Source organism: Corynebacterium sp. MSK008, from assembly GCF_030232585.1.
Classification (GTDB): Bacteria; Actinomycetota; Actinomycetes; order Mycobacteriales; family Mycobacteriaceae; genus Corynebacterium.
This window is the reverse complement of sequence record NZ_JASPJX010000006.1, coordinates 1-115343: the sequence shown is the minus strand read 5'-3', so window position 1 is coordinate 115343 and position 115343 is coordinate 1. Positions and strand designations below refer to the sequence as shown.

At 65.5% G+C, this 115343-nt stretch carries 103 protein-coding genes and 4 tRNA genes (1 of these 107 running past the window's edge); 32 read left to right on the top strand and 75 right to left on the bottom strand.

Annotated features, from left to right (window positions below):
* The 4 genes in view from QP996_RS06640 to QP996_RS06625 are tightly spaced (at most 24 nt apart) and all read right to left on the bottom strand, a layout consistent with a single transcriptional unit that may run on beyond the window.
* Nucleotides 1-1140 carry the 5' portion of an ATP-dependent DNA helicase RecG gene (locus QP996_RS06640; RefSeq protein ID WP_284871831.1) on the bottom strand. 963 nt of this gene lie to the left of the window's left edge, so only the first 1140 of its 2103 coding nucleotides appear in the window; its start codon is at nt 1138-1140; its stop codon lies off the left edge, out of view.
* On the bottom strand, nt 1141-2673 hold the full coding sequence (locus tag QP996_RS06635) for a DAK2 domain-containing protein (protein ID WP_284871829.1): 1533 nt from the start codon (nt 2671-2673) through the stop codon (nt 1141-1143). It abuts the gene before it with no gap.
* 24 nt (nt 2674-2697) lie between these two features.
* The gene (locus QP996_RS06630) at nt 2698-3339 is read right to left on the bottom strand and encodes a uracil-DNA glycosylase (RefSeq protein WP_284871828.1); all 642 of its coding nucleotides are present in this window, start codon (nt 3337-3339) and stop codon (nt 2698-2700) included.
* On the bottom strand, nt 3339-4301 hold the full coding sequence (locus QP996_RS06625) for a thiamine-phosphate kinase (protein ID WP_284871827.1): 963 nt from the start codon (nt 4299-4301) through the stop codon (nt 3339-3341). Before QP996_RS06625 ends, QP996_RS06630 begins: the two co-directional genes overlap by 1 nt.
* Nucleotides 4302-4335: 34 nt before the next feature.
* Here QP996_RS06625 and QP996_RS06620 point away from each other — a divergent pair, with 34 nt between their 5' ends.
* A complete protein-coding gene (locus QP996_RS06620; RefSeq protein ID WP_284871826.1) occupies nt 4336-5265 on the top strand; it encodes a DUF3515 domain-containing protein in 930 nt (309 codons plus the stop codon).
* Between the two features lie 116 nt (nt 5266-5381).
* Here the strand turns inward: QP996_RS06620 and QP996_RS06615 are convergent, their stop codons facing one another.
* Together QP996_RS06615 and QP996_RS06610 are read right to left on the bottom strand one after the other, a co-directional pair.
* On the bottom strand, nt 5382-6422 hold the full coding sequence (locus QP996_RS06615) for a D-alanine--D-alanine ligase family protein (protein WP_284871825.1): 1041 nt from the start codon (nt 6420-6422) through the stop codon (nt 5382-5384).
* A 21-nt stretch (nt 6423-6443) separates the two neighbouring features.
* Nucleotides 6444-7442, bottom strand: a complete 999-nt coding sequence (locus QP996_RS06610; protein ID WP_284871824.1) for an NAD(P)H-dependent glycerol-3-phosphate dehydrogenase — start codon at nt 7440-7442, stop codon at nt 6444-6446.
* A gap of 102 nt (nt 7443-7544) precedes the next feature.
* Here QP996_RS06610 and QP996_RS06605 point away from each other — a divergent pair, with 102 nt between their 5' ends.
* The 3 genes from QP996_RS06605 to QP996_RS06595 are packed head-to-tail and all read left to right on the top strand — an operon-like array spanning nt 7545 to nt 9514.
* Complete coding sequence (locus QP996_RS06605) at nt 7545-8555, top strand: NUDIX hydrolase (RefSeq protein ID WP_284871823.1); 1011 nt, start codon at nt 7545-7547, stop codon at nt 8553-8555.
* Nucleotides 8556-8582: 27 nt separating this feature from the next.
* Nucleotides 8583-9047, top strand: coding sequence for a YbjN domain-containing protein (locus QP996_RS06600; RefSeq protein ID WP_284871822.1), 465 nt, complete (start codon nt 8583-8585; stop codon nt 9045-9047).
* A 5-nt stretch (nt 9048-9052) separates the two neighbouring features.
* Nucleotides 9053-9514: a hypothetical protein gene (locus QP996_RS06595; RefSeq protein ID WP_284871821.1), complete on the top strand. Its 462-nt coding sequence runs from the start codon at nt 9053-9055 to the stop codon at nt 9512-9514.
* 3 nt (nt 9515-9517) lie between these two features.
* Here the strand turns inward: QP996_RS06595 and leuD are convergent, their stop codons facing one another.
* Together leuD and leuC are read right to left on the bottom strand one after the other, a co-directional pair.
* Entirely contained in the window at nt 9518-10108 is a 591-nt protein-coding gene (leuD, locus tag QP996_RS06590; RefSeq protein ID WP_284871820.1) for a 3-isopropylmalate dehydratase small subunit, read from the bottom strand.
* A 12-nt stretch (nt 10109-10120) separates the two neighbouring features.
* Nucleotides 10121-11542: a 3-isopropylmalate dehydratase large subunit gene (gene leuC / locus QP996_RS06585; protein ID WP_284871819.1), complete on the bottom strand. Its 1422-nt coding sequence runs from the start codon at nt 11540-11542 to the stop codon at nt 10121-10123.
* Nucleotides 11543-11603: 61 nt separating this feature from the next.
* Between leuC and QP996_RS06580 the strand changes: the two genes are divergently transcribed.
* From QP996_RS06580 to QP996_RS06570, 3 genes are all read left to right on the top strand, one after another.
* The gene (locus QP996_RS06580; RefSeq protein WP_284871818.1) at nt 11604-12290 is read left to right on the top strand and encodes an IclR family transcriptional regulator; all 687 of its coding nucleotides are present in this window, start codon (nt 11604-11606) and stop codon (nt 12288-12290) included.
* A gap of 105 nt (nt 12291-12395) precedes the next feature.
* Nucleotides 12396-14987, top strand: coding sequence for a YhgE/Pip domain-containing protein (locus tag QP996_RS06575; RefSeq protein ID WP_284871816.1), 2592 nt, complete (start codon nt 12396-12398; stop codon nt 14985-14987).
* Entirely contained in the window at nt 14984-17173 is a 2190-nt protein-coding gene (locus QP996_RS06570; protein WP_284871815.1) for a YhgE/Pip domain-containing protein, read from the top strand. The genes QP996_RS06575 and QP996_RS06570 overlap by 4 nt, the downstream gene beginning before the upstream one ends.
* Before the next feature lie 88 nt (nt 17174-17261).
* Here the strand turns inward: QP996_RS06570 and QP996_RS06565 are convergent, their stop codons facing one another.
* Nucleotides 17262-18956 (bottom strand): alkaline phosphatase D family protein, encoded by a 1695-nt coding sequence (locus QP996_RS06565; RefSeq protein WP_284871814.1) that lies wholly within the window; start codon nt 18954-18956, stop codon nt 17262-17264.
* Nucleotides 18957-19092: 136 nt separating this feature from the next.
* On the opposite strand from QP996_RS06565, the gene QP996_RS06560 reads away from it, so the two are divergent.
* Entirely contained in the window at nt 19093-21072 is a 1980-nt protein-coding gene (locus tag QP996_RS06560) for a fibronectin type III domain-containing protein (RefSeq protein ID WP_284871813.1), read from the top strand.
* 70 nt (nt 21073-21142) lie between these two features.
* Here the strand turns inward: QP996_RS06560 and QP996_RS06555 are convergent, their stop codons facing one another.
* The 10 genes from QP996_RS06555 to QP996_RS06510 form a co-directional block, all read right to left on the bottom strand.
* Nucleotides 21143-22588, bottom strand: a complete 1446-nt coding sequence (locus tag QP996_RS06555; protein WP_284871812.1) for an FAD/NAD(P)-binding protein — start codon at nt 22586-22588, stop codon at nt 21143-21145.
* A 10-nt stretch (nt 22589-22598) separates the two neighbouring features.
* Nucleotides 22599-23174: an HD domain-containing protein gene (locus QP996_RS06550; protein ID WP_284871811.1), complete on the bottom strand. Its 576-nt coding sequence runs from the start codon at nt 23172-23174 to the stop codon at nt 22599-22601.
* A gap of 80 nt (nt 23175-23254) precedes the next feature.
* Complete coding sequence (locus tag QP996_RS06545) at nt 23255-24076, bottom strand: PhzF family phenazine biosynthesis protein (RefSeq protein WP_284871810.1); 822 nt, start codon at nt 24074-24076, stop codon at nt 23255-23257.
* Nucleotides 24077-24136: 60 nt separating this feature from the next.
* Nucleotides 24137-24209, bottom strand: a tRNA-Glu gene (locus QP996_RS06540).
* 64 nt (nt 24210-24273) lie between these two features.
* Nucleotides 24274-25140, bottom strand: coding sequence for an alpha/beta hydrolase (locus tag QP996_RS06535; RefSeq protein WP_284871809.1), 867 nt, complete (start codon nt 25138-25140; stop codon nt 24274-24276).
* A 27-nt stretch (nt 25141-25167) separates the two neighbouring features.
* Complete coding sequence (locus QP996_RS06530; RefSeq protein ID WP_284871807.1) at nt 25168-26400, bottom strand: alpha/beta hydrolase; 1233 nt, start codon at nt 26398-26400, stop codon at nt 25168-25170.
* 64 nt (nt 26401-26464) lie between these two features.
* Nucleotides 26465-26537 (bottom strand) — tRNA-Glu (locus QP996_RS06525).
* Between the two features lie 31 nt (nt 26538-26568).
* Nucleotides 26569-26640: transfer RNA gene (locus tag QP996_RS06520), tRNA-Gln, on the bottom strand.
* A 157-nt stretch (nt 26641-26797) separates the two neighbouring features.
* A complete protein-coding gene (gene gltX / locus QP996_RS06515) occupies nt 26798-28285 on the bottom strand; it encodes a glutamate--tRNA ligase (protein WP_284871806.1) in 1488 nt (495 codons plus the stop codon).
* Nucleotides 28286-28518: 233 nt separating this feature from the next.
* Complete coding sequence (locus QP996_RS06510; protein WP_284871805.1) at nt 28519-29577, bottom strand: CE1 family esterase; 1059 nt, start codon at nt 29575-29577, stop codon at nt 28519-28521.
* Nucleotides 29578-29662: 85 nt separating this feature from the next.
* On the opposite strand from QP996_RS06510, the gene QP996_RS06505 reads away from it, so the two are divergent.
* The gene (locus QP996_RS06505) at nt 29663-30778 is read left to right on the top strand and encodes an isochorismate synthase (RefSeq protein ID WP_284871804.1); all 1116 of its coding nucleotides are present in this window, start codon (nt 29663-29665) and stop codon (nt 30776-30778) included.
* Here QP996_RS06505 and QP996_RS06500 read toward each other — a convergent pair whose 3' ends face one another.
* From QP996_RS06500 to QP996_RS06465, 8 genes are read right to left on the bottom strand one after another with little or no spacing between them, the layout of a single operon-like run.
* Nucleotides 30779-31570: a fumarylacetoacetate hydrolase family protein gene (locus tag QP996_RS06500; RefSeq protein ID WP_284871803.1), complete on the bottom strand. Its 792-nt coding sequence runs from the start codon at nt 31568-31570 to the stop codon at nt 30779-30781.
* Between the two features lie 35 nt (nt 31571-31605).
* A complete protein-coding gene (locus QP996_RS06495; protein WP_284871802.1) occupies nt 31606-32172 on the bottom strand; it encodes a 3'-5' exonuclease in 567 nt (188 codons plus the stop codon).
* A gap of 1 nt (nt 32173) precedes the next feature.
* Entirely contained in the window at nt 32174-34039 is a 1866-nt protein-coding gene (locus QP996_RS06490; RefSeq protein WP_284871801.1) for a DUF294 nucleotidyltransferase-like domain-containing protein, read from the bottom strand.
* Nucleotides 34040-34081: 42 nt separating this feature from the next.
* Nucleotides 34082-35530 (bottom strand): cell wall-binding repeat-containing protein, encoded by a 1449-nt coding sequence (locus QP996_RS06485; RefSeq protein WP_284871799.1) that lies wholly within the window; start codon nt 35528-35530, stop codon nt 34082-34084.
* A gap of 10 nt (nt 35531-35540) precedes the next feature.
* Complete coding sequence (locus QP996_RS06480) at nt 35541-36557, bottom strand: 3-isopropylmalate dehydrogenase (protein WP_284871796.1); 1017 nt, start codon at nt 36555-36557, stop codon at nt 35541-35543.
* A gap of 60 nt (nt 36558-36617) precedes the next feature.
* Nucleotides 36618-37475, bottom strand: coding sequence for a hypothetical protein (locus QP996_RS06475; protein ID WP_284871795.1), 858 nt, complete (start codon nt 37473-37475; stop codon nt 36618-36620).
* Nucleotides 37476-39245 carry a DUF262 domain-containing protein gene (locus tag QP996_RS06470; protein WP_284871794.1) on the bottom strand — a complete coding sequence of 590 codons (1770 nt, stop codon included), beginning with the start codon at nt 39243-39245 and terminating at the stop codon, nt 37476-37478.
* Between the two features lie 22 nt (nt 39246-39267).
* Entirely contained in the window at nt 39268-40164 is an 897-nt protein-coding gene (locus QP996_RS06465; protein ID WP_284871793.1) for a cation diffusion facilitator family transporter, read from the bottom strand.
* A 269-nt stretch (nt 40165-40433) separates the two neighbouring features.
* On the opposite strand from QP996_RS06465, the gene QP996_RS06460 reads away from it, so the two are divergent.
* Nucleotides 40434-41048 (top strand): hypothetical protein, encoded by a 615-nt coding sequence (locus tag QP996_RS06460; RefSeq protein WP_284871792.1) that lies wholly within the window; start codon nt 40434-40436, stop codon nt 41046-41048.
* A 130-nt stretch (nt 41049-41178) separates the two neighbouring features.
* Here QP996_RS06460 and ilvC read toward each other — a convergent pair whose 3' ends face one another.
* The 3 genes from ilvC to QP996_RS06445 form a co-directional block, all read right to left on the bottom strand.
* Nucleotides 41179-42195 (bottom strand): ketol-acid reductoisomerase, encoded by a 1017-nt coding sequence (gene ilvC / locus QP996_RS06455; protein WP_284871790.1) that lies wholly within the window; start codon nt 42193-42195, stop codon nt 41179-41181.
* Nucleotides 42196-42268: 73 nt separating this feature from the next.
* Nucleotides 42269-42787, bottom strand: a complete 519-nt coding sequence (gene ilvN / locus QP996_RS06450; protein WP_284871788.1) for an acetolactate synthase small subunit — start codon at nt 42785-42787, stop codon at nt 42269-42271.
* Between the two features lie 2 nt (nt 42788-42789).
* Nucleotides 42790-44583 (bottom strand): acetolactate synthase large subunit, encoded by a 1794-nt coding sequence (locus tag QP996_RS06445; protein ID WP_284871892.1) that lies wholly within the window; start codon nt 44581-44583, stop codon nt 42790-42792.
* A 313-nt stretch (nt 44584-44896) separates the two neighbouring features.
* Between QP996_RS06445 and QP996_RS06440 the strand changes: the two genes are divergently transcribed.
* Entirely contained in the window at nt 44897-45433 is a 537-nt protein-coding gene (locus QP996_RS06440) for a PH domain-containing protein (protein ID WP_284871787.1), read from the top strand.
* A gap of 5 nt (nt 45434-45438) precedes the next feature.
* Nucleotides 45439-47277, top strand: a complete 1839-nt coding sequence (gene ilvD, locus QP996_RS06435) for a dihydroxy-acid dehydratase (protein ID WP_284871786.1) — start codon at nt 45439-45441, stop codon at nt 47275-47277.
* An 8-nt stretch (nt 47278-47285) separates the two neighbouring features.
* Here the strand turns inward: ilvD and QP996_RS06430 are convergent, their stop codons facing one another.
* Nucleotides 47286-48158 carry a DoxX family protein gene (locus QP996_RS06430; RefSeq protein ID WP_284871785.1) on the bottom strand — a complete coding sequence of 291 codons (873 nt, stop codon included), beginning with the start codon at nt 48156-48158 and terminating at the stop codon, nt 47286-47288.
* Between the two features lie 181 nt (nt 48159-48339).
* Here QP996_RS06430 and QP996_RS06425 point away from each other — a divergent pair, with 181 nt between their 5' ends.
* Complete coding sequence (locus tag QP996_RS06425; RefSeq protein ID WP_284871784.1) at nt 48340-49755, top strand: YkvI family membrane protein; 1416 nt, start codon at nt 48340-48342, stop codon at nt 49753-49755.
* 292 nt (nt 49756-50047) lie between these two features.
* On the opposite strand, the gene gatB is transcribed toward QP996_RS06425, so the two are convergent.
* Complete coding sequence (gene gatB, locus QP996_RS06420) at nt 50048-51550, bottom strand: Asp-tRNA(Asn)/Glu-tRNA(Gln) amidotransferase subunit GatB (RefSeq protein WP_284871783.1); 1503 nt, start codon at nt 51548-51550, stop codon at nt 50048-50050.
* A gap of 36 nt (nt 51551-51586) precedes the next feature.
* Complete coding sequence (locus QP996_RS06415) at nt 51587-52534, bottom strand: GNAT family N-acetyltransferase (RefSeq protein ID WP_284871782.1); 948 nt, start codon at nt 52532-52534, stop codon at nt 51587-51589.
* 78 nt (nt 52535-52612) lie between these two features.
* Here QP996_RS06415 and QP996_RS06410 point away from each other — a divergent pair, with 78 nt between their 5' ends.
* Together QP996_RS06410 and QP996_RS06405 are read left to right on the top strand one after the other, a co-directional pair.
* The gene (locus tag QP996_RS06410) at nt 52613-53134 is read left to right on the top strand and encodes a hypothetical protein (protein ID WP_284871781.1); all 522 of its coding nucleotides are present in this window, start codon (nt 52613-52615) and stop codon (nt 53132-53134) included.
* Nucleotides 53134-53937 (top strand): PrsW family glutamic-type intramembrane protease, encoded by an 804-nt coding sequence (locus QP996_RS06405; protein ID WP_284871780.1) that lies wholly within the window; start codon nt 53134-53136, stop codon nt 53935-53937. The genes QP996_RS06410 and QP996_RS06405 overlap by 1 nt, the downstream gene beginning before the upstream one ends.
* On the opposite strand, the gene QP996_RS06400 is transcribed toward QP996_RS06405, so the two are convergent.
* The 6 genes from QP996_RS06400 to QP996_RS06375 form a co-directional block, all read right to left on the bottom strand.
* Nucleotides 53895-54419 (bottom strand): mismatch-specific DNA-glycosylase, encoded by a 525-nt coding sequence (locus QP996_RS06400; RefSeq protein ID WP_284871779.1) that lies wholly within the window; start codon nt 54417-54419, stop codon nt 53895-53897. The genes QP996_RS06405 and QP996_RS06400 overlap by 43 nt on opposite strands.
* Before the next feature lie 18 nt (nt 54420-54437).
* On the bottom strand, nt 54438-55469 hold the full coding sequence (locus QP996_RS06395) for a 6-phosphofructokinase (RefSeq protein WP_284871778.1): 1032 nt from the start codon (nt 55467-55469) through the stop codon (nt 54438-54440).
* Between the two features lie 10 nt (nt 55470-55479).
* Nucleotides 55480-56811: an MFS transporter gene (locus tag QP996_RS06390; protein ID WP_284871776.1), complete on the bottom strand. Its 1332-nt coding sequence runs from the start codon at nt 56809-56811 to the stop codon at nt 55480-55482.
* Nucleotides 56765-58246, bottom strand: coding sequence for an Asp-tRNA(Asn)/Glu-tRNA(Gln) amidotransferase subunit GatA (gene gatA, locus QP996_RS06385; protein ID WP_284871775.1), 1482 nt, complete (start codon nt 58244-58246; stop codon nt 56765-56767). The genes QP996_RS06390 and gatA overlap by 47 nt, the downstream gene beginning before the upstream one ends.
* 6 nt (nt 58247-58252) lie before the next feature.
* A complete protein-coding gene (gene gatC / locus QP996_RS06380; protein WP_085956585.1) occupies nt 58253-58552 on the bottom strand; it encodes an Asp-tRNA(Asn)/Glu-tRNA(Gln) amidotransferase subunit GatC in 300 nt (99 codons plus the stop codon).
* A 67-nt stretch (nt 58553-58619) separates the two neighbouring features.
* A complete protein-coding gene (locus QP996_RS06375; protein WP_284871773.1) occupies nt 58620-59759 on the bottom strand; it encodes a cytochrome P450 in 1140 nt (379 codons plus the stop codon).
* Between the two features lie 82 nt (nt 59760-59841).
* Between QP996_RS06375 and QP996_RS06370 the strand changes: the two genes are divergently transcribed.
* From QP996_RS06370 to QP996_RS06360, 3 genes are read left to right on the top strand one after another with little or no spacing between them, the layout of a single operon-like run.
* The gene (locus tag QP996_RS06370) at nt 59842-60507 is read left to right on the top strand and encodes an ACT domain-containing protein (RefSeq protein ID WP_284871772.1); all 666 of its coding nucleotides are present in this window, start codon (nt 59842-59844) and stop codon (nt 60505-60507) included.
* 49 nt (nt 60508-60556) lie between these two features.
* Complete coding sequence (locus tag QP996_RS06365; RefSeq protein WP_284871771.1) at nt 60557-61015, top strand: ArsR/SmtB family transcription factor; 459 nt, start codon at nt 60557-60559, stop codon at nt 61013-61015.
* Complete coding sequence (locus tag QP996_RS06360) at nt 61015-62028, top strand: serine hydrolase domain-containing protein (protein WP_284871770.1); 1014 nt, start codon at nt 61015-61017, stop codon at nt 62026-62028. Before QP996_RS06365 ends, QP996_RS06360 begins: the two co-directional genes overlap by 1 nt.
* 219 nt (nt 62029-62247) lie before the next feature.
* Here QP996_RS06360 and ligA read toward each other — a convergent pair whose 3' ends face one another.
* Together ligA and QP996_RS06350 are read right to left on the bottom strand one after the other, a co-directional pair.
* A complete protein-coding gene (ligA, locus tag QP996_RS06355; protein ID WP_284871768.1) occupies nt 62248-64275 on the bottom strand; it encodes an NAD-dependent DNA ligase LigA in 2028 nt (675 codons plus the stop codon).
* A 30-nt stretch (nt 64276-64305) separates the two neighbouring features.
* Nucleotides 64306-65046 (bottom strand): cyclase family protein, encoded by a 741-nt coding sequence (locus tag QP996_RS06350; RefSeq protein ID WP_284871767.1) that lies wholly within the window; start codon nt 65044-65046, stop codon nt 64306-64308.
* Nucleotides 65047-65300: 254 nt separating this feature from the next.
* Here QP996_RS06350 and QP996_RS06345 point away from each other — a divergent pair, with 254 nt between their 5' ends.
* Both QP996_RS06345 and QP996_RS06340 read left to right on the top strand, forming a co-directional pair.
* Nucleotides 65301-65924, top strand: a complete 624-nt coding sequence (locus tag QP996_RS06345) for a Fic family protein (protein WP_284871765.1) — start codon at nt 65301-65303, stop codon at nt 65922-65924.
* A gap of 43 nt (nt 65925-65967) precedes the next feature.
* Nucleotides 65968-66642 carry a 3'-5' exonuclease gene (locus tag QP996_RS06340; protein WP_284871763.1) on the top strand — a complete coding sequence of 225 codons (675 nt, stop codon included), beginning with the start codon at nt 65968-65970 and terminating at the stop codon, nt 66640-66642.
* A 7-nt stretch (nt 66643-66649) separates the two neighbouring features.
* Here the strand turns inward: QP996_RS06340 and QP996_RS06335 are convergent, their stop codons facing one another.
* The 4 genes from QP996_RS06335 to QP996_RS11885 form a co-directional block, all read right to left on the bottom strand.
* Nucleotides 66650-67033, bottom strand: coding sequence for a hypothetical protein (locus QP996_RS06335; protein WP_284871762.1), 384 nt, complete (start codon nt 67031-67033; stop codon nt 66650-66652).
* Complete coding sequence (locus tag QP996_RS06330; RefSeq protein WP_284871761.1) at nt 67030-67887, bottom strand: uroporphyrinogen decarboxylase/cobalamine-independent methonine synthase family protein; 858 nt, start codon at nt 67885-67887, stop codon at nt 67030-67032. The genes QP996_RS06335 and QP996_RS06330 overlap by 4 nt, the downstream gene beginning before the upstream one ends.
* 10 nt (nt 67888-67897) lie before the next feature.
* Nucleotides 67898-68977, bottom strand: a complete 1080-nt coding sequence (gene mnmA, locus QP996_RS06325) for a tRNA 2-thiouridine(34) synthase MnmA (protein WP_284871760.1) — start codon at nt 68975-68977, stop codon at nt 67898-67900.
* A gap of 115 nt (nt 68978-69092) precedes the next feature.
* The gene (locus QP996_RS11885) at nt 69093-69326 is read right to left on the bottom strand and encodes a hypothetical protein (protein WP_502870134.1); all 234 of its coding nucleotides are present in this window, start codon (nt 69324-69326) and stop codon (nt 69093-69095) included.
* Between the two features lie 30 nt (nt 69327-69356).
* On the opposite strand from QP996_RS11885, the gene QP996_RS06320 reads away from it, so the two are divergent.
* On the top strand, nt 69357-71303 hold the full coding sequence (locus tag QP996_RS06320) for a heavy metal translocating P-type ATPase (RefSeq protein WP_502870133.1): 1947 nt from the start codon (nt 69357-69359) through the stop codon (nt 71301-71303).
* A 34-nt stretch (nt 71304-71337) separates the two neighbouring features.
* Complete coding sequence (locus tag QP996_RS06315) at nt 71338-71622, top strand: metal-sensitive transcriptional regulator (RefSeq protein ID WP_284871758.1); 285 nt, start codon at nt 71338-71340, stop codon at nt 71620-71622.
* Between the two features lie 401 nt (nt 71623-72023).
* Here the strand turns inward: QP996_RS06315 and QP996_RS06310 are convergent, their stop codons facing one another.
* Nucleotides 72024-72212 (bottom strand): hypothetical protein, encoded by a 189-nt coding sequence (locus tag QP996_RS06310; RefSeq protein WP_284871757.1) that lies wholly within the window; start codon nt 72210-72212, stop codon nt 72024-72026.
* A 330-nt stretch (nt 72213-72542) separates the two neighbouring features.
* Between QP996_RS06310 and QP996_RS06305 the strand changes: the two genes are divergently transcribed.
* Nucleotides 72543-73331: a spermidine synthase gene (locus tag QP996_RS06305; RefSeq protein ID WP_284871756.1), complete on the top strand. Its 789-nt coding sequence runs from the start codon at nt 72543-72545 to the stop codon at nt 73329-73331.
* A gap of 10 nt (nt 73332-73341) precedes the next feature.
* Here the strand turns inward: QP996_RS06305 and QP996_RS06300 are convergent, their stop codons facing one another.
* From QP996_RS06300 to QP996_RS06280, 5 genes are read right to left on the bottom strand one after another with little or no spacing between them, the layout of a single operon-like run.
* Entirely contained in the window at nt 73342-74397 is a 1056-nt protein-coding gene (locus tag QP996_RS06300) for a glycoside hydrolase family 25 protein (protein ID WP_284871755.1), read from the bottom strand.
* 51 nt (nt 74398-74448) lie between these two features.
* On the bottom strand, nt 74449-75558 hold the full coding sequence (locus tag QP996_RS06295) for a cysteine desulfurase family protein (RefSeq protein ID WP_284871754.1): 1110 nt from the start codon (nt 75556-75558) through the stop codon (nt 74449-74451).
* A gap of 10 nt (nt 75559-75568) precedes the next feature.
* Entirely contained in the window at nt 75569-76708 is a 1140-nt protein-coding gene (locus QP996_RS06290; RefSeq protein ID WP_284871753.1) for a THUMP-like domain-containing protein, read from the bottom strand.
* Nucleotides 76698-77573, bottom strand: a complete 876-nt coding sequence (locus QP996_RS06285) for an NUDIX hydrolase (RefSeq protein ID WP_284871752.1) — start codon at nt 77571-77573, stop codon at nt 76698-76700. The genes QP996_RS06290 and QP996_RS06285 overlap by 11 nt, the downstream gene beginning before the upstream one ends.
* Nucleotides 77574-77591: 18 nt before the next feature.
* The gene (locus QP996_RS06280) at nt 77592-78386 is read right to left on the bottom strand and encodes an ABC transporter ATP-binding protein (RefSeq protein ID WP_194560487.1); all 795 of its coding nucleotides are present in this window, start codon (nt 78384-78386) and stop codon (nt 77592-77594) included.
* 140 nt (nt 78387-78526) lie between these two features.
* Between QP996_RS06280 and QP996_RS06275 the strand changes: the two genes are divergently transcribed.
* Together QP996_RS06275 and glgB are read left to right on the top strand one after the other, a co-directional pair.
* Nucleotides 78527-80554, top strand: a complete 2028-nt coding sequence (locus QP996_RS06275) for a maltotransferase domain-containing protein (RefSeq protein WP_284871751.1) — start codon at nt 78527-78529, stop codon at nt 80552-80554.
* Nucleotides 80555-80562: 8 nt separating this feature from the next.
* Nucleotides 80563-82752: a 1,4-alpha-glucan branching protein GlgB gene (glgB, locus tag QP996_RS06270; RefSeq protein ID WP_284871750.1), complete on the top strand. Its 2190-nt coding sequence runs from the start codon at nt 80563-80565 to the stop codon at nt 82750-82752.
* Here the strand turns inward: glgB and QP996_RS06265 are convergent.
* From QP996_RS06265 to rho, 19 genes are all read right to left on the bottom strand, one after another.
* Nucleotides 82749-83582, bottom strand: a complete 834-nt coding sequence (locus QP996_RS06265) for a tetratricopeptide repeat protein (protein ID WP_284871749.1) — start codon at nt 83580-83582, stop codon at nt 82749-82751. The genes glgB and QP996_RS06265 overlap by 4 nt on opposite strands.
* Before the next feature lies 1 nt (nt 83583).
* On the bottom strand, nt 83584-83886 hold the full coding sequence (locus tag QP996_RS06260; protein WP_284871748.1) for an MTH1187 family thiamine-binding protein: 303 nt from the start codon (nt 83884-83886) through the stop codon (nt 83584-83586).
* Nucleotides 83887-83896: 10 nt separating this feature from the next.
* The gene (locus QP996_RS06255; protein ID WP_284871747.1) at nt 83897-84184 is read right to left on the bottom strand and encodes an Rv1322 family protein; all 288 of its coding nucleotides are present in this window, start codon (nt 84182-84184) and stop codon (nt 83897-83899) included.
* Nucleotides 84184-84876 (bottom strand): endonuclease NucS, encoded by a 693-nt coding sequence (gene nucS / locus QP996_RS06250; RefSeq protein ID WP_284871746.1) that lies wholly within the window; start codon nt 84874-84876, stop codon nt 84184-84186. Before nucS ends, QP996_RS06255 begins: the two co-directional genes overlap by 1 nt.
* A gap of 22 nt (nt 84877-84898) precedes the next feature.
* The gene (locus tag QP996_RS06245) at nt 84899-85375 is read right to left on the bottom strand and encodes a DUF2550 domain-containing protein (RefSeq protein ID WP_284871745.1); all 477 of its coding nucleotides are present in this window, start codon (nt 85373-85375) and stop codon (nt 84899-84901) included.
* Nucleotides 85376-85512: 137 nt separating this feature from the next.
* Entirely contained in the window at nt 85513-85881 is a 369-nt protein-coding gene (locus QP996_RS06240; RefSeq protein WP_284871744.1) for a F0F1 ATP synthase subunit epsilon, read from the bottom strand.
* An 11-nt stretch (nt 85882-85892) separates the two neighbouring features.
* A complete protein-coding gene (atpD, locus tag QP996_RS06235; protein WP_284871743.1) occupies nt 85893-87404 on the bottom strand; it encodes a F0F1 ATP synthase subunit beta in 1512 nt (503 codons plus the stop codon).
* A 3-nt stretch (nt 87405-87407) separates the two neighbouring features.
* On the bottom strand, nt 87408-88376 hold the full coding sequence (locus QP996_RS06230) for a F0F1 ATP synthase subunit gamma (RefSeq protein WP_284871742.1): 969 nt from the start codon (nt 88374-88376) through the stop codon (nt 87408-87410).
* 51 nt (nt 88377-88427) lie between these two features.
* Entirely contained in the window at nt 88428-90092 is a 1665-nt protein-coding gene (gene atpA, locus QP996_RS06225) for a F0F1 ATP synthase subunit alpha (protein WP_284871741.1), read from the bottom strand.
* 8 nt (nt 90093-90100) lie between these two features.
* Nucleotides 90101-90934 carry a F0F1 ATP synthase subunit delta gene (locus QP996_RS06220; RefSeq protein ID WP_284871740.1) on the bottom strand — a complete coding sequence of 278 codons (834 nt, stop codon included), beginning with the start codon at nt 90932-90934 and terminating at the stop codon, nt 90101-90103.
* 5 nt (nt 90935-90939) lie between these two features.
* Nucleotides 90940-91512: a F0F1 ATP synthase subunit B gene (locus tag QP996_RS06215; RefSeq protein ID WP_284871739.1), complete on the bottom strand. Its 573-nt coding sequence runs from the start codon at nt 91510-91512 to the stop codon at nt 90940-90942.
* 46 nt (nt 91513-91558) lie between these two features.
* Entirely contained in the window at nt 91559-91804 is a 246-nt protein-coding gene (locus QP996_RS06210; protein ID WP_034999811.1) for an ATP synthase F0 subunit C, read from the bottom strand.
* Nucleotides 91805-91901: 97 nt separating this feature from the next.
* Nucleotides 91902-92696, bottom strand: a complete 795-nt coding sequence (gene atpB, locus QP996_RS06205; RefSeq protein WP_181888242.1) for a F0F1 ATP synthase subunit A — start codon at nt 92694-92696, stop codon at nt 91902-91904.
* 355 nt (nt 92697-93051) lie between these two features.
* Nucleotides 93052-93450, bottom strand: a complete 399-nt coding sequence (locus tag QP996_RS06200) for a Cg1360 family ATP-synthase-associated protein (RefSeq protein ID WP_284871891.1) — start codon at nt 93448-93450, stop codon at nt 93052-93054.
* 19 nt (nt 93451-93469) lie between these two features.
* Nucleotides 93470-94633, bottom strand: coding sequence for an MraY family glycosyltransferase (locus tag QP996_RS06195; RefSeq protein WP_284871738.1), 1164 nt, complete (start codon nt 94631-94633; stop codon nt 93470-93472).
* A gap of 6 nt (nt 94634-94639) precedes the next feature.
* Nucleotides 94640-95296 (bottom strand): L-threonylcarbamoyladenylate synthase, encoded by a 657-nt coding sequence (locus QP996_RS06190; protein ID WP_284871737.1) that lies wholly within the window; start codon nt 95294-95296, stop codon nt 94640-94642.
* 25 nt (nt 95297-95321) lie between these two features.
* Entirely contained in the window at nt 95322-96167 is an 846-nt protein-coding gene (gene prmC, locus QP996_RS06185; protein ID WP_284871736.1) for a peptide chain release factor N(5)-glutamine methyltransferase, read from the bottom strand.
* Nucleotides 96154-97233 (bottom strand): peptide chain release factor 1, encoded by a 1080-nt coding sequence (gene prfA / locus QP996_RS06180; RefSeq protein ID WP_284871735.1) that lies wholly within the window; start codon nt 97231-97233, stop codon nt 96154-96156. The genes prmC and prfA overlap by 14 nt, the downstream gene beginning before the upstream one ends.
* Nucleotides 97233-99002 (bottom strand): transcription termination factor Rho, encoded by a 1770-nt coding sequence (gene rho, locus QP996_RS06175; RefSeq protein WP_284871734.1) that lies wholly within the window; start codon nt 99000-99002, stop codon nt 97233-97235. Before rho ends, prfA begins: the two co-directional genes overlap by 1 nt.
* A 240-nt stretch (nt 99003-99242) precedes the next feature.
* Here rho and QP996_RS06170 point away from each other — a divergent pair, with 240 nt between their 5' ends.
* Nucleotides 99243-100973, top strand: a complete 1731-nt coding sequence (locus QP996_RS06170) for a long-chain fatty-acid--CoA ligase (protein ID WP_284871733.1) — start codon at nt 99243-99245, stop codon at nt 100971-100973.
* Between the two features lie 12 nt (nt 100974-100985).
* Here QP996_RS06170 and QP996_RS06165 read toward each other — a convergent pair whose 3' ends face one another.
* Nucleotides 100986-102971 (bottom strand): vWA domain-containing protein, encoded by a 1986-nt coding sequence (locus tag QP996_RS06165; protein ID WP_284871732.1) that lies wholly within the window; start codon nt 102969-102971, stop codon nt 100986-100988.
* Between the two features lie 347 nt (nt 102972-103318).
* Here QP996_RS06165 and QP996_RS06160 point away from each other — a divergent pair, with 347 nt between their 5' ends.
* On the top strand, nt 103319-104635 hold the full coding sequence (locus QP996_RS06160; RefSeq protein WP_284871731.1) for an HNH endonuclease signature motif containing protein: 1317 nt from the start codon (nt 103319-103321) through the stop codon (nt 104633-104635).
* On the opposite strand, the gene thrB is transcribed toward QP996_RS06160, so the two are convergent.
* From thrB to argS, 4 genes are all read right to left on the bottom strand, one after another.
* Complete coding sequence (thrB, locus tag QP996_RS06155; protein WP_284871730.1) at nt 104632-105561, bottom strand: homoserine kinase; 930 nt, start codon at nt 105559-105561, stop codon at nt 104632-104634. The two genes, QP996_RS06160 and thrB, sit on opposite strands and share 4 nt — an antisense overlap.
* Nucleotides 105562-105572: 11 nt before the next feature.
* A complete protein-coding gene (locus QP996_RS06150; protein WP_284871729.1) occupies nt 105573-106925 on the bottom strand; it encodes a homoserine dehydrogenase in 1353 nt (450 codons plus the stop codon).
* Between the two features lie 86 nt (nt 106926-107011).
* Entirely contained in the window at nt 107012-108376 is a 1365-nt protein-coding gene (gene lysA / locus QP996_RS06145; RefSeq protein ID WP_284871728.1) for a diaminopimelate decarboxylase, read from the bottom strand.
* Entirely contained in the window at nt 108377-110029 is a 1653-nt protein-coding gene (argS, locus tag QP996_RS06140) for an arginine--tRNA ligase (RefSeq protein WP_284871727.1), read from the bottom strand.
* Between the two features lie 166 nt (nt 110030-110195).
* On the opposite strand from argS, the gene QP996_RS06135 reads away from it, so the two are divergent.
* From QP996_RS06135 to QP996_RS06115, 5 genes are all read left to right on the top strand, one after another.
* Complete coding sequence (locus tag QP996_RS06135; RefSeq protein ID WP_284871726.1) at nt 110196-111878, top strand: L-lactate permease; 1683 nt, start codon at nt 110196-110198, stop codon at nt 111876-111878.
* 90 nt (nt 111879-111968) lie between these two features.
* On the top strand, nt 111969-112754 hold the full coding sequence (locus tag QP996_RS06130; protein WP_194560253.1) for a (Fe-S)-binding protein: 786 nt from the start codon (nt 111969-111971) through the stop codon (nt 112752-112754).
* Nucleotides 112751-114304, top strand: coding sequence for a LutB/LldF family L-lactate oxidation iron-sulfur protein (locus tag QP996_RS06125; RefSeq protein WP_284871725.1), 1554 nt, complete (start codon nt 112751-112753; stop codon nt 114302-114304). Before QP996_RS06130 ends, QP996_RS06125 begins: the two co-directional genes overlap by 4 nt.
* Nucleotides 114305-114979 (top strand): LutC/YkgG family protein, encoded by a 675-nt coding sequence (locus tag QP996_RS06120; RefSeq protein ID WP_284871724.1) that lies wholly within the window; start codon nt 114305-114307, stop codon nt 114977-114979. It begins immediately after the preceding gene.
* 211 nt (nt 114980-115190) lie between these two features.
* Nucleotides 115191-115267 (top strand) — tRNA-Arg (locus QP996_RS06115).
* Nucleotides 115268-115343: the final 76 nt, after the last annotated feature.

Genomic DNA, 115343 nt, shown 5'->3' with positions numbered 1-115343 from the left:
CTCGCCGGTGACGATCTTCAGCAGCGCGTCCTGTTTTTGCGCCGCCGTCATGGACCCGGTCAACGCCACCACGCGGGTGGGCAGGCCCGCGTTCATCAGCACCTTCGTCATGGAGCGGGCGTGCTGCAACACCAGCACTTCGGTGGGCGCGAGAAAGGCGCACTGCGCGCCGTTGTCCACGGCCTGGAGCATGGCAATCAACGCCACGATGGTCTTGCCGGAGCCGACCTCGCCCTGCAGCAGCCGGCTCATGGGCACGGTGCGCGCCATGTCGCGGGTGATCTCCGCGACCACCTCGTTCTGCCCAGAGGTCAGTGGAAACGGCAAGCGTTGCACCAGCAGGTCCTGGTCGCGGTCTTTCACGCGCGGCAGCGCCTCGGCGCTGCGCGCCTCCGCGTCCGCGCGACGCACGCCCATCGCCAACGCCACGGACAGCGCCTCGTCGTACTTCAGCCGCTCCAGCGCACGGGCGGGCCCCGGCGGGCCCGGCTCGTGGATCTGGTGGACCGCCGAGTTCAGGGGCAAAAATCCTATTGGGGTGAAGCCGAGAGGCTCGTCGATAGGCGGAAGCTCTTTGAGCACCGCATGCACCGCCCCCATGATGGTCCAGGTACTGACGTTTTTCACCGCCGGGTAGATGGGCAGCCACTCGCGCCCGCTCATGATCTGCTCGATGTCGCCGAAGTGGCCGAGCTGCCGCAGCGCGCCGGTGGCCTGCGTGGGCCCGTCCAGGAGCACAAAGTCCGGGTGGGAGAGCTGCGGTTGGTTGCGGAACACGTCGTATTTGCCGGTGAGCATCACCCGCCGGCCCTCTTTGAGCACGCGCTGGGCGTAATGGGAGCCGAAGAAAGCGGCCAAAAACACCTGGCGGCCGTCGTCCACGTGCACCTTGTAAATGGGCCGCTTCGGCTGCTTCTTGGAGGTGAACTGCTCGGTGCCCACGACCGTGCCGATGACGTTGAGCGTGTCGCCCGGTTTCACCCCGGCCAAATCGGCGCCGGTGCCGTAGTGCAGGTAGCGCCGCGGGTAGTAGCGCAGTAGCTCGCCGCAGGTGTGGATGTCGAGGTGCTTGCCTATCGCCTTGGCCTGCTTCAGCGGAATGACCAGGTTAAGCGGGCGCGTGTCCTCGAAACCCAGCATCTACTCCACCCCAATCTCCGCGCAGGCTTGCAGTCCGTCCGCAGGATAGACCATCACGTCGACACCGAGTTTGCCCGCGAGCTCCTCCAGCGCGTCGGCGCGCAGCTCGTTCGGGTCGAACAGGATGCTCACCTGTTCCCCGCCGTGCTCGAGCAGGCGGCGGCAGGCGCGCTCGACAGCGTCCATAGGCTCGTCTGCGATCAGGAGATGCTCGCCGCGTGAGGTAACCACCACGTCGCCCTTCGCCACGGCACCGCCCAAGGTCAGTGCGCCCTTCTCGGCGCGGAACGCCAGCGCGGTGCGCATCTCGCCGGCGGCCTCGGACATGGTAAAGGCCGCGGTGGCCAGCGGCTGCGCCGAGTCGTGCACGGACAGCGCCGCGATGCCGGAGACCAGCCGCACCGTGGGCAGGATGGTGATGGACTGCTCCACCGCGCGCGCCGCGTTCTCTACCGCCGCGAGCTCGCTGTTGCTCAACTGTCCGTTCGGCAGCACGATCACTTCGTTGCTGCCGGAGCGCGTGATCGCGTCCAACATGTCCGCCGCCACGTTCGGCCCCGGCACCACCGTCACCGCGCCGGACGCTGAGTATAAGCTGGTCACGGATCCGGGCGGGGTCACCGCGATGATCAGGCGCTCGGGCGTGCCGGCGGCCACGGCGCTCGCGAGCACCTCCAAGCGCAGATCTGCCACCTCACCTGCGGCGAAGGCGGTCTCGATGACCTTCCCGGCATCGCGGGAATGGATGTGCACCGTGGCCTCGCCGTCGTGCAAAGGCGCGACAATCAGGCTGCCGCCCAGCCCCGCAAGCTCGCCTCTCAGTGCGTCCAGGTCGCCGCGAAAGCTGAACATCACTTCCAGTTCGCCCTGGGTGCCATGGGTTTCAGGCACTTGCCTATCGACGTCTTCCGGTTCCCCCTCACCTTCCCCTTCAGTCGTCAGCGTGTTCAGCACCGCGACCAGGCCTGCCCCGCCAGCGTCGACCACGCCGGCTTCGCGCAGCTCCGGCAGCTGGGTCTGCGTCAGCCGCAGCGCATCTTGGGCGGCGGCGGTGGCGGCGGATGCGACGTCGACAAGCGGGAGGTGCGCGTTGGGGCGCGAGGCGTCGGCTGCAGCGCGCAACACCGTAATGATGGTGCCCTCAACCGGCTCCGCAATGGCGCGGTCCACGAACCCGACGGCGTTGGTGAGCGCGACGGCGAGCATCTCGCCCTCCGTCGCCCCGTAGCTGGCAGCCTGGGCGAAGCCGCGCAGAATCTGGGAGAGCACGACACCGGAGTTGCCGCGCGCGCCGCGCACTGCGCCGACAGCCAGCGCTTCGGCGACCTCAGTCAGGCCCGCGCCCTCCGGCAGCTCCGAGGCGGCCTCGACTGCCGCGGCCATCGTGTGCGCCATGTTGGAGCCGGTGTCCCCGTCAGGAACTGGGAAAACGTTGAGCTCGTTGATCTCCGCGCGTTTGCGCTCTAGCTCGCCTGAGGCGCGGCGGGCCCATGCGAGCAGGCGTGCGCCGTTAGAAAGCGGAGATGCAGACATGCTGAGAGAGTTTACAGGTTCTGCTTAAAGTGCCCAGTTGACCGGCTGGGCACCCATCGTTTCCAGCGCCTGATTCGCGCGCGAGAACGGGCGGGAGCCGAAGAACCCGCGGGAGGCTGACAGCGGCGATGGGTGCGGCGACTCGATACGCGGGGTGTCCCCCAGAAACTTCGCGGCCGTCTGCGCGTCTCTGCCCCACAGGATGGCCACCAGCGGGGTACCGCGGGACACCAGGGCCTCAATCGCAGCCTGGGTTATGGCCTCCCAGCCCTTGCCGCGGTGCGACGCCGGCGCGCCTGGGCGCACGGTGAGCACCCTGTTCAGCAGCAGAATCCCCTGCTGCGACCAGGAGCTCAAGTCACCGTCCTTGCGCGGCGGGATGCCCAAGTCATCCTGCAGCTCCTTGTAGATATTCACCAGTGAGCGGGGCGCGGCCACCCCGGGCTGGGTGGAAAACGCCAGGCCCATGGGATGCCCCGGGGTTGGGTACGGGTCCTGGCCAAGGATGAGCACGCGGACATCCTCGAACGGGTCCGCAAACGCCCGCAGGATGTCGTTGCCGCGCGGCAGGTATTCGCCCTCGGCGCGCAGGAAGTCGCCCATGGCGTGGATCTGGTCTTCCACAGGCGCCAGCGGCGCTTGCCACGATTCGTGCACGGGCAACATCAGAAGCTCTCCCATCCGGTGTCGGTGGCGGGCGCGGAGCCGTCGACACGCACGCCTTGCTTCTTGGTCACCGCACCGATGGAGCGGAAGCCCACCGGCGCAGACCCTTCGATGGTGCCGACGAGCGTGTGGTCCTCCCCGCCGCCGAGCACCCACTCCCACGGGTCCACACCGAGCAGCCTGCCCGCCTCCACGAGCAACCGGTCGGGGGCGATCGCGTTGGACGCCAGGTCGATACCCACGCCGGACGCCTCCGCAAGCTGAGTGATGTCCCGGATCAGCCCATCCGAGTTGTCCGTCATCGCACACGCGCCCGCCGCGCGCGCCACCACGCCGCGGCCCGGGGTCAGCTCCGGCACTTGGTGCGCGGCAACCAGCGGCTCGAGCTGCGCCGGGATGTCCATGCCCGACTGCAGCAACGCCAGACCAGCCGCGGAATAACCGATGCGCCCGTGGGCGATCATGCGGTGCCCCGGGCGCGCACCGTCCAGCGTGAGCGGCGGGCGGTTGCCGCCGAGCGCACCAATCGCGGTGACGGACACCACCAGGTAGTCGCCGCCCGTGACATCGCCGCCGACCAGCTCACAGGCGTAATCAGATGCCATATCGCCCACGCCGCGCGCGAGTTCCTCCAGCACCTTCGCCGGGGTGTCCGGGTGCGCGGACACCGCCATCAGCGCCGCGATCGGGCGCGCGCCCATCGCCTCGATGTCCGCGAAGTTCTGCAGCGCCGCCTTGCGCCCCAGCAGGTAGGGCGTGGTGGTTTTCGCAGTGAAATGCCGCCCCCGCACGAGCATGTCCGTGCTGGCCACCACCCGTGAGTTCGGGGCTGCCGGGGCGAGCACCGCGGCGTCGTCGCCGTTGAGCGCGGACGGCGCCTGGGCGCGGATCAGCGCGATGACTTCGCGCTCGCCGAGCTCGCCCAGCGTCGGCCCGCCGGTGGGAAAGCCTGTCTCGATCACGTCTGCGCACACCCTTTCACTAGACTCAGCCGCCATGGGTTCCACGGCGCATAATGCTCAATTTAACCGCACCACCATCTACGTCAGTCTTGGGCTGGCGGTGGCGCTGGTGCTCGGCGTGCTCGTCGGCGCGCGCGTGTTCTTCGACCGGGTTGCGCTGCAGCCGGTGGCGATGACGCAGCTCCCCGCGCCCGAGGCGTCGTCAGCCGAGTGCACATCGCTTATCGACGGCCTCCCGTCCACCCTGGCCGACCTCAAACGCGCCGAACTGGCCGAGCCCGCCCCCGAAGGCGCCGCCGCGTGGCAGGCCTCCTCCACCGAGCGCATCACCCTGCGCTGCGGCGTGGACGCGCCCGCGCAGTACACCCCGTACGCGCACACCGAGGACATCGACGGCACGCGCTGGCTGCGCGTCAACGACGCCACCCCGGGCTCCACTTTGGCCACCTGGTTCACCGTGGACCGCTCCCCCGTCCTCGCCGTCACCGCTGACACGCAGCAGCTTCGCGACGGCGCCGCCCCCGTCGCAGGCATCGACACCGCCGCGCTGACCGGCCCGGCCCCCGAGCAACACCCCGCCCCGCTCGCAGACCTCGTCGCCACTGACGACGAAGCGAAGTGCGACAGCCTGCTCGCCGCAGCTCCCGACTCCATCGCCGACGGCTACACCCGCGTCGACGCCGTGAGCGAGCAGACTGTGGCCTGGTCCGCCGAAGGTCAGGACGCGATCGTGCTGCGCTGCGGAGTCGCCGCTCCAGAAAACTACGGCCCGGGCGCGCGCTTAGATCAGATCAACGGCGTGCCGTGGTTCGAAGACGTGAAGCTAGCCAACGGCACCACCGCCTCCACCTGGTACGCGATGGGCCGCGACGTGCAGGTGGCGGCGTCGCTGCCACAGGCGGAGAGCAACGAGGCGATCACGAACCTGACCAACCTCATCGCCGAGCACACCGGGCAGGCGTAGCTCCGCGCCGCCCATCGCGCGGATCCAGCTACTAGGACCCAGCTATTCGGCTCTGAGAAGCCAATAGCCGGATCTTTGTAGCTGGATTTGGTGAGATGAGGCGCCGCTAGGCGCACCTACCGCAGCGCGGTGCGGATCAGCGTGCCCAGCAGCTCCGGGTAGTCCACGCCGGTGGCGGCCCACACCTGCGGGTACATGGAGATGGCGGTGAATCCGGGCATGGTGTTGACCTCATTGAGCACCGGCCCGTTGTCGGTAACAAAGAAGTCCACGCGCGCCAGCGACTTGCAGTCCAGCGCGTGGAAGCACGTCACTGCCATGTCCTGCAGCTGAGCGATCAACTCGTCCTGGTACGGTGCCGGGATCGTGGCGGTGACGCCTTCTTCCAGGTATTTCGTTTCAAAGCCGTAGAAGCCCTCGGCGGAGTCCTCGGTGCCGTTGAGCTTGGCGGGCACGGATGCGGCGATGGTGCCGTCGGGGCGCTCGAGCACTCCGACTTCCACCTCGTCGCCGACCAGCTCGGCCTCGACGATGACTTTGCCGTCGGACTCGAGCGCCAGCTCCACCGCCGCCGGCAGCGTTTCCCAGCTGGTCACCTTGGACACGCCGATGGAGGATCCGCCGTTCGCGGGCTTCACAAACACCGGAAGCCCCAAATGAGAGCGCTCTGCCTCGGTGAGCTCGCGCACGCCGTCTAGGATCACCTCGCGCGTGACCGGAATCCCGGCCGCCGCCACCAGCTTCTTCGTGTACTCCTTGTCCATTCCGCACGCGGACGCCAGCACACCCGGGCCGACGTACGGCACCCCGGCCAGCTCGAGCAGGCCTTGAACTGTGCCGTCCTCGCCGTATTTGCCGTGCAGCACCGGGAAGACGGCGTCGATGGTGGTGATGGGCTCGCCGGAGGTGACGTCGTAAAGCAATCCCTTGCGCTGCGGATTCAACGAGAGCGCTACTTCACGCCCAGGCTTGACGACGGGAAGCTCCGCCCCTTTAGCCGGATTCGTCACACCCTCAACCCAGACACCTTCCTGCGTGATGCCGATGGGAAACACCTCGTATTCGGCGGGCATGTGGGACATGACTGAATCGGCGGAGATGCAGGAAATCGAGTGCTCGGTGGACATGCCACCGTACAAAACAGCTATGCGGATCACGGGGAGCTAGCCTACCGGGCGCTACTCCGCTTTCTTGCTGCGGCCCATGAGCGCGGCGATGACGTCGGCGACCTTCATGCCTTCGTGGCACACCGAGTACACGCCCTGGGTGATTGGCATCTCCACGGAGTGCTCCTCCGCGAGCTGGAAGATGCTGCGTGAGGACACCACGCCCTCCGCGACCTGGCCCTTGGTGGCGGCGCGGGCCTCGTCCATGGTCGCGCCTTCGCCGAGCGCGGCACCAAAGGTGCGGTTGCGCGAGAGCGGGGAGGCGCAGGTGGCCACCAGGTCGCCCATGCCGGCGAGGCCGGCGAAGGTGCGCGCGTCCGCCCCGAGGGCCGCGCCAAGTCGGGTGATTTCCGCCAGGCCGCGGGTGATCAGGGTGGCCTGGGTGTTGTCGCCCAAGCCTTGGCCGGCCGCCATGCCGCAGGCGAGCGCGATGACGTTCTTGGTGGCGCCGCCGATTTCGCAGCCCACCACGTCGGTGTTGGTGTACGGGCGCAGGTAGTTGGTGGCGCACGCGGCCTGGACCAGCTTGGCGCGGTTTTCGTCGGCGCAGGCGATCACGGTCGCGGCCGGCTGTTCCTCGGCGACCTCGCGCGAGAGGTTCGGCCCGGACAGCACCGCGATGCGCTCGCTTTCTACCCCGGTGACTTCCGCGATGATTTCGCTCATGCGCATGTGCGTGCCGGATTCGACGCCTTTGGAGATGGAGACCAGTGTGGCGTCGCCAGGCAAGTGCGGCGCCCAGCGGGTGAGGTTGTCGCGCATGGTCTGGCTGGGCACGCCGAAGACCGCAATTGCGGCGTTCTCCAGCGCCTCTGCGGCGTGGGATGTGGTTTGGATGGCCTCGGGCAGTGTGATACCCGGCAGGTATTCGGGGTTTTCCCGGGTGTCTTGGATTGTGCGGGCAAGCTCCTCGCGTCGCGCCCACAGGTTCACGGGGTTGCCCGCGTCCGCGAACACTTTGGCAAGGGTGGTCCCCCAGGAACCCGCGCCCAGTACTGCCACGTTGACCATCAGTGCGTCCTCCCAGCGTTTTTCAACCGCTACAACGTACCACCCTGCCCGGACCCTGCCCGGACCTAGCGCGCCCGCCGAGTCTGCGTCACAATGGAACCTATGCCAAATGATGACCGCCAACTGCACGAGCAGGACAAGGACACGCGCGGTGAGATGTTCCTCACCGGACGCTTGCAGCAAATCCCCAACCACCCGCAAAGCGAGTTCAAGCGCACGACGCTTGCCGCAGGCGCGGTGCTGTGGCGCGGCGACCTGAAAAACCCTGACTCGCTGGAGGTGGCGTGCATCCACCGCCCGCATTACGACGACTGGTCTTTGGCCAAAGGCAAGCTGGATCCGGACGAATCCCTAGTGCAGACCGCGGTGCGCGAGATTAAGGAAGAAACCGGTTTCGACGTGCGCCTAGGCAAGCTTCTGGGCAAGACGGTCTACCCGGTGAAGAAGACCACGAAGGTGGTCTACTACTGGACGGGCGAGGTCACCGGCGGCGAGTTCGAGCCCAACGACGAGGTGGACGAGATCCGCTGGCTGCCTATTGACGACGCCTGCGAGCTGATGACCTACGACTTAGACCGCCAGGTTCTGCGCAAGGCTCAGAAGCGCTTCGGCACCCCGGCCAACGCGCGCGTTTTGTACGTGCGCCACGCCCGCGCGCACGAGCGCGAGAAGTGGTCAGGCGACGACAACTTCCGCCCGCTGGACAAGAAGGGCCGCCGCCAGTCCGAGATGCTGGTCCCGCTGCTCAGCGCGTTTACACCTGAGAGGATCTACTCCGCCGAGCCGGAACGTTGCCAAACCACCGTCGCGCCGCTTGCGGACGAGCTGGGCATCGACGTGGCCGTCGACGCCCGCTTCGGCGACGAGGCGTGGCTGTCCGACATGGTCGGCGCGCAGCGCGCGTTCACCGAGGTGATCGAGCAGGGCGGCACCTCCGTGGTCTGCGCCCAAGGCGATGTGATCCCCGGCATGATCGCCTGGCTGTCTGCGCAGGGCACCCTGCCCATCGACACCGACATCCACGCAAAGAAGGGCTCCGTGTGGGTGTTGAGTTTCCACGGCGGCCAGCTCACCGGGGCCGACTACGTCCCGTCCGCACTGCCGGTGCTGTAGCTACAAAGAAAGGAACGGATTTTTCTTATGACTTCCCCCACCCCCACCGCGTTCCCACCCGTGACGCAGGAACGCATCGCTTCCACCCTGGAAGGAATGGACCTGAAGTACTTCCGCGAAGACGGCGGCGAGGTCCGCACCGCCTTTCCGGGCCTGGTGGTCTTCTTCGAGGTCGAACGCGAGGGCTTTAAAGCCACGTCCAGGTGGATGGCGGTTGTGGATCAACCGGAGGACGTCGAGAAGCTTCGCGAGTTCGCGAACGTGATGAACCGCACCCTGCCGCTGGTGCGCGTGCACCCGGTGCAGCGCCAGGACGGCACGGCAATCGCGATCATGGAGGCGCCATTCTTCTCCGGCGACGGCTTCGCGGACACCCAGCTGCGCGAGATGTGCGAGTACTTCTTCTCTGCAATCCACCACGTGGCCGGCCAGCTGCGCGAGACCTTCCCGGGCCTCGAAGAATCCTTCACCGACGGCGCTAAGGAGGCGTAACACCCATGAGCAATGACACCCTGAAGCCCCTGTCCATCCAGCGCGTCAAGAACGTTTTTGCCAAGCAGGGCTGGCAGTTTGATGAGGCAAGCGAGTTTGCCATCCGCACCGGCTTTGCCCGCATCGGCCTGGAAATCGCGCACATCGCCCCGAACATCAACGTGATTTCCTCGGTCGCGGTGGACTCCATCGGCGCGGACCGCTACGAGGACATCCGCAGCTGGGCCGAGCAGTACAACTACACCAAGGCCTACCCCACCGTCACTGCCCTGAAGGACGAGGAGCGTGGCATCACCGCTCTGGGCGTGGCGTACAGCCTGCCCGGCCACTGGGAGTACACGGACAACCAGTTCGAGTCCCACATCCTCACCGGCATCCAGGGCGTGGTGGCCGCCTCGCGCGACTTCCTCACCGAGTTTGCGCCGGAGGTCACCCAGCGCCTCGATGAGGAAGCGGCGCAGGACTAGCGCTTACCGCACGGCCGGCTTGAACGCCGGCCGTTTCGCTTCGAAGGCCTCGATGGCGTCTTCGTCGCGAAGCGTCAGCCCGATGTCGTCGAGGCCCTCCACCAGGCGCCACCGGGTGTAGTCGTCCACCTCGAAGACGAACGTGTTATCGCCGACGGTGACCGTGCGGTCTTCCAGCGACACGGTGGCGGTCTCGCCCGGGTGCTGCTCTAAGTGCTTCCAGATCAGCTCGATGTCACTTTCCGGCAGGTTCGCTGCCAGCAGTCCGGCCTTGCCGGAGTTGCCGCGGAAAATGTCGGCGAAGCGGGGGCTGAACACGGCGCGGAAACCGTAATCCATCAGCGCCCACACGGCGTGCTCGCGCGAGGAGCCGGTGCCGAAGTCGGGCCCTGCAAACAGCACGGAGCCGGACTTGTAGGCGTCCTGGTTGAGCACGAATCCGGGTTCGCTTTCGCGCCAGTTGGAAAACAGGCCGTCCTCGAAGCCGGTGCGGGAGACGCGCTTGAGGTAGCGCGCCGGAATGATCTGGTCGGTGTCCACGTTCGAGCGCGTCAGCGGCACGGCGACACCGGTGTGGGTGGTGAATTTCTCCATCTGAGTGCTCCTTTACAGGTCTGCGGGGCTAGCAAGGTGGCCGGTGACGGCGGTCGCCGCGGCGACCAGCGGGGAGACAAGGTGGGTGCGCCCGCCGGGTCCCTGCCGTCCCTCGAAGTTGCGGTTGCTTGTCGACGCACTCCGCTCCCCCGGTTTCAGCTGATCCGGGTTCATGCCCAGGCACATCGAGCACCCGGCAGTGCGCCACTCGGCGCCGAAGTCCGTGAAGATTTGGTCCAGGCCTTCCTCCTCCGCCTGCTGCTTGACCAGCGTGGAGCTGGGCACCACCAGCATGCGGGTGTCCTCCGCGATGGTGCGGCCCTTGACCACCTCGGCGGCGGCGCGCAGGTCCTCGATGCGGGCGTTGGTGCACGAGCCTAAGAACACTGTGTCGATGGCGATGTCTCGCAGCGGCGTGCCCGGGGTCAGGTCCATGTAGTCCAGGGCCTTGGCGGCGGCCTGCTTAGAGGTCTCGTCGGTGAAGTCCTCCGGGTCCGGCACGTTTTCGCCCAACGGCAGGCCCTGGCCGGGGTTGGTGCCCCAGGTGACAAACGGGGTAAGCGACGCGCCGTCGATCTCCACCACGGTGTCGAACTTTGCGCCCTCGTCGGTGGGCAGCGTCTTCCAGTACTCCACCGCAGCATCCCAGTCCGCGCCGGTTGGGGCGTACTCGCGGCCTTCGACGTAATCGAAGGTCTTCTGGTCGGGCGCGACCATGCCGGCTCGCGCACCTGCCTCAATGGACATGTTGCAGATGGTCATGCGCGCTTCCATGGACATCTTCTCGATGGCCTCGCCGCGGTACTCGATGATGTGGCCCTGGCCGCCGCCGGTGCCGATCTTGGCGATGATCGCCAGGATCAGATCCTTCGCGGTGACACCTTCCTGCAGCTCGCCGGTGACCTCGACGGCCATGGTCTTAAACGGCTTCAGCGGCAGGGTTTGGGTGGCCATGACGTGCTCCACCTCGGAGGTGCCGATGCCCATGGCGATCGAGCCGAACGCGCCGTGGGTGGAGGTGTGCGAGTCGCCGCACACGATGGTCATGCCCGGCTGGGTGATACCCAGCTGTGGGCCGACGGTGTGCACAATGCCTTGCTTGACGTCGCCCATCGGGTGCAGGGTTACGCCGAACTCCTCGCAGTTCTTGCGCAGCGTGGCCACCTGGGTGCGAGAGGTCGGCTCCGCGATCTCGAGGAGCTGGCCGGAGACAATCCCTTCGGTGGGCACGTTGTGGTCCTCGGTGGCTAGGTGCAGCTCCGGGTGGCGCATTGAGCGCCCGGCCATGCGCAGCCCCTCGAACGCCTGCGGCGAGGTGACCTCGTGCAGGAGTTGAAAATCGATGAAGATGAGGTCGGGCTCGCCGTTCTCGCCCTGCTTGACCACATGGTCGCGCCACACCTTCTCCGCCAACGTCAACGGTGTATCCGCCATAGCAAACTCCTTCGCGTTTCCTCCCCACCTTCTCACATAATGAGATGATAGGCTTCGAACTGTGAGACAGTATAACGAAGGATCCGGCATTAAAGTGCTCGACCGCGCAGTGGCAATCGTGGCCGCGGTAGCCAGCGGCGACAAATCGCTCGCAGAGCTCAGCGACGCCACCGAACTACCCCGGGCCACCGCACACCGCATCGCCACGGCACTCGAGGTGCACCATGTGCTCGCCCGCAACGAACGCGGCGAATGGTCGCTCGGCCCCGCGCTGCCCAGCTACACCGGCGGGCCGTCGCCGAGACTGCTCGCGGCCGCTGCCCCGGTGCTTCGCCGCCTCGTGGAGATCACCGGCGAGTCCGCCCAGCTCTACCAGCTCACCGGCACCACGCGCACCTGCATCGCCGCTCAGGAACCCGAAAGCGGACTGCACAACGTGGTCCCGGTCGGCTCCCACCTGACACTCACCGCAGGCTCCGCCGCCCGCGTGTTCGCCGCCTACGCCCCCGTCGACGCGCCCTTCAAGGACGCGGAACTCAAGCAGGTGCGTGACGACGGCTTCGCTGAATCCGTCGCAGAGCGCGAAGTCGGGCTCGCATCGGTGTCCACGCCGGTGTTCCAACCGGACGGTGCGCTGGTGGCCGTGCTGTCTATCTCTGGCCCGGCCGAGCGGCTCGGACCGAGCCCCGCAGCCAAGTGGGGCGCCGCGCTCAAGGACGCCACCGCTCGGCTGAGCGCCGAGCTCTAGCCGAGCTCCGGCCTGGCACTGGGAGCGCCGCCGGGGTTGAAGGACTCGAGTTTGGCCCAGACCCGGGCGTTTCCCTAACGCTCCATTCGAGGGTACGCTCGCCACGTGAGAAAAAGCGGGCAGATTCTTGGACGGGACATTCGTCGCCTGCTGCGCGTTCCCCGGGCCTTCATCATCATCGTCGGCGTGCTCATCACCCCCGCGCTCTACGCGTGGTTCAATATCAACGCCTTCTGGGACCCCTACGCCCACACCCAGAACATCCGCATCGCGGTGGTCAACAACGACCGCGGCGCCTCCGCCGAGCGCGTCGGCGAGGTCGACGTCGGCGAGCAGATCACCGAGCAGCTTAAGGACAACGACAAGATCGGGTGGGTGTTCCTCCCCGAGGACGAGGCCCGCGACGGGCTCATGCGCGGCGACTACTACGCCATGTTCCTCATCCCGCCCGAGTTCAGCGAGGACCTGCTGAGCCTGGTCAGCGGCACCTACACGCAGCCGGTGCTGGAGTATTACGTCAACGAGAAGAGCAACGGCGTCACCCCCACGATCACCGACACCGGCGCCTCCGCCGTCGACACGGCCGTGTCCGAGGCCTTCAAGAAGAAGGTCGGCGAAGCCGCGGCGACCGAGCTGCGCAACACGGGGCTCGCGTCGCGCGATGACGCCGAGGAGGTCCGAGGCAAGGCCTCCGGGAGCTTCGGCCAGATCGCCGCCGACCTCGACGCCTCCCAGGGGCGGGTGGCCACGATGAAGCAGAGCATCAGCGGGGTGCGCCCGGTCGTCGCCGAGCTGAACACCCTCGTCGGCTCCGTCGACGACACCCTCAGGTCCGTGGACTCCTCCCTCGGCGAGGCCGAGGGGATCATCGCCGAGCTGCAGAAGTCCTCCGCCGGTTTCAGCGCCGACACGTCGACCGCGCTCGTCGAGTCCACCAACGCGCTCAGCCTCGGCGCTGCCTCCGCCAACGCCTCCATCGCGGAGGCGACGGGCCAGCTCGGCACCGCCCAGGGGCGGGTGCGCTCCGCCGTCGGCGAGGTCGACGGCGTGGTCAAGCAGGGCGAATCCGCCGCCGCGCAGCTGCGCGCCATGTCGGCCGGGGCAGCCCTATCGCCTGAGGTCCGCGCTCAGCTCGACGCCGCGGCCAGCGCGCTGGAGGAGCGTACCGCCGCCTCCCGCGCCGTCCTCGACGGCCTGAACAACGTGGACCGCAGCGTGGGCGCCGCGCTGGCGTCGATAGGCGAGCTCGGTGACTCCCTCGGGGCCGCGACCGCCGACTCCAACGCCGCAGCGCGCGACGCGAGCAAGCAGCTCGGCGAGTCCGTGCCCGCGATCAACGCCTCGCTCGCGCAGGCCTCCGGCAGCGTCGCCTCCGTGCGCGGCGCGCTGAGCAGCCAGCGTGCCCTGCGCGAGGAAACGACCTCCCTGCTCGCCGGGGTGGACAACCAGCTCGCGGCCAGCCTCGGCATCCTCGACCAGGTCTCGGGCAACCTCGGCACGCTTGCCGACGGCGCCCGCTCCGCTCAGTCCGACATCAACGCCCTCCTGGCCACCTCCGACTCGGAGGCCCTCAACACAGTCACGAACCTCAACTCCGCGAAGATCGGCGAGTACATCTCCTCGCCCGTCACCGTCGAGCAGCATGCCGTCTTCCCCATGGAGAACTACGGCAGCTCCATGGCCTCCTTCTTCACCAACCTGGCCCTGTGGATCGGCGCGTTCGTGCTGACGATCATCTTCCGCGTCGAGGTCGACACCGAGGGCTTCCGCCGCCTCACCGTCGGCCAGGCCTACCTCGGCCGCTTCCTCCTCTTCGCCACGCTCTCGGTGCTCCAAGCCGTCGTGGTGACGCTCGGCAACGTGGCCTATGGGGTGCAGATGCAGTCCGTCACGGCCTTTCTCGCCACCGCAATCGCCATCGGGGTCGCCTACACGGGGATCATCTACTCCATCGTCTCCGCGCTCGGCCACATTGGGCGCGGCATCGCCGTCTTCCTCGTCGTCATCCAGATCCCGGGCGCGTCGGGCCTCTACCCCATCGAGCTCATGCCCGACTTCTTCCGCCGCATCTACCCCTTCCTCCCCTTCCGCTACGGCATCGACGCGATGCGCGAGACCATCGCCGGGTTCTACGGCCATCACTACCTCCGCTTTTTGGCGACGCTTCTCGCCATGTCCGCCGCGGCCTTCGCCCTGGGGTGGCTGTTCCGACTCACCTCCTCGCACGCCAACCTCCTGTTCAACCGCCAGCTCGAGCGCACGAACCTGATCACGAACGAGAAGGTGGAGGTCATGGGCTCGCCCTACCGCGCGTCCGACATCATGGCCGCCCTGTCGGACCGGGATGAGTTCCGCGGGGGCGTCGAGAAGCGGGCGCGGATGCTGCGGGAGAACTACCGCACCCTCATCTTCGGCGGCATCGTCGTGGGCGTTGTCGGCATCGCCATCATCACCCTGCTCACCATGCTCCTGCCCACCGACAAGACGATCATGCTGGGCATCGTCGTCGCCTGGTCGCTGCTGGTCGTCCTCTACCTCGGCGCGGTGGAGTACTTCACGCAGAGCCTCGTCGACGCCGAACAGGTCTCGCGCCTCGGCGAGGCCGAGCTGCGCGACGCCGTGATCCACCGCCACGACTCCGCCGGCACCAGCGTCATCATCGGGCCCGCGGATGCCGAAAGCGAGGACACTAAATGAGAACCGTCTTCTCCATCGCCTACAACGACCTGCGCCGGCTCTACACCAACGTCATGGCAGGCATCGTCATGGTCGGCCTGATCGCCATCCCCTGCCTCTTCGCCTGGTTCAATGTGCTGGCCACGTGGGACCCATTCGGCAACACCGAACGCCTCGAGGTGGCGGTGGCCAACACCGACCGCGGCCACACGAGCGATCTCACCCCGCTGGCCGTCAACGTCGGCGACATGGTCCTCTCCCAGCTCTACCGCGACGACTCTATGGACTGGGTCATCACCAATGCCGACGATGCCATCGAGGGCGCGAAATCCGGTGAGTACTACGCCGCCATCGTCTTGCCGCCCACGCTGAGCGACGACATGTTCACCTTCTACGCCGGCGACGCCGAACCCAGCCAGATCGACCTTTACGTCAACGAGAAGAAGAACCCCATCTCCCCGCTGCTCATCTCCAACGGCACGCAGGGCGTCAGCGCCCAGATCAGCGCGTCGTTCACCAGGGCCCTCTCCGAGGTGTCATTCGGGCTGATCGAGACGGCCTCGGACTACTTCAACGAGGCGAAGACCAAGCAGGCGCTCGACTCCATCGAGACGCGCACCGCCAGCGCCCGCGACCAGCTGCTCTCCAGCGCCAGCACCGTCGACGCGCTTGCCTCGCTCACAGAGTCGAGCGTGCCGCTCGTCGACAGCGCCGAGCGGATCTCCGGGGCGCTGGGCGACTCTCTCGGGCAGGTCCACCCCGTCGACCTCGGGGTCACCGGGGCGAGCCTCGGCGGAAACGGCGCGGCGCTTGCGGTGGCGCTGGGGGCGACGTCGGAAAGCTTCGCCGCCGTGAGCGAACGTGTCGACCAGCTGCTGGCGAACTCCTCCGCCACTTCCCAGGCCACCGCCGCGAACCTGACGGAGATCGCCGCGCGCGTCGATGTCCAGGTGAAGCAGTACACGGCCCTGCGCGACACCATCAACGGGCATGTCGCCCCGGCGCTTCCCCCCGACGCCCAGCCGGGGGTGCGCGCGGTGGTCGGCGACCTCAACGACGCCATCGCCCGCCAGACGGCCGTGCGCGACCGACTCAACGACGCCGCCGCGCACCTCGCCGCCGGGCAGGGCGGCCGGGACGGGAAGAACGCGGACCGGCAGGAGATCAAGGACTCGATCGCCCGGGCCCGCGAGGCGATGGACTCGGCCAAGAATTCCTACGACACCGGGATCCGCCCGCGCCTCGAGGCGCTGTCGGGCTCGCTGGACAACGTCCGGGCGAACGCCGACAAGGCCCGCTCGGACATGGACGGCGTCTCATCTGCCCTGGCCAACCGGCCCGGCTCGCTGCGCGACACCCTCGCAGCCTCCGGTTCGGACCTGCGCGACACGGCGGAATCCCTGCGCGCCAACGCGGCGAGGATGCAGGAGGCGCAGCGGTCGATCGCGCAGGCGCGCTCGAGCGGGGACCTGACGAAGCTGGCCGACCTCGTCTCCAGCCAGCCGGAAGTGCTCGCCGACGCCCTCGTCGACCCAGTCAAGGTGGAGCGCAAGGAGGTCTTCCCCCGCGTCAGCTTCGGCGCCGGCATGGCCCCGCTCTACACGGTGCTCGCCCTGTGGGTGGGCGCCCTGTTGACGTCGGTGGCCGTGCGCACGGACGACCGCTCCATCGAACAGAACGTGGTCGATCCCGACCACCTCACCGCGGGCCAGAAGTACTTCGGCCGCTACCTGACGTTCGTGACCACCGGCCTGGCCCAATCCACGCTCCTCATGGCGGGGCTCATCGTCTACGTGGGCATCGAGCCCGCGCACCCCTTCCTCCTCTTCATGGCGGGGTGGGTCTCGAGCCTGGTCTTCCACCTGATCTGCTACACGCTAGTGCTCTCCCTGAGCAACGCCGGCAAGGCCGTGGGCGTGCTCATCCTGGTGCTCCAGGTCTCGGCGGCGGGCGGCGCCTACCCGCTGCAGCTGCTGCCGGGCTGGGCGCAGGCGATCAGCCCCTGGCTGCCCGCGACCTACTCGATCCGCGCTATGCGCGCCGCGGTCTTCGGCACCTACGGCTGGGACTTCTGGCGAGCCCTCGGCAGCCTCGTCCTCTTCGTGCTGCCTTTCCTCTTCCTCGGACTCTGGCTGCGCCACCGGCTGCACCACGCGATCAGCCGCATGGACGAGGCGGTCGCCCAGACCAAGGTGATGATGACGTAGGCCGCCCGCCTACAGCTCGATGGTGCCGCGCACGCGCGCGGTGACCAGCCCGCCCACCCAGATGTCGCGGCCGTCGTCGATAAGCAGATTATGCTTCGACGAACCCCTCGCCGATGCGCCACTGGCGCTTCTCGCCCAAGCTGACGGAAGCGTCCGGGTCCTCCACGTCCGAGACGCGGTAGTAGAGCATGTCGACGTAATCGCGGTGGATGCTGGCCACGCCGTAGCCGTGCGCGTCGAAATCGATGTGGCTGACCCACGGGTTAGCATCCCGAATTGTCTGCTCCACCAGCAACGACGTGGAGTTGTCCTCCTTGTGGTACGTGCCGAACGCGGTGGTCAGGATCTCGTCCACGTTGGGCGCGGAGATTGAGGTGGTGACCATCTCGCAGCCGATCTCGCCGAAGCCGGACGGCGAGGCGATCGAGTTCGCCCACTCCGAGTGGATGTCGCCGGTGAGGAACAGCGCGTTCGACTCCTGCTCATCCAACATGGTGAGCAGGCGGTCGCGCTCCGCGGCGTAGCCGTCCCACTGATCCGAGTTCACCGCGATGCCCGTCGCGCGCTCCTTCATGTAACCGGCAGCGATGTTGGCCTTCTCATTGTCCGGGATGGTGGCAAATCGCATCGGCGAGACCATCACCGAGTTGCCCAACACATCCCACCGGGCCGTGGACTCCTGCAGCTGCTGCGCCACCCAATCGAACTGTGTATTCCCCAGCATCGTGCGGTCATCGTTGGCGAAGTTCGCACCGGTGGTCTCCGCATCGCGGTAGGTGCGCAGGTCCATCATGGTCAGCTGCGCCAAGTCGCCGAACGTGAAGCTGCGGTACAGCAGCTGCTCCTCGCCCTCGAACCGCGCGCGCACCGGCAGCCACTCAAAGTAGGCCTGCTTCGCGGCACTCAAGCGTTCCGGCCACTCGCCCTCCACACGGCCGTCCGTGTGGTTCTCCGCGCCTTCGAGCCAGCTGTTGTTCGCCGTTTCGTGGTCGTCCCAGATGACAATCCACGGGCACGCCGCGTGCGCGGCCTGCAGGTTGAAGTCCGTGCGGTAGCGGCCGTGGCGCTGACGGTAGTCCTCCAGCGTCGTGATCTCCCACTCCGGATGGTGCATGCGCGCGACACCGCTCTTACCTGCGTACTCGCCGGTCGGGTACTCGTAGATGTAGTCGCCGAGGAAGACCACGTGGTCGATCTCGCCGGCGCGGGCGCGCTGCGCCATGTCGCCGTACGCCGCGAAGAAGCCGGACTCCCAGTTCGCACACGAGGCGATGGCCAGGTTGAGGTTGTCCACGCTTGCGTCAGCCTCCGGCGCCGTGAGCGTGCGGCCGACTGGGGAGGTCGCGCCCTCGAACTCGCCGCTTGTGACGACGAAGCGGTAGAAGTACTCTGTCGCCGGCTCCAGTCCGTCCGGGTCGACGTGGACGGTATGGTCCGAATCCGCCGAGGTGGTCACGGTGCCCGTCTGCGGGTTTGCAAAATCCTCCGCAGTGTCGATCTGCCACTCCACCTCCACGGCCTCTCCCAAGCCGGAACCCGGCAGCGCCTCGCGCGACGGGGTCACGCGGGTCCACAGGACCACGCGGTCCGGCAGCGGATCGCCGGAAGCGACGCCATGCAGAAAAGGCAGGTCCCACTCGCTTGCCGGGGTCGGCACTTCCGGGGTGGCCACTGTGCCGCGCCGTGCGGCGTAAGCGCCACCGGTACCGATGACGGTTACGGCGGCTGCCGCTGCGACAGTTTGCAGGAAAACACGACGATTGACACGGAACTTTGAGCTCATGCAGCTTACTTTCAACCAGCCCTAAGCACTGCGCAAGGACAGCAGCTCGATGTCACCCGATATTCACCCTCAATTCACCAAGGTGTCTAATCACTTGTAACCGCCTGTTAAAAGCGGGTGATTTAAGTGGGCAAGCATGACTCTCCTGCGTTCCCAGCCCCACCGTTCCCACCGCCGCAACGCTGTCGCCGCCGCCGTCGTTGTCTCACTGTTTGCACCGATTACCGTTGCCGTTGACGCCACCGCCCAGGACGAAGCGGTCAACACCAAGATCAGCCGCATTGTGCTCGGCATCGGTTCCGACGCCACCGAGGCAAACTTGGCCTGGCAATCCAAGACCAACGAGCTGCAGTATCTGGAGTACTGGCCAGCAGACAACCCGAGTGACGTCACCAGCGTCGAATCCCCGCGTGGACCCTACAACGCCGCCGTGTTTTACCCGCACGAGGCCACTATGACGGACCTGGAGCCGGACACCGATTACGTCTACCGCGTAGGCAGCGAGCGCCGCGGTTGGAGCGAGCAGCGCACCTTCACCACCGGTGCCGATTCCGACACCTGGAACTTCCTCGCCATGGCGGATGCTCAGATTGGCGTAGGCGCCAAGATTGCCGAACAGTCCGCCGCCTGGAACAAGGCCGTCAACGTCGCCACCGGCGAGCACCCGGATTCCGCATTCCTCATGCACCTGGGCGACCAGGCCGAGGGCTGGGGCGCACCGGTGAAGCAACTCGAGGAGTTCACCGCTCCGGAGGCCCTGCAGAAGTACCGCTTGGCGGTGCTGAAGGGCAACCACGAAACCTACGCCCCGGACCGCCACTTCCAGGACACTTATTTCCTTCCCAACGAGGTCGGCGAAACCGCCAACTACTTCTTTAACTACAACAACGTGCTATTCATCGGCCTCGACGGCAACCGCTCGGATGCCGCCGACATTGATGCGCACGCGCAGTTCGTCAACGACACCATCGCCTCCAACGGCGCCGACGCGGACTGGGTGATCGTTGGCATCCACCAGGCACCGTTCTCCCAAGGCACCCACTACACCGACTCCGACGTGGTGCGTCTGCGCGAGCAGCTCACGCCGAAGCTGTCCGAGGCCGGCGTGGACCTGGTATTGAGCGGCCACGACCACATCTACACCCGCACCCACCTGATGAACGGCTTCGACCCGGTGATCCCCGAGGGCGCCGCCAAATCCGGAGACGTGCTGATCCCGGAGGACGGCGAGGTGCTCTACCTCACCTCCACCACCGCCACCGGCGGCAAGTACTACGACTTCCAGGACAAATTCGGAGAGACCCACCCGCACGTGCGCGAGGAACGTGCCCGCGACCTGGCACACAACACCACCGCGCGTTGGCGCCAGGATTACAACCCGGACTACACCAACATCAACGTCTCCCCGACCGAGCTGAAGCTGACCACCTACAACATCAACACCCCGTACGTGGTGGACCAGGTCACGCTGCAGAAGAAGGACGCACAGAGGCCGGTGGAAAACCCGGAAGAGACCACCAAGCCGACCACCGAGCAGAAACCGACCACCGAGCAGAAGCCGGCAACGGAGGTCGTGACCACGACGCAGACCTCGGAGAAGCTGGTCACCACCACCAAGACTTCTGTCGGTACGGCAACGGTGACTGAGACGTCCGTGGAGACTACGCCTGCCACCAAGACGGTAGAGAAGACCAAGACTGTGCCGACGACGGTGAAGGAAACCGTCACCGAGACCTCCACGGTTGAGGTGCCGACCACCATCACGAAGAACGCTGAGCCGGAGGTCACCACCGTCACCTCCGTCGGTACCGCCACGGTGACCGAGACGTCGACGCAGACCGCCCCGGAGACCAAGGTCGTGGAGAAGGTCAAGACGGTGCCCACCACGGTCACCAAGACCATCACCAAGAACGCTGAGCCGCAGGAGCCGGCTGAGGATTCGGACGTGGATAACACCGGCAAGGACGCTGCGGGCAGCGTGTCCGGTAGCAGCACCGGTGGCATCATCCTCACGGTCCTGGCGATCCTGATCGCCGTCCTGGGTGCGATCTTCGCGGCGCTGTCCTACGTCCACCCGCAGTGGATTCAGGACATCCGCAAGCAGTTCAACATCTAACGCACGATCAACGGCCCGCCAACGCGATCTGCTGGATCGCCGCGGCGGGTTCTGCGTTTTTCAGCAGCCGCTACTTGCGTTCCGCCGCAGCGGCGCTCACACGGTCTGCCCAGCGATCAATGCCGTGCTGCTTGGTGCGCTTCAGCGTGTCATGGCCGAGCACTAGTCCTTCGTTCATGCGGCCAGCGGCTGCGAGGTGAGCTTGCCCGACCAACGTAGCGTCCGGCTTCACGTGCAGCGCATTCGTGTCGGCGTAGCGCAGGCCAATTCCGGCCTCCACCAGGTTGCCCACCAGCGTGCCCTCGACAATCCCGGGCGGTGCCTGCACCGCGTCGATGACGACAGTCGCGCCAACCTCGTCGGCCAGGTCACGGAGATCCTCCTCGCCGCGGGCGATTAGCTCGGTGCGAATCCGGCCTTCGTCGAGAAGCTCGAGCATGATCTGCGCGGACTCCACCGGTGGGCCGAAGCCGACGCGCTCCAGGGTGGAAACGAACGCGTCGAAGTCCTTCCCGCCCAGGGTGTGGCGCCCGCCGTAGGAGGCTCGGTCGATCACCGCGTCGTAGGTGTCGCGGAACGCAAGCGCCACTGCGAGCGCGGGTGTCCACGGGCGCTCCCCGCGCGCCGCCTCTACGGATGCGCGAAGCTCTGCCACCGGATCACCGGTGAAGTCCTCACCGCGCAACACCTTCCGGATCTCCTCTTCCCCGCCGTCACCGCCGGCGATACGGAGCAGCTCCGTGGCGCAGTCCGCGAGGATGTTCTCCAGCTCGTCGAGGCTTTCGCATTCGAGGATCTTCTGCGAGGCTGCCTCGATATACGGCTCAGCTTCTTTCTTCGCCTCGCCCTCGAGATACGCCTTGACCTCCATGAAGCGCCCCGACCGTGTCACCGGATAGAAGACTTTTGCGTCGGCGTACTTCACCACATCGATGAAGGTCAGCGCCGCGCCGCGGACCAACGCCACATCGTCCGGGCCCACCGTGTCCATGTTTGAAGCCGGGTATACAGGTGCCACTACCTGCAGCTCCCCGAGGTCCGCATGTGCAAGCGAACCGGGCCAGTCATGCGCATGCCCGGTCACCATGAGCACCTCGTCGAAGTGCTCGCCGAGCACCTCCACTCCGGCATCGGTGGGCTCGACCATCTCGATGTTTTCCACCCGGTGCGTGAGACTGCAGCGCTGCGGCAGATTCTTCTCGAGCGCGCGCCACGACTTATCAAGGTGCTCACCAACGTGCCACCGGCTGGGAAAGTCGCCGGGGAGCTCGTCATTCGGGTCGAGCGGCCCGAGCTTCGTCTCCACAATTGATTTCGGTGCGTTGAGGATGAATTCCTCCGGAACCGAATCGCGAAACGCTCCGGGCGCGGAGGATTCCTCCAGCGGCTTGGCGTCGAACACTGTCACGTCCATAGCCGCGTCTCGTTGCCGTGCCCGTTCCATGAGCTCTTCTGCCGCCCACAGGCCACGCGGGCCGGCGCCGATAATCGCTACCTTCATCACCGAATTTTCCATGCGCCCCAGCTTATGCTCCGCGGGCCTCCAGCCGCTCCACCTGACGCGCCAGTTCCTCGCCGAGCGGGTTGCCGGGCAGCCGTTCCTGCACCAAGTCCGCCACGGAGCGGTACCACCACAACTGACGCTCCTTGCCGGAGTTGAACCGGGCCCACAGTTCATCGCCCAGCTCATCCAGGTCCGCGTGGATGGACAGTAGGTTGTGCAGCTTGTCGGCGGCGGAGATGAGCACACTGCCGTCGTCCGCCTCACGTAGGTGCGCCAAGTACGCGTCCGAGCGGTCCTGCCAGCTGGAAAGCGAGCTGTCCTTGGTCACTCCGCGCACCAGCTCCACCACCCGGTCACCGAACTCCTCGCCCATGCGCTCGGCGCTGTATTCCTCGGGCACGTCCTCCAAAATGTCGTGGAACAGCGCCGCGATGAGCACATCCTCGTCATCGGTGACCTGGGAGACGAGGTGCATCACTCCATATACGTGGGAGACGTACGGTATGTCGGTGCCTTTGCGCACATGGTCGCGGTGCGCCCACGCTGCGGTGTTAATTGCTTTGATGAGTCGCGGGGACGCGACGGGAGCGTTGGTCATGCCAGACCCCTTTCTGTCGGGAACGCTTCACACGATACGAACGCCGCCGACATCGCCACCCCACCACTCGCACTCTTGTTCTAATCTAGCTCCATCGTCCCGCGCACCCTCACCCTTGCGCGACCACCGACCCAGATCTCCTCCCCGTCGTCGGCAATTTCCACCCGCCCGTCGCGCCCGAGCGCCGTGCCCTGCGAGACGGTGTACTCCGCCGGCACGTCTCCCCGCCCGCGTAGCCACTGCGCCATCGCGCCGTTAGCGCTGCCGGTCACGGGGTCTTCGAACGTCGGCGTGAACGCGCGCAGCTCATAGGCTGGATCCGTCCCACCCGTCAGCGCCGCAAACGCCACCTTCAGGTCGCTGTCCGCCGGCTTCTTAAGCGCCCTCAGCGCATCCAGTCCATCCAGCAGCGCCAGCTTCCAACCGGGGCCGTTGTCGCCGAAGGCGGCATCGACAAGCAATTGCTTCTCGACGCCAAAGGTGTCGCACACCTCGTCCTTTTCCTCATCCGAGAGCTGGTCGTCGCGCTTGAGCGGCGGGGTGGCGAACGCGAGGGAGTCGCCCTCGATGCGGACCTCGACGTTGCCCACGCCGCACTCCTGGATCACGCGGCCCTGGTTGCGTGGCGTGTTGCCGAGCTCCAGCCACGCACGCGCCGTGCCGAGGGTGGGGTGCCCGGCGAAGGCGTACTCCTCCACCGGTGTGAAGATGCGCACGCGGTAGTCCGCCTCGGGATTGGTGGGTTCGAGCAGGAACGTCGTCTCGGAGAAATTTGTCCACGACGCAATCTGCTGCATCTGCTCGCCGCTCAAACCGTCCGCGCCGCAAATCACGGCGAGCGGGTTGCCGGTGAACGCATCGGTGGCGAAGACATCGATTTCAAAGAATTCCAGGGAGGTCACGGGTTCAGGCTACCAATGCGAAAACCCCCGACCCGAAGTCCGGATCGGGGGCTTACTGTGTACCCCGTACGGGATTTGAACCCGTGTTACCGCCGTGAGAGGGCGACGTCCTAGGCCGCTAGACGAACGGGGCGCGCTCGCTTGTTTGCGACTTGTTAAAGATAAAGGACGTTACCACAAACCTACAAATCGCCTGGTTAGAGCCCAGAAACGCCAAGCGCCGGCCCCAGCGTGTCCCAGCTTGCGACCAATTCTCGGCGGAACAGCCCGTAGTTGTGGGTGCCCTCTTCGAACTCATACCAGTCAGGGTTCAGCCCCTTGCGCCGCGCCTCGGAGAGGAAGTGCAGGGTGCAGGTGTAGGCCAGCTGCTCATCCGGCACGAGCAGCGGTTCCGGCGAGTCTTCCACCGGCACGTCCCACTTTGACGGCAGGCCGCGCGAGGCCGTTAGGAACAGCGTCTTGCTCTTGAGGTCGTCGACGTTACGCACCGGCGAGTGCGCCGCCCACGCACGGTCCCACGCCCGCCCCCACATCCTCGACGGGTCGCCCTTGAACTGCTTGACGGTGCCGTACGCGAAGGCCTGCCCCACCAGCCCTGTGGTGGACGGGCACGACGAGTACGTGCCGGCGGCGACGAAGCGGTCCTCCATCGCCGCGATGTGCAGTGCCGGTCCTCCCGACATGGAAAGCCCAGCGATGGCATCGCGGCCGGTGCCGTGGAAGTGCTCGTCGATAAGCGGAGGCAGCTCCTTGGTCAGGTACGTGGTCCACTTGTACACACCGTGCTTGGGGTCCTTATCCGCCCAGTCCGCCTGCTGCGAGCCGACGGAGCCGCGCGGGGTGACCACGTTGACGTGCTTGTCCGCAAAGAACTTGGCAGCGCCGCCGTCCTTCCACCAGGGAGTTTTCTCGCCGCCTCCGGCGCCGCCGAGGAGGTAGTACGTGGGCCGCGGTTCCGTGTTCTCCGGGCCGCCGGCGGGCAGGATCAGCTCGTTTTCGACCTCTCGGCCCATGGACGGCGAGTACACGGTGAGCACCCACACGTTGTCTTGCAGGTGCTCCAATTTCCGGTATTGCGCGGGCGACAAGTGTCAACTACTCGACCCCGCAGACCCGCCGACAGGTTGCGGCGCCTCCTCCGGAAGCGGCGTCTTTGTCACCGGGGTTTCTCTCAGAAAGGGTTGCACGTCAAGAGCCGGCCCGATCACACCCCAGCTCTTGCGCATGGATTTCTCGAATAGACCCCAGCTGTGCGTGCCCTCAACCTGCGGGTACCACTGGACGTCCAGACCTGCGCGCTGCGCTTTATCCACGAAGTATTCGGAGCAGGCGTACGACGCGGCCTCGATGGCCACAGGCGGCCCGATGCGCTCTGAGGACGTCTTCGTGTCGTCGATAGCACCGGGCACTCCCTGCGCGGCGGAGACAAACAGTTTCGTGCCCTCGAGCGCCTCCAGGTGCAGGACGGGCGAGTGCGCCGCCCACGCCGGGTTGGAGGACATCCCCCACATCTTGCGGGGATCCGCCCCGTTGAGCTTCAGGGCCTGACGCACGTAGGTGTCACCGAGTACACCGGAGGTGGCCGGGCACCCGGAGTACGATGCCGCGGCGGCAAACCGCTCCGGTTCCAGGGACGCAATGTTGAAAGCAGGTCCGCCCGACATGGATATACCAGCGATCGCGTCTGTGCCGGTACCGTGGAAGTGCTCGTCGATAAGCGGGGGCAGCTCTTTGGTGAAATACGTCAGCCACTTGTTGCGGCCCGTCGCCTTGTCCTCGCGGTACCAGTCGGCCTGCATCGAGGAGACCGAACCGATCGGGGTGACCACATTGACCAGCTTGTCCTGGAAGAATTCCTGGTAGTCGGACGAGTTGCGCCAAGACCAGCCGTTGGCGGCGCCGTCCGCACCCATCAGCAGATACAACGTCGGCCGCGGGGCGTCGTTGTCCGGCCCACCGGGCAGGATCACCTCGTTTTTCACCTCCCTATCCATGGAGGGCGAATACACGACGACTTCGTAGACGTCGTTTTCAATCTGCGTCACTGACTTCAGTGTCGCGGGCTTCGCGTTTGGGTCCGGGAATGTGTCGCTGACGTTGCTCGAGCCATTGCCTATCGACGACCCGATGCCGCCTGCCCCCTCATAGAGCGGCGCACCGAAGACACCCCCGCCCAGCGCCGTGAGAAACAGCGCCGGGACCGCGAGCAGTGGAATCGAGGAAGACAAGCTCGACGCCGCTGCCGGCACGCTGAATGCATCGATGAGACTGGAGCCGCTTTGTCGAATTTGACCGCTGAACAGCGACGACAACTTCCATACCATGCGCTCACAGTACCGGAAGCGAAAAACCTCCGGCCCAAAAGCTGGACCGGAGGTTTTAACGTTGTACCCCGTACGGGATTTGAACCCGTGTTACCGCCGTGAGAGGGCGACGTCCTAGGCCGCTAGACGAACGGGGCATTAGGACACAGAACTTCACAAGCTCTGCAGCTGGCCTACCAGGACTCGAACCTAGAATGACGGTACCAGAAACCGTTGTGTTGCCAATTACACCATAGGCCATCGTTTTTTCAGTCTGACCTGCGCTTTCCCTTTCGGTTCCGCGCCTGTCTGCTGAACAACGTGGATTACTATAACCATGAATCGCTACAGCAACCAAATCCGCAGGCCACCGCGCAAATCGCGGCGACCATAACGGGCCATAACCACAGCGTTGTAACTACTCTGCTGCCTGGTACGGAGTGACCTCACGAGCCGCACGCAGACGCTTCAGCGTGGACTCGCGGCCGAGCAGCTCCATAGACTCGAACAGCGGCGGCGACACTGCGGCGCCAGTCGCGCCGACGCGCAGGGCACCGAATGCGACGCGGGGCTTCAACCCGAGGTCGTCGATAAGCGCCTTGTTCAACGCCGCCTCGATGTTGGGCGTGGTCCACTCCTCCACTGCCTCCAGCGCGGCGATGCCGGCGTCCAGCGGCTCGACGGCGGTGTCCTTGAGGTTCTTCTTCGCGCTCTTCTCGTCCAGTTCCAGGTCCTCGTCGGCGGTAACGAGGAACTTCAGCAGGTTGTAGCCCTCAGACAGCACCTTGATGCGCGTCTGCACCAAGTCCGCAGCGACGGCGAACTTGTCCGCCGGGTAATCCTCAGGGAAGTCGGTGTGCTCGGTCAGGTACTCGCGCAGACGATCGCGGAAGTCCTCCGGCTCGAGCAGGCGAATGTGGTCGGCGTTGATGGCCTCGAGCTTCTTCTGGTCGAACCGGGCCGGGTTGCCCAGCACGTTATTGACGTCGAAGGCCTTGACAAACTCGTCGACGCTGAAGATGTCCTGGTCCGCGGACAGCGACCAGCCCAAAAGCGCCAGGTAGTTGATCATGCCCTCCGGGATGATGCCGTTGTCGCGGTGGTTGAATAGGTTGGACTCCGGGTCGCGCTTGGACAGCTTCTTGTTACCCTGCCCCATCACGAACGGCAGGTGGCCGAACTCCGGGGTGAACTCTGCCACGCCGACGCGCTTGAGCGCCTCATACAGCGCCATCTGGCGCGGGGTGGACGACAGCAGGTCCTCGCCGCGCAGGACATGGGTGATGCCCATCAGCGCGTCGTCGACAGGGTTGACCAGCGTGTACAGCGGTGCACCGTTGGAGCGGGCGACCACAAAATCCGGCTGCGTTTCGGACTTAAACGTCACCTCGCCGCGCACAAGGTCGTTCCAGGTCCAGTCCTGGTCCGGCATACGCAGGCGCCACACCGGCTTGCGGCCTTCCGCCTCGAACGCGTCGATCTGCTCCTGCGTCAGGTCACGGTCGAAGTTGTCGTAGCCCAGCTGCGGGTCGCGGCCGGCGGCCTTGTGGCGCTCCTGGACTTCTTCGTTGGTGGAGTACGCCGGGTACACCTCGCCGGCCTCGATGAGCTTGTTCAGCACGTCCGTGTAGATCTCAGAACGCTGGGACTGGCGGTACGGCTCATGCGGGCCGCCCACATTAATGCCTTCGTCCCAGGTCAAGCCCAGCCACTCCAGCGACTCGATGATCGCCTGGTAGCTCTCCTCCGAGTCACGCGCGGCATCCGTGTCCTCGATGCGGAACACAAACGTGCCGCCGGAGTGGCGCGCCTGCGCCCAGTTGAACAGTGCCGTGCGCACCATGCCCACGTGCGGGGTTCCAGTTGGTGACGGGCAAAAACGTACGCGCATTGAAGAGTCAGTCATGTGCGCAATCGTAGCGCGCAGAGCCCCTTGCCTATCGACGTCCTCCGGTGCCCCACCGAGGCCCCCATTCTGCGCCCGCAGAACCGGCACAACATGGTTTTGTAAAACTCGGCCTAAAACAAAACTCAAAACCCAATACCCCCAGCTCCCCCTCACCACTGTGGCCGAGTTTTACAAAACCGCGCCTTGACAGGCGCCCCGGGTCGCTCCCCGGGAGGCGCTTAGGTAGTGCGCTACTTGGAGTGGCGGGAGAGGAACGCCCACATTTCGTCGGCGGCGGACGGCGAGTACCACCAGTGGTGGTTGGAGCCGTGTACCTGGATCACTTCGACGCCCTTGCGGCAGCCGCGGGCGGACACGCGGGTGGCGTTGTACAGCGGGGCGCGGTCGAGGCCGGGACCGCAGCCGTTGCGGACGGCGTAGGAGCCGAATAGCTCCGGCACCGGCAGGACGCGCTGGCCACGGCGAGTGGTGCCGTAGTACGGGGTGAGCGTGTCGTTCATGCCGTGCAGCGCCATGAATGCGATGGGCAGGTTCTGACAACCGCGGTTTACGGGCGCGTAGTACGCACCGGATACGCCTGCGACGCCGGCGAAAAGGTCGGCCATGTGGCAGGCGGAGACTGCTGCCATGCCGCCGCCGGTGGACATGCCGGTGGCGTAGATGCGGCGGCGGTCGATGTTGTAGTAGCGCTGCACGTCGTTGATCATTGCGCGCACGTAGGCGATGTCCTGCCCGGGCCGGGTGACGGCGGTCGGCGACCCTTCCCAAGATGCGCCGATTGCGCGTGGGTAGACGATGATCGCGTTCCGCCCGACTGCAGATTCGCGCAGGCGTGAGTAGTTGCGGAAGTTTTCGGTGGAGTCTTGGTAGGCGGAGTAGCCCACCATCACCGGGGTCGGGTTCGCCGGGTTGTAGCCTCGCGGGACCCAGATGAGGTAGCTGCGGCCGGCGGCGCGGATTTCGCCGTTGGTGCCGTTAGCCACCGGCGCTGGTGCCTGGGGCGCCCACGGCGCAGGCGCAGGCACCGGCGCCGGTGCGGGCACCGGGTTGCGCGGGAGAGACGAGGTGCCGGGGATGGTGTCGTTGGCCATCTGGACGAACTTGTTCCACTCGGCGTTCGCGCGGTTCACAGCGTCGGCGGCGGCGCGGTTGGCGTCGTTAATCGCACGGTTGACCTGCCCATTGATCTGCGAGGACATGTCTTGGGCGCCTGCTTGCACCGGGGCGATCGCGCTACCTGCGATGAGCAAGGCAGCGAGACCACCTGCAAGGCTTTTCACAATTTTCACACCGGCAACTTTAAACTCGCTTTTATGTATCAACAAGCGATACAGACGTGCGTGCACAAATGGGGGTTCGTTAAAGTACCGTCACATGCCCACTTCCAGACCCGATAGCGCCCCGGACTTCCTGCTCTCGCGTGGCAACGGCTCCGTGCGCACTCAAGGTGCACTCCGCACCTTCGACGACGCATGGGAGGCCGCGGACGCGATCGCGCGCGGCGAGGAAGAAATGGTTGTCGGAGCTTTGCCCTTCGACCACGACTGCCCGGCGGCACTCACGGTCCCCGAGCGCATCATCCGCGAACCGGGTGCGCTCGAGCCGCACCCCTACTACCGCGTCGGCGAGGGGTCGAAACTGCGCGCAATGCTTATCGACGTCGACCCGTCCCCGGCCGAGCACCTGCGCCGGGTCGAAGCCGCCATCTCGACGATTCAAAGCTCCGCCCTGGACAAAGTCGTGCTGGCGCGTGCGGTGGACATCGCCTTCGACCCGCCGGTGGATCCCCGGCTGGTCGCGGCGCGACTCATCGACCTGTCGTACACCCACGATGGGTTCATCGCGGATCTGACACCGTCGGGGCGCGCAGGGCATTTTCTCGTTGGCTCATCGCCAGAGGTGCTGGTGCGCCGGCGCGGCAGGCGCGTCTGGTCGTTTCCCCTGGCGGGCTCCGCCGCCCGCGTCCCGGGCGACAGCGCCGCAGACACCGCGGCGGCCAACTCACTGCGCGATTCTGCGAAAGACCTCGACGAACACCGCTTCGTGGTCGACCACATCCGGCGCATCCTGGCGCCGCTGTGCAGCGAGCTCACCGTCCCCGATCTGCCTAGGCTGGAAAAGACCAGCGAGATGTGGCACCTGGCCACCCCGATTGAGGGTGTACTGAAAGATCCCGCGCCGAGCGCGCTCGATCTCGCACTGAGCCTGTACCCGACCCCGGCTGTCTGCGGCACCCCGCAGGCGGCGGCGGAAGCGTTAATCACCACCGCGGAATCCGACCGCGGGTTCTACGCCGGCGCGGTGGGCTACACCGATGCTGCCGGCGACGGCGAGTACATGGTGGCTATCCGCTGCGCCGAGGTCAACGGCGACGGCACCCGGGCCCGCGCCTGGGCGGGCGGCGGTTTGACCGCCTACTCGGACCCGCAGGCCGAGCTCGACGAGACCTCGGCCAAGCTGCGGACCATCATGCGCGCGCTGGGCCTGTAGCTAAGCCCGCTCGACCGGGTTGCCCAGCTTGCCGATGCCGGGGATTTCCACCTCGATGTAATCTCCCGGCACCATCTCCGCGGTGCCGGCGGGCGAGCCGGTGGCAATGACGTCGCCAGGCAGCAGTGTGAAGGATTCGGAAACCCACTCCACCATCTCCCCGACGGATTTGATCATCTGGTTGGAGTTGGAATCCTGCTTGGTCTCCGTGACGCCGTTGTGGGTGTGGTGCGCCTTGATGGGCAGGTTGGCAAAGTCGAACTTCTCCAGGTCCGTCTCAATCCACGGGCCGATGGGGCTGAACGTGTCCATGCCCTTGGCGCGCGCCCACTGGCCGTCGGCGAACTGCAGGTCGCGCGAGGACACGTCGTTGATGATGGTCACGCCGCGGATGACAGACTTCCAGTCTGCAGCCTTGACATTCTTGCACGGCACCCCGACGACAAGTGCGAGCTCGCCCTCAAACTCCACCCCGGTGGCAAACTCCGGGATCTTGATGGCGGCGCCGGGCCCCACCACGGCGGTGGACGGTTTGATGAAGATCGTCGGCGGCAGGTGCTCTGAGGATTGCTTGAACACCTCCGCGACGTGGTCGGCGTAGTTGCGCCCCACTGCCACCACCTTCGACGGCAGGGTTGGGGCGAGCAGGCGAACGTCGTCGAGCGCGTGCTCTTTGCCGGTGTACTCGGGGTCGGTGAACGGGGTGCCGGCGATGGCCTTCGCGGTCTTCCCCTCGTCGTCGATGACGGCGAACGTCATTCCTTCAGGTGTTGCAATTCGTCCAAAACGCATGTGACCGAGCATACAACCCACATACAAAAGTGGCGTTACTCGGATGCGGTCAGCGCGAGATACAGCTCCGCGCACGCCACGGCGTCGGTTAACGCGTTGTGGTTCGCGTACGCAGGCAGGTTGTAGCGCTGTCGCACCCTTGGCAAACGCAGGTCCTCGCCACGCGGGTACGTGCCCATGCGCTCCATGTGGCGCCGCTCCATGGCGAAGGTGTCCACCACCTCACTGTCATGCAGCCGCCACGTGGACCCGCGCACGTCTTTGTGCAGCTTGCCTAAAAACCCGGTCTCCATTTGCGCGAAATGCGCGAGCAACCTGCGCCCTTCCAACGCCGCCAGAAACGCGTCGAGCACCTCGGCGGGATCCCGGCCGAGCGAAGCGACGTCGTCGTCGGTCACCCCGTGCAAGGTGGCGGACTCCCCCACGTCCGCCCCGCGCAGCACGAAATACTCGGCACCGGATAGGTCGATCACCCGACCGTCGACAGGCACCCACCCCACGGACACCAGCTGCGAGCGCTCGGGCTTCAGCCCCGTGGTTTCGACGTCCACGGCGAGCAGGGAGCCGTCGATAAGCTGCCGCTTCTTCGGACCGAACAGCATCTCACACCGCCCTGGTTGGGTACGCGGTGGAAAGCGCGTTTTGCAGCGACTTGATCACCCCGAACGCATCCCGCAGTGCCGCGCGGTCACGCTCGGGCAGCTGCTTCGGGTCGATGCGGTAGTTCGGCGCCTCACCCGCACGCACCTGCTTGGCTTGGTGCCGCATGGCCAGGTTGGCGAGGTACTCGTAGGCGTCCAACAGATCCGCCGCACCCTTCGCCGAAACCGGCCCACCGGCGGCACCGCCTAAGCGCCCGATGGTGTCCACCTCATCCACCCCGGCCGCGATGGCGTACAGCCGCGCCATCTGCACTACCGCCGCGGTGCCGCCGCGCTTGATGTCCAGGGTGTGGGCGTAATCGCCGCTGCGCTCGAGCACAAACCCACGGAAGAAGCCCACCGGCGGCTCGCGGAACGTGGCCAGCGCGGCCAGGTGGGTGTGCAGTCGGCGCGAGCCATGCGCGGACGCCAGCGCGCCAGAGCGCACCCGCGCGGCCATGTCTTGCCAGCCGTCGCCGAACCCGAAGACGGCGCGGAAGTCAAAGAACACCTGCGCATGCAGCAACGCGTCCGGTTTCGGCGCGGTAACCCAGCCGTGGAACGTGCGGCCCCACTCGCTTTCCGTCATCCGCCACTGCGGCGAAGAGGCCATCATGTCGCCCGGGCACAACGCCTGGCCGGCGCGGGCGAGCCCCTCGCAAACAAACGCGCTGAGCTCCGCGAAGTACTCACCGTGATGCGCGGCGTCGTAGGAATCCGCGAGCACGAGCGCGTTGTCTTGGTCGCTCGCCGGCCCCATCTCCCCTCGCGCCTGCGAGCCCGCCGCAACAAATGCGAAGGGCACAGGCGGAGGCCCAAGCTTCTCGACGGCTAAAGTGCCCAACCTTTTCGCCACCGCATCCGCAATCGAGGTGAGCAGCCGTTGCGTCTCTGCAGCCGAGGCGCCGCGCTCGAAAAACCGCACCGCGACCCGCGCCGCGTCCCGGTAGGCACCGTCCAGCTCATCCAGCGAGGCCTGCGCCACGTCCGCCGCCAAGTAGATCGGGTCCGCCTGCAACTGGCGCATGATGTCCGCGGCAGTGACCACGCCCGCCACCTGGCCCTGGCCGGCGACCGGCAGGTGGTGGATGCCCAGCTCGCTCATGGTCAGCATCGCCTCGAACACGAGCGCGTTGGGCGCGATGGTGCGCACGGGGCTGGTCATCACTTCCGCCACAGGCCTGGACGTGTCCACGCCGCCGGCGACCACGCGCGAACGCATGTCGGCGTCGGTGATGATGCCGACAATATCCTGCCCGTCGGTGATGATCAGGCTGCTGATGCCCTCCTCGCCCATCGCGCAGGCAGCATCGGCGATGCTCACGTGCTGCTCCCGCGTGACCGGCTCGCGCCCGGCGAAAATCTCGTGCAGCGGGGTGCGCAGCACGTCGGTAGCGCCGCCATCGCGTACCTCGTCGGCGGCGGCCCGCACACGCCGCGAAGCGGTTTGGAAGAACCGGCCCATGTCCGGAAACTGTCCCAGCAGCTCGAGGAACACCTGCCGCGGGAGCATGAGCAGAATGCTGTCTTCCACCGCCTGCATGAGATAGGCGGACTCGCGTTCGCCCACCAACGTGGAGTAGCCGAAGTTCAACCCGGCTTCGCGCCGGTCCAGCAGGAGGTTGTCCTCGCTGACGATGTCTACTGCACCGGAGCGGATGACATACAGCGTGTCGTTGGGCTGGCCCACCTCCACCACGGCCTGTCCGCGGCGGACATAAGTGATGCCCATCTGCGCGGGAAGCGCGCGAAGGGTGTCCTCGGGCAGCGTCGAAAACGGCTCATGCTGGGCGAGGAAACCGTAGACCTCATCAAGCTCCACACTCATGGAGCAAGATTATCTTGCCGCCGGGCCCGATATCAGCGGTTTCTACTGGTAGCTAACAAACCACGGACGCGGATTGACGTCGCGGTAGGTCTGCTCCGGGGTAAACGTCGGGAAATCCTCGTCGAAGAAGTTCTTCCACGCCATGAAGAAGTTCGGGTCTAGACCCTCGCGCAGCACGTTCCAAGTGTCGAACTTCTGCTCCGGGCCGCCGTGGCCGTCGGCGTGCAGGACCCAGGCGAGCTCCGGCTGGCCGGTGACGACGTTTTCGCGGTCCGGGTACATGGCCACGTTGAACTGGTGCAGGATCATCGCCTTCTGCGGCAGGTTATTGTCCCGTACGAGCTGCGCGAGCCAGTCCGCCACTTCGTTAATCTCGCCCGAGGTGGCGCTGCCGATGCGCGACAACGGTTGCTCGCCCGGGTTGAGCTTCCACTCGGCGTCCAGCGCCAGGCCGACGTTCGGGCGCTTGAGCAGCTCCTCGTACAGCTTGGCCTGCTCCAGGAAGCTGCCTTGGCCGGGTTGGAGATCGATCACGGCGTAGCCGCCGGCGTCCACAATCGCGTCGACGTAGGGTACGAGGTCCTCCATCGGCGTTTCGTTGGAGTAGTTGCCGTCGTCGCCCGGGCCGCCAGAGGCAACCGTGGCGATGACTTCGAATGCGGGGATGACTGGGGCCTCGCTAAACGGCTGGTAGTCCTCCGCATATTTCTTCGCCAACTCCACCGCTGCCGCCGGGTCCTGCTCCCCCATCACACCCAAGTCCGGGCCGTAGGGGTGCCCGTAGAGCGCCACCATGCGACGGCCCGGGAACACCAGACCGCCGCCGCCCGGCAGCTCGCCGTTTTCCGCCAGCGCCGCACGGGCCTGGAAGTTCTCGGTGTCGCCCCACTGGCGCCCCAACGCGAGGGTGTCCTGCTCGGTGACGGTGCGCATGCTGTCCGACGTGGCGCGCGGATCCGGCGCCGCCAGCACCTGCACCTCGGCGCCGGCCGCACGCGCGGTGGCCACAGACGCACGCGAGGACAGCGCTGTGGTGAACACCGGCGGCATGGTCAGTTCGCTCGGGTTCTCCGGCTCCAGCGCGGCAATGGCCGCGGCATCGCTGGCCGGATCCGCGGAAGCGACCGCCTCGGCGTCCTCTTCCTCGCCCGGCACGTTGATCACACGTGTGGCGCCCAGGCGCTCGACTTCGGCGTCGACGGCGGCATCGGTGCCGTCGAGACGCACGAGCATCGGCGCCCCGAGCTTGACCGCAATCGCCGCTGCCTTGAGCTGCTGGTCGCGCTCCTTGGCGGAGACCACCACGGTCTCGGAGGAATCAAAGAGGCGCTGCGAGACCTCTACACCGGTGCCGTCGGCGTCCTGGATTACCTCGTCACCATTGGTTTCAAGGACTTCCGGCTGCGCAATCCCGCCTTCCGTGCTGCTGCAGCTGGTCAGCACCAGTGCGGTTGCGGTCAAAACGGCGGGGATCGTGCGGGTCACATGCATGCGCACAACCCTACTTCAGGGCGGCGGCGATCCTGTCACCCACTTCGGCGGTTCGCACCTTCGTATCACCGCGGGAGGCCACGTCGCGCTCGACGGCTTCCTCGATGCGTGCGGCGTTGTCCTCGTCGCCGAGGAAGCGAAGCATCATCGCCACCGACAAGATCATCGCGGTGGGATCCGCAATGCCCTGGCCAGCGATGTCCGGTGCGGAGCCGTGCACCGGCTCGAACATGGAGGGGAACTCCTTGGCGGCGTTGATGTTGCCGGAGCTTGCAAGGCCCACACCCCCGGCGACGGCGCCGGCGAGGTCAGTGAGGATGTCGCCGAAGAGGTTGTCGGTGACGATGACGTCGTAGCGCTGTGGGTCCTGGACCATGTAAATCGTCGCGGCGTCGATGTGGTTGTAGTCCACCTCAACCTCAGGGAACTCGGCCGCCACCTCGTCGACGACGCTCTGCCACAGCCCACCTGCGTTGACCAGCACGTTGGTCTTGTGCACCAGGGTGAGCTTCTTGCGGCGGGTCATTGCCAGCTCAAACGCGTAGCGCACCACGCGGGCGACACCGTGGTGGGTGTTCTGGGACACCTCGCAGGCGACTTCTTGCTCGGTGCCCTGGCGCAAGGTGCCACCGTTGCCGGCGTAGAGTCCCTCGGTGCCCTCGCGCACCACCACGAAGTCGATGTCGCCGGGGTTGGCCAGCGGGCTCACCGACGACGGGTACAGCCGCGACGGGCGCAGGTTGACGTAGTGGTCCAGCTTGAAACGCAGCGGCAGCAGCAGGCCGCGCTCGAGTACGCCGGCCGGCACGCGCTCCGGGTCACCGATGGCGCCGAGCAGGATTGCGTCGTGTTCCTTCAGCGAGTCAAGGTCCGCATCCGTGAGCAGCTCCCCGTTTCGCAGGTAGCGTCGGGCGCCGAGGTCGAAATCGGTGGTCTCCACGTCGTCGCGCACGGTGCGCAGGACCTTGAGTCCTTCCGCCATGACTTCCTGTCCGATGCCGTCGCCAGCGAGCACTGCAATTTTCATATTCTGAAACCCTCTTCTCACATAGTAGAAAACAGCCTCAGACTATCACCTCGCGCCACGCTAGTAGGCCGCTTCCGCCTCCCGGATCCGATCGATCAACTGAGCGGAGGTGCCGAACTGGCTCCCCAGCGCCACCAACGGGCGCTCAGCCAGCCCAGCCATGGCGAACAGGGTCTGCTCGCTCTTGCGCGGATCCGCCAACGGCACAACGGTCACATCCGCTCCGTAGCTACGCGCGTTTGCCACTGACGGGATGGAGGACTCCCAGGTGGCAACCACCCGCGGTGCCATGTTGGCATCGCGGCGGGACTGAATGGGGAAGGGTTCCGGATTCGCCGCGGGCAACACCGACGGGTCCGCCCATTGAGCGCGCAGCCACATCGGCTCGCGCTGGTGCAGGCTGGAAACCTCACGCACCGCCTCCTGCGGCGTGGCGACGGTGCGCTCCCGGTAGCGCAGCGCAGTCATCTGTTCTAACGCCCGCAGCCCGCCAGGGTCGCGCTGCACGCTCACCGCACCTTTCGACGGCGCAATGGCCACGTCTCCCACAGTGAGCACGTTCACAGTGCGCATATCCGCAATCATCTGCACGTACTCGGCGTGACGGGTGGGGTCGTACACCATCATCGGCGCGTTCGTGGTGACCGCGATGGACGCCGCGCGCAGCTGCGCTTCGACGGACGTGTCGCTGAGCACAAGCGTCTCAGACGTCGGGAAGAACAGCTTGGTGGTTTTGATGCCGAGGACGTCATCGACGACCTCCGGCTCGCCCGCGAACAGCTTCCCCGCGTGCTTGGATTGGTTCACGCCGCGGGCGCGCTCGAGCGGACTCAACTGCGCCTCGGGAGCACAGGACGTCAGCATCGCGGAGGCGGCGAGGACTGCGGCCACGCCCACGACGGTGTTCGCTTTTGCCACTTACGCCTCGCCCGGCTCCCAGTCGCGCTCGGCGGCACGGTCCATGGCGTACTCGATTATGCCCACGAAACGCTCGCGCCTGTCAGCCACGAAGCCCTCCCAGTCAGAGGCCAGAAGGAGTTCTGGATCCATCTCGTGGCCGTCAAGCATGGCGTCGAACTCGTCGTCTTCCAGCAGGGACTTCGACTGCAGCCGGGGCAGGTAGCGCTTCGGCTCGTTGCGCTCAATGACCACGTCGGTGCGCCGGCCCATCGGCGTGCGGTTCAGTACCGAATCAACCAGCTGCGGGTCCTTCTCCAGCGCACCGGTGACGGCCAGGTATTCCGTCGGGAACACCTGGCGGAAGCGGGGCTGCAGCTGCTCCACCGTCTCCGCGGTAAACAGCTCCGCGGTGCGCCAATCACGTGCGCCGCGGGCCATGAGCAGCGAGTACAGGCCGCGGTAGATGCCGCTGTCCGGGCCGGCTGTGCGCAGGCGGGACTCAAAAAATCGCGCCTCGGCCACCGTGCGGGGCAGCTCGTCTGTATCTCCACGCACCCACGGCGTCACCTCAGTCACGTCCAAGCCAATGCGGATGGTGGGCGCGTGAGCACCGTACAGCTCGCCGAACACACCGCACCAGAACCAGCGGTTGAGCCGGTCGGCCGCACCTTCGCGCTCGAGTGCGCCCGAATCCTCAGCCAGGCGCGCCAGGATCACCGCGAGCGGGATCAGCTGGGCTGGATACGGCACCTGGTCCGCGTAAACGACGCGGCGCTCCTCCAAAAACCTCGCCGCGGCGAGGAAACCGTCCAGCATTTCGCCTGCGTGCGCCCGGTACTGCTCCAGCGAAATGTCCAGGATGTCGCCGCGGTGGCCCCGCGCGGAGCCCCTCCTACTGGTCAGCAGCAGCGACAGCGCGCGCAGAAACTCCACTCGCCCCACGCTGTCCAGCACGGGGTGCTCGCGCAGCTTGTGCTCCGTATCCCGCCAGTTCTCCGCCAGCACAAACGACGGGTCCTCGGAGGCGAACACCGCCGTGAGCAGCTCGAAAACGTCCATCTGCACGCCGGCAGAGTTGGCGAACGCGAAGATCTGACCAACGCCCGCCTGCGTGGTTTCGCGGTCCACGCGGATCACCGGCACGTCGTACGCCGGAAGCCCACGCATCACTTGGTTGACAAAGTGCTTGACCGCGTCGCGCAGCTGCTCGTCTTCGGTGCTCGCGACCATGTCCACAAGCAAGTCGTTGCCCTCGGTCCACAGCAGCATGCTTACCGGAATGACACCGTTATTTATATAGGCCTCGCGTGAATTCAACGCACCGTCGACGTCCGGCCCGAAGTGGGAGCGCACCTGGCCCTGCTCATCCACCGCGAATAGCGCCTCCACTGGCATCGGGTCTGCGGACACCGCTACGCGCACGTCCACCATGAAGCGCCGGCGGATCGGCCGGCCCAGGTAGTCCACGGTGTGGACCTCGCCGTCGTTCTTGAACGCCTGGTAGAGCGAGGTCAGGCGCTGCTGTCCGTCCAGAAGCAACAGCCCGGGGGCGACGCCTTCCACCGCTACACCTTCGAGCGGGCGCGGCTTGAAACGCTGCTCCGTGTTGCGCGTATCCAGGGCGAGGAACGAGCCCACCGGGTAGCCGCGCAGCACGGAAGTCACCAGGGTGCGAACCCTGTCGACGTCCCATAGGTACTCCCGCTGAAAGTCAGGCAGCTGCAGCTCTCCCCGCCCCGCGCGGGAAAACAGGTCTTTGAGTGAGTAGCTCGGCGTGGTGAAACCCATGTCTCCCAAGCGTAGTGCAGTTTCAGCACACCTTCTCGTGACCGATGTGCTCAGGAGGTTCAATCTGCACCGTCGCGTGCTCCACCCCAAGGTGCGCCAGCGTGTCCTGCACCCGGTCCAGCAGCTGGTCGCGGTCCACCCTGGGGCCCGCCACCACGTGCACCGTGGCTAATACGCTCACCCCGTCCAGCGACCACAGGTGCAGGTCGTGCGTATCCGTCGCCCCTTCGACCTGCCGTAGTGCGCGCTCCACTTCGTCCGCATCGAACCCCGCCGGGACGTGTTCGAGCATCACCCGGGCCGAGCGCACCATCAGCTGCCAAGCCCGCGGCAGCACCAGTGCCGCAATAACCAGGGAGGCAACCACGTCAGCACCGGTAAACCCGGTCCACGCAATCACCGCGCCAGCCACCAGCACTGCGACGGAGCCGAACATATCCACCAGCACGTGTAAGTACGCGCCCTGCACGTTGATCGAGCCCTCCCGGTGGCGCGAGAGCACCCATGCCGAAGCAACGTTCGCGATCAGGCCAATCATCGCGATGACCATCATCGGTCCTGTTTCCACCGGTTGCGGGTCGCGCAACCTGCGCACCGCCTCGACCACGATCCAGATGGAAATTGCCAGCACAGTGGCAGCGTTGATCAGTGCAGCGAGCACTTCCACGCGCCGGTAGCCGTACGTCGCGGTTGCGGAAGCGGCCTTTTGTCCGACGATGATGGCGAGAAGGGAGATGATCAGCCCCGCGGCGTCGGAAAGCATGTGCATCGCGTCCGCGAGTAGAGCCATCGACCCAGAGAGCAATCCGCCGACAACTTCCGCGACGAAAACCGTGCCGGTGATCGCCAGTGCGACTGCGAGCGCGCGTCTCGGAGCGCCGTGGGCGTGGTCGTGGTTGTGGTTGTGGTGATCGTGCATTTCGGTCCCTTTCACATTGCCTCTCGATGACCTACGGTATGCACCTTTTCGCTTAATGACAACTTATTGAAAACTATTCCTTTTGCGCCCCGCCACCCGGGGAGTCCTGGGAAAACACCGGATGAAATGAGACGTCTAGCACATATTTTCCCGCGGTGCTTGCGAAAGTTTTGTTACAGTGGGCGGTCGTTCACCGCGGATGCTGGTACAGCCTTGCGTCCGACGGAAACGTTATGCCAGCACTTGTGTTAGCACGAAAGGAATTTACAATGAACAACCCCATCGACCCGAAGCGCAACCCGAAGGACTTCGCCAACGACGCTAAGGACTTCGGCAAGGACAAGGCCCAGGACGCGAAAAACCTCGGCCAGGACAAGCTGAACGACGTGCGTGGCCGCGGCGACGTCGAGGGCGCCGACCGTGTTAAGGACGTCAACGTCGACCGCACCAACGTTGAGCCGGACAAGGATGTCCGCGTTGAGCGCACCACCACCGAGCGCACCGCCGCTACCCCGGCCCGCTCCACCGCAGGTTCCACCGCGGTGACTGAGGAGTCCAACAGCGGCGGCGGCTGGTGGAAGTGGCTGCTGGGCCTCCTGGTCGCACTGCTGCTGCTGTGGCTGCTGTGGTCCCTGTTCTCCGGCGACAACGGTGAGGGCGAAACCGCCACCTCCACCACCACCGCCGCAACCGAGGTTGTCTCCGAGACCACCACCGTCGAGGGTGACGCTGCAGAGTCCGCAGCAACCGACGCGGAAGAGTCCGCAACTGAGGGCGCTGGCGAGCCTGCAGACGAGACGGTCACCGAAACCAACATCGTCGACGAGATCACCGAGACCCTCGCACCGGAGGGCGCTGAGGCTGAGGCTGAGGCGACCAACTAGTCGCTAACAACCCTTTACCCCGCGTCTCCCAAATTGGGAGGGCGGGGTTTTCTCGTGCGGGACCGCTGCGGGATCGCACACGAAAAACGCGGCGGAGACCTCAGGCCTCCGCCGCGTGGTCGCTGCCTGTTTAGCGAGCGGTGTCGGTGAGCGGATTCTTGACCCAGCTCATCATGTCGCGCAGCTCTTCGCCGGTCTTTTCAATCGGGTGTTCGGAGACCTTCGCGCGCAGGTCCTCCAGCTCCTTGTTGCCACCTTCGACGTTGGCAACGAGGCGCTTGGTGAAGGTGCCGTCCTGGATGTCCTTCAGGATCTCGCGCATGCGGTCCTTTGCGCCTGCGTCGATGACGCGCGGACCGGAGAGGTAGCCGCCGAACTCCGCGGTGTCGGAGATGGAGTAGTTCATGTTGGCCAGGCCGCCTTCGTAGATCAGGTCCACGATCAACTTCATCTCGTGCAGGCACTCGAAGTACGCCATCTCCGGTTCGTAGCCTGCCTCGGTCAGCACCTCGAAGCCGGACATGATCAGGTCCTCCAGGCCGCCGCAAAGCACGGCCTGCTCGCCGAACAGGTCGGTGACGGTCTCAGCTTCGAAAGTGGTCGGGATGACACCTGCGCGGGCGCCGCCGATTGCCGCGGCGTAGGACAGGGCGAGTTCCTTACCGTTGCCCTGCGGGTCCTGCTCCACTGCGATCAGCGCCGGCACGCCCTTGCCGTCTGCGAAGGTGCGGCGGACCAGGTGGCCCGGGCCCTTCGGCGCGACCATGGCGACGGTGATGTTGTCCGCAGGCTTGATCAGGTCGAAGTGGATGTTCAGGCCATGGCCGAAGAACAGCGCGTCGCCGTCCTTGAGGTTCGGCTCGATATCCTCGGTGAAGATCTGGGCCTGGGAGGTGTCCGGGGCCAGCAGCATGATCACGTCGGCCCACTCAGCGGCCTCCGCGTTGGTCTTGACCTCGAATCCGGCCTCGCGCGCCTTGTCGGCGGACTTGGAGCCTTCTCGCAGGCCGACGACCACCTCAACGCCGGATTCGCGCAGGTTCTGCGCGTGGGCGTGGCCCTGGGAGCCGTAGCCGATGATGGCGACCTTCTTGCCCTGGATCAGGGACAGGTCTGCGTCGTTGTCGTAAAGCACGTCGATTGCCATGTGTACGTCACTTCCTTCATTCTGTGAGACGGTCATTTCACATTATGACACAACCGTCTCGGGTTTTTAAGATTTACTCTGACTTCGCCATCGTCTTGGATCCGCGCGATAGCGCCACCGAGCCGGAACGCGCCAACTCGCGGATCCCGAAGGTGTCCATCACCTCAAGGAACGCCTTGAGCTTTGCGGAGTTGCCGGTGGCCTCAATAATCACGGAGTCCACCGCCACGTCGATCACGCGCGCGCGGAACAGGTTGGCGGCGTCCACCACCTGCGGGCGGGTCAGGTTGTCCGCGTTGACCTTCACCAGGAGTAGCTGGCGGCCGACAGACGTGGCGTCGTCAAGCTCGAGCACCTTGTGCACCTGGATGAGCTTGTACAGCTGCTTGGTGATCTGCTCCACGGCATGGGGCGTGGCGTCCACGACGACGGTGAGGCGGTTGATGCCCTCCTTCGCCGTCTTCGCCGAGACAAGGGAGACCAGGTTGTAGCCGCGGCGGGTAAACAGCGCGGTGACGCGGGTGATGATGCCGTCAACGTCGTCGACGAGCACCGACAGTGTGTGGCGTGTGATCTGTTCGGGCTGTGCCATGGTTAGTTTCCCTCCTGCTCGAGCGCTTCGATGGTGTCGTTGATGGCCTCCGGCGTCTCCGCCGCAGACTCCTCCTCGCCGAAGAACGGGCGCATGCCGCGCGCGTACTCGATGTCGGAGTTAGAGGTGCCGGCCGCGATCATCGGCCACACCTGCGCGTCCTCGCCGACAACAAACTCGACCACCACCGGGCGGTCGTTGATCTCGCGGGCACGCTGTATCGCCTCCTCCACCTCGTCCGCGGAGGTGACGCGGAACGACACCGCGCCAAGTGCCTCGGACAACTTTACAAAGTCCGGGACGTAGACCTCGCCGCCGAGCTTGGTGTGCGAATAATGCCCGTCGTAAAACAGGGTCTGCCACTGGCGCACCATGCCCAGGTTGCCGTTGTTGATCAAGGCCACCTTGATGGGGAATCCCTCGAGGGCGGCGGTGGTGATCTCCTGGTTGGTCATCTGGAAGCAGCCGTCGCCGTCGATGGCCCAGACTTCCTTGTCCGGCATCGCCGCCTTGGCGCCCATCGCTGCCGGGATGGAAAAGCCCATGGTGCCCGCGCCGCCGGAGTTGATCCAGTGGCGCGGCTTGTCGTAGTCGATGAACTGGGCGGCCCACATCTGGTGCTGGCCCACGCCAGAGACGTAGATCGCATCAGGACCGGCGATCTTGGACAGCGTCTCCAGCACGTACTGGGGTGGCAGCGTGCCGTCGGTGTGCGGCTCGTAGCCGCGCGGGAAACGCTCCTTCAGATCCATCAGGCGGGCAATCCACGGCTCGATGCTGGGGGCTTTGACCTTGTCTTTTTCCCCGAAGTAGTCGGTGAGCTCAGACAGCACCCGTTTCGCATCGCCGACGATTGGCACATCCACCGGGCGGATCTTGCCTACCTCTGCAGGGTCGATGTCGGCGTGGATGACCTTCGCGTGCGGAGCGAAGGTGTCGGTGTCGCCGGTGACGCGGTCGTCGAAACGCGCGCCGATCGCGATGAGCAAGTCGGACTCCTGGAACGCGCCCACCGCCGGCACGGTGCCGTGCATGCCCGGCATGCCCAGGTAGAGCGGGTGGTCGTGCGGAAAAGTCCCAAGCGCCATCAGGGTGGTCACCACCGGGATCCCGGTAGCTTCCACGAACTCAGCGAGCTGCTTGTGCGCGCCGGACTTGACCACGCCGCCGCCAATGTAGAGCACCGGGCGCTTCGCCTTGGAAATCATCTTCGCGGCCTGCGCGATCTGCCGGTTGTGCGGCTTGGTATTCGGCTTATAGCCCGGCAGGTCCACCTTCGGCGGCCAGGTGAACTCGATCTCCGCGTTCTGCACGTCTTTCGGGATGTCCACCAGCACCGGGCCGGGGCGGCCAGTGGAGGCGATATGGAAGGCCGCTGCGATCGCGCTGGGGATCTCCTCAGCCTTGGTCACCATGAGGTTGTGCTTGGTAATCGGCATGGTCACGCCGCGGATGTCCGCCTCCTGGAACGCGTCGGTGCCCAGCAGCGGCGAACCAACCTGGCCGGTGATGGCCACCATCGGCACGGAATCCAGGTAGGCATCCGCGATCGGGGTGACCAGGTTTGTCGCACCCGGGCCGGACGTGGCGATGCACACGCCCACGTTTCCGGACGCCACCGCGTAGCCTTCCGCAGCGTGGCCTGCGCCCTGCTCGTGGCGCACGAGCACGTGGCGCAGTTTCTCGGCGCGGAACAGCGCGTCGTACAGCGGGAGCACTGCACCACCGGGCAGGCCGAATACGATCTCGGTGCCCAGTTCCTCAAGGCTACGCACGACGGCGTCCGCACCCGTCATACGTTCGGGCTTTCTTTTCTCTGCAGCTGCCACGTGAAGGCTCCTTGTTAGCTCGACTCTGCTTGTCAATCGCGATCTCATACAACAAAAGCCCCCGGCGAGCGATGTGCTCTCGAGGGCGCTTGGTGTGTGAGCGGCGTGTAAAACGCACCCGCTACGGCAAGCGCCGCCGGGAGAGAATAATTACAAGTCGCTCGTTGATCACGGTTAAGTACTGTAGTGGCCCACGCAACATCTTGAGGGTTTTTATTCAAGTATTTAAATTGCGGGCCATTGCCTATCGACGTTCCAAAGGTGACTACCATCCCCAACTATGACTGACACGCCGGAGCACCCCCAGCACGTTTTCAAGCCGACGCGCGAGCACATCCTCGCCATCGTGCTCGCCACCGGCATCGCCCTGATGGGCATCCTCTGGGCGCCGAAGTACCTGGCCTGGCTGCTGATCTTCCCCGCCATCTGGCTGGCGTGGGTGCTCGCCTCCTCCACAACCGTGGACGAGCGCGGCATCACCGCCAAGTACCTCGTGCGCAAGAACGTCACCCTGTCTTGGCGCGACCTGAAAGGCCTCGCGTTCAAGGGCTCGGCCGTCAATGCCGTCACCGTCGATGGCACCGAGCACCCGCTGCCCGGCGTGACCTTCAATTCCCTGCCCGACTTGGCCGAGGCTTCCAACGGCCGCATCACCGACGTGATTACCGCCGCGCAGGAGGCCGCCGACGGCAAGTACGAAATCATCGACAAGGGCGGCCACAAGGTGCTGCTTTCCCGCGAGGAGTACGACGCCTACGTCGCCGAACACCCGGACTTGCCGGGCCCGCGCCCGTCCGCCCCAGACAATAAGGAGTAATTACCGTGATTCCACTTCGCTCACGCGTCACCACCATCGGCCGCCAGGCCGCCGGCGCCCGCGCACTGTGGCGCGCCACCGGCACCGGCGAAAACGAGTTTGGCAAGCCGATCGTGGCGATCGTGAATTCCTACACCCAATTCGTTCCGGGGCACGTGCACCTGAAAGAGGTCGGCGACATCGTCGCGGACGCCGTTCGCGCCGCCGGCGGCGTGCCCAAGGAGTTCAACACCATCGCCGTCGACGACGGTATCGCCATGGGACATTCCGGCATGCTGTACTCCCTGCCGTCGCGCGAAATCATCACCGACTCGGTGGAGTACATGGTCAACGCCCACACCGTCGACGCCATGGTGTGTATCTCCAACTGCGACAAGATCACCCCGGGCATGCTCAACGCCGCGATGCGCCTGAACATCCCGGCCGTATTCGTCTCCGGCGGCCCGATGGAGGCCGGCAAGGCGTTCTCCGTCGGCGGGGTGACCAAGCCGAAGTCGGACCTCATCGACGCGATCGCCCTGTCCGCCAACAACGACGTTTCCGACGACGAGCTCGACGCTATCGCCAACAACGCCTGCCCCACCTGCGGTTCATGCTCCGGCATGTTCACCGCCAACTCCATGAATTGCCTCACCGAGGCGCTCGGCCTGTCCCTGCCGGGCAACGGCACCACACTTGCCACCCACACCGCACGCCGCGAGCTGTTTGAAAAGGCCGGCCGCACCGTCATGGAGCTGTGCGAGCGTTACTACGGCCAGGGCGACGAATCCGTCCTGCCGCGAAACGTGGCAAGCGTGCACGCCTTCCGCAACGCCATGGCGCTGGACATGGCCATGGGCGGCTCCACCAACACCATCCTGCACATCCTCGCCGCAGCCCAAGAGGGCGGGATCGACTTCGACCTGCACGACATCGACGAGCTGTCCCACCAGATCCCCTGCCTGTCCAAGGTTGCACCGAACGGCGAGGCCCATGTCGAAGACGTCCACCGCGCTGGCGGCATCCCGGCGATTCTGGGCGAGCTCAACCGCGCGGGCCTGCTGCATGCGGATGTGCACTCGATCGCGTATCCGTCGTTAAGCGAATGGCTCTCCGACTGGGACATCCGCGGCGGGGCCGCGACGGAGGAAGCGCTCGAGCTGTACCACGCCGCGCCCGGCGGCGAGCGCACCACGAAGGCGTTCTCCCAGAGTGCGCGGTGGGCCGAGCTGGACACGGATGCGAAAAACGGTGTCATCCACGACGTCGAGCACCCGTTCACCTCTGACGGCGGCCTGGTGGTGCTGCGCGGCAACCTCGCCCCCGACGGCGCGATCTTGAAAACCGCCGGCGTGGAAGAGGGTCTGTGGGAGTTCACTGGCCCCGCGAGAGTGGTGGACTCACAGGAGCAGGCGGTTTCCATGATCCTCAACCGCGAAGTGCTCGAAGGCGAGGTCGTGGTCATCCGCTACGAAGGCCCCGCAGGCGGGCCGGGCATGCAGGAGATGCTGCACCCGACGTCCTTCCTCAAGGGCGCCGGCCTAGGCAAAAAGTGCGCGCTGATCACGGACGGGCGCTTCTCCGGCGGCACCTCCGGGCTGTCCATCGGCCACATCTCCCCCGAAGCCGCGGCCGGCGGTTTGATCGGCCTGATTGAAAACGGCGACACCATCTCCATTTCCGTGTCCAACCGCGAGCTGAAGCTCGACGTGGACGAGGCAGAGCTGGAAAAGCGCCGTGAAATGATGGAAGCCTCCGACAACCCCTGGACGCCGAACCGCGTCCGTGAGGTATCGAAGGCTTTGCGCGCGTACGCGAAGATGGCAACCAGCGCCGACAAGGGCGCGGTGCGCCAGGTTGATTAGGCAGCGGGTTAGGCGACCGGGTTGACCCCGGTGCCGAACCACCACATCAGCCCGGCAGCCGCCAGGCCAAGCAGCGCGCAGATCCAGCTAGAAGCCAGCGGGCGCTTGGCCCAGCCGCGCGACGCGTCGATGCCGTAGCGGCCCGGGCCGGTGAACTGCACGACCAGGGATGCGGCCAGCAGCATGACCGGCACCCAGGTCTCCGGGGTCCAGGCGAACACGTTGAAGCCGTCGGACTGGGTGACAAAAGCGTGGAGCGCCATAAAGCCGGAAACGGCGATGGCGACCAGCGCCGCAACCGGGGTGAGCAGACCCAGCACCAGGAACACGCCGGCAGCCAGCTCGAGGGTGGGCACCACAACGGCTAGGCCGGAGCCGTACGGGTAATCCGCGAAGGCGCTCTCCAGACCGGAGATGCCCTCGTTGCCGCCGAGGCGGAAGAAAATTGCGACAGAGTCGATGATCAGGAACGCGCCGAGGAACAGGCGCATCAAGAACAGACCGAAGTCCGTGGTGCCGCGGCGCGTCTCCTCTTCCACCACAACCGGCTCGGTCGTCTCGGTGTAGACCGGGTCAGCCGTGCTGGCGGTGTCTGCAGTGCCGGTGGCGTACGCGGGCGCGGCATAGGCCGGCTCGCGCTCCACCGCCACCGTCTCGTTCGCGCTTTCAAACGCGGTGGTTTCCGGGGACTGCGGGATCAGCGGGCCGTTGTTCTGCTCGCCGCGCGGGAAAATCTCCGTCGGGGCAGCCTTGCCGGTTCGGGTGTATAGCCCTTCGTTGGCAGACTTTGCACCGCCGGTGTACTCCGGCACCTCGGGTGAATCCAGGTTTGTCAGGTCATTTTGTTCGTTCGGCGTGAGATCACGTGGGTTACTAGCCATGCTCATCAATGTATGCGAAAGCACTGTCTGATCCTTGGTAACGCGCCGTTGAAACAGCAAATCCGAGCCTGTGCGCTGCACTGTTGGGTGCGGGAACCTTTGGTCGTCGGTTAGCAATGGCCCCCCAACGGTGTTACTCTCGGCGCCGCTCTTTTTTAATTAACTTTCATTAAGGATAATTATGGGTAAAACATTCAAAGTTGCCCTCGCGCTGGTGGGCCTCACCGTCGGCGCGGGCTTCGCTTCCGGCCAGGAGGTGATCCAGTACTTCCTCGCGTTCGGATATTGGGGCATCCTCGGCGCGGCTGTCGCTGGCGCCGCAATCGCCATATTCAGTGGCTGGGTCTACCAGCTCGGCTCCTATTACCTGGCCGACGACCACAGCGCCGTGTTCAAGAGTGTCTCGCGTCCGTGGCTTTCGAAGTACATGGACATCACTACGATGTTCACCCTGTTTTGCATCGGCTTCGTCATGGTCGCCGGCGCAGGCGCCAACCTGGAGCAGCAATTCGGCTTCCCCACCTGGGTTGGTTCCACAATCATGACCGCGCTTCTGTTGCTCTCCGGCCTGCTGGACATTGACAAGCTCACCAGCGTTTTCTCCTACATCACCCCGCTGCTGATCGCATGCTTGCTCATCGCGTTCGTGATCACGCTGATGAACATGCCGTCCGACTTCGGACACATCAACGAACTGGCACAGACCAACCAGAGCGCGTCGGGCACGTTCGGCAACTGGCTGATCACCGCGCTGAACTACGCCACCTTGGTGATGATCATGGATGTCTCCATGATGCTCGTCTTCGCTGGCTCCCACATGAACCCGGCACAGGCAGGCAAGGGTGGCCTGCTCGGCGGCATCATGTTCGCCGTGCTGCTGCTGATCCTGACCTTCATCCTGTTCTGCAACATGGAAAACGTCATGGATGCCGATATGCCGCTGCTGATGGTCTTCGACTCCATGCACCCGGCCGTCGGCGTGTTCGTGTCCATTGTCATCTACCTAATGATCTACAACACCGCCGTCGGCATGTTCTACGCCAACGGCCGCCGCCTGAGCCACGATAAGCCAGGGAAGTTCCGCGTATACTACTCCATTGCGGTCCTGGTCGGCTTCGCCCTGTCCTTCATCGGCTTCGCCGACCTGGTCGGCTGGGTCTACCCGCTCCTGGGCTACCTCGGCCTGGTGCTGGGCATCGTCATGGGTGTCGCCTGGTTCCGCGACCGCAAGAACATCCAGGACGAGACCGGCCGCCGCGAGCGCCTCGCCGAGCTCGCCGGCAGCCAGCTTGATCCTGAGAGCTCGGACCTCACCGGCGCGGAGCGCAGCGAGGTCGACTCGCTGACCTCCGATTCCAACGTCGGCGGCAGCGAGCTGTGGCAGTCGGTGCAGGAAGAGGTCGCGGCGGATATGCACGCCGATTCCTCCAGCGACTTCGACATCAAGTCTGTTCCGGCGCTCGACCCCGAGTCCGACTCCTACGCTGGCGCCCCGGATTCCCAGGACGAGAAGATCCAGTGGGAGGCGTACGAGGAGATGTACAAGACCGGCGAGTTCCCCGCCGTCAAGCCTGAGGATAAGCCCCAGGGCAAGTAAGCAACCGCTTTACGACGTCCCGCTCCGCCCCGGCCAACGTGTGTTGGCCGGGGTTTTGCGTTGCTGGGTTTTCCTTGGACTAACCCACCGCAGACCCCTAGTAAGGGAGCCAGAGAAAGCCCTGTTTTGGGCCATAATCTGGATCGCTTACTAGGGGTCTGTCAGGTGATGGGCAAGGGCAACCCCTTGCTTTACAAATGGTGAAAGGCAAGTGGTGAATCCCCGCGGATCTGCGGATCTTCACCCCTTGCCTTTCACCATTTGCGGCCGGAGCGGCCGATGCAGTCGAGCGCTACTCCGCGAGCTTCTTCGCGATGAGCTGGTTGACCTGGCCCGGATCAGCCTTGCCCTGGGTCGCCTTCATCACGGCACCCACGATCGCGCCGGTGACCTTCTTGTTACCGGCGCGGTACTTCTCCACGATGTCCGGGTTGGCGGCCAGCGCCTCGTCGACGGCCTTCTCAATCGCGCCGTCGTCGCGCACGACCTCCAGGCCGCGGTCCGCGACGACCTTGTCCACGTCACCCTCACCGGCGATGACGCCGTCGATGGCCTGGCGGCCCAGCTTGGTGGTGAGCTTGCCTTCCTTAACCAGCTCCACCACGCGAGCGACGTCGGCCGGGGTGACGCCGAGCGCGTCGAGGTCCTTGCCGGCCTCGTTGGCCTTGCCGTTGATGTAGGAGACCCACCATGCGCGGGCCTCATCCGGTGTAGCGCCAGCCTCGACGGTGTCCACGATCAGGTCCAGCGCGCCGGCGTTGACAAGGTCGCGGAACTCCTTCTCCGGCAGCTGCCACTCCTCCTGGATGCGTGCGCGGCGCACCCACGGCAGCTCCGGCAGGGTCGCGCGGATCTCTTCGACCCACTCCGGCTTCGCAATCACCGGCGGCAGGTCCGGGTCGTTGAAGTAGCGGTAGTCGCTCGCCTCTTCCTTCGGGCGGCCCTTGGAGGTGGAGCCGTCCTTCTCCTGGTAGTGGCGGGTCTCCTGCACAACTTCCCCGCCGTCCTGCAGGACCGCGGCCTGGCGCTGCATCTCAAAGCGCACGGCCTGCTCCACAGACTTCAAGGAGTTAATGTTCTTCGTCTCGGTGCGGGTGCCGAATTCCTCCTGGCCAACCGGGCGCAGGGACACGTTGGCGTCGCAACGCATGCTGCCCTGGTCCATGCGCGCGTCGGAGACGCCGAGGGCCTTGACCAGCTCGCGCAGTGCGCCGACGTAGGCCTTGGCCACCTCTGGTGCGCGCTCGTCGGCGCCGATGATCGGCTTGGTCACGATCTCGATCAGCGGGATGCCCGCGCGGTTGCAGTCCACCAGCGACGCGGTGGCACCGGTGATGCGGCCGGAGGCGGAGCCTAAGTGGGTGAGCTTGCCGGTGTCTTCCTCCATGTGCGCGCGCTCGATTTCCACGCGCCACTCGGTGCCGTCCTCGAGCACGACGTCCAGGTAGCCGTCGTAGGCGATCGGCTCATCGTACTGAGAAATCTGGTAGTTCTTCGGCTGATCCGGGTAGAAGTAGTTCTTACGAGCGAACCGCGAAGACTCGGCGATCTTGCAGTTCAGCGCCAGGCCGATCTTGATGGCCCACTCCACGCCCTTGGCGTTGACCACCGGCAGCGCACCGGGAAGCCCGAGCGAGACCGGGTCGATGTTCGTGTTCGGCTCCGCGCCGAAGTGGGCGGAGGAGGTGGAGAACATCTTCGTCTCGGTGGCGAGCTCGACGTGCACCTCAAGGCCCATCACCGGGTCGTACTTTTCGAGTACTTCGTCGTAATCCATCAGGTCGTACGCAGTCATGCGCATCAGTCTACTGCCCCGCCCCGCGTCCCCGCGCTACAGCTCGCCCCGTCTCTGCACCCACACAAATGCGGCCGTCTTCTCACGGCCGACAGCGAGCGCATTGCCTATCGACGGCCCATTGCCCACGTGCACCGTCCCCCACAAAGTGTCGCCGGGATTGGCCGGCAGGACGTCGCAAAGCAACTGCATCGCCACGGGTGCGAGGCCGCGACCGCGGGCATTGTCGTCGAGGAGGAACTCGTAGACCTGGAAGCCGCGCATGCCGTTTGCATCGTCGCGGGCCGCCGCAATGATGCCCGCGCGCTGCCCGTCTACCTCGATCGTGCATAGCGCACCGGTCTCCTCGCAGCTTTGCAGCTGCTCCAGGGTCGCGGCCTCCGTCCAGGTGCGTACTTCGGGCCGTTGCGTTGCGACGTTACCGAGCACCTCATCGGCATATGGTGCCGTCTCAGAGGGGTCTGCTGAGGTGAGGCGGACGCGTTCGTGTTGTGGGCGGCGCGGTTTCCGCCGCAGCTCGGAAACGAGCCCGGCGATGATCCACTGGTCAATGTCGGCGTCTTCCGGCGGGTTCGGCAGCTCGAAGCGGATGGCCAGCGGGCCGAAGTCCGCGAATTTGTGGTGCAGCTGCTTGGCGTACGCGTCTAGGCCGTCGTGCCGCGGCGGCACAGACGTTGCGACAACGTGCACAAACGGCTTTTCCGGGTCCAGCCCCAGGAAGCGGATCCCCGCGACGCACCAGTGCCCGTCAGCGAACTCCACGCGCCGGTTCGCCCATGCCAGCGGGTCGGGCACGTCCGGCCCGCCGAGGGGTTTCAGGTGGTCGCGGAAGCTGGCCCCAAACTCCGCGTTTGCTGTGTGCTCGGCCTGCGGGCGCATCTCCTCCATAGCGAGCTCACGCCGCTGGTCTGCGGTGTACCACTCGCGAAGCTGAAGTGGCATCCACGCCTCGTAGGCGCTGGCCATCTGGTCAAGCAGCGTCATTTCAGCGATGCTACTGCAGGGGCGGTACATATAGCTGCACACTGCGAATGAGAGAGCAGTTCCCTATAGTGTCCCCGAGTGAAATACCCCGATTTTTCTGACAGAAATACCCGCACCGGCACGCTCGGCATCGTCGCCGTCGGAGCACTCATCCTCGCCGCCCCGTTTGTCGCCCAGGCGGCAACGGAGGAAGGCGATCCCGCCACCACGGAGGTGTCCGCCGGTGGCATCACGCTGCACGACGCGGACGGCAACGCGTTGCAATGCACCCAGACCTCTGCCAACGACAGTGCGGGTGACGGCACAGGCACGTGGAGGTGGGACTGCGACGGCACGAAAATCCAGCTGCGCGCCGACTACACCATGACTGACGAGGCGGAGCGCGCCAACGCGGTCACGCGCATGTACTGGCAGGCCTCAAACGGCGAGCGGATTGACACGGACGAGCTCGAGCGCCCCGCGCCCGGGGTGTACGCAGTGCACCGCGATGAATTGTCCATCGCCGCCGTAGAGCGCGGCGACCTCACGGTATACGCCACGGCGCCCGACGATGCCGGCCGGGAGATCGTCGAGCGTCTTGTCGCAGAGGAGGCTAAATAGTGCAGAAGAACCTCATCCTCCAAGGTGTTGGTGGCCTATTCATCCTCGCGTGCGTTGCGCGCTACCTATACACACTCGCCCAGGTGCCGTGGACGCCCACGTTCGGCGCCGCGGCTGTGGCATTCGTCCTTATCTCCCTCGCGGCGGCATGGCTACTTTTGCGCCGCCACCCCGGACGGCCGAAGACTCCATGGTGGCTGCCCGCCAGCCTGCTGGCGGGTGCGGCCCTCTGCGGCGTCGTCCCGCCGGTCAACTCCGCTTACCTCGCCGCGACGCAGCAGCTTCCCGACGCTGTTACGTACCTGTTTTCCTCGATTCCGGAGGAGACTGCCAAACTACTGGCTGCGTTCCTTGTCATCGCCGCTTTCGCGCCGGTGCGCCGACCCATCGAGTCGGCGGTGGTCGGCATGGCCGTCGGCGCGGGATACACCGTCGCCGAGACCGTGAACAATTCCGCGATCGCAGCGGCGCTAGATCTGCAGTCCGAGTACTTCGACGGTGTCGCGTCCATGGTCTGGCTGGTTGTCATGGGCCCGTTCTCGCACGCCGTGTACACCGGACTGGCGGCGTGGGGCCTCGGACAATTCCTGTGCCGCACCGATCAGCCTCTCGGCTGGCGCGTGTCGCGGCTCATCGGTTGGTTCCTCCTCGCCGCCGCGCTCCACGGGGCGTTCAACGCCTCCAAAGAGCTCCCCGGCGTCGCGAGTCTCGTCGGCTCGATCGCGGTCACGATCTTGCTGTGGGTGCTGTTGATCTGGCTCTACCGCCGCTCCCGCGCTGTCGCCTCCCAGACCTCCCGGTAGCTCTCGGCGAGCGTGTCCACCGACTCGTGCGCGTTGAGCCCGCTGGGGTTGCCCACCACCCACACCGGCACTCCGGCGAGGGTTTCGGGTTGGAGGCCGCGGGTGGCCTTTGGTCGTCGATAGGCATCGCGATAGGCGCCAATGCCTGCGAACATGACGGCTTTGGGCTTGTGCTTTGCGACGACTCCGCGAACCACCTCCCCTCCCTCAACCAACTCCTGCTTGGTCAGGTCAGACGCTTTCGGTGTCATACGGCCCACCAGGTTGGTAAACCCGATGCCGCGTTCGGCGAGCATGGCCGCGTCTTCTTCCGAAAGCCCCTCATTGGCGTGGACGCGGTACGGGGTGATGCCCGCGGCCTCCAGCGCCGGCCAGAAGCGGTTGCCCGGATAGGCAAAGGGCGCGTCCACCTCCTCGGTGAGGCGGCCGGGGTTGATGCCGACGATGAGCAGGCGACAGGGGTCAGGGATGCGGTTTTTCATAGCGTGAGCGTGCGAGCCCTACGTGAACATCGCCTTTGCGGTGGTGTAGCGGCGCTCCGGCACGGTCTTGAGCTGTGCCACGGCGTCTTCGAGCTGAACCAACTCGATGTCCTCGCCGTGCAGCGCCACACACTGGCCGAAGTTGCCGTTGTGCGCCGCGCGGGCGGCGTGGACGCCATAGCGGGTGGCCAGCACACGGTCGTAGGCGGTGGGCGTGCCGCCGCGCTGGGTGTGGCCGAGCACGGTGGTGCGTACGTCGTAGCCGAGGCGCTTTTTCACCTCGTCGCCGATGATTTGGCCCATGCCGTTGAAGGTTTTGTGGCCGAACTCGTCCTCCTCGCCCAGCCCGGCATCCATGGTGCCTTCCTTGGGGATCGCGCCTTCGGCGACGACGATGATGCCGTATTTCTCCCCCATCTGGAAGCGCCGCTCCATGGCCTTGCAGATATCGGCGATGTCGAACGGCTCCTCCGGGATCACGGTGTAGTGCGCGCCGCCAGCCATGCCGGCGTGGAGGGCGATCCAGCCGACGTGGCGGCCCATGACCTCCACGATGAGGATGCGGTTGTGGGACTCGGCGGTGGTGTGCAGCCGGTCGATGGCGTCGGTGGCGACGGACACGGCGGTATCGAAGCCGAAGGTGTAGTCGGTCGCGGCGACGTCGTTGTCGATGGTCTTGGGCACGCCCACGACCGGGATGCCGTTGTCGGAGAGCCACTTCGCGCCCTTGAGCGTGCCCTCGCCGCCGATGGCGATAAGCGCGTCCACCCCGGCGTCGTCGATGTTGGCCTTGATCTGGTCCAGTCCCGCCTTGAACTTGTCCGGGTGCAGGCGGCCGGTGCCCAGCACGGTGCCGCCGCGAAGCAGGAGGGAGTCCATATACGCGTCGTCGTAAAGGTCGACGCGGCGGTCCTCCATCAGGCCCACCCAGCCGTCGCGGTAGCCCACGACGGTGGAGCCGAACTCCGTGTTAGCGGTGCGGACGATGCCGCGGATGACAGCGTTGAGGCCGGGGCAGTCGCCGCCGGAGGTCAAAGTGGCAAGTCGCATACCTGCCAGGCTACCCCCGAAGACGAAGCGATGACACTGCCCCGATCAGCATCGCGGCTAACGGCAGCGCAAGTGCCCAACCGGCGGTGGATGCGATAGCGCCGGAGGCCAACACCATGCCCACAAGCGCCACGCCGAGGACGGAGCCGACCTGGCGGGCTGTGTTGTACAGCCCGGAGGCGGCCCCGGTTTCGTGCTCTGCGATACCGCGCATGGTTACCGCCGCATTGGGCGCCCACACGAACGCGCCGCCGATGCCCAACAGTGAGGTCACGGCGGTAAACCACCACACGCCTGCCCCGGTGTGGATCAAAGCGATGGCAAGCGCCAGGCCCGCCGCAGAAACGCTAAAGCCCACGGCGCACAGCTTGCCTGGGTCGCGCCGGTCCGTCAGGTACCCGGCAACCGGGGTGAGCACGAGCGCGAACACGGACATGGGCGCGGTGACGGCGCCGGAGGCCGTCGGTGAAGCACCTGCCACGTTTTGCAGCCAGTACATCAGCGGGATGAACATCGACGCCACGGTAAAGCCCATTGCGGCCACTCCCAGCGCGCCGAGGGCAAATGAGCGGTTGAGCATGAGCTCCACCGGCAGGAACCCGTCGTCGGTGCCGTTGCGGGCGGAGAGCACCAGCACGCCGATGAGCAGCGCGCCGAAGAGGATCGAGGGCCACTGGCCGAACTGGATGCCATACACCAAAAGCCCCAGCCCGCCGAAAGACAGCAGCACCGGCAGCATGGTCACCCGCTCACCGCTGCGCGGCAACCGCGGCAGGGCGATCAGTCCGGCGAGCAACGCCACCGCGCCGAGCCCGGCTTGGGCGAAGAACGCCGCGCGCCAGCCGAAGCCGTCTGCCACTGCCCCGCCGACCACCGGGCCGATCAGCGACGCCACAGAGCCGATCACGCCCCAAGCGGCAAACGCCCGGCCCTGTTTATCCTCGGCAAACACGCGCGGGATCAGCCCGAACGCTTGCGGCAAAAACACCGCGGCACCCAACCCCTGCAGGCCACGGGCCACCACTAGAGAGCCGAAGGACCAGGACGCACCGGCGAACACCAGGGCGGCCACATAGATGGCCAGCCCGATGAGGAAGACGCGGCGTTGGCCGAAGGCGTCGCCGAGCTTGCCCGTCGCCGGCATCGGCGCCACTGTGCACAGCAGGTAAATGCTGGTAAGCCACACGGCGGAGCTGACGTCGAAAGGCAAAAGCGGGGTGATCACGGGCATGAAGCCCTGATCGATCAAGACAAGAAAATACCCCGCAGCCAGGGCTGCGAGGGTATTCCAGGGATTAACGGCCGGCTTCAAAAGCGGCACCCACGCGGTACAAGCGCGCATCCTCAAAGGCCGGGGCGATCAGCTGCAGACCCACCGGCAGGTTGGTGTCGGAGGCCTCGCCCGCCGGCACCGACATGCCGGGCAGGCCGGCCAGGTTCAGCGGCAGGGTGAACAGGTCGAAGTTGTACATCGCCAACGGGTCGTCCACCTTGTCGCCCAGCTTGAACGCGGTGGTGGGAGCGGCCGGAGCGGCGATGACGTCGCAAAGCTCGAATGCTTTGGCAAAGTCCTGCGCCACAAGGGTGCGCACGCGCTGCGCCTGCAGGTAGTAGGCGTCGTAATAGCCCACGGACAGCGCGTAGGTGCCCAGGATGATGCGGCGCTTGACCTCGGCGCCGAAGCCCTCGCCTCGGGTGGCGGCCATGACTTCCTCGGCGGAGCGGGTGCCGTCGTCGCCGGCGCGCTGGCCGTAGCGCATGCCGTCGAAGCGCGCGAGGTTGGAGCTGACCTCAGAGGTCTGGATCAGGTAGTACGCGCCCATCACGTCCTCGAAGCTGGGGCAATCCACCTCGACGATCTCTGCACCCTGCGCCTCGAGCTGCGCGTAGGCCTTATCAATGGCTTCCTTCACGCCCTCCTGCGTGCCGGGGCGCTCGAACTGCTTCACGCGGCCGATCTTCACGCCCTTGAGGTCGCCCTTCGCACCCTCACGTGCGGCGTCGGCGAGCGCCGGCACCTCGCGGTCCACGGAGGTGGCGTCGAACTCGTCGTGGCCGCCGATGATCTCGTGCAAAAGCGCGGTATCCAGCACGTTATTCGCGCACGGGCCCACCTGGTCGAGCGAGGACGCACAGGCGATCACGCCGTAGCGCGACACACCGCCGTAGGTCGGCTTCACGCCCACGGTGCCGGTCAGGGATGCCGGCTGGCGGATGGAGCCGCCGGTATCGGTGCCGATGCCCAGCGGGGCCTCGCCGGACGCGAGCGCCGCCGCGGTGCCGCCACCGGAGCCGCCTGGGACGCGCTCGAGGTCGTGCGGGTTCTTCGTCTGCTTGTAGGCGGAGTTCTCCGTGGACGAGCCCATGGCGAACTCGTCCAGGTTGGTCTTGCCCAGAATTGGGATGCCGGCGGCGCGCAGCTTGGCCACCACGGTGGCGTCGTACGGGCTCATGTAGCCCTCGAGCATCTTGGACGCGGCGGTGGTCGGCGCGTCGGTGGTCACCAGCAGGTCTTTGAGCGCCAGCGGCACGCCCGCGAGCGCGGAGGCCGGCTCATCGCCGTTTTTGACCTGCTCGTCCACCTTGTCCGCGGCCGCGAGCGCCTCCTCGGCACCGACGTGAAGGAAGGCGCCAAGCTCACCGTCGACCTCAGCGATGCGGTTCAAAAACGCCTGCGTGACCTCGCGGGAGGTGACTTCGCCGGACTGGATCATTGCGGCGAGCTCGTGCGCTGGCTTAGCGACGAGACCTTCGGCCGGAATCGTGTACTGCGTCATTAGTCTCTAGTCTCCCTCTCCGAGAATCTGCGGCACCACGAAGCGGTCCTCCTCCACGGCCGGAGCCTGGTCCAGCGCCTCTGCCTGCGTCAGCGTCTTCTTCTCCACGTCCTCGCGCATACCTGCGTCGATGGAGTGCGGGTGGCTCATCGGCGTGACACCCTCGGTGTCCACACTCTGCACCTTCGAGACCGCGTCCACGATCGTGTCCAGCTGCTGGGCAATATCGTCCAGCTCCTCGTCCTTCAGCGCGATTCGCGCCAGGCGTGCGATGCGCGACACCTCGTCGCGTGAAATCTCAGCCACAGTCCCATCCCTTCCACATCGCGTGGGTTGCGTATGACGCGCCTCATCTTACGTCACAGCAATTCGATTACCCGCGGGCGGTAAGGCGCACCGGCAACGACGCCCAGCCGCCCACCGGGTGAACCTCACGCTCACCCTCGCCGGTGCTGGTGACCTCCGCGGCCGCGAGCAACTCCTCGAAGAACGCCTGCAGCTCGACGATCGACAGCGCCTTGCCGGGGCACGCGTGAGGGCCCGCTCCCCAGACCAGGTTGTCATCCGCGTGAGCATCCGGCTCGAATCCATCCGCGTCTGCGAACACATCCGGATCCCGGTTCGCTGCGGTCCAGTGGATGCGCACACGCTGTCCTTCTGGTAGGTCGTGCCCGCCGAGCGAGACAGGGCATGTGGTCACACGCCGATTGCTCACAAACGGCGAATCGGCACGGAGAATCTCGTCGGCAATCGCGGTGAACTCCTTCTGTGACACGCCGCCAGCGAGGCGGTCTTGCAGCTCCGGGTGTTGGATGAGAGCGTCAAGCACCACGCCGATGCAGTACGCCATTGAGCTCAGATCGCCCGCGGTCCAGTTGCGCAGCACGGACACTATTTCTTCGAACTCCAGACGGCGTCCAAGGCTGTCGTCGTGGACGAGCCGCGAGGTGACCGAATCGCCGGGGTTGTCTTGCAGCGGTTCGACCACAGAGCGGATGATGTCGTCGAAACGCTCCGCGACAGCTGCGGTGCGCTCGAGCTCGCCGGACCGGGTGGCCGCGTTGTTGTCCGCCACCCATTCCACAAGGGTGTCGTTGAGCTCGCTTGGCCATCCGAGCCACGCGGTCATCGCCCGAACCGCGTACTGGGCGCCCAAGTCGCCGACAGCGTCGACCTCACCGGCCGACACCGACTTTTCAGCCAGTTCCCGCGCGATCTCACGGAACATCGGATCGAGCTGCCCGACCTCCTCTGCAGTGAGGTAGCGGTCGATCAACGCACGCATCTCGGTGTGCTTCTCACCGTCGAGGCCGTTGGGCAACTGCAGAAAACGCGACACACCCGACGAGAACTGTTCCGGGTTTTCCGCCACTTCACGCGCAAGAGCGTTGCCCGTGACGACGACCTCTTCGCCGTCGCGAGCCAACCTCGCGCCGTCGCGAAGCAACGCGTCCCCGACAGCGCGTGGTTCGGCCCCGGCGAGTGTGGTCTGCGGAATGGCAGTGCGATCCATTCTGGTTCTCCTCCGTTCGAAAGTTGTCGGATTTTCGAATGTACACCCGCTCGGGATCGGCCGAATTGCTATAAATAAGGCCATGTCGTACCTCATCCGCGTATCTCTCCCCGACGTCCCGGGCAGCCTCGGCCAGCTTGCCGAGGCCTTCGGCATGGTGGATGCCGACATCAACTCCGTGGACATCGTGGAATCCTCCACCGACGGCACCGTGACCGACGACATCGTGGTCACCCTGCCCACCGGCGTGATGGTGGACACCCTGATCACCGCCGTGGGATCCGTCGACGGCGCCGAGGTGGATTCCATCCGCCCGTTCACCGGCCGTGTGGACCGCCGCGGGCAGATCCAGATGCTCGCCCAGGTTGCGGCGAAATCCGGCAGCGTCGAGGATCGGCTCAGCGAGCTCGTGGACGTCATGCCGAGCGCCGTGACCTCATCCTGGGCCGTGGTGCTGCGCACCTCCGACGAGGGGCTCACCCGCGCCGCCGCCTCCCCCGCCGCACCGGAAGACGACGGGTCAACCCCACAGATGCCGCCTGTCGAGGCCGCCCGCATCCTCCAACCCGACTTCGATGTCTGGGCCCCGGAGTCCTGGTTCCAACTCGGTACCTCACTGACGATTACTCCCCTGCACGGCACCGACATGGTGCTGGTTGTCGGCCGCGTCGGCGGGCCGGATTTCCTGGCGTCCGAGGTGCGCGAGATCGGCGATCTCGGCTGCATCACCGGAGCAATGCTGCGCTAGCACACAAGCGCCATTGCACAGTTTCTAGAATTTTGAAATACTAGAAACTATGCAACCGCTTGAAGCACGCTTAACCGCCATAGAAGCGCGCATTGACGCGCTCGAACAAGCATCACTTCCCCACTCACCCGACGTTCACGCCGACAGCAACCACGATGGGACGGTGTCCTTCACCGGCGACATCGCGCTGCCGACCGGCACGTACACCTACACGTGGGCTCGCCCGACAGCCTGGATTACGGACCAGCCGTGGGATAACGCGATTGCCCGCATCGCCGCGCTCGCGCACCCGGTACGCGGTGCGATCCTGCGCCACCTGCTGGCAGCGCCCGCGTCCGTGACGGAGCTTGTGGAGTCGGACTTGGTCTCTTCCACAGGCACGGCCTACCACCACCTGAAAGAGCTGCAAGCCGCCGGCTGGGTGCACAAACAGGACGGGGTTTTCAAGATTCCCCCTGCCCGCATAGTCCCCCTCATGACTATGGTCATCGCCGGGGAGGATCACTAATGCGCGCCACAGACATCGCCGTTGGGGTCATCGCCGCCGCTGTCACCGCCGTGGCGCTACTCTCAACCGGCCCCCGGGACATTTCGACGGCCACCGAGCACACAGGCGATCCCGAAATTTCCTCCGCCCTCGAGCATCTCGCGGAGAACGGCCACCGCAACCTCGCCGCGTTCTCCTACGACGGCGGCGAGACACGCTTCGGCGGCCTCGGCGCGGACGAGCACACCGAGTTCGAAATCGGCTCGATTACCAAAACCTTCAACGCGGAACTGGTCCGCCAGTTCATTGAAGAAGGAGAGCTCAGCCTGGACACCCAGGTGCGGGAGCTTATCGACGTCCCCTCCGCCCCCATCTCCGACGTGACCTTGGAAGAGCTGCTCAACCACACTTCCGGTCTGGCCACCACCGAAAGCCTCAGCTTTAAAGAATTGTTCATGGCCAATCTCCGTGACGGCGGCAACCCGTACCGCCGCGATACACCCCAGGACATTATTGACGCAGCCGGCGCCGCCCAACTGAAGGACCGCGGCGAGAAGCAGTACTCGAACTACGGTCACGCGCTGCTCGGCCAACTACTGGCCACTCACGCTGGCGTTCCGTACGACGAACTGCTGCGCACCCGCATCTTCGAACCCGCTGGCATGACCTCGACGTATGTGGCGCTGCCGGGCACCATCGACGGTGCCCCTACCGGGTTGTCGGCCAACGGGCACCACGCCGGGCCGTGGGACATGGACGGCTGGGCACCAGCGGGCGCAATCCGCTCCACGGCAGCTGACATGGCGAAATACGTGGAGTGGGTGTCCTCGCATGGTGTGCCTAACTATGGATGGGGCGATCTCGACGAGGACGGCCAGGAAATCACTTTCCACAACGGTGGTACGGGCGGATTCCGGACCATGCTGGTGTGGGATCCCGAGCGTGATGATGACAGCCGGGCCACGTTTGTCGCAGGCGACACTGACGCATGGGTAGATCGCCTGGGCGTCGACCTTATGAAGGAGACACGATGATCGCACTTGTCATGATTGCGCTGCTGCTTGGATCCGTGACTTTCAGCACCATGCGGAGTGCCAAAAGCCCCACCTACGCCGTGGTTAACGCGGTCATAACCGCAGCTGTGGTGTGGATGCTCTCATTTGGCGTGAACTGGAACGGCCAGTTCCCTATCTGGCTGTGGTGGGCCATCGCCGTGTGGGCGGCGGTCCTGGTGGGGCTGAGCGCCGCTCGGCTTATGCGAGCGCTTCTGGCCCGCCCTCGAGCAGCTGCACAAACTGCTCCTCGTTAAGGATCGGCCGGCCCAGCTCCTCCGCCTTCGCGGCCTTGGAGCCGGCGTTTTCGCCGACGACCACGTAATCGGTTTTCTTCGACACCGAGCCGGCCGCCTTGCCACCGCGCGAGAGGATGGCTTCCTTCACCTCATCGCGGGTGAAGCCCTCCAGCGTGCCGGTGGCGACGATGGTCAGTCCCTCCAGGGTCTGTGGGGCGCGGTCCTGATCGTCGGACTCCATGGTCACGCCGGCCGCGGCCCAGGTGTCCACGATGTTTTGGTGCCAGTCCACGGTGAACCACTCTTTGAAGCTTTCGGCGATCACGTCGCCCACGCCGTCGGTTTCGGCGAGGTCGGCCGTAGGTGCGTCGATAAGCGAGCGCATCGAGTGAAAGCGCGATGCGAGCGCGCGCGCCGCGGTGGGGCCGACGTGGCGGATGGAAAGCGCCACGATGACACGCCACAGGTCGGCGTTTTTGGCGGTTTCCAGGTTGGCCAGAAGCTTCTTGCCGGAGGCGTTGACCTCGCCGTCCTTGCGCGTGTACACGCTGGACTTTTTCAGGTCGTCCTCGGTGAGGTCGAAGAGTTTCGCCTCGTCTTCGAGCACGCCGGAGGCGATGAGGTCCTGCGCGCCCTTCTCCCCGAGCGCCTCAATGTCGAACGCGCCGCGCGAGGCGATGTACTCCAAGCGGGCTGCAAGCTGCGCGGGGCAGGAGCGGGTGTTCGGGCAGCGCCAGTCCGCGTCGCCCTCCTTGGCGGGCGCGAGCTTCGTGCCGCAGACGGGGCAGTTTTCGGGGTACACGAACTCGCGCTCGGTGCCGTCGCGAAGATCCGCGACCGGGCCCAACACCTCCGGGATGATCTCTCCGGCCTTGCGCACCACGACGGTGTCGCCGATCATCACACCCTTGCGTTTGACCTCGTGCTGATTATGCAGCGTGGCCATGGACACCGTCGAGCCGGAAACGAACACTGGCTCCAGCACCGCGAACGGGGTGACGCGCCCGGTGCGGCCGACGGAGACCTCGATGTCGTTGAGTTTCGTGGTCACCTCCTGCGGCGGGTACTTGTACGCGATCGCCCACCTCGGCGCGCGCGAGGTCGCACCCAGGGCGCGCTGCTCAGCGACGCTATCGACCTTGACCACCAGGCCGTCCATCTCGTGGATGGCGTCGTTGCGGTGCTCGCCCCAGTAATTGACGGCCTCGATGACCTCGTCGGCCGTCTCCGCCCGGCGCGTGTACTCGCTGACCGGCAGGCCCCAGTCGGCGAGCTTCTCGTAGGCCTCCCACTGCGTTTCGGGGCTGAAGCCCTCGCGCGCGCCGATGCCGTGGCAGATCATGCGGAGCTTTCGCTTCTTGACGTCCTCCGGGTTCTTCTGCCTTAGCCCACCAGCCGCCGTGTTGCGCGGGTTGGCGAACGGCTTGCCACCTTCCTTCTGGCGCAGCTCGTTGAGCTCCGGGAAGTCCTCGGGGCGGATGAACACCTCGCCGCGGACCTCGAGGAACGCCGGGGCGTCGCCGGTGAGCTTCTGCGGGATGTCCTCGATCACCCGCGCGTTGGCGGTGATGTCCTCGCCGGTAGTGCCGTCGCCTCGCGTGGCGGCGCGGGTCAACTCGCCGTTTTCGTAGACGAGGTCGATGGACAGTCCGTCGATCTTCAACTCCGTGAGGTACGGGCCGGGGGCTTTGGCGAGCCACTCGCGCACCTCGTCTTCGTTGAAGACGTTATCCAGGCTCATCATGCGTTCTGGGTGGGTGACGTCCGCGAACGCGGTGTCGGTGGCGGGTGCGCCGACCTCCTTCGTCGGTGAGTCTGGCACGGCCAGCTCAGGGTGGTCCTCCTCCAGCTTTTGCAGGCGGCGGAACAGCTCGTCGAACTCGCCGTCGGTGATCACCGGCTGGCCGTTGTAGTACAGGTCCCGGTGCTTGCGCACCTTCGCGGCCAGCTCGTCCCATTCGCGGTGCAGATCAGCGGAAATTTCACTCACGGCAAGCCAGTGTAGAGATAGTGCGGATCCCTAGTTGTTGAAGAGGGCGAACACGCGTGAGGTGATGCTCGGCGCACCCTGGATCTTCGGAGGCCCAACGACGATAACCGCGCCAGTGGCAGGGACCTGGTCCAGATTTGCCATGACCTCTACCTGGTAGATGTTCTGCTCGAGTACGTAGAGCTCGCCGTACAAGAAGCCGGTTTCGGCAGCAACCACACCGGGATCTGTGTCGAGCGTCTCGTGGCCGATAGCTGCAATGCCGCGCTCCTCCACTAGGAACTTCAGCCCGTCCAGAGTCCAGCCCGGGGTGTGCTGCACGCCGTTTTCGTCGTGGTTCACAAACGCGTCCGGGTCCTCCCAACGCTTGTGCCAATTGCTCGAGAACGCAACGAAGCTACCGGCTGGGATTTGACCGTGCTCGGCTTCGAAAGCCTCGATGTCTTCCACGGTCACTCGGTGGTCGGGGTTCTGCGCAACCGAGTCTTCCAGGTGCAGTACGGACAACGGGAGGATCAGTTCGTCGGCACCGATCGCGTCGACGAGCCGCTTCCCTGCTGCAAAGTGGCCCGGCGCGTCGATGTGCGTGCCGTACGGGGTGGCTAGGGTGTACTCCTTGGCGAAGAAGCGATGCTCTTCAATCGTGTTGACTGTCCGTTCAGTCATCGGGTTGAAAGCCGGGAAGCGCGGGATACCGGCGTGGACGTCGTGTGAGAGATCCACGCGCTTTGCGCTAAGGATCTGCTTCTGCCATTCGCTGAGTTCTGTCATGGAATTGACTATCAGCCACCTGCCTGCGCCAGACAAGTTTCTATTCATCGGTGCACCGGTGCATCTAGAATGCGTTACAGGAAAGGAGGCCAGCACATGACCGAAGCACGAACAATCGCCGTTCAGACCCTCACGGAATTTTCCCGCGAGGCAGCAGTGGCATCGATGAAACTCGAAGGCCGAAATCTTCCGCCTGAGTACGCACGATCTGAAACGACGGCAACCATTCTTTCTGACCTCCGAAGGGCACGCGGTTGGGATTAAACCCCGGATACGGCGAAACTCCACTCGAAGGCGATCGCATTGATGCCTTAGAGCCGTTGGTGATTCACCGGTACGGACGAATTCCCAGCAAGGCGGAGATCTACGATCTCGAAACAGAAATGCTCTTCACCGCTCGGACCCGGTTGTTGAAGGACGTCGATGCCGCCCGACTTTCGCTGGACGATATTCTCACCACATCCTTTTTGGTGCATCTCCACGAAATGCTCTTCAGCGGCATCTGGACTTGGGCTGGAGCAAGGCGTCGGACGGGCCTAAATGTAGGCGTGGATCCTCACACGATCTCGACGGAGTTGCACACCGCATTTGGCAACCTCGGCTACCAGGCCAGTGAAATGCTTTTAACCGCCCGCCAGCTCGGCGTTGCCGCCCACGCGGAGCTCGTCCGCATTCATCCGTTTTCGGACGGCAACGGCCGCGTCACCCGTCTCATCGCGGACCTCGTTTTCGCGGCAGCGCAGCAACTCCCGCACGCGCAGGAATACGACTGGGATCTGGATAAGGCCGAGTACATCCGTCTGCTGCGCGCCTACGATCTCAACCGCGACCCATTACCGCTGTCGGAGTTCATCAGCGTGCGCACGCTCGGCGAATGACTTGCCTGCTGCCCGTGTCGGCGCGCTCATTACAATGTCGCTCATGGCCACTTTCGACGCCTCCCGCATGCTCTCCTTCGACCTGGAGACCACCTCCGCCAACCCGCGCGAGGCCCGTGTGGTCACCTCTGCGCTCGTGCGTATCGACGGCTCCGAGGTCGACGCCAATGAAACCCTCGCCGACCCCGGAGTAGAGATCCCGGAAGAGGCCGCGAAGGTGCACGGCATCACCACGGAGAAGGCGCGCGCGAAGGGCCGCGACCACGACGATGTGGTGCGCGAGACGGTCGAGTCGATCAAGCGGGGCTGGGAGGACGGTTTGACGCTGGTGGTGTTCAACGCCCCCTACGACCTGACCGTGCTGCGCCGGCTCACCGGCGATTTCACGGTCACCGGCCCGGTGTTTGACCCCCTGCTCATCGACCGCGCCAAGGACCGCTACCGCAAAGGCCCGCGCAACCTGACGTCGATGTGCGAGCACTACGGCGTGCGGCTGGACAACGCGCACGAGGCCACCGCCGACGCGTTCGCCGCCGCCCGCGTGGCGTGGATGCAGGTGCGCAAGCACTACCCCGAGCTCGCGCAGATGGACACCGGCGAGCTCATGGAGTACCAGGCCGTAGAGTACTTCACCCTGCAGGAGGACCGGAAGAAGTACTTCGAATCCCAGGGCCGGGACGCCTCGAACGTCCTGCCCGGGTGGCCGATGCTGGGCTGATCCTGGGCTAGCTCAGCGCCAGCTCCGCTCGTAGCTTCTCCGCGAAGTTGTGCAACCCCCGGTTGTCGCCTTCAGATTCGACCGAGTAGGTCTCCCCCGACTTGGTCTTCACCACCATCGCGCCAGACTCGCTGATGATCACATCGGCAATGCTGGCGGCGTCGATCTCTGTGGTTTCCTTCTTGTCCACGAGGCGCAGCGTCTGCCCGTCAAAATCGGCTTCTCGCTTTTGCGACAAGAGCCCAAACGCGGCGAAGAACGCAATGCCGATCGCGATGCCCATGATGTAGTCGTCCATCATCATCCCGAAGACGATGCCAAACATCACGCCGAAGACGATCCCGGTCGACCAGTCGATTTCCTTGTGCTCCCAGTGCAGCGGTTCGCTCATAGCCCCACTATAAGGGCCTCCGCCATCTCGCGGGCAGCCCGGTAGTTCGCCGCCGTGCCCACGAGCGTCGCTGCCGGCTCCGCGTACACGTCCACAGTGGTCGCGGCCGGGTCGACCTGCAGCTCATCGAAAAGGTTGTACAGCTCGCGCGGCTCCATCGTCGGGATCGCAATTCGCGCCCCGCCGTCCAGCAGCCGTGCGAGCCCGTCGTTGTCAGCCCGGCGCGGGTCGGTGGTCAACCATGGGACGTCGAGAAGCATCGGCGTATGCAGCAGGTGCTCGCCGAAGCGCGCGAGCGTTTCCTCCGGCTCGGGGATCGGACGGATGGTCTCAAAGTCGGTGGCACCTTCCAGCGTGCCGGCGACGACCTCGGGCAGGCGCGGCTCGTCCAACTGCAAAACGCTTGCGCCAAATCGCTTTTCGACGTCCCTCCGGTGCCCCACGCACACCTCCAACAGCGCGTCTGTGAGATCGCGAAGTGCGCCAGGGTCGGTGATCATGCGGTGGCCGTTGGCCATCTCGATCTCGGCGGCGAGCGTGAACGGGCCCGCGAGCTGCACCTTCACGGTGTCAACTTTGCCGTGCCAGAGGTCCTCCAGGTGGTCGAGGTCGCGCTCCATGCGGTCGGCATCTGCGCGCTTCCGCGCCGCCACGCGCCAGCCGCGGGGCCCGCGCGCCACGGGTATTTCCAGCATCGCGGCGGTGCGGCCGATCAGATCCGAGCCGACGCCGCGGTCCGGCAGCTGCGGGATGTGCGGCAACGGCGACTCGGAGAGCACCACATCCGCTGCTTGCGCGAGGTCGGTGCCGGGAAGCGGCCCGAGGCCAAACGCGGTCGGGGGAAGTGTGGTCACGGCGCTGATGTTACGCGGTGGCGCAGATTGTGCCGGAGCCGAGCACAATGTCGCCCAAACCGTCCGGATCCGGCAGGTAGAGCACCGCCGCCTGGCCGCGGGCCACGCCCTCGAGCGGCTCGTGCAGGGCAAGCGTCATCTGATCGCCCTCAACGCGTGCGGTGCAGGGCACGACCCCGCCGTGGGCGCGGATCTGCACGTTGGCCTCGAACTCGCCTTCCATCGCCGGGTGCAGCACTTTCAGGCGGTCGGCGGTGATCTCGTGGATCTTCAGTGCCTCCCGCGGGCCGACGGTGACCGTGCCGGTGGCGGTGTCCACGTCCGTGACGTAGCGTGGCTTGCCGTCGGCAGCTGGCTCGCGGATGTTTAAGCCCTTGCGCTGGCCGATCGTGTACTGAAACGCGCCGTCGTGTTCCTTCAGCTCGCGGCCCTCGGTGTCCTTGATCATGCCAGGGCGCATGCCAATGGAGCGGCCCAGAAATGCCTGGGTGTTGCCGTCCGGGATGAAGCAGATGTCGTAGGAATCCGGCTTGGAGGCGGTGGCGAACCCGTGGCGGGCCGCCTCTTCGCGGATCTGCGGCTTCTCGGTGTCGCCCACCGGGAAAATGCAGCGGTCCAGCTCGTCGCGCGTGAGCACGCCCAAGACGTAGGACTGGTCTTTCTTCGGGTCGGTGGATCGGCGGAGGTTGCCTTGGTCGTCGATAATTGCGTAATGCCCGGTGGCGATCGCGTCGAAGCCCAAGGTCACCGCGCGGTCCAACAGTGCCGCGAACTTGATCTTCTCGTTGCAGCGCAGGCACGGGTTGGGGGTCTCGCCGTGTTCGTAGGACCACACGAAGTTGTCGATGACTTCTTCCTTGAAGCGGTCGGAGAAGTCCCACACGTAAAACGGGATGCCCAGGTGGTCGCACACGCGGCGCGCGTCGGCGGAGTCTTCCAGCGAACAGCACCCGCGGGCGGACTCGCGCGTCTGCTGCGCGTCCTTGCTCAGCGCAAGGTGCACGCCCACGACGTCGTGGCCCGCCTCCACAAGGCGCGCAGCAGCAACAGAGGAGTCGACTCCCCCGCTCATGGCCGCCAATACTCGCATGTCGGCGCAGTGTAGTCCCGTGAGTGCGAAAGGTGAAACGTCCGGCTGGTCGCATGGACACACCCCCTCGACTTATACCCCTCCTTGGGTATTAACGTGAGAGACTGCCGTCGTGCTAGGCCCCCGGCACGGCCGAGCCGACCACAACGATGAACTGCAACGAGAGGACAGAACCATGAACGACAGACACGCCCACTCTGACGCCGGACCCGGTGGGCACGCCAGCCATCACGAACACAGCAACCACGAAGGCCATGCCGGCCACAACCACACAGAGCACGCGGGGCACGGAGAACATGGAGGCCATGGCCACGCGGGCCACGGAGGACACGCAGGCCACGGAGACCACGTTGCCCAGTTCCGCAGGCTCTTCTGGATCATGCTGGTTCTCGCGATCCCGGTCGTCGGATTTAGCGAAACCTTCGCCGACCTCATCGGCTACCAGCTGCCTGACGCGGAATGGGCCCGGTGGATCTCGCCCCTTTTGGGCACGGTCATTTACCTCTGGGGAGGTCGCCCGTTCTTGACGGGTGCTGTCTCCGAGATCCGCTCACGAAAACCCGGCATGATGCTGCTGATCGCGCTCGCGATCACGGTCGCCTTCGTCTCCTCTTGGGGTGCGAGCCTGAACTTGCTGGACCCTGGGCTGAATTTCTGGTGGGAACTGGCACTGCTGGTGGTCATCATGCTGCTGGGGCACTGGATCGAGATGCGCTCCCTCGCCCAGACCACCTCGGCCCTGGATTCGCTCGCCGCACTTCTGCCCGACGAGGCCGAGAAGATCGACGGCGACGAAGTTGTAAAGGTCACCCCGGCGGATCTTGAGGTCGGCGATGTCGTGATCGTGCGGCCCGGCGCGTCCGTGCCTGCCGACGGCACAATTGTCGACGGCAGCGCCAGCATGGACGAGTCGATGGTCACCGGTGAGTCGAAAACGGTGCGCCGCGGTGAAGGCGAGCACGTGGTTGCTGGCACCATCGCGACAGACTCGGGTCTGCGCATCGAGGTCACGGCCACAGGTGGCGACACCGCGTTGGCCGGCATTCAAAAGCTCGTCACCGATGCGCAAGAATCGTCATCGCGGGCGCAGCGCCTCGCAGACAAGGCCGCCGCGTGGTTGTTCTGGTTCGCCCTCGGCGCCGCCATTCTGACCGCCGTGGTCTGGACCGTCTTCGGCATGCCAAACGACGCCGTGGTGCGCACCATTACGGTGCTCGTCATCGCCTGCCCTCACGCCCTAGGCCTCGCAATCCCGCTGGTCATCTCGATTGCGACTGAGCGCGCCGCCCGCGGCGGGGTACTGATCAAGGATCGGCTCGCACTCGAATCCATGCGCACCGTCGACGCAGTACTGTTCGACAAGACCGGCACTCTCACCAAGGGCGAACCCACCGTCACCGCGATCGACACCGCCGGCGGGCGTGATAAAGAAGACGTGCTTGCCCTTGCGGCGGCCGCCGAGGCAGACAGCGAGCACCCGCTCGCACGCGCCGTCACCGGGGCTGCTCAAGCCCGTGGCGTAGCCGTCCCGCAGGCAATCGACTTTTCTTCGTCCCCAGCAGTGGGCGTGAAGGCAACTGTTGACGGTGAGGTAATCGAGGTCGGCGGCCCCTACCTGCTTGAGCAGCATTCCGCCGAAGAGCTCCCCATCGCAGACGAGTGGCGAAAGGAGGGCGCGATCATTCTCCACGTCCTCGCCGACGGCGAAGTGATCGGAGCGCTCCGGCTTGCCGATGAGATCCGTCCCGAGTCCCGCGACGCCGTCGACGCACTGCACTCTGCGGGCGCCCAGGTCGTCTTGATCACCGGCGATGCGCAGGCCGTCGCGGACACCGTCGCCAAGGACCTGGGCATTGACCGGGTCTTCGCGGGTGTGCGTCCCGAGCACAAGGCCGCAAAAGTCAAGGAACTGCAAGGCGAAGGCCACAAGGTCGCCATGGTCGGCGACGGCGTCAACGACGCCCCCGCGCTGGCCCAGGCCGATGTCGGCATCGCGATCGGTGCCGGCACAGACGTGGCGATCGGCTCGGCTGGCGTCGTCCTGGCAAGCTCCGACCCGCGATCGGTGCTTTCGGTCATCGAGCTCTCCCGTGCGACCTACCGGAAGATGAAGCAGAACCTGTGGTGGGCGGCCGGCTACAACCTGGTGTCCGTTCCGCTGGCTGCCGGTATCCTCGCCCCAATCGGGTTCGTGATGCCGATGAGCGTCGGCGCAATCCTGATGTCGGCCTCGACCGTCGTCGTGGCGCTGAATGCGCAGCTGCTCCGCCGTCTCGACCTCACCCCACAGAGCAGCGCCGACCGTATGCTCAACCGATCCAAGTGACCCGACACCGCTCACACCACTCAGGAGGTCCATGATGAACGACCACGGCTACATCAGCGAGAAAGACCGTTACCTCGCCCGGCTCAAACGAATCGAGGGGCAAACCCGCGGTATTCACCGCATGATCGACGAAAACGCCTACTGCATTGACATCCTCACCCAGATCAGTGCGGTCAACGCGGCGCTGAAGGGCGTAGCACTGGGTTTGCTGGACGACCACCTGAAGCACTGTGTTGCCGGTGCGATCAGCGACGGGCAGGAAGCCGACGCCAAGATCGAAGAGGCGTCCGCAGCTATCGCTCGACTGGTGAAATCCTAGATAGCCGTGGGAGGACTCGTGCGTCTGTTGCGTGTCCCTACTCAGCAAGAGGTGAAATGTCGGTCCAATCCGATGGAGGCTGCACATAGCATCCGGCGGAGCGTAATACCTCAACTGCCTTTGCGGGGTCCCGCCGGATAACTGCCTCAGTTTGCATTTCAATGAATCGTCTACGCCCCTCCTCCACCGTGACGCGGAACTGCGGGTCACCGAGGGGAAAATGAATATTCTGCTGCTGCGCCGCAGTCTCGCAGCGGCCGCTTCTTGCTAGGAGTAACCCCAACGGTACGGATTCCGCGTGAAACCGAAAATGGCACCTACTAATGTGTTTTCGAGCAGATCCTGTATTTCACCAACGAACGCCGTTGCATGTTCTATCCAGGCGTGCTCAGAAAAGACATCTACCCGTTGAGCATCCACGACAACGCTTCGTAACGTTCTAACAGGCGTTCTTCTTCGAACTTCAGGGCACCGGCCTCGCGAAGCCGACGCAAGACATCGACGTTGTACGGTTGCATCTCTTCTTCGGTGTTGGCCAATTCCTGGATGATCTCGTCGTTCGAGAGCATCCGGGTAACCGGAGTCGACATTTGCCCCTCCTTCTGCGTAGATACCTTGGACATCGATCCCCTGGATCAGTACTAGCGATCGTAGCGCAAGACCTTGTTTTTCACGGTTCACCTTGCATTCTCACCAGCGTCATACCGCAGTACGACGAGGCGGCCAGTGGCGGAAAGCACCCACGTCGGCACCAACGTCCTGGCGCTCTTGAACACGATCCGCACGGTCGCCGGCCCACAGTGAAGACGCATGTGGGCCGGGTGCTGGCTAAAACGCAGCCGCGCGACCGGGTGCACCCGGCGCTTTTTGCCTACTGCACCGGGTTAGTCTCACGCGCGCCTCGAGTACCCTCACCAGCCATGGCCGCAAAAAGCGAGTTTTACGAGATCGACACCGGCGTCGCCGAGGTGCTCCACGAGCCGGACGGGTCCATGGTGCTGCTGGTCAACGGCGTGCCCAGCTCCCACATCGTGCCCGGCGAGCCGACCCGGCTGGATTTCGAGTACATGCGCTGGATGGCGGATTTCCTCGACGACGTTTACCCGGAACCACACCGGCCAAAGTCGCGCCTGACGCACCTCGGCGGCGGCGCATGCACGCTCGCCCGCTACTTCGCCGCCGCGTGGCCCGGCTCGCGCAGCACGATCGTGGAGATCGATTCGGAGCTTGCCGTCCTTGCGCGCGAGCTTTTCGACGTCCCCCGCTCGCCCACCTTGAAAATCCGCGTCGGCGACGCCCGCGAGGTCACTGACGCGTTCAAACCCGCAACCCGCGACGTGATTATCCGCGACGTGTTTTCCTCGGCCACCACGCCGCGAAACTTGACCACGGTGGAGTTTTACGCTGCGGCGTGGACGTCGTTAAGCGAAGGCGGCTTCTACGTGGCCAACTGCGGCTCGCACGCGGACCTGAAAGAGGCCAAGGAGGAGCTCGCGGGGATGTTGGAGGTGTTTCCGCACGTCGCGGCGATCGCGGACCCGCCGATGCTCAAAGGGCGCCGCTACGGCAACATCGTGCTCATCGGCGCTGGCCACCCGCTCGAGGCGAGCGATGCGCTTACCCGCAACCTGCTCAAAGGCGGGGTTCCGGCGCAGTTCAAAGACGAAGCGTGGTGCCGCCGTTTAGCGACGACACCGCGGCACGACTAGCGCTCAACCTCTAGGCCGCTTTCGCGGCGTTGTCCAGGAGGATGAGCAGGTCGCCGATCTGGTAATTGCCGACCATCATGTTGCGCAAGTCCTCGATCGGCAGCTCACCCTGACCCGCCAGCGCGCGGACGAGGCCCGCGATGTTTTCCGCGTCGGTCGGGTCGAAGCCGGCGAGGCGGGCGGCGTCGATAAGCTGCTGCGCGCCCAAGCCACCCGCGGCGAGCGCCAGGATGGCCACAACGAGCTTGGTGCTGTCCTGCTCAAGCACCTGCAGCTCACCGGAGTCCGGGGCCTGGAACGCCTCGAGCACACCGCCGCCGGCGCGCAGGTCGCCCGCTGCGAACTGGTTCAACTGGGCGGCGTTGCCGTTGAAGATGTTCATGTCCACCGGCGTGTTGATGCCCACCACGCGGCCGGACTCGCTGCGCTGCCAGAAGGAAAGCTTGTCCCAGCCGCCGACCGGAGCCGGCGGGCGGTTCTGGTAAGCCGCCAGCCACAGCGGGTAAGAGGTGAACGCGCGGGTATCGTTCATGCGCTCGTACCAGAAGTAGCGGTAGGTGTAGATCATCGGACGCTTGCCGGTGCGCGCCTCCAGCTCGGAGAGGAACGCCTGCGTCCATCCCGCTAGTTGCACCGGCCCCAGCCCTTCGTCGACCTCCAGATCCAGCACGGGCGGTAGCTGGGTCGCCGGGCCGTCGTTGACCACGGAGGCGAAGTAGCGCGCCTGCGCCACCGGATCCTCCGCGGGGCGCGCGTAGTGGTACGCACCCACCTTCAGGCCGGCGTCGGCCGCTGCCTTGGCGTCCTCGTCGTAGAACTCGTTCTTCCAGCCGTCGCCCTCGGAGGCCTTCACGTAGGCGAAGTCCTGGCCGCCGACGGTGCTCACGGAGCGCCAATCAATGGCGGCGCCGCCCGGGCGCTGGTGGCCCGCCACGTCCACGCCGGAGACAACGCCCGGGATGGGCTGGGCGTCTGCGGGCCCGGTCACCGGGTTGATCACGCTCAGGCCCAAGGCGAGCGCGGTCACGGCGGCGGCTGCGGTACGGATGCGGCGAGTAATCTGCATGCCCGACACACTAAACCACTCAAGTCACACACACCACACGCGACACGCCTGCTACAGCGCGCCGGCCGCCCGGGCCCGCTCCACCACCTCCGGAATCGCGGCGAGGAATGCGTCCACGTCCTCGCGCGTGTTCGTCCGCCCCACCGTCACGCGCAGCGCCCCCATCGCTTCGCGCTCGGTGAACCCCATCGCCTCCAGCACGTGGCTCATGCGCAGCACACCGCTGGCGCACGCCGAACCGGCGGAGACTTGGATGCCCTGGGCGTCCAGCAGCATGATCAGCGCGTCCGCGTTCGCCCCCGGGAACATGAAGTGCGCGTGCCCAGGCAAGCAGGGCTCATGCTTTGCGACGATCACCTCCGGCACCACCTCTTTCACCCCAGCAATCACCGCATCGCGTAAGTCCGCGATCCGCTGCTGCTCGTGCGCCATCTCGGCGACAGCCTCCTCCAGCGCCGCCGCCGTGGCAGCCGCCGAGGCCACGTCCACCGTGCCGGAGCGGATGCCGCGCTCCTGTCCGCCGCCCAGGATCACCGGCTTGGGCGCCGGCGAGCGGCGCGCCAAAAGCAGACCCATCCCGCGTGGGCCGCCGAACTTGTGCGCGCTGGCCGCGAGCGTGGCCGCGCCGAGCTCGTGGAAGTGAACCGGGATGTGCCCGACCGCCTGCACCGCGTCAACGTGCACCGGGGTGCCCGCAGCCTCGGCGCGCGTAACCGCCTCGCGCACCGGCTGGATCGCGCCGGTTTCGTTGTTCGCCCACATCACCGCCGCCACCGCGGCTGGGGTATCCAGCACAGACAGGTCCGAGACTACGCCATCTTGCGCCACCGGCAGCCATTCGGTCTGCCCCAGAGGCTTGACTACCTCGAGCACCGCCGGGTGCTCGATCGGGGTGGACACCACGCGGCCGCCGCCGGAGGCGCTCCACAGCCCGCGCACCCCAATGTTGTTCGCCTCGGTGCCGGAGCCGGTGAACACCACCTCCACCGGGTCCGCGCCAAGTGCCGCGGCGATGCGCTCGCGAGCGTCGGCGAGCACCGCGTTCGCTTTCCGCCCGGCGGCGTGCTGGCTGCCGGCGTTTAAAGCGCCGGCGTGCTCCACCCACGCGTCGATGGCGCTTTGTCGCATGGGAGTAGTGGCAGCGTGATCGAGGTAGACCATGCCCCACAGGTTAGGCGTGCACGCGCGCGCCGCACACATGCGCCACCGCGTCGTCGCCCACGCGTGCGATCACCACGCCCATGGGCCTATCCCCGCGCAGCTTGAGCTTCTTGCGTAGCTGGTCCGGGTCCACGTCCACCCCGCGCACGAGGATCTCCGCGGCCCCAGCCCCGTGGCCGGCGAGCGTTTTCTTCAGCGCGCGCAGCGGCACCGCCTCGATGAACTCGAAGCCGCTATACCCCGCTGGCACAGTGTCGCCGGTGGTGTAGGCGATGCGCTCGTCCAGCATGCTCAACCCGTGGCGCGCGGCCCACTGCCGCACCAGCCCGGCGCGCACGACCGCCCCATCCGGCTCGATGATCCACCTGCGCGGCGCGGTGACCTCCACCTCGTCCGGCTCGGTGTCGGTGACGCGCTCCTCGAAGTCCCGCAGCACCACTGCCTCTCGACGAACTCCGCCCGCCAACCCCGGCGTATACAGGCAGGCCTCTTTGACGCCCCCGTCCACAGACACCACGCTGACCAGGCCGTCCCACCCGGAGTAGTCGATGCCCGGCGCGCACTTCACCGCCATCTCGCGGCCCGCGTGCGCCGCCAGCAGGTCCGGCAGCGGAGGCAGGAGCTTGGCCGGGTCGGTGATCCGTTTACCGCCGGCCCGGCGCGCGGGGTCGGCCACCACTGCCCCGCCGGTGCTGACCGGCGCGAGTGCGTCGGCGCGGGCCAGCCAGGCGTCCGGCCCGAGGTTGTGGCGGGCCATGACCAGACGCGCGGCGTCGAGGTCGGAGCCGAGCCAACTCATACCGGCGTCAAGGAACGCCGGCGCCTCCGAGCCCACCGAGCAGGTCACGTCGTGGACGAACTCCACCCCGGCTGCCGCAATCCGCCCAGCCCGCACTCGCGCCACGCGCGCCGGTGTGGCCTGCTGCACCGCGTCGGCGTCGGTGAGCCAGTTGTCCGGGAACTTTCCCGTGGCCGCGCGCTGGGAGGAGATGAGCACGCTGACCGCACGCGCGTACTCGCCGAAGCGGGCGTCGAGCACTGCGCGGTCCGCAAACACGGATTGCTTGGTCAGCGCCACCTGCGGCGCAACCTCGGCGATCTCTTCCGTATGCGCCGCCAAAAAGCGGGCTTCTGCGACGCTAAATCCCACCGCGGCGTCCAATCCTGTCTATCGGCGTGAACGAGAAGAAGTCGTGGTAGCGCAGGTCGTGCACCGGATCGCCCACCACCGGCGACAGATCTGCGCGCCAGGCGGCGGCCAGTGCTTCTTCCGTGTCGCTAAACCGCGCCACCTCCGTCAGCTGCGCCCACGTCGACGGGGCCAGGCGCACCAGCCCGTGGCGCCAGCCCTCGAGAATCAGCTGAGGCGGGAACCAGTTGGCGTCGTCCGCCTCGTCGGTGTTCGCGTCCGGCTCTTGGCCCTCGGGGTTGGCGGCGACGAACGTGAAGGTGTCGAACCAGTTGCCGCTTTCAGACTTACCCACCCACCGCGCAAGCGGTTTCAGCAGGTCGGCGCAGACGTTGAGGTTGGACTCGCGTAGCACGTCCGTAAGCGAAAGCTCATGCGATTCCAACTTCAAGCGGTGCTCATGGAAGGGGCGCGCATCATCGAGCAGCACCCCGTCGTCGTCCACGGCGAGCAGCGTGCCGGTTTCTTCGAACAACTCGCGCACCGCCGCGAACAGCAGCGCATGCGCCTTGTACTTGGTCACGCCCAACTGGCGGGCCAGGGAAATGGCGGAGCGGCCGAGCCACAGCTCGCCGTCGTCCCAGGAACGCGGCGGGAAATCGCGCGAATCCACCCCGCCGCCGGGAAAGACGGTGATGCCGGGGTAATTCGGCATGGATAGCACGCGCTCCTGCATCCACACCTCGAGACCGTCCGCACCGTCGCGCAGCAGCATCACCGTCGCGGACAGCCGGGCACCTTGAAACCCGCTGCGCTCGTGGACGTCGATGGTGTCGCCGAGGTCGTGCGTCAGCACGCCCTGGGTGCGGTTTCTGCTCGTGGGCATGGCCGAAATCCCCCAGGCCTACGCCCGGTGCGCACCACCGCGCTTGGCGCGAGCCCGGCGGGCGGTGTAGCGGCCCTCGTCCACTGTGACCTCGATGGGTTGGTGGTAGGCGCGCGAAACGTTTTCAGAGGTCAGCACGTCGTTGATGAGGCCCTGGGCGACCACCTCACCTTCGTCCAACAGCATGGCGTGGGTAAAGCCCGCTGGGATCTCCTCCAAGTGGTGGGTGATCATGACAATCGCTGGGGCGTCCGGGTCCATGGCCAGATCTCCCAGGTAGGCCAGCAGGTCCTCGCGCCCGCCCAGGTCCATGCCGGCGGCCGGCTCGTCCAGGATCAAAAGCTCCGGGTTAGTCATCACCGCGCGCGCGACTAGGACGCGCTTCTTCTCGCCGTCGGACAGGGTGCCCCAGGTGCGGTCGATCAGGTGGATCGCGCCGACCTGCTCGAGCACCTCGAGGGCTTGCTCATAGTCCATCTCGTCGTAGTCCTCGCGCCAGCGGCCCAAGATGGCGTAGCCGGCGGAGACGACCAGATCGCCCACCTTTTCGTTGTCCGGCACGCGCTGCGCCACCGCAGAGGACGTCACGCCGATCGCCGCGCGCAAGTCGCGCATGTCGGTGGCGCCGACGCGCTCGCCGATGATGAACACGGTGCCCTTTGATGGGAACTCCTGGGCCGAAGCCATGCGGATCAGGGTGGTCTTGCCGGCGCCGTTGGGGCCGATGACCACCCACCGCTCGTCCAGCTCCACCTGCCATGTCACGGGTCCCACAAGGGTGTTGCCGCCGCGGATGAACTCCACGTCGCGCATGTCCACCAGCAGGTCCGGGTCTGTCACCAATTCCTCGCTCGCATTCACGCATCCATCTTTACCTATTTCGGCCCGCGTGTGTGGGAGGCCCGCGCTACCCTGGCTGATGGAATGCAGGCAGGTTGAGAGGGTCTGAGAAAATGGTTGCTCGCTTTGGCATCGACGATGTGCGCCCCCAGGTTTCCGGTCGCACGTTGCCCGCGAAGGCGGTGGTCGGCGAGGTGGTGCCAGTGTCGGCGCTGGTGTGGCGCGAGGGCCACGACGCCATCGCGGCGACGCTGGTGCTGATTTCTCCGTCCGGCGAGCAGTTCTCGGTGCCGATGCACCAGGAGGTCTACCGCCCGGATTACGTCCACGGCATCTTCATCCCCCGCGAAAAGGGGCTGTGGCGCTACCGCGTGGACGCGTGGAGCGACGTGATGGCCACGTGGCGCAATGCGGTGGAGAAGAAGCTCGCCGCGGGCCAGACCGAAAAGGAGCTGGCCAACGACATCGCCCACGGCGCGGACCTGTTCGCCGCGGCCATCGCCCAGACCCCCTCGCCGCAGGTGCTGGAGAACGCGCGCACAACGCTTCTCGACGACACGCTCCCGCTCGCCGACCGCATCGCGCCCTGCGTCTCACCTGAGGTGCGCGACGTGCTGGCCGAGTACCCGCTGCGCGAGCTGGTCACCCGCGGGCCCGTGGCCGACATCCTGGTGGAGCGCCGCGAGGCGCTGGTGAACTCTTGGTACGAGCTGTTTCCCCGCTCCACCGGCGGCGTGGACGCAAAGGGCAACCCGGTCCACGGCACTTGGGCCACTACCGCGGCGCAGCTTCAGCGCGTGGCGGACATGGGCTTCGACACCGTGTACTTCCCGCCGATCCACCCCATCGGCGAAGTCAACCGCAAGGGCCGCAACAACACGCTGACCCCGGAGGACGGCGACGTGGGCTCGCCGTGGGCGATCGGTTCCAAGCACGGCGGCCACGACGCCTTCGACCCGAACCTAGGCGGCGAGGACGAATTCCTCGACATGATGGACCACGCCAACGAGCTGGGCCTAGAAATCGCCCTCGACTTCGCGCTGCAAGCAGCTCCCGACCACCCCTGGGCGAAAGAGCACCCGGAATTTTTCACCGTCCTGGCCGACGGCACCATTGCTTATGCCGAAAATCCGCCGAAGAAGTACCAGGACATCTACCCCTTAAACTTCGACAACGCCCCGGAGAAGCTCTACGCGGAGATCTACCGCGTGCTCATGTACTGGGTGGACCTGGGCGTGGCCACCTTCCGCGTGGACAACCCGCACACCAAGCCGGTGGATTTTTGGCACTGGCTGATTTCCAAGGTGCACGAGACCGACCCGGACGTGGTCTTCCTGGCGGAGGCGTTTACCCGCCCGCCGCGCATGTACGGGCTGTCCAAGGCCGGGTTCTCGCAGTCCTACACCCACTTCACGTGGAAGACCACCAAGGCGGAGCTGACCGATTTCGCCCAACTGCTGGTCGACGTCGCCGATGTCTCCCGCCCCAACCTCTTCGTCAACACCCCCGACATCCTGCACGCCACGCTGCAGCAGGGCGGCCCGGCGGCGTTTGCGCTGCGCGCCACCCTGGCAGCCACGATGAGCCCGCTGTGGGGTGTCTACTCCGGCTACGAGCTCTACGAGGACCGCCCCGTCGCCGAAGGCAGCGAGGAGTACCACGACAGCGAGAAGTACCAGCTGCGCCACCGCGACTTCGCCGCCGCACTGCAAGAGGGCAAGTCTCTCGAGCCGTACCTGACCCTGCTCAACTCCATCCGTCGCGACAACCCGGCGCTGCAGCAGCTGCGCCAGATTCGCTTCCACGACATCGCCAACGACAACATCATCGCCTACTCCAAGGCGGACGCCGAGACCGGCAACGCGGTGCTTGTGGTGATCAACCTCGATCCTTCCTCCACCCAGGAGGGCATGCTGCGTGTGGACGCCTCCGCGGTGGGCTTAAACGACGGCGAAACGTTCGAGGTGCACGACCAGATCACCGGCGAGCGCTACACCTGGACCACCGCCGAAACCGGCAACTTCATCCGCCTCGCACCCGAGAAGAACGTCGCGCATATTTTCCGGTTGCCGGAGGTGCCTTCGGTTCGTCGAGAAGCACTTGCGTACCGTCAGATCTCAGACCACGACTACCGCCCCTAAGGACACCAATGAACACCGACCTGCTCATCCCCGAAGGCGACCGCCAGCGCCTCATCGAGTGCAAGCACCACGCCCCCCACGATTTCTACGGCTGGCACCGCGTGGGCGCAGGATCCGTCGTGCGCACCCGCTTCCTCGGTGCCGAGTGCGTGGAGCTGCTCATCCACAACGGCGCGCGCGCCATGGAGTCCATCGGCGACGACATCTGGGCAATTTCGCTTGAGGACGAGCATGCGCCCGACTACCGCTTCCGCGTCACCTACCCCGGCGCCGAACCGCGCATTGTGGCGGACGCGTACCACTTCCTGCCCACCCTGGGCTCGCTGGACCTGCACCTGATCAACGAGGGCCGCCACGAGCGCCTCTGGGAAGTCCTCGGCGCGAACGTGCGCTCCTACGAGACCTCCCTCGGCGAGGTCCGCGGCACCTCGTTTGCAGTTTGGGCGCCGAACGCCCAGGGTGTGGCCGTCATCGGCGACTTCTGCGGGTGGAACCCCAACCAGTACCCCATGCGCTCCTTGGGTGCCTCCGGCGTGTGGGAGGTCTTCATCCCGGGCATCGGCGACGGCGCCACCTACAAGTACGCCATCCAGACCGCCGACGGCACCCGCGTGGACAAGGCCGACCCGCTGGCCAAGCGCACGCTCACCCCGCCGGAGACCGTCTCCGTGGTGGCCGCGCCGAGCGAGTTCGAGTGGACCGACGAAGAGTGGATGAACGCGCGCGCCGGCACCGACGCCACCAACTCCGCCATGAGCGTCTACGAGTGCCACATCGGCTCCTGGAAGCAGGGCTCCAACTACGCCCAGCTGACCGAGGAGCTCGTGCCCTACCTGGTGGACAACGGCTTCACCCACGTGGAATTCCTGCCCGTGGCGGAGCACCCCTTCGGCGGCTCCTGGGGCTACCAGGTCACCGGCTACTACGCGCCGACCGCGCGCTGGGGCACCCCGGACGAGTTCCGCAAACTCGTGGACACCCTGCACGCCAACGGCATCGGCGTGCTGGTGGATTGGGTGCCCGCCCACTTCCCCAAAGACGACTTCGCGCTCGCGCGTTTCGACGGCACCGCGCTCTACGAGCACCCCGACTGGCGCCGCGGCGAGCAGAAGGATTGGGGCACCTACGTCTTCGACTTCGGCCGCCGCGAGGTGCGCAACTTCCTGGTGGCCAACGCCCTGTACTGGTGCGAGGAGTTCCACTTGGACGGCCTGCGCGTGGACGCGGTGGCCTCCATGCTCTACCTGGACTACTCCCGCGAGCCCGGCGAGTGGCTGCCCAACCAGTACGGCGGCCGCGAGCACTGGGAGGCCGTGCAGTTCCTCCAGGAAATGAACGCCACCGTGCATCGCGAGCACCCCGGCGTGCTCACCATCGCCGAGGAGTCCACCGCCTGGCCGGGCGTGACCGCGCAGACGGACGCAGACGGGCTGGGATTCTCCCTGAAGTGGAACATGGGCTGGATGAACGACACCTTGGAGTACTTCTCCCTGGATCCCATCCACCGCTCCTACCACCACAACGAGATCACCTTCTCGCTGGTCTACGCGTTCTCCGAGCGCTACGTGCTGCCGTTTAGCCACGACGAGGTGGTCCACGGCAAGGGTTCGCTGTGGACCCGCATGCCCGGCGACGACTGGAACAAGGCCGCGGGCCTTCGCGCCCTGTACGGCTATATGTTCTCGCACCCCGGCAAGCAGCTGTTGTTCATGGGCTGCGAGTGGGGCCAGACCACCGAGTGGGACGAGGCGCACTCCGTCAACTGGGACAACATTGGCGACGATTGGGGCCACGGCTACCACCGCGGCGTGCAGCGCCTCGTGCGCGATCTCAACCGCGTTTACCGCGACACCCCGGCGCTGTACTCGCAGGACAACACCCCGATGGGTTTCCAGTGGGTCAAGGGCGACGACGCGGCGAACAACATCCTCGCCTACATCCGCTGGGGCGTGGACGCTACCCCGGTGCTGGCAGTGGTGAACCTCTCCGGCGCCTCCCAACCCAACTACCGCCTGGGGCTTCCCGAGGCCGGCGAGTGGGAGCTGTTAGTCAACACCGACGACGCCGTCTACGGCGGCGCCGGCAACGACCTGCCGCAGGTGCTCACCACCGAGCCGACCGAGTGGGACCGCTTCGAGCAGTCCGCCGAGCTGCACGTGCCGGCGATGAGCGCGCAGTATTACATCCTGCGCCGCTAGAACAGCGCGCTGGCCAGCCGGGTGCGCGCCGCGATCACGCGCTCATCGCCCGGCTCGAGCAGCGTCAGCAGCTCCAGCAGCCGCTCCTTGGCGCGCGGCTCGGTCTTCACGTGCTCCAGCAGGCGGTCGAAGGCCGCCTCCGGGTCGCCCGCGACAAACTCCTTGTCCGCGAGCCACAGCAGCTTTTCGACATCATCGGCTGGCTCGTCCTGCCCCTGCACCCTCTTGAGCACAGCGACAGTCGCCTTCGCTTGCTTGATGTCGGCGTTAGCTGGATCGTCCGCGAGGATCTCGTCGTAGACCGCCGTGGCGGCGTCGAAGTCGCCCGCGTTGAGCGCCTCCGTCGCGCGGTCCAGGCGGGGGTCCTCGGTGTCCTCGGCCGGCGTGGTGTCGTCGGCAAGCCCCTGCAGCTGCGGGCCCACCTGGCTGACCAGGGCACCCACCCACTGCTCGAGCTCGTCCGCCGGCTGGTTGCCCTCGAAGTTAGCCACCGGGCGCCCACCCGCGAGCGCGACCACGGTGGGCAGCACACGCACGCCCATGGCCTGGGCGACCTGCGGGGTGGAATCCGCGTCCACGTAGCCGACCATGAACGCGCGCTGGCCCGCCGAAAGCTTTTCAAACTGCGCCTTCAGGCTCTCCGAATCCGGGCTGCGCGGCGTGCCAATGAGCAGCACCACGGGGATCTGCATGGAGCGCTCGACAACGTCCTTTTCAACGTTCGCTTCGGTGACCGTGATGAACGGCTCGAAGCCGGACTGCGCCGATTCCTTGCGGTCCGCGAGCGCTCCCAGGTCGATCGCGCCGCCGGTGAACTGCGGATTAGTCATGTTACGCCTCCAAGTGCTTGTTCAGGGATTCAACTTTCTGCTGCAGCATGTTCTCGTAGCCGGGACGGATATCCGCCTTCACCACCAACGACACGCGCGGGGAGACCTCCTCCACCGCCTGCGTGGCGCGCTTGATCACGTCCATGACCTCGTCCCACTCCCCCTCGATGGTGGTGAACATCGCCGTGGTCTCGTGCGGCAGGCCCGACTCGCGGACCACCTTCACCGCCCTTGCGACAACGTCGGACATTTCCGCGTTGGAGTTGTTGGTCATAGTCGGTGCCACAGAAAACGCTGCAATCATGCGGCCAATACTAGCGCCGCTGCCAGCAGTGCTTGTGCCAGTGCCGCCGGTCGTCCGCACCCCGGCCCGTATCGCGCGGCCACGCAACCACATGCGCCACCCCGGGCGGGATGTTCTGGTTGCAGCCCGGGCAGATGTAGTACTTCGTCGCGGCAGCCGACCCAATCTGGCGGACCTTGAAAATCTCCCCGTTGGTCCAGCCCGGCCCCTCCATCTCCTGCGTGCCGATAAACGTGGAGCCGTCTTTAGGTAGCACGTATCGCGGCGCCTGGCTCCGGCGACGATTCCTGCGCGGCATCAGAACAGGCGCAGCTCCGCGGACTCAATGCCGCGCAGCTCGTCGTAATCCAGGGTCACGCACTCGAAGCCGCGGTCGCCCGCGAGTGTGCGCGCCTGCGGCTTGATCTCCTGGGCGGCGAACACGCCGCGCACCGGGCGCAGCAGCTCGTCACGGTTGAGCAGCTCCACGTAGCGGCTGAGCTGCTCCACGCCGTCGATGCCGCCGCGGCGCTTCACCTCCACCGCCAGCGTGCCCCCTTGAGGGTCTCGCGCCAGGATGTCCACCGGCCCGATCGCTGTCGGGTACTCGCGGCGCACCAGGGTCACCCCGTCTCCGAGCATGGTGATGTGCTCCGCCAAAAGCTCCTGCAGGTGCGACTCCACGCCGTCCTTGACCAGGCCGGGGTCCTGGCCGAGCTCCTTCGTCTCATCCAGCAGCACCTCGGAGACGGTGATGCGCAGCTGCTCCCCCTTCGGATTCTCCACGATCCACAACTCTTCGCCGGTATCTTCGCCGTCCACGTCCACCACCTGCTCCACGCGCGTGGTACACGGCGGCGTCATCCAGTTCAGCGGCTTGTAGGCGCGGTCGTCCGCGTGGATCGACACCGACCCGTCCGCCTTGACCAAGATCAGGCGCATCGCCTCCGGCAGGTGCGCATCCAGGCGACCGACGTAATCCACAGAGCAACGGGCTATGACAAGACGCATGCCTGTCAGGGTACAGCCGGGCTTAGCGCTCGTTTGCATTGCGCTGCGCCGACTCGCGCTGCGCGCGTTGGGCCAGCGAATGCACGTCGATACGCTCCTTGCGCACATCCGGAGCCGCCTCCACCCACGACACCAGCCCCATCTCCGTGTGGCGGTCAGCCGCGAACTCGAAGTCCCCCTGGGGGCCGGTAAAGCGAAGGACGTGACCGATCTCGGGCATGAACTCACGTTCACCCTCGGTCACGTCCCTGAAGCCCTCGAATTCCACCCCGCGGCGATCCAGCTCCACATCATGGTGAAACGTGAGAGATCGCAGCTTGAAAAACAGCAGCCGCTCCCCGTCGTAGCGCAGCACGCCGTGGCGCCAGCCGTGGATGCCCTGCGCCGGCAGCTCGCGCATCATGGCCCGGGCGCCGGAGTTGCGCACCATAGCGAAGCGCCAGCCAGCAGCCGCGGCGAGAACAACCAGGACAAGCGCTGCAATTACTGCTACGACCATCATCCCGGCCCAACCTCCTCGACCACGCTGGATAGACATTTGCCAGTGATCATATCGCACAAATGCGAAACACCCCCTCCCGGTTTCCCGGGAAGGGGTGCATTCGTGGCGGTCGGCGTCTATGCCTTCCAGACCAGTTACTGGTTCAAGCGGCGAACCGCGGCGAGCTCCGCCTCGGAGCGAGCCTTGACAACGCGATCTTCGTCGTGGAGGTGCGACTCCGCGTCGGCGGTGTCGACCTCGGAGGCGAAAACGGCGTAGTCGGCCAGGATGGTCACCTTCTCGCCCACAACGGACAGGAAGCCACCCTGAACGGCGGCGACGATGCGCTCGCCGTCGGTCGGGCGGATGGTCACCACACCGTTGTCCTTGAGCTGGCCAAGGAGCGGCTCGTGGCCAGGAAGGATGCCGATCTCACCCTCCGTGGTCTGGGCGGTGACAATGCTTGCCTGGCCTTTCCAGAGCATGCGGTCAACCGCGACCAGTTGAGCGGTAAGTTCAGCCATGTTCTACCCTCCTACGCCTGCAGCTTCTTGTACGCAGCCTCGACGTCGTCCAGACCGCCAAGACCGTTGAAGGCCTGCTCCGGGTAGTGGTCGAACTCGCCCTCGCAGATACGGTCGAACGCGTCGATCGTCTCCTCGAGTGGGACGTAGGAGCCCTCGTCGCCGGTGAACTTCTTCGCAACGAAGAAGTTCTGGCCCAGGAAGCGCTGGAGCTTACGTGCGCGCTGCACGGTGATCTTGTCTTCCTCGGACAGCTCGTCCATACCAAGAATGGCGATGATGTCCTGCAGCTCCTTGTTCTTCTGCAGAATACCGATCACCCGCTGAGCGACCGCGTAGTGGCGCTCGCCGACGATGCCCGGCTCGAGAATACGGGACGTGGAGGTCAGCGGATCCACGGCCGGGTAGATGCCCTTCGACGCGATCGAACGGGAAAGCTCGGTGGTCGCATCGAGGTGGGCGAAGGTGGTGGCCGGAGCCGGGTCGGTGTAGTCGTCCGCCGGCACGTACACGGCCTGCAGCGACGTAATCGAACGGCCCTTGGTCGAGGTAATGCGCTCCTGGAGCACACCCATCTCGTCGGCCAGGGTCGGCTGGTAACCCACGGCGGAAGGCATGCGGCCCAAAAGGGTCGACACCTCGGAGCCCGCCTGGGTGAAGCGGAAGATGTTGTCGATGAACAGCAGCACGTCCTGGTTCTGCACATCGCGGAAGTACTCCGCCATGGTCAGGCCGGACAGGGCCACGCGCATACGGACCCCCGGCGGCTCATCCATCTGGCCGAAGACAAGCGCGGTGTCCTGCAGCACGCCCATGTCCTCCATCTCGAGGAACAGGTCGGTGCCCTCACGGGTGCGCTCGCCCACGCCGGCGAAGACCGAGGTACCGGAGAACTCGCGTGCAATACGCGTAATCATCTCCTGGATCAGCACGGTCTTGCCCACGCCAGCGCCGCCGAACAGGCCGATCTTGCCGCCCTTGACGTACGGGGTGAGCAGGTCGATGACCTTAATACCGGTCTCCAGGATCTCGGTCTTACCCTCGAGGTCCTTGAATGCCGGCGGCTCGCGGTGGATGCCCCAGCGTTCGCCAGTCTCGCCTACCGACGGGTCGTCCAGGCACTGGCCGAGTGCGTTGAACACGTGGCCCTTCACCTGGTCGCCCACCGGCACGGAGATCGGGTTGCCGGAGTCCGCCACCTTGGCGCCGCGGACAAGTCCGTCGGTCGGCGCCATGGCAATGGTGCGCACGAGGTTGTCGCCCAAGAACTGGGCAACCTCGAGCACGATTGTGCGGGACATTTCGCCGAGGTCGATGTCGACCTCGAGCGCGTTGTACAGAGCGGGCAGCTCGCCACGCGGGAACTCCACGTCGACGACTGCGCCAATGACGCGAACGACACGGCCGTTCTCAGAACCGCGCGGGTTCTGAGTGTTTTCGACCTGAGCCGGTGCGGTGTCGGTCTCAGAAGCCGCACCCGCCAGCTCGTCGTTGCGCTCATCAAAAGAGTGAGCAGTAGTCATGATTTAGTCACTTTCTCCACTACCGGACAGCGCGCCAGCGCCGCCGATAATCTCGGTGATTTCCTGGGTGATCTTTGCCTGACGGGCTTGGTTAGCTTCACGGGACAGGTCGTTAGCCAGCTCCGTAGCGTTATCCGTCGCGTTCTTCATAGCCGTACGGCGCGATGCCGACTCCGCTGCAGCGGACTCCAGGAAGATCGAGTAGAGCAACCTAGAGACATACACCGGAAGCAGTTCTTCCATCAGCGTGTCAGCGTCGGGTTCGAAGTTCATGTCCGGACGCACATCGCCGGACGTAGTCAGCATGTCCTGCTGCTCGTACTTGAACTCCTCCAGCACCGGCTCAATCGGCAGAAGCTGGGTGACCCGCGCCTCCTGCGACAGCATGGAGACGAACTCGGTGTAGACAACATGCACGACATCGAAGCCGCGCACGGAACCACCTTCGGCACCGTCGACGCGCAGCGGCACCGAGCCTTCGGAGCCTGCCATGTAGCCGTCGATGATCTGGTGGCGCACGCCGTGGGTGTCTTCCCACGACGGCTGCTGCGAGAACCCGGTCCAAGAACCCTCAACGTCCATGTCGCGGAACCTGAAGTGCGTGACACCCTTGTTGCCGGTGACGTAGCGGACTACCTCGTACCCGGCATCGGTGAGCATGCGCTCCAGCTGCGCCGCCTTCTTCAGGACGTTGTGGTTGTAACCGCCGGCCATACCGCGGTCAGAGGTGACCACGAGGATTGCCGCGACCCGGCCGTTCTCACGCTCGTGGAGCATGGGGTGGGCCAGGGAGCTCGCGGACGCGAGGCGTTCCATGACGTCTTTCAGCTCGTCGGCGTACGGCTTAGCCGCCTCGACGCGCTGCTGGGCCTTGGTGATCTGCGCGGTGGCGATCAGCTCCTGGGCCTTCGTGATCTTCTTCGTTGAGTTGACGGACCTGATGCGGTCGCGCAATTCGCGAAGCGTTGCCATGGTGTTTCCTCCCTTCCTTTAAGTAGTAGTCCTAGTCGCGTTTCACGCGGTCTAGGAGCGGCTGACGTTGAGCTGGTTCTTGGCCACCTGCTTGGAGTCGAGCGGCTCTGCCTCGGCCTCGCGGACGATGCGCTCGCCGGAGGAAGCCTGGAAGTTGCGCTCCAGGTCCTCGTTGACGCGCAGGATCGCGGCCTTCGAGTCGTCGTCAAGCTGCTTGCCGCCCGCAATCTGGTCGTAGACCTGCGGAGCGTTGGCGCGGATGGCCTCGTGCAGCTCTGCCTCGTAGCGGCGGACGTCCTCGACGGGAACGACGTCGAAAACGCCCTCGTTTGCGGACCAGATCGAGATGATCTGGTACTCAACGGGCTGCGGCGCGTGCTCGGACTGCTTCAGCAGCTCCACCAGACGCTGGCCACGCTCGAGCTGCTTCTTGGAAGCGGCGTCGAGGTCGGACGCGAAGGCCGCGAAGGCCTCCAGGTCGCGGTATGCGGCGAGGTCCAGACGGAGGTTACCGGCAACCTTCTTCATGCCCTTGGTCTGTGCGGCGCCACCGACACGGGACACGGAAATGCCCACGTCGATAGCCGGGCGCACGCCCTGGTTGAAGAGGTCGGACTGCAGGAAGACCTGGCCGTCGGTAATCGAGATGACGTTGGTCGGGATGAAGGCGCCCACGTCGTTCGCCTTCGTCTCGATGATCGGCAGCGCGGTCAGGGAGCCTGCGCCGAGCTCATCGTTGAGCTTGGCGGCACGCTCCAGCAGACGGGAGTGCAGGTAGAACACGTCACCCGGGTATGCCTCGCGGCCCGGCGGGCGGCGCAGCAGCAGGGAGATCGCACGGTAGGCCTCAGCCTGCTTGGTCAGGTCATCGTAGATCACCAGGACGTGCTTGCCCTGGTACATCCAGTGCTGGCCCAGGGCCGCACCGGAGAACGGTGCCAGCCACTTGAAGCCAGCGGAGTCGGATGCCGGAGCCGCCACGATAGTGGTGTACTCCAGCGCACCGGCCTCCTCCAAAGTCTGGCGCACACCAGCAATGGTGGAGCCCTTCTGGCCGACGGCGACGTAAATGCAGCGCACCTGCTTCGACGGGTCACCGGTCTCCCAGAACTCTTTCTGGTTGAGGATGGTGTCGATGCAGACCGCGGTCTTGCCGGTCTTGCGGTCGCCAATGATGAGCTGGCGCTGGCCACGGCCGATCGGGGTCATGGCGTCGATCGCCTTCATGCCGGTCTGCAGCGGCTCCTCGACCGGCTGGCGGTCGAGAACGCCTGCGGCCTGGAGCTCCAGGGCGCGCTCTTCGTTGGACTCGATGGGGCCCAGGCCGTCAATCGGCTGGCCCAGGGGGTTGATCACGCGGCCGAGGAAGTTCTCGCCGACCGGGATCGAGAGAACCTCGCCCGTCCGCTTGACTTCGTCGCCCTCGGAAAGGGTCTCAAAATTACCCAGCACCACGACACCGATGGAGTCGGTCTCGAGGTTCTGTGCGACGCCAATGACGCCGTTCGGGAACTCGAGCAGCTCATTCGTCATGCAACCTGGCAGCCCGGAAACCTGGGCAATACCATCTGCAGCCGAAGTCACCACGCCGACCTCCTCACGGGAGGCCTCCGCGGAGTAGCTCGAGGTGTAGTTCGCTATCGCGCTACGGATCTCATCGGAGGAGATCGTCAGCTCCGCCATGTTCTTCCTGCTCTCGGTAGTTTCTTCCAGCATGTTGTTTTCTATTTGGTCGCCTGGGCCGCCATGTCGGTGCGCAGGCGGGTGATCTTCCCGCGCGTCGAACCGTCGATGACCTCATCGCCCACACGGACAACCATTCCGCCGAGGAGGCTGGGGTCAACCTCAGAGTGGATGGCCATCTCGCGACCGTAAATCTGCTCCAGCTTGCGGGCCAGTGCATCGCGCTGGGTGTCACTGAGTGCCTCAGCGGCCTTCACGCGTGCGACAGCCTTGCCACGCAGCTCCGCAACGCCCGCGGCCAGCTCGGCCAAGTCGTCGACGGGGTTGTGGTGGGGGCGGCCGATAACCTGCAATGCCAGTGCCTCGGTGAACATCGTCACCTTGCCGTAAATCACGCTAGCCAACAGTCCGCGCTTCTGCGCCGGGGTTGCGGTGCGGTCGGAGAGCAGCTGGGTCAGCTCCTTCTCCCCCTCGAGCAGCGTGGAGAGCTGGTACAGCTCGTTTTCCACCTGCTCCAGCTGGCCCTGTTCCTTGGCACCCAGCTCCAGCGCGCGACGGCCGAGGTTGATCAGACCGGCGCGGAACTCGCGCGGGGTCGACCACTCCTGCTGCGCCGCAGCGGTGAGGATGTTCAAGGTGGGCTCCGCAACCTTATTGCCGAAGACGTCGCGGATGATGCCCTCGCGCTGCGAGGACTCAAGCGACGTGTCGGCCACGGCGATACGCAGCGCGCGCTCGGTGTCGAGCTGGTCCACGGTGAGGAACAGCTCAGTACCGATCTGCGCAGCCACGGCGACGGAATTGTCGGCGTTCCGGACCAGCTCATCGAGCGTGTCCGTAACGTGCGACTGTGCTTCGCGACTAGCTGCCTTCATCTCGCCTACTTCCTCGTCGACACGCGGTCGAGCTCGCTCAGGAACTCGTCGATCGTGTTCGAGCGGCGGGTCGAATCCGACAGCTCGGTGCCCAGCAGACGCTCAGCCAGCGAGATGGAGTTCTGGCCCATCTCGTTGCGCAGCTCAGCGACAACCTGCTCGCGGGAAGCCTGAAGCTGCTTCTCACCGGACTCGATGATGCGGCGGGCCTCTTCCTCGGCGCGGGCACGGGACTCAGCCTCGATTTCCTTGCCGCGGGCGCGGGCGGCTTCACGGATCTCAGCGGCCTCGTGGCGCGCCTCCGCAAGCTCGGCGTTGTTCTTCTCCAGGGCAGCCTTAGCTTCCTTTTGGGCGACCTCAGCACGCTCGATGCCACCCTTGATTCGGTCTTCGCGCTCCGCCAGCACTTCCTGGAACTTCGGAATGACGTACTTCGCAAAAAGTAGGCCGACGATGATGAAAACGACAAGAGACCAAACCACGTCGTAGGCGGCCGGCAGAAGAATGGAAGGTTCATTCTCCAGCGGCAGCTTCTCGCTGCCCTCTGCGGCAGCGAGGAATGCAGTGACGTTAGTCATTGGTTGCTCCTGATCTAAAAAATGTACGGGTTACTCGTTCGTGTTTTTAGAACAGGAAGCCGGCGACGAGGCCGATCAGGGCAAGCGCCTCAACGAAGGCGATACCCAGGAACATGGTGGTGCGCAGCTGGCCAGCCATCTCCGGCTGGCGAGCCATGCCCTCGACGGTCTTGCCGACGAGCATGCCGATGCCGATGCCCGGGCCGATGGTTGCGAGGCCGTAGCCGATGGTGCCGAGACCCTCGTAGCGGTTCACGGTCTCCGCTGCCTGAGCAAGAATGATGTCGTTCATGTGAAAGTCGTTCCCTTTCTAGGTGCCCTCCCGCGGGGTGCGGGTGAGCGAGTGACAGATGGTGGGGTTATTCAGTTGGCCGTGTGGTCGCGCTTTGTTAGTGCGCATCCGCGTGCAGCGACAGCTCGATGTACACCGCAGTCAGCAGGGCGAAGATGTACGCCTGCAGGAAGATGATGATCAACTCGTATGCGGTGAACAGCAGCGCTGCGATGAGGGTCAGGCCACTCACTGCCGTCCATGCGTTCAGCTGCCAGAAGAAGAAGTTCGTGGCGGAGTACAGCAGGACGAGAATGATGTGGCCAGCCAGGAAGTTCGCCATAAGACGAAGCGCCAGGGTGACCGGACGCAGAATAAACGTCGAGAAGAACTCGATCGGCACCACCAGGAGGTGGAGCAGCGGCGGAAGGCCGGGGATCACGGTCGAGTGCTTGAAGTATGCGATGCCGTAGCGCTTCACGCCGGCGTAGATCATCGCAATGTAGGCCGCAACCGCCATGACGATCGGCATGCCGATACGCGCGTTAGGCGAGATGTTCAGCCCCGGGATGATCGTTGCGACGTTCATGAACAGCGTGGTGAAGAAGATGGTGCACAGCAGCGGCAGGAAGCGCTTGCCGTCCTTCTTCCCCAGCGTGTCCTCCGCGATGTGCACGCGGACGAAATCGACACCGATCTCGGCGACATTCTGCAGGCCCTTGGGAACCAGCTTCGGGTTCCGGAAGGCAATAACAAAGAGGAGCACCAAAATCGCCGCCATGAAGAGGCGGACGAGCATGATGCGATCGAGTGCGAACCACCCATTAGCGAAGTCTTCGCCAATGAGCTGGCCGTACGTCTGCCCCGGGAAAAATTCTGGACCAAGCGAAGGTGCGTGGAATTCACCCTTCATGGCCAAAGTTGTAACGCTCAGCGTTCTCTCCCGTTCTCGGGCCGCGCTCCGATGCACTCGGTGCGCGGTGCGATGGACGTCTTCAACAAAGACTGCCTCCGCGGCGGACTCCGTCGCACATCTGCTTCCGCGGGGGCAGGGGATGTCGTTCTTGCGCCGGTTTCCCCTGCTTACGAGGGTTGATATCGACTCGGAACAAACCCAGCGGTAATCCTAACAGGCCATCCACGCAAAGTAGGTTTTACCTGTGCAGTTATCCCCCCAACTCGCCACCCCAGCCCCCCAAAACCAGCAACTACCCAGCTACGACGCGTTTTCGCGTAGTTGTTAGGTCTGTCACAGGTTGCTTCTACCCCTAGTCCAGGTAGGTGGTGCGGGTGGTGATCGTGCCCCATGCTTCGGCAGCCAGCGCAACCACGAGGGCCGCGATCGTCGTAAAGCCGAATGCCTTGTGGTCGTAGAAATCGTAGCCGCGGATCCACAGCAAAAACAGCACAAGCACGCCCATCTTGAGCAGCCAGCCGCCGAGCACGACCGCCATGGTTGTGTTCGGCGACGAGTTCGATGTCGCGAGCACGCTGACGGCGGTCAGCAATACGAAGCCGCCGCCGACAGCCACGCCCATCAATACGGCCCAGATGCCGGGCAGTTCACGGGCGGCGCCCCACGCCATCAGCGAGACGATTGCGAGCACCACAAGCGCCCAGCCAGCGACCTTCAGCGCCCGCACGAGCGGGCGGCGGTGGTCAGACATCACGTTTGCGTCGTTGACTTCAAGCGGTTTCACGCTGGCTCATCCTACCTGCCGGACCGATTTTCCCCTTGGCCAAGGGCACCAGCGTGAGCAAGAACGCAACCAGAAGCGCAGCCACGCTCAGCGACGCCGCGATCTTAAACGGCACCACGGAGAAGCTCACCGCCCCGAACGCGACGGCGGAGACCCACATGTAGAGCACCAGCACGGTGCGGCGGTGCGTGTGCCCGAGCCGCAGTAGGCGGTGGTGGATGTGCCCGGCGTCCGCAGCAAACGGGCTCTGCCCCCTCGCCGTGCGGCGGATCACCGCCCACACCAGGTCAAGTACCGGCAGCGCGATCGCCGCCAACACCACGATAATGGGGCTGACCAGCGCCACCAGGTCCGCCGCACCGTACAGCGACATGTTGATCTTGCCGGACGCGGAGATCGACGCCGCGGCGAGCAGCAGTCCAATCAGCATCGCTCCGGAGTCGCCCATGAAGATGCGCGCTGGTTCGAAGTTGTGGGGCAAAAATCCCGCGCAGATGCCCACCAGGATGGCGCAGATGATCGCCGGCGGGTAGGCGGAGACCGCGCCGCCCTGGTCGTGCAGCACCGCCAGCGAGTAGATCAGGATCGCAGAACCCGCGATCATGCCCAGCCCGGCAGCGAGCCCGTCGATGCCGTCGACAAAATTCACGGCGTTGATGAGCAGCACCGTAAACAGCGCGCTCAAGACCATGCCCTGGACTTGATCCAGGATGAGCGTGGTGCCCTCCCCGAACGGCACATAAAACACGGTGAAAACAATGCCCAGCGCCGTCATGATGATCGCGGCCGCGAACTGGCCGATCAGCTTGGTCAGCGCGCGCAGCTCGTACAAGTCGTCCACCACGCCGACCAACACGATGGCGAGCCCACCCACCAGCACCGCAGTCATCTCCGGCGTGACGGGCGCGAAGCCGCGGGTCAGCGCCGGCAGCTGCTGCGCGAGCGCGTAGGCCGCCAAGAACCCGGTGAACATCGCCAGTCCGCCTAACGACGGCGTCGGCTGCGTGTGCACGTCGCGCTGGCGGATCTCCGCCACCCTGCCTGTGCGCACGAGCATGGAACGCACCGGCCCTGTGGCCAGGTACGTGATTGCGGCCGCCACGAGCAGGACAAGGCCCAGCTCACGCAGCGGAACACCGGAGGCGTTCATCGGCGGCTACTTCCTCCGCAAGCTCTCCGGGTCAAGCCCTAAGACTTCACCGATGCGCTCTGCGGAGATCGCCCCCTCGCGCAGGATCCGCGGCGCAGGGCCGGACAGGTCGATGATCGTGGACGGCTCCCCAATGTCCGCGGTCCCGCCGTCGAGGTAAATCGGCACCGCGTCGCCGAACTGCTGTCGCGCCTCGGTGGCGGTGGTCGCTGGCGGGTTGCCGGAGATGTTCGCGGACGAGACCGCCATCGGCCCGGTTTCCTGCAGAAGCTCGAGCGCCAGCGGCTGGTTCGGCATGCGCAACAGCACGGTGCCGCGCGTGTCGCCGAGGTTCCACGGCAGGCTTGGCGCCTCAGGCACCACGATGGACAGTCCGCCTGGCCAAAACGCCTCCACCAGGGTTTTCGCGGTTTCGGTGAACTCGCGCACGAGCCCCTGGATGGTCACCCAGGAGCCCACGAGCACCGGTACAGGCATGTCCGGCCCGCGCCGTTTGGTGGCCAGCAGCGTGTCCACGGCGTCGTTGTTGAAGGCGTCGCAGCCGATGCCGTAGACGGTGTCCGTCGGCAGCACGACACAGCGGCCGGCCCGGACGGCGTCGGCGGCCGCGCGCACACCTTCGATGCGCTTTTGCGGGTCGAGGCAGTCGTACGTTTCCCTCAAAGTTCGCTCCTTGGCCGTCGGGCAGTTACCGGGCTAGCTTACTCGCCGTGACAAACCGGGCCCGCCCAGTCATATCTTTCAGCGCCCGCACGTCCGCGAAACCGCCGGCGCGCAGCTCATCCTGCACGGCTTCGGAGGTGGTGTCGTCGTGCTCAATGCCCACCGCTCCCCCATCTTTGAGCATTTGCTTGACGACGGGCACGAGTCCGCGAATCGCCGCCATCCCGTCAGCCCCCGAAAACACTGCCTCGTGGGGGTCCGCGTAGACCTCGTCCTGCAGTTCCGGCGTCTCCGGCACGTACGGCGGGTTGGACACCACCACGTCCGCGCGGACTCCGGTGAGCAGCCCCGGGTCGGTCATGTCTCCCGCCACCACGTTGACCTGGGGCGCGAGCGCGTCCACGTTGCGCTGCAGATACTCGCGTGCTGTTCCGGATTGTTCCACCGCGTACACCGTCGCATCCGGCCTGGCGCGGGCGACCGCGATGGCTAGCGCTCCGGTGCCGGAGCCGAGGTCGACGACGGTGGGGGCCGAAGGTGCGTCGATAAGCTTGTGCACCGCCCACTCCGCGAGGACCTCTGTTTCGGGCCTCGGGATGAACACGCCGGGGCCGACGGCGAGGTCGACGCCGAAAAACGGCGCGGTGCCAACGATGTGCTGCACCGGCTCACGTGCGGCGCGGCGGGCGACGAGCTCGGTGTAGCGTTCGTCGAAGTCAGCTGTGACATCGGCGAACATGAGCTGCATTGGCGCAACGCCAAGCACGTGCGCGGCGAGCAGGCGCGCGTCCACCTCCGGGGAATCGACGCCCGCCTCGCGCAGCGTGTTTGTGGCGCTCGCGAGGTGGGAGCGAACGCTACTCCGCTTCAAGACGCTCCTGGCGCTCGTGCGTCTGCAGCGCCGTGATCAGGTCATCCATGTTGCCGTCGAGCACCGAATCCAGGTTGTTGGACTTGTAGTTGATGCGGTGGTCCGAAATGCGGTTCTCCGGCCAGTTGTAGGTGCGGATGCGCTCGGAGCGGTCCATGGTGCGCACCTGGGATGCGCGGCCCTCGGCCTCCTCGGCTTCCTGCTTCTCACGCTCCAGCTGGTCCAAACGAGCCTGCAGCACCTGCATGGCGCGGGCGCGGTTCTGGATCTGGGAACGTTCGTTCTGGCAGGTCACCACGATGCCGGTGGGCAGGTGGGTGATGCGCACAGCCGAGTCGGTGGTGTTCACGCCCTGGCCGCCCTTGCCGGAGGAGCGGTACACGTCGACGCGGATGTCCTTGTCGTCGATGTTGACGCTTTCAATCTCGTCGGCCTCCGGGAAGACGTACACACCCGCGGCGGAGGTCTGGATGCGGCCCTGGGACTCCGTGACGGGCACGCGCTGCACGCGGTGCACTCCGCCCTCGAACTTCAGCTTGGACCAGGCGCCGTCGCGAGACGGGTTCTTGGATTTGACCGCGACGGTCATGTCCTTCACGCCGCCCAGGTCGGACTCTGCAACGTCCAGCACCTCCCAGGTCAGGGCATGCTTCTCGCAGTACTTCTGGTACATGCGCGCAAGGTCGCCGGCGAACAGCGCGGCTTCCTCGCCGCCGGCGCCGGCCTTGAGCTCCATGATGATGTCGTCGCCGTCGTGCTCGTCGCGCGGGGCGAGCAGGTCAGCCAGCTCCTCCTCCAGGCGGACAATCTCGCCCTCAAGGCGCTTGGCCTCGTCTGCGAACTCCTTGTCCTCGGCTGCCATCTCGGCCGCGGCCTCGTGGTCCTCCTGCGCCTGGGTCAGGTCGTTGTAGACGTTGATGATCGGCTGCAGCTCCGCGTAGCGCTTGGACAGCTTGCGGAACTGGTCCTGGTTGCCCGCAACCTCTGGGTCGCCCATCTGGGCCTGGATGCCCTGGTATTCGGCCACGTAATCGTCGACAAGCGAAACCTGCGTCTTGTCTGCCATTAGGAGTAGTCCTCCTCGTCGTTTTCCGTCTGCGCCATCGGTGCAGAGTTGGCCACGCCGATGAGGAACTCGCCGTTGGTCTTCGTCTTCTTCAGCTGCTTGATCAGCATGTCGATGGACTGCTGCGGATCCAGCGCAGAGAGGATGCGGCGCAGCTTGTGCATCACGCGCGCCTCCTCCGGGCTCATCAGCAGCTCGTCCTTGCGGGTGCCGGACGGGTTGACGTCCACAGCCGGGAACACGCGGCGCTCCGCGATCTTGCGGTCCAGCTTCAACTCCGCGTTGCCGGTGCCCTTGAACTCCTCGAAAATCACGGTGTCGCCAGCAGAGCCGGTCTCCACCATCGCGGTGGCGATAATCGTCAGCGAGCCGCCCTCCTCGATGTTGCGGGCGGCGCCCAGGAAACGCTTCGGCGGGTACAGCGCGTTGGAGTCCACACCACCGGAGAGGATGCGGCCGGACGCCGGGGAGGAGTTGTTGTAGGCGCGGCCCAGGCGGGTGATGGAATCCAGCAGGACCACCACGTCCTGGCCCATCTCCACCAGGCGCTTCGCGCGCTCGATGGCAAGCTCGGCCACAGCGGTGTGCTCTGACGGCGGACGGTCAAACGTGGAGGCAATGACCTCGCCGTTGACGCTGCGCTGCATGTCCGTGACTTCCTCCGGACGCTCGTCCACCAGCACCACCATGAGGTAGCACTCCGGGTTGTTGGTGGCGATCGCGTTGGCGATGTTCTGCAGGATCGTCGTCTTACCCGCCTTCGGCGGGGAGACGATCAGCGCGCGCTGGCCCTTACCAATCGGCATGACCAAGTCGATCACGCGGGTGGTGAGGATCTTCGGCTCAGTTTCCAGGCGCAGACGGCGGTTCGGGTACAGCGGGGTGAGCTTGTGGAACTCCTTGCGGCCCTTCGCCGCCTCCGTGGTCTGGCCGTTGATGGAATCCACGCGCACAACCTGATTGTAGCTGCGGCGGTTACGGCCGTTGCCCTGCGAGTGGGACTGCCCGTTCGCGCGAACCTGGCCCGTCACCGCGTCACCGGAGCGCAAGCCCGACTGGCGCACGAGCTTCTGCGGCACATAGACGTCCGCGTTGGACTGGCGGTAGCCGGTGGTCCGGATAAACGCGGAGCCGTTGTCCTGCACGTCCGCGATACCCGCGACCTCCTGGAGGTCCTCCGGGTTGAAATTCTGGTTGTCGTTGTTGTTTCCGTTGTTGTTGCCGCCACCGTTGTTGTGGTCCCGGTTGCGGTTACGGTTGCGGCGCCCGCGACGGCCGCGGCGTCCCCCGCCGTGGTGGTCGTCGTTGTTGCCGCCGTGGTTGCCGTGGTTGTTGCGGCCGCCCCGGTCGTTGCCACGGTCATTGTTGTTGTGGTTGTCGCGGTTCTGCTCGTCGCCGCCGTTGTTGTTGTCCCGGTTGTCCTGGTTGTCCTGGTTGTCACCGCCCTGCTGCTCGTCATGCTGCGAGCGCGCGCGGTTGCGGCGGGCGCGACGGGCTGCGGAGCGCGATGCCCCGCGGGACTCCTCGTCGTCGTTAGGCTGCTGCTTCTCAGCTGGCTCAGCCTTCTCCGGCTTCTCAGCCTTCTCCGCCTTCTCCGGCGCAGGCTGTTCAGCGGCGGCCTTGCGTGGCACCTGCCCGGTGACGATGGCCTGGATGAGTTCCCCCTTGCGGAGCCCAGAGATCCCCTTGAGTCCCTTCTCGGCGGCGAGCTTGCGCAGCTCCGGAAGCTTCATTGCGGCGAGGTCGGCCGCGGTGCCGGTTTCGGTCACGTGTGTCCTTTCGTCGCTAAACCAGCTGCTTAATCGCGCAGATATTCGCGTTTGCATGCACCGGTAGCGGTCGTGTGCGGTCTTACGGATCCCGCGGGCCCGGGGCAACGTTCCTCCCGGTTGCGCCGCCAGCACCCTCAACCGGAGATGTTCCGGGACGGGTGCAATTCGCACGATCCACGCAAAAGTGTAGCGCATGGAAGGCCTTGCGTTAATCAGGCCCGCGCTAACATGGCCTGCATGCTTTCAACGATGCAGGAGGTGCCGTTCTCCGTCGCCAGGATTTTGGAGTTCGGCATCACCGCCCACGCCAACACGAAGTGCACGACGTGGCGCGCATCCGGCGCGGAGGAAACCACGTTCGCCGAGATCGGCGCGCGCGCCGCGGCCTTTGCGCATGCTCTGCACAACGACCTGGGCATCGACGGCGATCAGCGCGTGTCCACGTTGCTGTACAACTGCGCGGAGCACATCGAGGTGATGTTCGCCGTCGCCGCGAAGGGCGCGGTGTTCAATCCTCTAAACGTGCAGCTCATGGCGGATCAGATCGCGTACGTTGTCAACCACTCCGAGTCCGAAGTCGTGGTCGCGGACCCGCGGCTGGCTAAGAAATTGGGCACAATTTTGCAGGACTGCCCGAGCGTGCGCGCGGTGGCGTTTACGGGCATCGAACCGCTTGACGACGCAGCTTCGCACCTCCCCGACGCAGTCAAGGTATACAGCTACGAGCAGCTTCTCGACGGCCGACCGACGTCCTACCCATGGCCCGAACTGCCGGAGAACACCGCCGCGGCGCTGGTGTACTCCACCGCCACCACCGGCGCACCGAAGGGCGTGGCCTATTCGCACCGCTCCCTGTGGCTGGAGGCGACGGGCCTGCGCGCCACCGACTCGTTGGCCGTGACCCACGGCGAGACGTTTTTGTGCTGCATCCCCATCTACCACGTGCTCAGCTGGGGCGTGCCGCTCGCCGCGTTTTTGGCCGGCACGCCGCTGGTGCTGCCGGATTCGGACATGTCCGCCCCCACCTTGGCCAAGCTCATCGCGGGCACCCACCCGCGCGTCGCCCACGGGGTGCCCACCCTGTGGATCCAGCTGATGGTGCACTACCTGCACAACCCGCCCGAGCGCATGAGCCTCCAGGAGATCTTCGTCGGCGGCTCGCCGGCCCCGCCCGCCCTGATCAAGGTGTGGGAGGAGCGCTACGGCGTCGACGTGGTGCACGTGTGGGGTATGACGGAGACTTCCACCGTGGGTACCGTCGCCAGGCCGCCGTCCGGTGCCTCCGGTGAGGCCCGCTGGGCCTACCGCATCTCCCAGGGCCGCTTCGCCCCCACCCTGCAATACCGCGTGGTCAACGACGGCCAGGTCATGGCCCCCACCGACCTCACCCAGGGCGAGATTCAAGTGCGGGGCAACATGGTCGCCTCCAGCTACTACCACTCGCCCACCCAGGAGCCCGGCGAGATCGCCTCGCGCTTCCGCGGCGAAGACGTCGATGACGTGCGCGATCACTTCACCGCCGACGGCTGGCTGCGCACCGGGGATGTGGGCACCGTAACCAATGCCGGCTTCCTCACGCTCTACGACCGCGCCCGCGACGTCATCCGCTCCGGCGGCGAGTGGATCTACTCCGCCCAGGTGGAAAACCTGATCATGGAGTCCGAAGAAGTCATCGAGTGCGCCGTCATCGGCATCCCCGACGACAAGTGGGGCGAGCGCCCCCTGGCGGTAACCAAACTGACCGCAGAGGTCGCGCCCACCGCAGAGACCGCCGCCCGCCTGCGTGCCAGGCTCGCCGACGTGCTGCCGAAGTGGATGGCGCCCGAATACTGGACGTTCGTCGACACCATCGACAAGACGTCCGTGGGCAAGTTCGACAAGAAGGACCTGCGCAAGCACCTCGCCAAAGACGAGTTCGACATCATCGCCTTGCCCGGCCCCGGCAGCCGGCCGAAGGCAACGTCGTAAAGCAAACTGCTCTTATGCCCGGTTGCGGTTGAGCAGGAAAACCACCGCACCAATCACGGCGAGCAGCAAAACGGCGAGGCCACCCAGCAACGGCAAGGACAACCCGCCGGACTTGTCCTCTGCAGCTTCGGTGCTCTCCGCTGCTTGTGTGGTTTCCTCCACCGTTTGCTCCTCATCTGAGCCGCTAGCACCGTCGAACTTGATCGGCTCATCCGACGGCTCCGGACCGTTCTCATAAGTCGGGGTCCAGTCCGGGCCACCGTCCACCGGCTCACCGTCGAGCATCACCGCGAACTCGTAAGGCTGCTCCACGCCGGTCGCTTCGCCCTCGCTTTTCGCACCCATGCCGACGTGCAGGAAGTAGTACCCCTGGTGCGGGTTGTCCCCGCCGTACATGGTGAACTGCGCTGGCGAGACGGGGCCGCTCTCCTCCTCTTTGTCATAGAAGCTGAAGTCCCTCGTCGCGGTTTCAATGCGTGTCGGGTCGAAGATCTTGATCTTCATCGAGTCCGCGTCGTTTGTGACCGACTCACTGACCTTCATCTTCATCACCGGGCGCTGGCCCCAGGTCACAGGGATCTTGTAGAAGCGGTACTCGCCGGGGACAATCTTGTCGGCATAGGTGCCTTCGGAGATCTCAACCGCGTCGTTGAAACTCGTGCCGCCGGTGATCTCCTGGGAGGTGCCGAGGGGCACCTCGCCGTCATACTTGCCGGAGGAGATACTCCGGCCCGACCACTCCTTCGCTTGCTCCGCATCCGGGATGGGCGAGTAGAACACGTTGACTTCGACGTTTACGTCATCGACAAGCTCGGCTCCCCTCTTGAAGATCTGCGTGGTGATCAGCCAATCGCTCATATCGCAGTTATCCAGCTGATCTTCACGGGCCAACGAGATCCAGTACGGCTCCATAGCGAATTTCGCGCTACCTGCGATGCTGGCGGGGCTGAGTTTTGTCTTGGCCCTACCGCAGTTCGGGTCGTTCTCATTGGTCTGCGCGGAGGATTCGAGGACCACCTCAGCATCTTCGAAGTGCCCGTCGGGCTGCCAAATTGGGGTCATCGCGATCAGCGCGTTATAGCCCTCCGGCACGGACACTCGGAAGTAACGGTCGGTTTTCGCGTTGGAATCCGGGGTCACCTTTGTCTGGTACTGCCCCTCGCCGAGCCACTTGGCGCTATCAGGCGAATCCGCGAACTCGAACGGCGTGCCTTCAACCTTGTACTTGCCGATGTCGCGCTGAGCCAGGAACTTCAGCGACGTCGCCAGGCTGCTTGCATCCTTAGCCTCCAGGAACTGACCGTTGCCGGCCTCCGCGATGCACTGCAGCTCCTTGCGCGCCGCGTCGTCCACCTGGAAACCCACTGTGTGAATTGCTAGGTCAACGCCGTCTTCGGCCAGCTCCTTGGCCACCTCGCACACCGGCGGCGGCGCGCAGGAATCAATGCCGTCCGAAACCAGGATGATTGAGCGCTCCCCCTCGTCTCCAAGCTCTTCTGCGGCCTTGCGCAGCGAATTGCCCATCGGGGTGTAGCCCTTCGGCTCCAGGCCGTCGATTGCCGACGTGAACTTCGCCTTGTCAATCTTGCCCACTTTGGCCAGGGTCTCCACGTCTTTGCAGCCGCGCTCGCGGTTGTCCGGCGCGTCCGACTCATTCGCGCCGTAGGCCATCAGCCCCATGTTCGCGGTCTCCGGCAGCGACTCCACCAGCTCATTCGCCGCCTTCTTCGCCGATTCCATGCGCGTGCCCTCGGCGTCTGCCTCAACCATCGACGACGATGCATCCAAGATCAGCATCGCCTTGCTGTCTTCCGAGCCTTCGGAGGCCGCGGACGAAGTATTCGTCGACGTCGTCGACGAAGAGGTCTCCGTCACCGTGGACACCGCCGTTGACGACGACTGCCCCCACGCCACCGGCGCCCACGCCAAGCAGCAACACACCGCAATCATCAGCGCGAGAACGACCCTCGCGCCTTTCTGCGAAACCGACCAACTCATTTTCACGCGCCCTTCTCTGATGTGTGCAGAATCACTTTGGACAATAAAAGAACTTCACTACACCTGCACGCCTCGTTATCACTTTGTAAAGACCCCGGCCCACATTCTGCGGCCGCAGAATCCACGCGCTTCGAAAGTCTCATCTAATACTTGAGGGTGTTCTGCGGCCGCAGAATCACTTGACCCTCGACCACCCAACCCTCAACCCGAGCTTGAGGGTGTTCTGCGGCCGCAGAATCACTTTTCAATCTTCGCAAATAATTTTGAAGAACCCCTTTACATCGCACACACTTTCGCCTACCCTCGACCCCACAGCGACCATCCAGCCATCGCCCAGGGGGCTTCCCGTGACCACAGCCACCAGCAAAACACTGCAGCTTATAGACGATCTAAAGTTCCACCACTGCGAATCCCACACCCACCGTGCAGACATGCTCGATGCACTCGGCCAGCTCGACGAAGAGGACATTGCCGAACAACGTGGCGAATTCTCCACTGCCACATGGCTCAAACGCGAGCTCAATCTCCCGCCATCCACCGCGTACGAGTATCTCCGCGTCGCCCGGGGCCTACGCCGGTTCCGCCTGCTGTTTGAGACGTTCCGTTCCGGCGTGATGCCGTACAACACGATGCGTTTCTTACTGAAATTCATGCACGAGCAGAACGAGGAAGAACTGATCGACCTCGCACTCATCCATGCCTTTTCCGAGCTCGAACGCATCCTCGCCGGCACCGACACCGCCGATGAGAACGAACCCGAAGAACCATTTGTGAAGGCCGATTTCCGCGCCGACGGAATGATGGATTTCCGCGCGCTCCTTCCCGCGGTACGCGGACAAGCACTGCTCACCGCGTTGAAGGTCGCTCAGCTGGCCAATTACTGCGCCGAGCTACCCAACTCAGAAGAGCTCGCGGACCCGGACAAGCTTGACGAGTTCATCGCGGCGGCCGAAGCAGAAGCAGAGTCTTGCCCACCTGATTTCACTGCGGACGCCCCTAAACCGCGGAAGTCCAAGCTCGATCTGGAGTCGATTCTGCGCCCGCCCTCACGCTTCGGCCCGCCGGAGAAGAAGGACCTCTACCCCGCCTTCATCGCCATGATGGACATGGTGCGCGACAGCCCCACCAGCCCGCTTCGTACCCCCGGCGCCCACGTCAACATCGTGCTCACCGAGGACGGCGGGGCGTGGATGCCGGAGAACATTTCGGCACGCTCCGCGGAGGTCCGCAGTTACATTGCCAACGCCACTGTGCGAATGCACCTATTGGACAAGAAGGGGCTGACCATCAACGTCGGGCGCGCACAACGCTTCGCCACTGACGCGCAAGTGCTCGCGCTATTGACCGCCTGGGGCCACCAATGCGCAATGCCCGGATGCAGCCATAGGCGTTTCATCGAGATCCACCACATTCAGGAATGGGAGGACGGGGGTGCAACGGACATGGACAACCTCATCCCCTTGTGCTCCAGCTGCCATTCGAAGATCAGCCACGGCACTGCCTACATCCAGGCGCAAGGGCCCGACCTGTACTTCCGTCTTCAGGACGGCACGCAGTATGTGTCCAGGAACAGGTCGCTGCCCACCCGCACCTACAACCACCAGGGGCCGTTGCGCGACACGGTGACGTCGGGAGACAGCTTCGACGAGCGGGCCGGCGCCTAGTCGCGCACGAGCTCAGCTGCGGCCGGGCCGGCGACGTCGAGTTCGATGACGCGGAGACCGGCGGAACGTGCTTCGTCGAGAAGCGACGGCTCCACCTCAGTGGTGGTGAGCACCAGTGCGGTCGGGCCGGCGCCGGAAAGGTAGGCGGCGTGGCCGCGGTTGCGCAGGCGGTTGACCCACTCCGCAGTCACTGGCAGGACGTCGGCGCGGTACGGCTGGTGGAGGCGGTCGCGGGTGCCCTCAAAGAGCAGCTGCGGGTGGTGCTGCAGCGCGGCCGTCATCACCGCGGTGCGCGAGACATTGAAACGCGCGTCCGTGTGGGTGACGTGGCTGGGCAGCACCTTGCGCACGGCGTTGGTGGAAGCGTGGAAGTCAGGCACGAGCGCGACGGCCTTAATCGACTCGTCCACCGGGATGCGCACGGCGCGGTAGGACGGCTTGGACTGGCCGTCGACGGGAATGTCGGTCCAGGACACCACTGCCCCGCCGAGGGCGGATGCGCCGGCGTTGTCGGGGTGGCCCTCAAACTCGGAGGACAGCTGCACGACGGCTTCTTCATCAAGCGGGGAGCCCGCCAGCGCGTTGGCGGCGAACACACCGGCGACGGCGGCCGAGGCGGAAGATCCGAGGCCGCGGGATTGCGGGATGGTGTTGTGGCACACCACGCGCAGGCCGGGTGCGGAGACGTCCGCGGAGGCCAGGCCGGACTGGATGGCCCGGACGACGAGGTTGGAGCTGTCGCGGGGAAGGTCGTCGGCGCCCTCGCCGAAGATTTCCACCTCAAGGCCGGAGTCGGTGACCTCAACCTCAAGGGTGTCATAGATGCTCAGCGCAATGCCGAGGGTGTCGAAGCCGGGGCCCAGGTTCGCCGAGGAACCGGGGACGGTGACCTTGACTTTCAGGCCGGGTTGCAAATCAATAGCCATAGACGGAAACCTTAGGAATCGAGGCGGATGACGGAGTTGACGGCGAGGACGTCGTCGTGGCCGGAAAGCTGCTCCACGATCGCGTTGAGGTCCTGCTCGCGGGCGGCGTGGGTGACAACGATCAGGTGCGCCTCGTCGCCGGACTCCTCCTGGCGAACCGCGGACAAGGAAATGCCGGCCTTGGCGAAGCGGGCGGTGAGGTCTGCGAGTACGCCGACGCGGTCGTTGACCGTCATGTTGATGGTGTAACGCGTGGTCACCTGCTCGAACGCGACAACCGGGTAGTCCGCGTACGGGTTCTCGGCCGGGGCACGGCCGCCGTGGACCTTGTTGCGGGCAGCGCCGACCAAGTCGCCGAGTACTGCGGATGCGGTGGGGGCGCCGCCGGCGCCGTTGCCGTAGAACATGAGTCGACCTGCTGCTTCTGCCTCGACGAAGATGGCGTTGTAGGACTTGTCCACGGACGCGAGCGGGTGCTCGTTGGGCACGAGGGTCGGGTGGACTCGGGCGTTGACGCCGGTGGTGTTGCCAGCGTCGTCGACAAGCCGCTCGCAGATAGCCAGCAGCTTGATGGTGTGGCCGGACTTCTTGGCGGCCTCTATGTCGTCGGCGGTGATTTTGGTGATGCCTTCGCAGTAGACGTCGTCGAAGGTCACGCGGGTGTGGAAGCCCATGGAGGCGAGAATGGCGGCCTTGGAGGCAGCATCGTGGCCCTCCACGTCCGCGGTCGGGTCGGCCTCCGCGTAGCCGAGGCGGGTGGCCTCAGCGAGCGCTTCCTCGTAGCTGGCGCCGGTGGATGCCATGGCATCGAGGATGAAGTTGGTGGTGCCGTTGACGATGCCGGAGATGCTCTGCACCTGGTCGCCCGCGAGCGAGCGGCGCAGCATGCCCACCACCGGAATGGCTGCGGCGACGGCGGCCTCGTAGTAGAGGTCGACGCCGGCGGCGTTGGCGGCGTCTGCAAGCTCAGCGCTGTGGGCGGCCACAAGGGCCTTGTTCGCGGTGACGACGGACTTACCGGCTTTGAGCGCCTCGAGCACGAGTTCGCGCGGGTAGTCGATGCCTCCGATGAGCTCGACCACGATGTCCACGTCGTCGCGGGTGACCAGTTCGCGTGCGTCATCAGTCAAGTACAGGCCCTGGACCTCGGGGGCATCTTTATGCTTCTCGACGTCCGATACCGCAACGCCTCTCACCTCGATCGGGCCACCGATACGGTTCTCCAAGTTGGAGGAGAACTCGGACAGCAGGCGCAGCACCTCTGTGCCGACGGTGCCCTTGCCCAGCACTGCGATGCCCACTGGGGTGCCGATGCCCTTGCCCGGGTAGTTGCCGTTGTATCCCTCGGCGGTGGCGGAAGTCATGATGCGTGTAGCTCCTTCGTCGTACGTTGCGGGGATCAGCGGTGGACCGCTTTGTCTACTATCGCGCAAATGGCACTGCCGGTCAATTAATATTCGCGGGCGATCAGATCCTCGACGGTCTCCCGGCGCACCATCGGCGTGACCTCGCCGCCGCGCACGGACACCACTGCTGGGCGGCCGAACGCGTTGTAGTTCGAGGCCATCGAGTAGCAGTAGGCGCCGGTGGCGGCCAGCGCGATGAGATCGCCTGGGGCGATGTCATCGGGCCAGGAGGCTTCCTCCACCAGGATGTCGCCGGACTCGCAGTGGGATCCGACCAGGCGCGTGTCTGTGGGGGCGCCGTCGGTGAAGCGGTTGACCACGCGGGCGTCGTAAAGCGCGCCGTATAGCGAGGGGCGGATGTTGTCGCTCATGCCGCCGTCGACCGCGATGTAGCGGCGCGAGGTGGTGTACGAGGTGTCCACATCCTTGATCACGCCGGCGGTGTAAACGGTCACTGCGGACGGGCCGGCGATCGCGCGGCCGGGCTCGACCACCACGGTCGGCGCGGCGATGCCGAGCTCGTCAGCGACTTCCTGCACTGCGGCGAGGAGGTCGCGCGCCACCGCGTTGACGTCCAAGGGCGACTCCCCCGGCATGTAGGCGATGCCGTAGCCGCCGCCGAGGTCGAGGTAGCCCAACGCCACGCCCTGGGTCTTCCAGATCTCGGCATACAGGCCCAGCACGCGCTCGGCGGCAAGCTTGAACCCCTCGGCGTCGAAGACCTGGGAGCCGACGTGGCAGTGCAGGCCGGTCAGCTCCAGCGAATCGGATGTGATGGCTGCGGTGGCGGCCGAAAGGGCGTCGCCGGTAGCAAGCGAGATGCCGAACTTCTGGTCCTCGTGGCTGGTGGCGATGAATTCGTGCGTGTGCGCGTCCACACCTGGCTTCACGCGGACAAAGACATCCTGCTTCACGCCCGCCTGCTTCGCGACGGCCTCCAGCTGCGCCAGCTCCTGCTGCGAGTCGATAACCACATGGCCGACCTTGGACTCCACGCACAGACGCAGAAACTCGTCCGACTTGTTGTTGCCGTGCACGGTGATGCGCTCCGGTGGAAAGTCCGCGGCTAGGGCGATGCGCAGCTCGTTCTCGCTGGCCACGTCGAGGGCGAGGCCCTCTTCGTCCACCCAGCGCGCCACGCGGCGGGTCAGAAACGCCTTGGAGGCGTAGTGCACGTTCCCCGGAGCCAGAAATGCGGCGGCCATGTCGCGGCAGCGGGAGCGGAAGTCGTCCTCGTCGATGACCACCACAGGGGTGCCGTACTCCGCGGCAATCTCCGGCAGCGGCACACCGGCGATAGTGACCACGCCGTCTTCCTCGCGCTTGGAGCAGCGGGGCCAGACGTGTGCGGGCAGGTCATTGAAGTCGCCGCTGTCTTTCTCGTAGGGCGTGGAGACGAAAACGGTCATTTACATCCGCTCCGGTGCGCTCACGCCGATCAGGCCAAGTGCGTTTGCGACGACCTGGCGCGACGCCATCGCCAGGGCGAGGCGGGCGGTGTGGATCGGCTCCGCATCCTCGCCGGCCTTGGGCAGGATCTGGCACGAGTCGTAGAACTTGTGGAACGCGCTGGCCAACTCCTCTGTGTAGCGGGCGATGCGGTGCGGCTCGCGCAGCTCGGCGGCGGCGCGCACGACGGCCGGGTACTCGCCGAGGGTGCGGATGAGGTCGCCCTCCTTGTCGTGGGTGAGCAACGCTAAGTCCGGGTCGGCGTAGGACACGCCGGCTTCTGCCGCCTTGCGCCCGATGGAGCACAGGCGGGCGTGGGCGTACTGCACGTAGTAAACAGGGTTGTCGGAGGACTGCTTTGTCCACAGGTCCAGGTCGATGTCCAGTGTGGAGTCCACCGAGGAGCGCACCAGCGAGTACCGCGCGCCGTCGACGCCGATGGCGTCCACGAGGTCCTCGAGCGTGATTACGGTGCCGGCGCGCTTGGACATCTTCACGGCTTGGCCGTCGCGCACCAGGTTGACCATCTGGCCGATGAGCACCTCGACAGCGTCCGCGTTGTAGCCCAGCGCCTGCGCCGCAGCCTTCAGACGCGCAATGTAGCCGTGGTGGTCAGCGCCCAGCATATAGATGGCCAGGGTGTGCCCGCGGTCGAACTTGTCGGCCACGTACGCGATGTCGCCTGCGATATAGGCGGCGTCGCCGTCGGACTTGAGCACGACGCGGTCCTTGTCGTCGCCGAAGTCGCTGGAGCGCAGCCACCACGCGCCGTCGTTTTCGTACAGGTTGCCGTTGTCCTTCAGCGTTTGCACGGCCTTGTCCACAGCTCCCGACTCGAACAGCGAGTTTTCGTGGAAGTACACGTCGAAGTCCACGCCGAACTCGTGCAGGGACTGCTTGATCTGCGCGAACATCATCTCCACACCGGCCGCGCGGAAGGTTTCCTGCACCTCGGCATCGGTGCCGTCGAGAGCATCAGGATGCTTTTCGACGACCCCCTGGGCAATCTCGCGGATGTAATCGCCGCCGTAACCGTCCTCCGGAGTGGGCTCGCCCTTCGCGGCGGCGACGAGCGAACGGGAGAATCGGTCGATCTGCCCGCCGTGGTCGTTGAAGTAGTACTCGCGGGTCACCTCCGCGCCGGCGGCTTCGAGCACGCGGCCGAGCGAGTCGCCCACTGCCGCCCAGCGGGTGCCGCCGAGGTGGATCGGGCCGGTGGGGTTGGCGGAGACGAACTCAAGGTTGATCTTCTCGCCCGCGTACAGATCGCTGTGGCCGAACTTCTCGGCCTCGTCCAGCACCTTCGCCACGAGTTGGCCCTGCGCGCCGGCGGCGAGGCGCAGGTTGATAAAGCCGGGACCGGCGATCTCGGCGGAGTCGATTGCGGGGTTGTCCGACAGGTCGTCGACAAGCCAAGTTGCAAGCTCGCGAGGGTTGGTGCCAGCTTTCTTGGCCACCTGGAGCGCGATGTTGGTGGCGTAGTCGCCGTGCTCGGGGTTGCGGGGGCGCTCCACGGTCACGGTGTCGGGGACAACGGAGGCGTCGAGGTCGTGGGCGGCGAGCACGCGCGTCGCGGCCTCTTTCACGGTGGTTGCGAGTTCAGCTGGCGTCATGGAGCACAAGTCTAAATCACCCGCCGACACCGCACGAAGCGTGCCCACAGCAAGGTCTATGCGTTAGGTCACACCAATTTTACTTACCCTGATTGGTCACTTTCGGCTACCTAATGGCATATTCTTTTCCCAGTCATTGCCCGTTCCTGACTCGAAAGAGCCTCCCATGGATCAATTCCAAGTCTTCACCGACGCAGTCGGCGGCAACGTGGGCCTCTCGGCACTGGTGTCTACCTTGCCGCTGCTCACGTTTTTCATCATGCTGCTCGGTTTCAAAGCCCGCGCGCACACCTCCGGCGCAGTCGCGCTGGCCGTTGCCATCCTGGTTGCCATCCTCGGCTTCCACATGCCCACCGCCATGGCCATCTCCTCGGCCTTCCGCGGCGGCCTATTCGGCTTGTTCCCCATCGTTTTCGTGATCCTGACGGCCATCTGGTTCTACCAGATCACCGTCGCGTCCGGACGTTTCGAGGATCTGCGCCTCGTATTCGACAAGATGGGCAACGGCGACGTGCGCATCCAGGCGATGCTCATCGCGTTCTGCTTCGGTGGCCTGCTGGAGGCGCTCGCCGGCTTCGGCGCGCCGGTGGCCATTACCGCCACCATGATCCTGGCCCTGGGCATCCCGCCGCTAAAGGCAGCGACCGTGGTGCTCATCGCCAACACTGCCCCGGTGGCGTTCGGCGCCGTGGCCATCCCGATCACCACCGCCGGCGACGTGGGCGGCCGCACCCTCGAGCAGACTGAAAACATCGCGGCGATCGTGGGCCACCAGACCCCGTTCCTGGCGTTCTTCGTCCCGTTCATCATTGCCCTGCTTATCGACGGCTGGCGCGGTGTCCGCGAGACTGCACCCGCAGCCTTCGTCATCGGCCTGTCCTTCGGTATCGCCCAGTGGTGGACCTCCAACCACTTCGCCTACCAGCTCACCGACGTGATTGCCTGCATCATCGCGCTGGGTGCGGCGTTCGTGTTGCTGCGTTTCTGGCAGCCGCGCGGCGTCGAAGGCATGCGTGAGCGTCTCGGCCTGGAGCACAGCGCCACAGCCGACGGCGAAGAGGTGGACCTGCCGTCCAACCGCGTCTTCATGGCGCTGCTCCCGTACGCGGTGGTTGTGGTCGTGTTCGGCCTGGCCAACCTGGGCAGCACGATCCCGAACTGGCTGAAGCAGTTCAAGATCTCCTTCCCTTGGCCGGGCCTCGACGGCCAACTGCTCAACGCAGCGGGTGAGCCGGTCAACAGCGACTACTCGTTCGCCTACATCAACAACCCGGGCAGCCTGATGGTCATCTCCGCCCTGATCGTCACCGTGCTGTACATGGCGTTCAACGAGAACGGTCGCTACAAGCTCACCTGGGGTCAGGTGGGCAAGGAATTTGTGGACACCGCCTGGAAGATGCGCTGGTCCGCGCTAACCATCGTGCTCGTCCTCGCGCTGGCGTACGTGATGAACTACTCCGGCCAGACCGTGACCATCGGCGAGTTCTTCGCCAACCTCGGCCCGGCGTTCGCGTTCTTCGCGCCGATTCTCGGCTGGGTCGGCGTGGCCGTCACCGGTTCCGACACCTCCGCCAACGCACTGTTTGCCAACCTCCAGGTCACCGCCGCAAACAACCTGGATCTCAACCCGGACCTCATGCTGGCCGCGAACACCACCGGTGGTGTTGTGGGCAAGATGATCTCCCCGCAGTCCCTCGCCATCGCCGCCACCGCGGTGAACATGGAGGGCAAGGAGTCCGAGATCTTCAAGAAGGTCGTCGGTTGGAGCTTCGGCTTCCTGGTTGCTGTGTGCGTGATAGTGTTCCTTCAGACGAACGTTCTGGAAGCACTTGCGCCGGTCGTTCCGTAACTGACAACCGAATATCGGAGCCCTCGAGGTCATCACAGCCTGCGGGGGCTTTCATTTTTCCCTGTGATCTCACAATTTAGGAGTCCGAACATGCGAGTAGCGCTGTTTTCTACTTGTATCGGCGACGCCCTCTTCCCCGACGCGCACAAGGCCTCGGCCATTGTGCTTTCCCGCTTGGGCTACGACGTTGTCTTTCCAGACCAGCAGACCTGCTGTGGCCAGATGCACGTGAACACCGGCTATAAAGAGCAGGCAATTCCGATCATCGAAACCTATGTCGATGCCTTCTCGGACCCCTCCATCGACTACGTCGTCGCACCCTCCGGCTCGTGCGCCGGTGCCGTGCGCGAGCAGCACGTCGAGCTGGCGGAGCGTTTCGGTTCCAAGGCACTGGCGGACGGCGCCAGGACCGCGTCGAAGAAGACCTACGACCTCTCCGAGTTCATCGTGGACGTCGCGGGCACCTACGACGTGGGCGCGTTCTTCCCGCACCGCGTGACCTACCACTCCTCCTGCCACTCCCTGCGCTTCATCAAGGTCGGCGACCGCCCGACCGAGCTGCTGCGCCACGTCGAGGGCCTGGAGCTGGTGGATCTGCCCAACTCTGAGGAATGCTGCGGCTTCGGCGGCACCTTCTCCGTGAAGATGCCCGAGGTCTCCTCCGCCATGGTCTCCGACAAGGTCCGCCACATCAAGGACACCCAGGCCGAGTACGTCACCGCCGGTGACTCTTCCTGCCTGATGAACATCGCGGGCGCAATGTCCCGTCAGCACCAGGGCATCCGCGCTGTGCACATGGCGGAGATCCTCGCCTCCACCAAGGAGCACCCGCTGACCCCGACGTCGGCGGCGTACAAGAAGGAGAAGATGCTGTGAAGGTCGCACTCGGTCAACCCACTATGCCGCCGTTCGCGAACGGCCCTTCCCACCTGCGGGGCAAGGAGAAGTTCCAGAAGGCTGCGCACCACGAACTCAACGACGTAACCAAGCGCCGCAACTACCAGTACGCCACCACCACCATCCGCGTGAAGCGCCAGGCTGTCGTGGACGAGGTGGACGATTGGCAGGATCTGCGCGAGGCAGGCTCCACCATCAAGCGCGACGTCGCTTCCCGCATGCCCGAGCTGCTGGAGCAGTTCGAGGAGAACGTGACCGCCCGCGGCGGCCATGTCCACTGGGCACGTGACTCCAAGGAAGCCAACGAGATCATCCAGGACTTGGTCAAGGCCACCGGCGAGGACAAGGTTGTCAAGATCAAGTCCATGGCCACCCAGGAAATCGCCCTGAACGAGGAGCTGGAAAAGGCCGGCATCTTCGCGCAAGAGACCGACCTGGCAGAGCTCATCGTGCAGCTCGGCGAGGACTTCCCCTCCCACATCCTGGTCCCGGCGATCCACCGCAACCGCGCGGAGATCCGCGACATCTTCGCCGCGAAGATGCCGAACACGGACGAGACTCTCACCCAGGACCCGGCGGAGCTGGCTGAGGCTGCCCGCAAGTACCTGCGTCAGCAGTTCATGGAGGCAAAGGTGGCCATCTCCGGCGCCAACTTCGGTTGCGCGGACACCGGCACCGTCTCCATCGTGGAGTCCGAAGGCAACGGCCGTATGTGCCTGACCTTGCCGGAGACCCTGATCACCGTCATGGGCATTGAGAAGCTGCTGCCGAACTTCGAGGACCTCGGCGTGTTCCTGCAGCTGCTGCCGCGCTCCTCCACCGGCGAGCGCATGAACCCGTACACCTCCCTGTGGTCCGGCGTGACCGAGGGCGACGGTCCGCAGAACTTCCACATCGTCCTCCTGGACAACGGCCGCACCGCCGCTCTGTCCAGCGAGATCGGCCGCGAGGCCCTGAAGTGCATCCGCTGCTCCGCCTGCCTGAACGTCTGCCCAGTCTACGAGCGTGCCGGCGGCCACTCGTATGGCTCCACCTACCCGGGCCCGATCGGCGCGATTTTGTCACCGCAGCTGACCGGCATCGACTCCTCGGACGACCCGAACGGCTCCCTGCCGTACGCGTCTTCCCTGTGTGGCCGCTGCAACGAGGTCTGCCCGGTGAAGATCCCGATCACGGACATTCTGCTGGAGCTGCGCTACCAGAAGGCGAAGAACGAGCCGAACCACGTTGAGCGCGCGGCGTTCGCTTCCCTGGCCCAGGTCTGGGGCCGCAGCGGCGTGTGGGACAAGCTGGTCCGCATGGTGGCCCTGGGCCGCGTGCTTGGCGGCTTCAACGGCAAGATCGACCTCATGCCGCCGCCGATCTCCGGCTGGACCGAGTACCGCGATGTCGCCGTGCCGCCGAAGAAGTCCTTCCGCCAGTGGTGGGGCTCCGAGGAGGCCGAGCGTCTGCTCGCTGAGGCCCGCGAGCAGGGCATCCCGGAGGGCCAGAAGGTCACCGGCGAGCGTTTCGAGGAAGAGGACAAGTAAATGACTACTCGAGTAAACGGTAATTCTGCCCCGCGCGACACCCGTAACGAGGACGCGAAGCGCGAGATCCTCAAGCGCATCCGCGACGCACAGCAGCTGTCCAACACCCCGGAGCACGTCGAGGTGGTGCGCAACTACAACACCTCCTCCGACATCTCCGGCGACGAGCTGCGCGAGATCCTCATCGACCGCCTCGTGGACTACAAGGCGGACGTTGTGGAGACCACCGAGGCGACCCTCGCCGAGGACATCGTCAAGGTGCTCGCGGACCGCAAGTGCAACGAGGTCGTCTACGCCCCCGGCCTGGACGCCTCGCTTTTCGACGGCTTCGCAGGCACCGCACGCCCGGATTCCAACGACACCGATCCGCGCGAGCTTTCCGACGTCGACGCCGTGATCACCGACTCCAAGGTCACCTCCGCGCAGACCGGCTCCATCGTGCTGGAATCCGGTGACGTGTGCGGTCGCCGCGCCCTATCCCTGGTCCCGGACCGCCACATCTGCATCGTGCGCCCGGAATCCGTCGTCTTCGGCGTGCCGGAGATGATCTCCCGCATCGACCCGGAGCGCCCGGCGACCATGATCTCTGGTCCGTCCGCGACCTCCGATATCGAGCTCGTGCGCGTCGAAGGCGTGCACGGCCCGCGCGACCTGATCGTGATGGTTGTGAAGTAGCCGGCGCTTAGCCTGGCATAACGAAACGGCCGGTCCCTCTCGGGGCCGGCCGTTTCGCTGTCATTGTTTCCCGTGTCACGCCGTTCCCGCGGCGCGCACCAATGATTATGCGACATGGGTGTTGCAAATCCATGGGGTGAAGCTGGGAGTCACCCTAGGGTTCGTTCCAATTTCGTTGGCTGTGGATCCGGGTGCTAATCTAGACGGCATTGTCTCCGTAGCTCAGTGGATTAGAGCATCGGTTTCCGGTACCGAAGGTCGCAGGTTCGAATCCTGTCGGGGACACCATGTCATGAGTCGCGTCATGCTTGACGCATGAGTCGCGACATGTTGGACGGACCGGCATCCCAGTTGTTTTTGTTCT

Coding starts and splice junctions, on each gene's coding strand:
- QP996_RS06635 (WP_284871829.1), bottom strand. CDS start 2,673: ATGTCTGCATCTCCGCTTTCTAACGGCGCACGCCTGCTCGCATGGGCC.
- QP996_RS06630 (WP_284871828.1), bottom strand. CDS start 3,339: ATGTTGCCCGTGCACGAATCGTGGCAAGCGCCGCTGGCGCCTGTGGAA.
- QP996_RS06620 (WP_284871826.1), top strand. CDS start 4,336: ATGGGTTCCACGGCGCATAATGCTCAATTTAACCGCACCACCATCTAC.
- QP996_RS06610 (WP_284871824.1), bottom strand. CDS start 7,442: ATGGTCAACGTGGCAGTACTGGGCGCGGGTTCCTGGGGGACCACCCTT.
- QP996_RS06605 (WP_284871823.1), top strand. CDS start 7,545: ATGCCAAATGATGACCGCCAACTGCACGAGCAGGACAAGGACACGCGC.
- QP996_RS06600 (WP_284871822.1), top strand. CDS start 8,583: ATGACTTCCCCCACCCCCACCGCGTTCCCACCCGTGACGCAGGAACGC.
- QP996_RS06595 (WP_284871821.1), top strand. CDS start 9,053: ATGAGCAATGACACCCTGAAGCCCCTGTCCATCCAGCGCGTCAAGAAC.
- leuD (WP_284871820.1), bottom strand. CDS start 10,108: ATGGAGAAATTCACCACCCACACCGGTGTCGCCGTGCCGCTGACGCGC.
- leuC (WP_284871819.1), bottom strand. CDS start 11,542: ATGGCGGATACACCGTTGACGTTGGCGGAGAAGGTGTGGCGCGACCAT.
- QP996_RS06570 (WP_284871815.1), top strand. CDS start 14,984: ATGAGAACCGTCTTCTCCATCGCCTACAACGACCTGCGCCGGCTCTAC.
- QP996_RS06565 (WP_284871814.1), bottom strand. CDS start 18,956: ATGAGCTCAAAGTTCCGTGTCAATCGTCGTGTTTTCCTGCAAACTGTC.
- QP996_RS06560 (WP_284871813.1), top strand. CDS start 19,093: ATGACTCTCCTGCGTTCCCAGCCCCACCGTTCCCACCGCCGCAACGCT.
- QP996_RS06555 (WP_284871812.1), bottom strand. CDS start 22,588: ATGGAAAATTCGGTGATGAAGGTAGCGATTATCGGCGCCGGCCCGCGT.
- QP996_RS06550 (WP_284871811.1), bottom strand. CDS start 23,174: ATGACCAACGCTCCCGTCGCGTCCCCGCGACTCATCAAAGCAATTAAC.
- QP996_RS06530 (WP_284871807.1), bottom strand. CDS start 26,400: ATGGTATGGAAGTTGTCGTCGCTGTTCAGCGGTCAAATTCGACAAAGC.
- gltX (WP_284871806.1), bottom strand. CDS start 28,285: ATGACTGACTCTTCAATGCGCGTACGTTTTTGCCCGTCACCAACTGGA.
- QP996_RS06505 (WP_284871804.1), top strand. CDS start 29,663: ATGCCCACTTCCAGACCCGATAGCGCCCCGGACTTCCTGCTCTCGCGT.
- QP996_RS06500 (WP_284871803.1), bottom strand. CDS start 31,570: ATGCGTTTTGGACGAATTGCAACACCTGAAGGAATGACGTTCGCCGTC.
- QP996_RS06495 (WP_284871802.1), bottom strand. CDS start 32,172: ATGCTGTTCGGTCCGAAGAAGCGGCAGCTTATCGACGGCTCCCTGCTC.
- QP996_RS06490 (WP_284871801.1), bottom strand. CDS start 34,039: ATGAGTGTGGAGCTTGATGAGGTCTACGGTTTCCTCGCCCAGCATGAG.
- QP996_RS06485 (WP_284871799.1), bottom strand. CDS start 35,530: ATGCATGTGACCCGCACGATCCCCGCCGTTTTGACCGCAACCGCACTG.
- QP996_RS06480 (WP_284871796.1), bottom strand. CDS start 36,557: ATGAAAATTGCAGTGCTCGCTGGCGACGGCATCGGACAGGAAGTCATG.
- QP996_RS06470 (WP_284871794.1), bottom strand. CDS start 39,245: ATGGGTTTCACCACGCCGAGCTACTCACTCAAAGACCTGTTTTCCCGC.
- QP996_RS06465 (WP_284871793.1), bottom strand. CDS start 40,164: ATGCACGATCACCACAACCACAACCACGACCACGCCCACGGCGCTCCG.
- QP996_RS06460 (WP_284871792.1), top strand. CDS start 40,434: ATGAACAACCCCATCGACCCGAAGCGCAACCCGAAGGACTTCGCCAAC.
- ilvC (WP_284871790.1), bottom strand. CDS start 42,195: ATGGCAATCGACGTGCTTTACGACAACGACGCAGACCTGTCCCTGATC.
- ilvN (WP_284871788.1), bottom strand. CDS start 42,787: ATGGCACAGCCCGAACAGATCACACGCCACACACTGTCGGTGCTCGTC.
- QP996_RS06445 (WP_284871892.1), bottom strand. CDS start 44,583: ATGACGGGTGCGGACGCCGTCGTGCGTAGCCTTGAGGAACTGGGCACC.
- QP996_RS06440 (WP_284871787.1), top strand. CDS start 44,897: ATGACTGACACGCCGGAGCACCCCCAGCACGTTTTCAAGCCGACGCGC.
- QP996_RS06430 (WP_284871785.1), bottom strand. CDS start 48,158: ATGGCTAGTAACCCACGTGATCTCACGCCGAACGAACAAAATGACCTG.
- QP996_RS06425 (WP_284871784.1), top strand. CDS start 48,340: ATGGGTAAAACATTCAAAGTTGCCCTCGCGCTGGTGGGCCTCACCGTC.
- gatB (WP_284871783.1), bottom strand. CDS start 51,550: ATGACTGCGTACGACCTGATGGATTACGACGAAGTACTCGAAAAGTAC.
- QP996_RS06415 (WP_284871782.1), bottom strand. CDS start 52,534: ATGACGCTGCTTGACCAGATGGCCAGCGCCTACGAGGCGTGGATGCCA.
- QP996_RS06400 (WP_284871779.1), bottom strand. CDS start 54,419: ATGAAAAACCGCATCCCTGACCCCTGTCGCCTGCTCATCGTCGGCATC.
- QP996_RS06395 (WP_284871778.1), bottom strand. CDS start 55,469: ATGCGACTTGCCACTTTGACCTCCGGCGGCGACTGCCCCGGCCTCAAC.
- QP996_RS06390 (WP_284871776.1), bottom strand. CDS start 56,811: ATGCGCGCTTGTACCGCGTGGGTGCCGCTTTTGAAGCCGGCCGTTAAT.
- gatA (WP_284871775.1), bottom strand. CDS start 58,246: ATGACGCAGTACACGATTCCGGCCGAAGGTCTCGTCGCTAAGCCAGCG.
- QP996_RS06375 (WP_284871773.1), bottom strand. CDS start 59,759: ATGGATCGCACTGCCATTCCGCAGACCACACTCGCCGGGGCCGAACCA.
- QP996_RS06370 (WP_284871772.1), top strand. CDS start 59,842: ATGTCGTACCTCATCCGCGTATCTCTCCCCGACGTCCCGGGCAGCCTC.
- QP996_RS06365 (WP_284871771.1), top strand. CDS start 60,557: ATGCAACCGCTTGAAGCACGCTTAACCGCCATAGAAGCGCGCATTGAC.
- QP996_RS06360 (WP_284871770.1), top strand. CDS start 61,015: ATGCGCGCCACAGACATCGCCGTTGGGGTCATCGCCGCCGCTGTCACC.
- QP996_RS06350 (WP_284871767.1), bottom strand. CDS start 65,046: ATGACAGAACTCAGCGAATGGCAGAAGCAGATCCTTAGCGCAAAGCGC.
- QP996_RS06340 (WP_284871763.1), top strand. CDS start 65,968: ATGGCCACTTTCGACGCCTCCCGCATGCTCTCCTTCGACCTGGAGACC.
- QP996_RS06335 (WP_284871762.1), bottom strand. CDS start 67,033: ATGAGCGAACCGCTGCACTGGGAGCACAAGGAAATCGACTGGTCGACC.
- mnmA (WP_284871760.1), bottom strand. CDS start 68,977: ATGCGAGTATTGGCGGCCATGAGCGGGGGAGTCGACTCCTCTGTTGCT.
- QP996_RS06320 (WP_502870133.1), top strand. CDS start 69,357: ATGCTGGTTCTCGCGATCCCGGTCGTCGGATTTAGCGAAACCTTCGCC.
- QP996_RS06315 (WP_284871758.1), top strand. CDS start 71,338: ATGAACGACCACGGCTACATCAGCGAGAAAGACCGTTACCTCGCCCGG.
- QP996_RS06310 (WP_284871757.1), bottom strand. CDS start 72,212: ATGTCGACTCCGGTTACCCGGATGCTCTCGAACGACGAGATCATCCAG.
- QP996_RS06305 (WP_284871756.1), top strand. CDS start 72,543: ATGGCCGCAAAAAGCGAGTTTTACGAGATCGACACCGGCGTCGCCGAG.
- QP996_RS06300 (WP_284871755.1), bottom strand. CDS start 74,397: ATGCAGATTACTCGCCGCATCCGTACCGCAGCCGCCGCCGTGACCGCG.
- QP996_RS06295 (WP_284871754.1), bottom strand. CDS start 75,558: ATGGTCTACCTCGATCACGCTGCCACTACTCCCATGCGACAAAGCGCC.
- QP996_RS06285 (WP_284871752.1), bottom strand. CDS start 77,573: ATGCCCACGAGCAGAAACCGCACCCAGGGCGTGCTGACGCACGACCTC.
- QP996_RS06280 (WP_194560487.1), bottom strand. CDS start 78,386: ATGCGCGACGTGGAGTTCATCCGCGGCGGCAACACCCTTGTGGGACCC.
- QP996_RS06275 (WP_284871751.1), top strand. CDS start 78,527: ATGGTTGCTCGCTTTGGCATCGACGATGTGCGCCCCCAGGTTTCCGGT.
- glgB (WP_284871750.1), top strand. CDS start 80,563: ATGAACACCGACCTGCTCATCCCCGAAGGCGACCGCCAGCGCCTCATC.
- QP996_RS06265 (WP_284871749.1), bottom strand. CDS start 83,582: ATGACTAATCCGCAGTTCACCGGCGGCGCGATCGACCTGGGAGCGCTC.
- QP996_RS06260 (WP_284871748.1), bottom strand. CDS start 83,886: ATGATTGCAGCGTTTTCTGTGGCACCGACTATGACCAACAACTCCAAC.
- QP996_RS06255 (WP_284871747.1), bottom strand. CDS start 84,184: ATGCCGCGCAGGAATCGTCGCCGGAGCCAGGCGCCGCGATACGTGCTA.
- nucS (WP_284871746.1), bottom strand. CDS start 84,876: ATGCGTCTTGTCATAGCCCGTTGCTCTGTGGATTACGTCGGTCGCCTG.
- QP996_RS06245 (WP_284871745.1), bottom strand. CDS start 85,375: ATGGTCGTAGCAGTAATTGCAGCGCTTGTCCTGGTTGTTCTCGCCGCG.
- QP996_RS06240 (WP_284871744.1), bottom strand. CDS start 85,881: ATGGCTGAACTTACCGCTCAACTGGTCGCGGTTGACCGCATGCTCTGG.
- atpD (WP_284871743.1), bottom strand. CDS start 87,404: ATGACTACTGCTCACTCTTTTGATGAGCGCAACGACGAGCTGGCGGGT.
- QP996_RS06230 (WP_284871742.1), bottom strand. CDS start 88,376: ATGGCAACGCTTCGCGAATTGCGCGACCGCATCAGGTCCGTCAACTCA.
- atpA (WP_284871741.1), bottom strand. CDS start 90,092: ATGCTGGAAGAAACTACCGAGAGCAGGAAGAACATGGCGGAGCTGACG.
- QP996_RS06220 (WP_284871740.1), bottom strand. CDS start 90,934: ATGAAGGCAGCTAGTCGCGAAGCACAGTCGCACGTTACGGACACGCTC.
- QP996_RS06215 (WP_284871739.1), bottom strand. CDS start 91,512: ATGACTAACGTCACTGCATTCCTCGCTGCCGCAGAGGGCAGCGAGAAG.
- QP996_RS06210 (WP_034999811.1), bottom strand. CDS start 91,804: ATGAACGACATCATTCTTGCTCAGGCAGCGGAGACCGTGAACCGCTAC.
- atpB (WP_181888242.1), bottom strand. CDS start 92,696: ATGAAGGGTGAATTCCACGCACCTTCGCTTGGTCCAGAATTTTTCCCG.
- QP996_RS06200 (WP_284871891.1), bottom strand. CDS start 93,450: ATGTCTGACCACCGCCGCCCGCTCGTGCGGGCGCTGAAGGTCGCTGGC.
- QP996_RS06195 (WP_284871738.1), bottom strand. CDS start 94,633: ATGAACGCCTCCGGTGTTCCGCTGCGTGAGCTGGGCCTTGTCCTGCTC.
- prfA (WP_284871735.1), bottom strand. CDS start 97,233: ATGGCAGACAAGACGCAGGTTTCGCTTGTCGACGATTACGTGGCCGAA.
- QP996_RS06170 (WP_284871733.1), top strand. CDS start 99,243: ATGCTTTCAACGATGCAGGAGGTGCCGTTCTCCGTCGCCAGGATTTTG.
- QP996_RS06165 (WP_284871732.1), bottom strand. CDS start 102,971: ATGAGTTGGTCGGTTTCGCAGAAAGGCGCGAGGGTCGTTCTCGCGCTG.
- thrB (WP_284871730.1), bottom strand. CDS start 105,561: ATGGCTATTGATTTGCAACCCGGCCTGAAAGTCAAGGTCACCGTCCCC.
- QP996_RS06150 (WP_284871729.1), bottom strand. CDS start 106,925: ATGACTTCCGCCACCGCCGAGGGATACAACGGCAACTACCCGGGCAAG.
- lysA (WP_284871728.1), bottom strand. CDS start 108,376: ATGACCGTTTTCGTCTCCACGCCCTACGAGAAAGACAGCGGCGACTTC.
- argS (WP_284871727.1), bottom strand. CDS start 110,029: ATGACGCCAGCTGAACTCGCAACCACCGTGAAAGAGGCCGCGACGCGC.
- QP996_RS06135 (WP_284871726.1), top strand. CDS start 110,196: ATGGATCAATTCCAAGTCTTCACCGACGCAGTCGGCGGCAACGTGGGC.
- QP996_RS06130 (WP_194560253.1), top strand. CDS start 111,969: ATGCGAGTAGCGCTGTTTTCTACTTGTATCGGCGACGCCCTCTTCCCC.
- QP996_RS06120 (WP_284871724.1), top strand. CDS start 114,305: ATGACTACTCGAGTAAACGGTAATTCTGCCCCGCGCGACACCCGTAAC.